This is a genomic window from Qipengyuania thermophila (assembly GCF_004153605.1).
Lineage (GTDB): Bacteria > Pseudomonadota > Alphaproteobacteria > Sphingomonadales > Sphingomonadaceae > Qipengyuania_B > Qipengyuania_B thermophila.
Window position 1 is genome coordinate 1 of the sequence record NZ_SDSI01000005.1, and the last position, 103,811, is coordinate 103,811.

108 protein-coding genes, 2 tRNA genes and 1 pseudogene are annotated in these 103,811 nt (G+C 70.5%); 52 read left to right on the plus strand and 59 right to left on the minus strand.

The window, feature by feature from the left end:
• Positions 1–24: 24 nt before the first annotated feature.
• Together ETO60_RS09470 and ETO60_RS09475 are read right to left on the minus strand one after the other, a co-directional pair.
• Positions 25–426 (minus strand): ion transporter, encoded by a 402-nt coding sequence (locus ETO60_RS09470; RefSeq protein ID WP_165362160.1) that lies wholly within the window; start codon positions 424–426, stop codon positions 25–27.
• A gap of 31 nt (positions 427–457) precedes the next feature.
• The gene (locus tag ETO60_RS09475) at positions 458–1,264 is read right to left on the minus strand and encodes a hypothetical protein (RefSeq protein ID WP_130005097.1); all 807 of its coding nucleotides are present in this window, start codon (positions 1,262–1,264) and stop codon (positions 458–460) included.
• 204 nt (positions 1,265–1,468) lie between these two features.
• On the opposite strand from ETO60_RS09475, the gene ETO60_RS09480 reads away from it, so the two are divergent.
• The gene (locus ETO60_RS09480; protein WP_199798874.1) at positions 1,469–2,314 is read left to right on the plus strand and encodes a hypothetical protein; all 846 of its coding nucleotides are present in this window, start codon (positions 1,469–1,471) and stop codon (positions 2,312–2,314) included.
• On the opposite strand, the gene apaG is transcribed toward ETO60_RS09480, so the two are convergent.
• Both apaG and ETO60_RS09490 read right to left on the minus strand, forming a co-directional pair.
• Positions 2,230–2,628 carry a Co2+/Mg2+ efflux protein ApaG gene (gene apaG, locus ETO60_RS09485; RefSeq protein WP_130005275.1) on the minus strand — a complete coding sequence of 133 codons (399 nt, stop codon included), beginning with the start codon at positions 2,626–2,628 and terminating at the stop codon, positions 2,230–2,232. The genes ETO60_RS09480 and apaG overlap by 85 nt on opposite strands.
• A gap of 134 nt (positions 2,629–2,762) precedes the next feature.
• Positions 2,763–2,987 (minus strand): hypothetical protein, encoded by a 225-nt coding sequence (locus tag ETO60_RS09490; protein WP_130005099.1) that lies wholly within the window; start codon positions 2,985–2,987, stop codon positions 2,763–2,765.
• 210 nt (positions 2,988–3,197) lie between these two features.
• On the opposite strand from ETO60_RS09490, the gene ETO60_RS09495 reads away from it, so the two are divergent.
• Positions 3,198–4,400: a phospholipid carrier-dependent glycosyltransferase gene (locus ETO60_RS09495; protein WP_234026427.1), complete on the plus strand. Its 1,203-nt coding sequence runs from the start codon at positions 3,198–3,200 to the stop codon at positions 4,398–4,400.
• Positions 4,401–4,419: 19 nt separating this feature from the next.
• Here ETO60_RS09495 and recO read toward each other — a convergent pair whose 3' ends face one another.
• From recO to pgi, 6 genes are all read right to left on the minus strand, one after another.
• Positions 4,420–5,019 (minus strand): DNA repair protein RecO, encoded by a 600-nt coding sequence (gene recO, locus ETO60_RS09500; protein WP_130005103.1) that lies wholly within the window; start codon positions 5,017–5,019, stop codon positions 4,420–4,422.
• 45 nt (positions 5,020–5,064) lie between these two features.
• On the minus strand, positions 5,065–5,370 hold the full coding sequence (locus ETO60_RS09505) for an accessory factor UbiK family protein (RefSeq protein ID WP_130005105.1): 306 nt from the start codon (positions 5,368–5,370) through the stop codon (positions 5,065–5,067).
• Between the two features lie 43 nt (positions 5,371–5,413).
• The gene (locus tag ETO60_RS09510) at positions 5,414–5,962 is read right to left on the minus strand and encodes a TspO/MBR family protein (RefSeq protein WP_130005107.1); all 549 of its coding nucleotides are present in this window, start codon (positions 5,960–5,962) and stop codon (positions 5,414–5,416) included.
• 91 nt (positions 5,963–6,053) lie between these two features.
• Positions 6,054–7,412, minus strand: a complete 1,359-nt coding sequence (gene gorA, locus ETO60_RS09515; protein ID WP_130005109.1) for a glutathione-disulfide reductase — start codon at positions 7,410–7,412, stop codon at positions 6,054–6,056.
• 75 nt (positions 7,413–7,487) lie between these two features.
• The gene (locus ETO60_RS09520) at positions 7,488–8,474 is read right to left on the minus strand and encodes a calcium/sodium antiporter (protein WP_234026428.1); all 987 of its coding nucleotides are present in this window, start codon (positions 8,472–8,474) and stop codon (positions 7,488–7,490) included.
• A gap of 36 nt (positions 8,475–8,510) precedes the next feature.
• Complete coding sequence (pgi, locus tag ETO60_RS09525) at positions 8,511–10,055, minus strand: glucose-6-phosphate isomerase (RefSeq protein ID WP_130005111.1); 1,545 nt, start codon at positions 10,053–10,055, stop codon at positions 8,511–8,513.
• Positions 10,056–10,119: 64 nt separating this feature from the next.
• Between pgi and lepB the strand changes: the two genes are divergently transcribed.
• The 3 genes from lepB to era are packed head-to-tail and all read left to right on the plus strand — an operon-like array spanning position 10,120 to position 12,553.
• A complete protein-coding gene (gene lepB, locus ETO60_RS09530) occupies positions 10,120–10,986 on the plus strand; it encodes a signal peptidase I (protein WP_165362161.1) in 867 nt (288 codons plus the stop codon).
• Positions 10,983–11,654 (plus strand): ribonuclease III, encoded by a 672-nt coding sequence (gene rnc, locus ETO60_RS09535; RefSeq protein WP_130005115.1) that lies wholly within the window; start codon positions 10,983–10,985, stop codon positions 11,652–11,654. The genes lepB and rnc overlap by 4 nt, the downstream gene beginning before the upstream one ends.
• On the plus strand, positions 11,651–12,553 hold the full coding sequence (gene era, locus ETO60_RS09540; protein ID WP_130005117.1) for a GTPase Era: 903 nt from the start codon (positions 11,651–11,653) through the stop codon (positions 12,551–12,553). Before rnc ends, era begins: the two co-directional genes overlap by 4 nt.
• A gap of 9 nt (positions 12,554–12,562) precedes the next feature.
• Here the strand turns inward: era and ETO60_RS09545 are convergent, their stop codons facing one another.
• The 4 genes from ETO60_RS09545 to topA all read right to left on the minus strand — a co-directional run bounded on the left by ETO60_RS09545 (position 12,563) and on the right by topA (position 16,901).
• Positions 12,563–13,093, minus strand: coding sequence for a hypothetical protein (locus ETO60_RS09545; protein ID WP_130005119.1), 531 nt, complete (start codon positions 13,091–13,093; stop codon positions 12,563–12,565).
• Between the two features lie 172 nt (positions 13,094–13,265).
• A complete protein-coding gene (locus tag ETO60_RS11500; RefSeq protein WP_315850282.1) occupies positions 13,266–13,949 on the minus strand; it encodes a response regulator in 684 nt (227 codons plus the stop codon).
• Complete coding sequence (locus tag ETO60_RS09555) at positions 13,922–14,221, minus strand: hypothetical protein (protein ID WP_234026429.1); 300 nt, start codon at positions 14,219–14,221, stop codon at positions 13,922–13,924. Before ETO60_RS09555 ends, ETO60_RS11500 begins: the two co-directional genes overlap by 28 nt.
• Positions 14,222–14,297: 76 nt before the next feature.
• Positions 14,298–16,901: a type I DNA topoisomerase gene (gene topA, locus ETO60_RS09560; RefSeq protein WP_130005121.1), complete on the minus strand. Its 2,604-nt coding sequence runs from the start codon at positions 16,899–16,901 to the stop codon at positions 14,298–14,300.
• Between the two features lie 153 nt (positions 16,902–17,054).
• Between topA and ETO60_RS09565 the strand changes: the two genes are divergently transcribed.
• Positions 17,055–17,354, plus strand: a complete 300-nt coding sequence (locus tag ETO60_RS09565; RefSeq protein ID WP_130005123.1) for a GIY-YIG nuclease family protein — start codon at positions 17,055–17,057, stop codon at positions 17,352–17,354.
• A 119-nt stretch (positions 17,355–17,473) separates the two neighbouring features.
• On the opposite strand, the gene ETO60_RS09570 is transcribed toward ETO60_RS09565, so the two are convergent.
• The 3 genes from ETO60_RS09570 to plsY are packed head-to-tail and all read right to left on the minus strand — an operon-like array spanning position 17,474 to position 19,460.
• Positions 17,474–17,746 carry a hypothetical protein gene (locus ETO60_RS09570; RefSeq protein ID WP_130005125.1) on the minus strand — a complete coding sequence of 91 codons (273 nt, stop codon included), beginning with the start codon at positions 17,744–17,746 and terminating at the stop codon, positions 17,474–17,476.
• A 32-nt stretch (positions 17,747–17,778) separates the two neighbouring features.
• Positions 17,779–18,870, minus strand: coding sequence for a DNA-processing protein DprA (dprA, locus tag ETO60_RS09575; RefSeq protein ID WP_130005127.1), 1,092 nt, complete (start codon positions 18,868–18,870; stop codon positions 17,779–17,781).
• Positions 18,867–19,460, minus strand: coding sequence for a glycerol-3-phosphate 1-O-acyltransferase PlsY (gene plsY / locus ETO60_RS09580; RefSeq protein ID WP_130005129.1), 594 nt, complete (start codon positions 19,458–19,460; stop codon positions 18,867–18,869). The genes dprA and plsY overlap by 4 nt, the downstream gene beginning before the upstream one ends.
• Positions 19,461–19,573: 113 nt before the next feature.
• Between plsY and ETO60_RS09585 the strand changes: the two genes are divergently transcribed.
• The 4 genes from ETO60_RS09585 (at position 19,574) to ETO60_RS09600 (ending at position 24,009) form a co-directional block, all read left to right on the plus strand.
• A complete protein-coding gene (locus tag ETO60_RS09585; protein ID WP_130005131.1) occupies positions 19,574–20,299 on the plus strand; it encodes a LuxR C-terminal-related transcriptional regulator in 726 nt (241 codons plus the stop codon).
• A gap of 33 nt (positions 20,300–20,332) precedes the next feature.
• Positions 20,333–21,124, plus strand: coding sequence for a glutamate racemase (gene murI / locus ETO60_RS09590; RefSeq protein ID WP_130005133.1), 792 nt, complete (start codon positions 20,333–20,335; stop codon positions 21,122–21,124).
• Between the two features lie 118 nt (positions 21,125–21,242).
• A complete protein-coding gene (gene hemA / locus ETO60_RS09595; RefSeq protein WP_130005135.1) occupies positions 21,243–22,463 on the plus strand; it encodes a 5-aminolevulinate synthase in 1,221 nt (406 codons plus the stop codon).
• A 202-nt stretch (positions 22,464–22,665) separates the two neighbouring features.
• Positions 22,666–24,009: a cell wall hydrolase gene (locus ETO60_RS09600; protein ID WP_130005137.1), complete on the plus strand. Its 1,344-nt coding sequence runs from the start codon at positions 22,666–22,668 to the stop codon at positions 24,007–24,009.
• A gap of 30 nt (positions 24,010–24,039) precedes the next feature.
• On the opposite strand, the gene ETO60_RS09605 is transcribed toward ETO60_RS09600, so the two are convergent.
• The 6 genes from ETO60_RS09605 to ETO60_RS09630 all read right to left on the minus strand — a co-directional run bounded on the left by ETO60_RS09605 (position 24,040) and on the right by ETO60_RS09630 (position 30,125).
• Positions 24,040–24,840: a universal stress protein gene (locus tag ETO60_RS09605; protein ID WP_130005139.1), complete on the minus strand. Its 801-nt coding sequence runs from the start codon at positions 24,838–24,840 to the stop codon at positions 24,040–24,042.
• Between the two features lie 110 nt (positions 24,841–24,950).
• Positions 24,951–26,153 (minus strand): type III PLP-dependent enzyme, encoded by a 1,203-nt coding sequence (locus ETO60_RS09610; protein ID WP_130005141.1) that lies wholly within the window; start codon positions 26,151–26,153, stop codon positions 24,951–24,953.
• Between the two features lie 177 nt (positions 26,154–26,330).
• Entirely contained in the window at positions 26,331–27,566 is a 1,236-nt protein-coding gene (locus ETO60_RS09615) for a carboxynorspermidine decarboxylase (protein WP_130005143.1), read from the minus strand.
• A complete protein-coding gene (locus ETO60_RS09620; RefSeq protein ID WP_234026430.1) occupies positions 27,566–28,561 on the minus strand; it encodes a peptidyl-alpha-hydroxyglycine alpha-amidating lyase family protein in 996 nt (331 codons plus the stop codon). The genes ETO60_RS09615 and ETO60_RS09620 overlap by 1 nt, the downstream gene beginning before the upstream one ends.
• The gene (locus ETO60_RS09625; RefSeq protein ID WP_130005145.1) at positions 28,558–28,914 is read right to left on the minus strand and encodes a DMT family protein; all 357 of its coding nucleotides are present in this window, start codon (positions 28,912–28,914) and stop codon (positions 28,558–28,560) included. Before ETO60_RS09625 ends, ETO60_RS09620 begins: the two co-directional genes overlap by 4 nt.
• Complete coding sequence (locus ETO60_RS09630) at positions 28,914–30,125, minus strand: saccharopine dehydrogenase family protein (RefSeq protein ID WP_130005147.1); 1,212 nt, start codon at positions 30,123–30,125, stop codon at positions 28,914–28,916. Before ETO60_RS09630 ends, ETO60_RS09625 begins: the two co-directional genes overlap by 1 nt.
• 218 nt (positions 30,126–30,343) lie before the next feature.
• On the opposite strand from ETO60_RS09630, the gene ETO60_RS09635 reads away from it, so the two are divergent.
• Genes ETO60_RS09635 through ETO60_RS09645 form a run of 3 tightly spaced genes read left to right on the plus strand, consistent with a single transcriptional unit; the run spans position 30,344 to position 32,232 of the window.
• Positions 30,344–31,309, plus strand: coding sequence for a threonine ammonia-lyase (locus tag ETO60_RS09635; RefSeq protein ID WP_234026431.1), 966 nt, complete (start codon positions 30,344–30,346; stop codon positions 31,307–31,309).
• A 30-nt stretch (positions 31,310–31,339) separates the two neighbouring features.
• A complete protein-coding gene (locus ETO60_RS09640) occupies positions 31,340–31,789 on the plus strand; it encodes an MAPEG family protein (RefSeq protein WP_130005151.1) in 450 nt (149 codons plus the stop codon).
• Positions 31,786–32,232, plus strand: coding sequence for an MAPEG family protein (locus ETO60_RS09645; RefSeq protein ID WP_390612770.1), 447 nt, complete (start codon positions 31,786–31,788; stop codon positions 32,230–32,232). The genes ETO60_RS09640 and ETO60_RS09645 overlap by 4 nt, the downstream gene beginning before the upstream one ends.
• Before the next feature lie 7 nt (positions 32,233–32,239).
• On the opposite strand, the gene trxB is transcribed toward ETO60_RS09645, so the two are convergent.
• The 10 genes from trxB to ETO60_RS09695 form a co-directional block, all read right to left on the minus strand.
• Positions 32,240–33,217: a thioredoxin-disulfide reductase gene (gene trxB / locus ETO60_RS09650; RefSeq protein WP_130005153.1), complete on the minus strand. Its 978-nt coding sequence runs from the start codon at positions 33,215–33,217 to the stop codon at positions 32,240–32,242.
• 54 nt (positions 33,218–33,271) lie between these two features.
• Entirely contained in the window at positions 33,272–34,051 is a 780-nt protein-coding gene (locus tag ETO60_RS09655; RefSeq protein ID WP_130005155.1) for a tyrosine-protein phosphatase, read from the minus strand.
• Positions 34,048–35,436 carry an alpha,alpha-trehalose-phosphate synthase (UDP-forming) gene (locus ETO60_RS09660; RefSeq protein ID WP_130005157.1) on the minus strand — a complete coding sequence of 463 codons (1,389 nt, stop codon included), beginning with the start codon at positions 35,434–35,436 and terminating at the stop codon, positions 34,048–34,050. Before ETO60_RS09660 ends, ETO60_RS09655 begins: the two co-directional genes overlap by 4 nt.
• Complete coding sequence (locus ETO60_RS09665; protein ID WP_130005159.1) at positions 35,433–37,235, minus strand: glycoside hydrolase family 15 protein; 1,803 nt, start codon at positions 37,233–37,235, stop codon at positions 35,433–35,435. Before ETO60_RS09665 ends, ETO60_RS09660 begins: the two co-directional genes overlap by 4 nt.
• Positions 37,232–37,963, minus strand: a complete 732-nt coding sequence (gene otsB, locus ETO60_RS09670; protein WP_130005161.1) for a trehalose-phosphatase — start codon at positions 37,961–37,963, stop codon at positions 37,232–37,234. The genes ETO60_RS09665 and otsB overlap by 4 nt, the downstream gene beginning before the upstream one ends.
• A 32-nt stretch (positions 37,964–37,995) precedes the next feature.
• Positions 37,996–38,685, minus strand: a complete 690-nt coding sequence (locus tag ETO60_RS09675) for a retropepsin-like aspartic protease family protein (RefSeq protein ID WP_130005286.1) — start codon at positions 38,683–38,685, stop codon at positions 37,996–37,998.
• Between the two features lie 82 nt (positions 38,686–38,767).
• Complete coding sequence (egtD, locus tag ETO60_RS09680) at positions 38,768–39,748, minus strand: L-histidine N(alpha)-methyltransferase (RefSeq protein ID WP_130005163.1); 981 nt, start codon at positions 39,746–39,748, stop codon at positions 38,768–38,770.
• A complete protein-coding gene (gene egtB, locus ETO60_RS09685; RefSeq protein WP_130005165.1) occupies positions 39,745–41,034 on the minus strand; it encodes an ergothioneine biosynthesis protein EgtB in 1,290 nt (429 codons plus the stop codon). The genes egtD and egtB overlap by 4 nt, the downstream gene beginning before the upstream one ends.
• Before the next feature lie 66 nt (positions 41,035–41,100).
• Entirely contained in the window at positions 41,101–42,468 is a 1,368-nt protein-coding gene (locus ETO60_RS09690; protein WP_130005167.1) for a class II 3-deoxy-7-phosphoheptulonate synthase, read from the minus strand.
• Between the two features lie 58 nt (positions 42,469–42,526).
• A complete protein-coding gene (locus tag ETO60_RS09695; protein WP_130005169.1) occupies positions 42,527–45,511 on the minus strand; it encodes a M16 family metallopeptidase in 2,985 nt (994 codons plus the stop codon).
• A 105-nt stretch (positions 45,512–45,616) separates the two neighbouring features.
• Between ETO60_RS09695 and ETO60_RS09700 the strand changes: the two genes are divergently transcribed.
• The 7 genes from ETO60_RS09700 to ETO60_RS09730 all read left to right on the plus strand — a co-directional run bounded on the left by ETO60_RS09700 (position 45,617) and on the right by ETO60_RS09730 (position 49,840).
• The gene (locus ETO60_RS09700) at positions 45,617–46,195 is read left to right on the plus strand and encodes a NifU family protein (RefSeq protein ID WP_130005171.1); all 579 of its coding nucleotides are present in this window, start codon (positions 45,617–45,619) and stop codon (positions 46,193–46,195) included.
• Between the two features lie 13 nt (positions 46,196–46,208).
• Positions 46,209–46,814 carry a malonic semialdehyde reductase gene (locus tag ETO60_RS09705; protein WP_130005173.1) on the plus strand — a complete coding sequence of 202 codons (606 nt, stop codon included), beginning with the start codon at positions 46,209–46,211 and terminating at the stop codon, positions 46,812–46,814.
• 33 nt (positions 46,815–46,847) lie between these two features.
• On the plus strand, positions 46,848–47,483 hold the full coding sequence (gene tsaB / locus ETO60_RS09710) for a tRNA (adenosine(37)-N6)-threonylcarbamoyltransferase complex dimerization subunit type 1 TsaB (RefSeq protein WP_130005175.1): 636 nt from the start codon (positions 46,848–46,850) through the stop codon (positions 47,481–47,483).
• A gap of 20 nt (positions 47,484–47,503) precedes the next feature.
• Positions 47,504–47,965 (plus strand): GNAT family N-acetyltransferase, encoded by a 462-nt coding sequence (locus tag ETO60_RS09715; protein ID WP_234026432.1) that lies wholly within the window; start codon positions 47,504–47,506, stop codon positions 47,963–47,965.
• 114 nt (positions 47,966–48,079) lie between these two features.
• On the plus strand, positions 48,080–48,523 hold the full coding sequence (locus ETO60_RS09720) for a MucR family transcriptional regulator (RefSeq protein ID WP_130005179.1): 444 nt from the start codon (positions 48,080–48,082) through the stop codon (positions 48,521–48,523).
• Positions 48,524–48,597: 74 nt separating this feature from the next.
• On the plus strand, positions 48,598–49,032 hold the full coding sequence (locus ETO60_RS09725) for a Fur family transcriptional regulator (RefSeq protein WP_130005181.1): 435 nt from the start codon (positions 48,598–48,600) through the stop codon (positions 49,030–49,032).
• A 7-nt stretch (positions 49,033–49,039) separates the two neighbouring features.
• Complete coding sequence (locus tag ETO60_RS09730) at positions 49,040–49,840, plus strand: lysophospholipid acyltransferase family protein (RefSeq protein WP_234026433.1); 801 nt, start codon at positions 49,040–49,042, stop codon at positions 49,838–49,840.
• A gap of 12 nt (positions 49,841–49,852) precedes the next feature.
• Here the strand turns inward: ETO60_RS09730 and ETO60_RS09735 are convergent, their stop codons facing one another.
• From ETO60_RS09735 to ETO60_RS09765, 7 genes are all read right to left on the minus strand, one after another.
• On the minus strand, positions 49,853–50,737 hold the full coding sequence (locus ETO60_RS09735) for a LysR substrate-binding domain-containing protein (RefSeq protein ID WP_130005183.1): 885 nt from the start codon (positions 50,735–50,737) through the stop codon (positions 49,853–49,855).
• Positions 50,738–50,801: 64 nt separating this feature from the next.
• Entirely contained in the window at positions 50,802–51,707 is a 906-nt protein-coding gene (locus ETO60_RS09740) for a hemolysin family protein (RefSeq protein WP_130005185.1), read from the minus strand.
• A gap of 37 nt (positions 51,708–51,744) precedes the next feature.
• On the minus strand, positions 51,745–52,230 hold the full coding sequence (ybeY, locus tag ETO60_RS09745) for an rRNA maturation RNase YbeY (RefSeq protein WP_130005290.1): 486 nt from the start codon (positions 52,228–52,230) through the stop codon (positions 51,745–51,747).
• Between the two features lie 190 nt (positions 52,231–52,420).
• A complete protein-coding gene (gene folP / locus ETO60_RS09750; protein ID WP_130005187.1) occupies positions 52,421–53,533 on the minus strand; it encodes a dihydropteroate synthase in 1,113 nt (370 codons plus the stop codon).
• 13 nt (positions 53,534–53,546) lie between these two features.
• A complete protein-coding gene (locus ETO60_RS09755) occupies positions 53,547–54,662 on the minus strand; it encodes a site-specific DNA-methyltransferase (RefSeq protein ID WP_130005189.1) in 1,116 nt (371 codons plus the stop codon).
• A 57-nt stretch (positions 54,663–54,719) separates the two neighbouring features.
• Positions 54,720–55,640, minus strand: a complete 921-nt coding sequence (locus tag ETO60_RS09760; protein ID WP_130005191.1) for an oxidoreductase — start codon at positions 55,638–55,640, stop codon at positions 54,720–54,722.
• Positions 55,637–56,275, minus strand: a complete 639-nt coding sequence (locus tag ETO60_RS09765) for a ribonuclease HII (RefSeq protein ID WP_130005193.1) — start codon at positions 56,273–56,275, stop codon at positions 55,637–55,639. Before ETO60_RS09765 ends, ETO60_RS09760 begins: the two co-directional genes overlap by 4 nt.
• Here ETO60_RS09765 and ETO60_RS09770 point away from each other — a divergent pair.
• From ETO60_RS09770 to ETO60_RS09800, 7 genes are all read left to right on the plus strand, one after another.
• Entirely contained in the window at positions 56,274–57,494 is a 1,221-nt protein-coding gene (locus ETO60_RS09770; protein ID WP_130005195.1) for a PQQ-dependent sugar dehydrogenase, read from the plus strand. The two genes, ETO60_RS09765 and ETO60_RS09770, sit on opposite strands and share 2 nt — an antisense overlap.
• Positions 57,495–57,536: 42 nt before the next feature.
• Entirely contained in the window at positions 57,537–58,091 is a 555-nt protein-coding gene (locus tag ETO60_RS09775) for a GNAT family N-acetyltransferase (RefSeq protein WP_130005292.1), read from the plus strand.
• Between the two features lie 42 nt (positions 58,092–58,133).
• A complete protein-coding gene (locus ETO60_RS09780) occupies positions 58,134–58,682 on the plus strand; it encodes a DUF1285 domain-containing protein (protein ID WP_130005197.1) in 549 nt (182 codons plus the stop codon).
• Positions 58,679–59,284, plus strand: coding sequence for a CoA pyrophosphatase (locus ETO60_RS09785; RefSeq protein ID WP_130005199.1), 606 nt, complete (start codon positions 58,679–58,681; stop codon positions 59,282–59,284). The genes ETO60_RS09780 and ETO60_RS09785 overlap by 4 nt, the downstream gene beginning before the upstream one ends.
• A complete protein-coding gene (locus ETO60_RS09790; RefSeq protein WP_130005201.1) occupies positions 59,277–60,452 on the plus strand; it encodes a CCA tRNA nucleotidyltransferase in 1,176 nt (391 codons plus the stop codon). The genes ETO60_RS09785 and ETO60_RS09790 overlap by 8 nt, the downstream gene beginning before the upstream one ends.
• Positions 60,453–60,549: 97 nt before the next feature.
• Complete coding sequence (locus ETO60_RS09795; protein ID WP_130005203.1) at positions 60,550–61,116, plus strand: hypothetical protein; 567 nt, start codon at positions 60,550–60,552, stop codon at positions 61,114–61,116.
• A gap of 56 nt (positions 61,117–61,172) precedes the next feature.
• Positions 61,173–61,685 (plus strand): hypothetical protein, encoded by a 513-nt coding sequence (locus ETO60_RS09800; RefSeq protein WP_130005205.1) that lies wholly within the window; start codon positions 61,173–61,175, stop codon positions 61,683–61,685.
• 34 nt (positions 61,686–61,719) lie between these two features.
• Here the strand turns inward: ETO60_RS09800 and parC are convergent, their stop codons facing one another.
• Positions 61,720–64,068 (minus strand): DNA topoisomerase IV subunit A, encoded by a 2,349-nt coding sequence (parC, locus tag ETO60_RS09805; protein ID WP_130005207.1) that lies wholly within the window; start codon positions 64,066–64,068, stop codon positions 61,720–61,722.
• A 110-nt stretch (positions 64,069–64,178) separates the two neighbouring features.
• Between parC and ETO60_RS09810 the strand changes: the two genes are divergently transcribed.
• Positions 64,179–64,697, plus strand: coding sequence for a type 1 glutamine amidotransferase domain-containing protein (locus tag ETO60_RS09810; RefSeq protein WP_130005209.1), 519 nt, complete (start codon positions 64,179–64,181; stop codon positions 64,695–64,697).
• A gap of 69 nt (positions 64,698–64,766) precedes the next feature.
• On the opposite strand, the gene ETO60_RS09815 is transcribed toward ETO60_RS09810, so the two are convergent.
• From ETO60_RS09815 to ETO60_RS09825, 3 genes are read right to left on the minus strand one after another with little or no spacing between them, the layout of a single operon-like run.
• Positions 64,767–65,081: a 2Fe-2S iron-sulfur cluster-binding protein gene (locus ETO60_RS09815; protein WP_130005211.1), complete on the minus strand. Its 315-nt coding sequence runs from the start codon at positions 65,079–65,081 to the stop codon at positions 64,767–64,769.
• A complete protein-coding gene (locus ETO60_RS09820; protein ID WP_255416997.1) occupies positions 65,081–66,196 on the minus strand; it encodes a cysteine desulfurase family protein in 1,116 nt (371 codons plus the stop codon). Before ETO60_RS09820 ends, ETO60_RS09815 begins: the two co-directional genes overlap by 1 nt.
• Positions 66,186–67,166, minus strand: coding sequence for a cysteine desulfurase family protein (locus ETO60_RS09825; protein WP_234026434.1), 981 nt, complete (start codon positions 67,164–67,166; stop codon positions 66,186–66,188). Before ETO60_RS09825 ends, ETO60_RS09820 begins: the two co-directional genes overlap by 11 nt.
• 166 nt (positions 67,167–67,332) lie before the next feature.
• Between ETO60_RS09825 and ETO60_RS09830 the strand changes: the two genes are divergently transcribed.
• Positions 67,333–67,989, plus strand: coding sequence for an alpha/beta hydrolase (locus tag ETO60_RS09830; protein WP_130005215.1), 657 nt, complete (start codon positions 67,333–67,335; stop codon positions 67,987–67,989).
• Positions 67,990–68,005: 16 nt separating this feature from the next.
• On the opposite strand, the gene ETO60_RS09835 is transcribed toward ETO60_RS09830, so the two are convergent.
• Entirely contained in the window at positions 68,006–68,227 is a 222-nt protein-coding gene (locus tag ETO60_RS09835; RefSeq protein ID WP_130005217.1) for a hypothetical protein, read from the minus strand.
• A 109-nt stretch (positions 68,228–68,336) separates the two neighbouring features.
• Here ETO60_RS09835 and ETO60_RS09840 point away from each other — a divergent pair, with 109 nt between their 5' ends.
• From ETO60_RS09840 to ETO60_RS09850, 3 genes are all read left to right on the plus strand, one after another.
• Positions 68,337–68,795 (plus strand): DUF3597 domain-containing protein, encoded by a 459-nt coding sequence (locus ETO60_RS09840; protein WP_130005219.1) that lies wholly within the window; start codon positions 68,337–68,339, stop codon positions 68,793–68,795.
• Positions 68,796–68,857: 62 nt separating this feature from the next.
• Entirely contained in the window at positions 68,858–70,705 is a 1,848-nt protein-coding gene (locus ETO60_RS09845; protein ID WP_130005296.1) for a DUF885 domain-containing protein, read from the plus strand.
• An 82-nt stretch (positions 70,706–70,787) separates the two neighbouring features.
• On the plus strand, positions 70,788–72,377 hold the full coding sequence (locus ETO60_RS09850; RefSeq protein WP_199798875.1) for a hypothetical protein: 1,590 nt from the start codon (positions 70,788–70,790) through the stop codon (positions 72,375–72,377).
• Positions 72,378–72,428: 51 nt separating this feature from the next.
• Here the strand turns inward: ETO60_RS09850 and ETO60_RS09855 are convergent, their stop codons facing one another.
• Together ETO60_RS09855 and ETO60_RS09860 are read right to left on the minus strand one after the other, a co-directional pair.
• On the minus strand, positions 72,429–72,950 hold the full coding sequence (locus tag ETO60_RS09855; RefSeq protein ID WP_130005221.1) for a DUF937 domain-containing protein: 522 nt from the start codon (positions 72,948–72,950) through the stop codon (positions 72,429–72,431).
• A gap of 229 nt (positions 72,951–73,179) precedes the next feature.
• Positions 73,180–74,784 carry a phosphoenolpyruvate carboxykinase gene (locus ETO60_RS09860; RefSeq protein WP_130005223.1) on the minus strand — a complete coding sequence of 535 codons (1,605 nt, stop codon included), beginning with the start codon at positions 74,782–74,784 and terminating at the stop codon, positions 73,180–73,182.
• Between the two features lie 199 nt (positions 74,785–74,983).
• Between ETO60_RS09860 and ETO60_RS09865 the strand changes: the two genes are divergently transcribed.
• Genes ETO60_RS09865 through ETO60_RS09895 form a run of 7 tightly spaced genes read left to right on the plus strand, consistent with a single transcriptional unit; the run spans position 74,984 to position 80,335 of the window.
• On the plus strand, positions 74,984–75,748 hold the full coding sequence (locus ETO60_RS09865; RefSeq protein ID WP_390612780.1) for a response regulator transcription factor: 765 nt from the start codon (positions 74,984–74,986) through the stop codon (positions 75,746–75,748).
• Positions 75,741–77,339, plus strand: coding sequence for a sensor histidine kinase (locus ETO60_RS09870; RefSeq protein ID WP_130005227.1), 1,599 nt, complete (start codon positions 75,741–75,743; stop codon positions 77,337–77,339). Before ETO60_RS09865 ends, ETO60_RS09870 begins: the two co-directional genes overlap by 8 nt.
• Positions 77,336–77,824, plus strand: coding sequence for an HPr kinase/phosphorylase (locus ETO60_RS09875; RefSeq protein WP_130005229.1), 489 nt, complete (start codon positions 77,336–77,338; stop codon positions 77,822–77,824). The genes ETO60_RS09870 and ETO60_RS09875 overlap by 4 nt, the downstream gene beginning before the upstream one ends.
• Positions 77,821–78,774, plus strand: coding sequence for an RNase adapter RapZ (rapZ, locus tag ETO60_RS09880; protein WP_234026435.1), 954 nt, complete (start codon positions 77,821–77,823; stop codon positions 78,772–78,774). Before ETO60_RS09875 ends, rapZ begins: the two co-directional genes overlap by 4 nt.
• Before the next feature lie 50 nt (positions 78,775–78,824).
• The gene (locus ETO60_RS09885) at positions 78,825–79,256 is read left to right on the plus strand and encodes a PTS sugar transporter subunit IIA (protein WP_130005231.1); all 432 of its coding nucleotides are present in this window, start codon (positions 78,825–78,827) and stop codon (positions 79,254–79,256) included.
• Positions 79,253–79,528, plus strand: a complete 276-nt coding sequence (locus tag ETO60_RS09890) for an HPr family phosphocarrier protein (protein WP_130005233.1) — start codon at positions 79,253–79,255, stop codon at positions 79,526–79,528. Before ETO60_RS09885 ends, ETO60_RS09890 begins: the two co-directional genes overlap by 4 nt.
• Before the next feature lie 9 nt (positions 79,529–79,537).
• On the plus strand, positions 79,538–80,335 hold the full coding sequence (locus ETO60_RS09895) for a TrmH family RNA methyltransferase (RefSeq protein ID WP_130005235.1): 798 nt from the start codon (positions 79,538–79,540) through the stop codon (positions 80,333–80,335).
• A 48-nt stretch (positions 80,336–80,383) separates the two neighbouring features.
• Here ETO60_RS09895 and rmuC read toward each other — a convergent pair whose 3' ends face one another.
• The 3 genes from rmuC to recR form a co-directional block, all read right to left on the minus strand.
• Complete coding sequence (gene rmuC / locus ETO60_RS09900) at positions 80,384–81,862, minus strand: DNA recombination protein RmuC (protein ID WP_130005237.1); 1,479 nt, start codon at positions 81,860–81,862, stop codon at positions 80,384–80,386.
• A gap of 92 nt (positions 81,863–81,954) precedes the next feature.
• The gene (gene def, locus ETO60_RS09905; RefSeq protein ID WP_130005239.1) at positions 81,955–82,521 is read right to left on the minus strand and encodes a peptide deformylase; all 567 of its coding nucleotides are present in this window, start codon (positions 82,519–82,521) and stop codon (positions 81,955–81,957) included.
• Between the two features lie 62 nt (positions 82,522–82,583).
• Complete coding sequence (gene recR / locus ETO60_RS09910; protein ID WP_130005241.1) at positions 82,584–83,180, minus strand: recombination mediator RecR; 597 nt, start codon at positions 83,178–83,180, stop codon at positions 82,584–82,586.
• Between the two features lie 52 nt (positions 83,181–83,232).
• Here recR and fmt point away from each other — a divergent pair, with 52 nt between their 5' ends.
• From fmt to ETO60_RS09925, 3 genes are read left to right on the plus strand one after another with little or no spacing between them, the layout of a single operon-like run.
• Positions 83,233–84,138 (plus strand): methionyl-tRNA formyltransferase, encoded by a 906-nt coding sequence (gene fmt / locus ETO60_RS09915; RefSeq protein ID WP_130005243.1) that lies wholly within the window; start codon positions 83,233–83,235, stop codon positions 84,136–84,138.
• Between the two features lie 5 nt (positions 84,139–84,143).
• Positions 84,144–84,905, plus strand: coding sequence for a tRNA pseudouridine(38-40) synthase TruA (gene truA / locus ETO60_RS09920; RefSeq protein WP_130005246.1), 762 nt, complete (start codon positions 84,144–84,146; stop codon positions 84,903–84,905).
• Positions 84,902–86,005, plus strand: coding sequence for a zinc-binding dehydrogenase (locus tag ETO60_RS09925; protein WP_130005247.1), 1,104 nt, complete (start codon positions 84,902–84,904; stop codon positions 86,003–86,005). The genes truA and ETO60_RS09925 overlap by 4 nt, the downstream gene beginning before the upstream one ends.
• A 6-nt stretch (positions 86,006–86,011) precedes the next feature.
• Here ETO60_RS09925 and ETO60_RS09930 read toward each other — a convergent pair whose 3' ends face one another.
• The gene (locus tag ETO60_RS09930) at positions 86,012–86,989 is read right to left on the minus strand and encodes an asparaginase (protein WP_130005249.1); all 978 of its coding nucleotides are present in this window, start codon (positions 86,987–86,989) and stop codon (positions 86,012–86,014) included.
• Positions 86,990–87,072: 83 nt separating this feature from the next.
• Here ETO60_RS09930 and ETO60_RS09935 point away from each other — a divergent pair.
• Positions 87,073–87,148 (plus strand) — tRNA-Val (locus tag ETO60_RS09935).
• Positions 87,149–87,182: 34 nt separating this feature from the next.
• On the opposite strand, the gene ETO60_RS09940 is transcribed toward ETO60_RS09935, so the two are convergent.
• Positions 87,183–87,752 (minus strand): TlpA family protein disulfide reductase, encoded by a 570-nt coding sequence (locus ETO60_RS09940; RefSeq protein WP_234026436.1) that lies wholly within the window; start codon positions 87,750–87,752, stop codon positions 87,183–87,185.
• A 16-nt stretch (positions 87,753–87,768) separates the two neighbouring features.
• Here ETO60_RS09940 and argH point away from each other — a divergent pair, with 16 nt between their 5' ends.
• The 3 genes from argH to lysA are packed head-to-tail and all read left to right on the plus strand — an operon-like array spanning position 87,769 to position 90,725.
• Positions 87,769–89,145 carry an argininosuccinate lyase gene (gene argH, locus ETO60_RS09945; protein ID WP_130005302.1) on the plus strand — a complete coding sequence of 459 codons (1,377 nt, stop codon included), beginning with the start codon at positions 87,769–87,771 and terminating at the stop codon, positions 89,143–89,145.
• Positions 89,142–89,393, plus strand: coding sequence for a hypothetical protein (locus tag ETO60_RS09950; RefSeq protein ID WP_130005250.1), 252 nt, complete (start codon positions 89,142–89,144; stop codon positions 89,391–89,393). Before argH ends, ETO60_RS09950 begins: the two co-directional genes overlap by 4 nt.
• Positions 89,394–89,450: 57 nt before the next feature.
• Positions 89,451–90,725, plus strand: a complete 1,275-nt coding sequence (gene lysA / locus ETO60_RS09955; protein WP_130005252.1) for a diaminopimelate decarboxylase — start codon at positions 89,451–89,453, stop codon at positions 90,723–90,725.
• 86 nt (positions 90,726–90,811) lie between these two features.
• On the opposite strand, the gene ETO60_RS09960 is transcribed toward lysA, so the two are convergent.
• Together ETO60_RS09960 and ETO60_RS09965 are read right to left on the minus strand one after the other, a co-directional pair.
• The gene (locus ETO60_RS09960) at positions 90,812–91,813 is read right to left on the minus strand and encodes a MarR family winged helix-turn-helix transcriptional regulator (protein WP_130005254.1); all 1,002 of its coding nucleotides are present in this window, start codon (positions 91,811–91,813) and stop codon (positions 90,812–90,814) included.
• A gap of 181 nt (positions 91,814–91,994) precedes the next feature.
• On the minus strand, positions 91,995–93,284 hold the full coding sequence (locus tag ETO60_RS09965) for an adenylosuccinate synthase (RefSeq protein WP_130005256.1): 1,290 nt from the start codon (positions 93,282–93,284) through the stop codon (positions 91,995–91,997).
• Positions 93,285–93,506: 222 nt separating this feature from the next.
• Here ETO60_RS09965 and ETO60_RS09970 point away from each other — a divergent pair, with 222 nt between their 5' ends.
• Positions 93,507–94,322: an aldo/keto reductase gene (locus ETO60_RS09970; protein WP_130005258.1), complete on the plus strand. Its 816-nt coding sequence runs from the start codon at positions 93,507–93,509 to the stop codon at positions 94,320–94,322.
• Positions 94,323–94,335: 13 nt separating this feature from the next.
• Here ETO60_RS09970 and ETO60_RS09975 read toward each other — a convergent pair whose 3' ends face one another.
• Genes ETO60_RS09975 through ETO60_RS09985 form a run of 3 tightly spaced genes read right to left on the minus strand, consistent with a single transcriptional unit; the run spans position 94,336 to position 98,238 of the window.
• On the minus strand, positions 94,336–95,460 hold the full coding sequence (locus ETO60_RS09975; protein ID WP_130005260.1) for an ATP phosphoribosyltransferase regulatory subunit: 1,125 nt from the start codon (positions 95,458–95,460) through the stop codon (positions 94,336–94,338).
• A 55-nt stretch (positions 95,461–95,515) separates the two neighbouring features.
• Positions 95,516–97,099, minus strand: coding sequence for a phosphoglycerate dehydrogenase (gene serA / locus ETO60_RS09980; RefSeq protein WP_234026437.1), 1,584 nt, complete (start codon positions 97,097–97,099; stop codon positions 95,516–95,518).
• Between the two features lie 11 nt (positions 97,100–97,110).
• Positions 97,111–98,238, minus strand: a complete 1,128-nt coding sequence (locus ETO60_RS09985) for a phosphoserine transaminase (protein ID WP_130005264.1) — start codon at positions 98,236–98,238, stop codon at positions 97,111–97,113.
• 159 nt (positions 98,239–98,397) lie between these two features.
• Here ETO60_RS09985 and ETO60_RS09990 point away from each other — a divergent pair, with 159 nt between their 5' ends.
• From ETO60_RS09990 to ETO60_RS10005, 4 genes are all read left to right on the plus strand, one after another.
• Entirely contained in the window at positions 98,398–99,555 is a 1,158-nt protein-coding gene (locus ETO60_RS09990; protein WP_130005266.1) for a glycosyltransferase family 4 protein, read from the plus strand.
• Positions 99,556–99,659: 104 nt separating this feature from the next.
• Positions 99,660–100,994, plus strand: a complete 1,335-nt coding sequence (locus ETO60_RS09995; protein ID WP_130005268.1) for a replication-associated recombination protein A — start codon at positions 99,660–99,662, stop codon at positions 100,992–100,994.
• Complete coding sequence (locus ETO60_RS10000; RefSeq protein ID WP_130005270.1) at positions 100,991–101,872, plus strand: hypothetical protein; 882 nt, start codon at positions 100,991–100,993, stop codon at positions 101,870–101,872. Before ETO60_RS09995 ends, ETO60_RS10000 begins: the two co-directional genes overlap by 4 nt.
• 20 nt (positions 101,873–101,892) lie before the next feature.
• Positions 101,893–101,968: transfer RNA gene (locus ETO60_RS10005), tRNA-Thr, on the plus strand.
• A gap of 7 nt (positions 101,969–101,975) precedes the next feature.
• Here the strand turns inward: ETO60_RS10005 and ETO60_RS10010 are convergent.
• Together ETO60_RS10010 and queF are read right to left on the minus strand one after the other, a co-directional pair.
• Entirely contained in the window at positions 101,976–102,818 is an 843-nt protein-coding gene (locus ETO60_RS10010) for a DUF1499 domain-containing protein (RefSeq protein WP_130005271.1), read from the minus strand.
• Positions 102,819–102,821: 3 nt separating this feature from the next.
• The gene (gene queF / locus ETO60_RS10015) at positions 102,822–103,280 is read right to left on the minus strand and encodes a preQ(1) synthase (protein ID WP_130005273.1); all 459 of its coding nucleotides are present in this window, start codon (positions 103,278–103,280) and stop codon (positions 102,822–102,824) included.
• A 138-nt stretch (positions 103,281–103,418) separates the two neighbouring features.
• On the opposite strand from queF, the pseudogene ETO60_RS10020 reads away from it, so the two are divergent.
• Positions 103,419–103,811, plus strand: a pseudogene (locus ETO60_RS10020) (hypothetical protein); the annotation flags it as partial.

Consider the following 103,811-nt stretch of genomic DNA (forward strand, 5'->3'; position numbering starts at 1 on the left):
GGCCTCCGGCAATCCCGGGGCGGTTCATTCAAAGGCTTTCGAGTATCTGCCAATCTTAGCGAGCCGTAACATCCTCAAAACTCTCACAAGCCGCAAGACCATCACGGTTGGGGTAACGAACGGCAGCAGCGTTGCAATGACAACAATCAAGTCGAGAATTGTGGCGGGCCGGAGAGCATAGCGCATCCGCGTCTCCCCGCCTTCGGGTGCACACCAAATCCTTGCAATGTATTCGGCTGCAAACAATAAGCCGAATATAAGCTCAAGGATGCGAACTTCAGCGTTATACGGCCCAGAAACTGTTTCTTCTGTTTCAAGGATTGCGACAGCAGTGGAAACGAATATCAGAGCCACAATGCTCAAGCTCAGGCGCGATAGCTTTCCGACCGGGTTCAACGCATGGTATAGCTTTGCGCGGATGGGCATCTTTTTCGTGCCTAACGACTGACAATTCGAGCTATCGCAGTTCCTCGATTGTTCGACTGATCCGAACCATCGCAGGCTGGTTTTCGCCCTCATCAAACTCGAACAAGACGGGCTTTCCGGTGTCCTTGAACACCTTGATACCGTCCGAAAATGGCTCAAACATGATGATTTTGTTCAGCGGTATTGTGACCGTCTTGTTGGGCGCTACCCAGAGCAGCCGCTTGTTGGTCGCGCACAAGAAGCCGCTGCCGAAAGAGTGGTGATAGGCCTCGGTTTTCCGTGCGACCTGCGCTGATCCTGCACGATAATACACACCCTTCATGATCTTGATCCGCGCAGTTGGTCCGGCGTAAGCAATACGAGTGGTGCGCTGGCGCTCCTCGTAAGCGGTCGCTTGTATGCCGTGGACGCACCACTCGCCCCGTTTCAGCAGCAGTGGCGCCTCCACAGGGTCAAGCGGGGTGTTCCAAGCGGCGAATTGCAAGCGCGCAGCATCAAGCTTGCCTTGCGTGACAGGGTCTAGGGGCGGATTTCCATAGCGATCCATGGCCGCCGACAATTTCGCCTCCTCGTCCGGCGACAGAAGGCCGTCATCAAGCACTGCATCAGTGACTGCCGTAATCTTGGCAAAGCAGTGGGCGTCCCATTCAGTCTCGCCCAGTTCTTTCGGCACGTTTGCTCGAAGTTCAGAAAGAACAGCATCCGCCGAAAATTGGGCACGCGCCTCATGCTCGGAGATAATGCGGCGAGCAGTCTCGATGTTGGCGCGTTGCGCAGATGCGCGCTCACGAGCGGCTTTGCCGGTCAACTGATCCGCCGCCTTCTTCAGCCAACTCACAAGTGCCCCCCAGTCATTTGCCAGATCTGACGACGCCGTTTCCGTCGGCGTGCCGAATGTGTCACGGGTTACTTTCGGAACGAACCCGATAGCGGCGCTTCGACCTTTTCATAATAGCCTTATGTTTAAACGCCATATGTGGTGTGCAACGGAGCAACAAACGATTTTCCTACTGTCCCGCTTTGTGCAATCTGCCTGCGGGTCATGGCCCGCTCCTCCCCTCCATCGCGCCCCGCCCGCTCGCGCGCCGCGGACACTCCTGCCGCGGACGCCGGCGACCGGGCCGCGCAGACGGTCCTGCCGGGCAAGGGCGACGGGGCGGCGGGTGCGCTCACCTGCACGCGCAAACTCCGCCGGCAGGCGACCTCGCGCACCGCCTGGCGCGGGGCGGCGCCGGGAGAGGATGATCCGCTGCTGGAGTTTGCGCCGTATCTCCACCCGCGCCCGCGGCTGAACTCGATCACGCCCGAGCGGCAGCGCGCCTTCGTCGCCCATCTCGCCGCGACCGGCATCGTCAGCCAGGCGGCGCGGCACATCGGCAAGTCGATGGAGGCGCTCTACAAGCTGCGCGCCCGGCCGGGGGCGGAAGGCTTCGCGGCGGCGTGGGACGCGGCGCTGGAGCGGGGCGTGCAGCGGCTGGAGGACTGCGCCCTCGAACGCGCGCTGAGGGGCACGCCGACGCCGATCGTCGGGCCGGGCGGGGTCGTGGGCTGGTGGGACAAGCCGGACAACGCGCTGCTGCGCTTCCTGCTGCAGCACAGGCTGCCGGAACGCTACGGGGTGCAGAACTTGAAGCCCGGCCATCCGGTCTATGACAGCATCGCCGCCGAGGCGGTGGCGGCGTGGGAGAAGGCGCAGGCGATCGACGAGGAGGCGCTCTACGCCAGCATCGACGCCAAGCTCGACGCGCTGAGGCGGGAGCCGCCAGGCGCGGGGACGGGTCCGGGGACGGGCGCGGGCGCGGTTCAGGACGCGGTGGCCGGCGCCGACAGCGGGAAGAAGGGGATGCGCACCTCGAGCGGCGCGCCGTCCTCGTCCTCGAAGCCGTAGAACCCTTCCATCGACCCGTGCGGGGTTGCCAGCGGACAGCCGGAGACATAGTCGTGGGTCGCGCCCGGCGAGAGCACCGGCTGCTCGCCCACCACGCCCGCGCCGTCGACATGCGCCACCCGCCCGCGCCCGTCGGTGATGCGCCAGTGCCGGGTGCGCAGCTGCACGGCCCGGTCGGAGTGGTTCTCAATGCGGATGTGGTAGGTCCAGAACCACGTCCCCGCTTCCGGCTCGGACTGTTCGGCGAGGTAGGCGACCGCGACGCGCACGGTGATGCCGTGGGTCGTGGCGGCGTGCTGGAAAAAAGCGTCCATCATGGCGCGGGGTCTAGCACGGCGCGGGCGGCGGCCAAACCCTGCACGCCCCGAGCGGGTGGCCCGGTGCGGCGGGCAGCGAAAAGGGCGGCGCCGCAGCCGGCACCGCCCTTCGCGTCAGAACCGGACGTGGCTCAGCGGCTGACCGGACGATCGTCGTCGTTCTCGATCAGCAGCAGCACGCCGATGGCGATGCCGGCGATGGCGGCGATGATGAACGCCGGGGCGATGCCTTCGCCGCCGAGTTCGCTGGCGCCCGCGACGGGGGCCGTGATCCGGGCGTTGGCGCTCTGCGCCGCGACCGGAGCCGCAACCAGCGCGGTGGCCGCCGCGGCCAGGGCGATGGTGTTCTTCTTCATACCTGCACTCCTTGCACGTTTATGCTTCAACCCCACAAGCAGCGGTCGACCCGTATGTTCCCGATGAGATGTCAAAGCGTTCCTTCCGGCCGACCGGCGGCGGTTGCCCCGGCACCGATGTGCTTCTAAGGCGCCCGCCACATGACACGGCCGCAGACGACACTACGCGATCCGCTTGGGTGGTCAATCGCGATAACCTTTGCGTTCGGGATGCTGGTATTTTGGCAACTGTCGATCCCGCACAAGCTTTACTTCGACGAGATCCATTACATCCCCGCCGCCCGCGCGCTCCTCTACGAAGGACGGCTCGTCAACCCCGAGCACCCGCTGCTGGGCAAGCTGATCCTTGCGGCCAGCCTCCAGCTTCTCGGCGACGGGCCGGCGGGCTGGCGCGTGCCGGGGGCGCTGGCGGGCACGTGGACGCTGTTCGCCGCGATGCGGGCGCTGTGGTTCGCGAGCTGCCGCCGCTTTGCCACCCTCGCCTACGGCGTGCTGCTCGCAACCGGGTTCATGCTGTTCGTCCAGAGCCGCATCGCCATGCTGGACAGCTTCATGCTGGCCTTCCTCGCCACGGCGGTGTGGCAGGCGGCGGCCGCGTGCCGGGAGCCGGAAACGGGCCGCTGGCGTCTGGCGCTGACGGGCGTGATGCTGGGCCTTGCCCTCGGCGCCAAGTGGAACGCCGCGCCGCTCCTGCCGGTGTTCGGCCTCGCCTTCCTCGCCGCCCGCCTCGCCGCCGGACGGCGCCGCCTGCTGACCAGCCGCCGGGGCTGGCCGGTGCCGGGCGTGTCGCTGCTGGAGGCGGCGCTGTGGCTCGGCGTGGTGCCGCTGCTCGTCTACGCGGCGACCTTTCTCCCCGGATACGGGCTGCGCGACGGGATCGGCACCGACCTGCTCTCGCACAATCTGTGGATGGCCGAGCTGCAGTCGTCGGTGGTGACGGCGCACACCTATCAGAGCAGCCTGTCGCAGTGGGTGCTCAACACGCGCCCGATCTGGTACCTGTTCGAGGAGGTGGACGGCGCCTGGCGCGGCATCGTCATGCTGGGCAACCCGTTCACCGCGCTGGCCGGGCTGCCGGCGCTCGCCTGGTGCGCGTGGCGGGGCGTGCGCCGCCGCGACATGGCCGCGCTGGGCGTGGTGGTGCTCTACACGGTCAGCGTCGGCTTCTGGCTCGTCGCCGACAAGCCGATCCAGTTCTTCTACCACTACCTCGTGCCGCAGCTGACGCTGCTGGCGGCGCTGGCGCTGGCGGCCGACGCGCTGTGGCAAAGGCGCCGCTGGCGCGCGGCGGCGCTCGCAATCCCCCTCGCCAGCGCCCTGCTGTTCGCCTGGTTCTTCCCGATCTTGGGCGCCCGGCCGCTTGCCGAGGTGACCACCTACGAGCGGTGGATGTGGCTCGACAGCTGGCGCTGAACCGCCCGGCTCTCCAGCATCAGACCGTCCGCCCGAGCCGCTCCTCGAGCAAGCCGCGCAGCGCCAGCACCGCCTCGCCGCGGTCGTGGAGCAGATAGCGCCCGACCGCGCGCCGCTGCGCCGTGAACAGCGCGACACGTCCGGCGTGGTCCTCCGGCACCGGCAGCCGCGCCTCGCCATAGCCCAGATCGCGCAGCAGCAGGCGCTCGTAGGCGATCAGCGCGGTCACCCACTGCCGGGCCGAGGGCGCCGCTTCAACCGCCCTGATGACCCCGTCGAGCGCATCGAACAGGGCCGGATAGGCGCTGCGCTCGGGCAGGGCCGACGCGGCAAGCGCCGTGACCCACGCCAGCGCCGCGGCCGGCAGCGGCTGACTCGCGACCGGCGCCCGGCTGGTCGCCAGCTCGAGCCGCAGCGACGGCATCTGGCTGTCCGCGCGGGCGCTGATGTCGACCATGACGCCGTTGCCAGGGATCAGCACCGGCCGCAGAGTGCGGCCGCGACCGCCGGGAACATAGCCGGCCACCACGCCGAACCCGCGGGTCAGCAGCCGGGCGATGCTGCCGCTCTCGCCATGGGCGCGGACGCCGAGCACGATCGCCTCGTCGCGCAGGCGCATGATCAGCGCCGCCGGCGCACGCGCTTCGCGCGGTGGGGGATCGGGTCAGTCCGCGGCCGGCGCAGGGCCGCCGCCCGGACCGCCGTCCGACGCACCGCCGGGTGCAGCTGCCCGCTCCGCCTCGAGCGCCGCCACCCGCGCCCCCAGCCGTTCGGCCTCCTCGCGGGCGCGCGCGGCCATGGCTTTCACCGCCTCGAACTCGTCACGGCTCACGAAGTCCAGCCCGCCCAGCGACTCGCGCAGCTTCTCGCGCGCGCTGTCGCGCGCCTCGCGGGTCATTCCGGCAAAGGTGCCCGCAGCGCCGGTGGCGAGCTTCACGAAATCGGCGATCAGTCGGTTCTCGCTTTGCATGGCGGCGATGTGGCGGTGCGCGGAAGGTTTGTCCAGAGCGGCCTCAGAGCGCGACCCGCTGGAACGGCGACACCGTCCGTCCGCCGTCGGCATCGGGGTTGAGCTGCAGGAACTGCCAGTTCAGCACGGTCGCGAACAGCACCCAGGCAAGGTAGGGGAGCATCAGCAGTCCGGCGCTGCGCCGCACCCGGAAGAACACGATCGTGGTGGCAAGGACCGCCACGTCGAGCGCGAGCAGCAGGATCAGCGCCGCGTTGATCTGGTAGGCGCCGAAGAACAGCGGCGTCCAGGCCAGGTTGAGGAGCAGCTGCACGACGAACAGGCCCAGCGCGAGCCGCCGCTGCCGCGCGCCGCGCGCGGTGAGGACCAGCGCGAGCGCCACCCCCATCAGGGCGTAGAGGATGGTCCACACGATGCCGAAGGTCGCCGGCGGCGGATAGATCGCCGGCTTCTCCAGCGAGGCGAACCACGGGCTGTCCGCGCTGCCGAGCTGCCCGGACAGGAAGCCGAGACCGACGATGACCGGAACCGTGAGGATGGCCCAGCGCCACGCGTCGCGGCGGTGCTGTCCGTTGGCTGCAAGCATGCTCATGCGTCTCTCTCCCCCTGCGCGGCGCCGCGCCGATCGGCGGCTGCGTTCACCGGCGGACGGGGTGCGCCGTCCCCCTTCCGGCCTGTCAACGTCAGCGCATCAGCACCAGTTCCTCCGCCATTGTCGGATGCAGCGCCACCGTGGCGTCGAAATCGGCCTTCGTCAGCCCGGCCTTGACCGCCACGGCCGCGGCCTGAAGAATCTCCGGCGCGTCCGGGCCGATCATGTGCAGGCCGAGGATCCGCCCGCTGGTCCCGTCGCACACCATCTTGTAGAGGCTGCGCTCGTTGCGGCCGGCGATGACGTTCTTCATCGGGCGGAAATCCGACTGGTAGACCTTGACCCCGCCATAGGCGTTGCGCGCCTCGCCTTCGGTCATCCCGACGCTGGCGAGCGGCGGGTGGCTGAACACGGCGCTGGGAATGCAGTCGTAGTCGACGCTGGACGGTTGATCGCCGAACACCGTGTCGGCGAATGCCTGTCCCTCGCGGATGGCGACGGGGGTGAGCTGCACCCGGTCGGTGACGTCGCCGACGGCGTAGATCCAGTCCGTGGCCGTGCGCGAGAAGCGGTCCACCGGAATGGCGCCGCGTTCGCCGAGGGTGACGCCCTGCGCCTCCAGACCCAGACCGCCGCTGTTGGGAAGGCGTCCGGTGGCGAACAGGACGCAGTCCGCCTCGAGATCGTCATGCCCCGTCATGCTCACGCGCAGCGCCCCGCCGTCGCTGCGCGCGATGCCGCGGAACGAGGCGTTGAAGCGGAAGTCGATGCCCTTGAGCAGGCTGATCTGGAGCAGGCGGTCCCGCAGCGCCTCGTCATAGCCGCGCAGGATCGTCTCGCCGCGGTTCATGATCGTCACCTTGGCGCCCAGCGCGTTGAAGATCCCGGCGAATTCGTTGGCGATGTAGCCGCCGCCGGCGATCAGCACCCGTTCCGGAACGGCGTCGAGGTGGAACGCCTCGTTGCTGGTGATGCCAAGTTCGGCGCCGGGGCAGTCGGGCACGAACGGGCGGGCGCCGGTGGCGACGAGCACGATGCGCGCCGTGACGGTGCGCCCGCTGGCGAGCGTGATCTCGTGCGGGCCGGTGATCGTCGCCCGCTCGTCGAAGATGGTGACCTTGTTATTCTCCAGCGTCTGGCGGTAGAGACCGTTCAGCCGGTCCACGTCGGCCAGCACCGCATCGCGCAGGGCGATCCAGTCGAAGCGGCGTTCGCCCACGGTCCAGCCGAAGCGCGCCGCGTCGTGCAGATCCTCGGCGAAGTGCGCGCCGTAGACGAGCATCTTTTTGGGCACGCAGCCGCGGATGACGCAGGTGCCGCCGACGCGGTGTTCCTCGGCCACGGCAACGCGCGCGCCGTGCGCCGCCGCGACCCGGCTGGCGCGCACCCCGCCCGACCCGGCGCCGATGGTGAACAGGTCGTAGTCGTACTGCGTGTCGGCGGCGGCCATGCAATGCCCTTCCTGCTGTGTGGCTGCCCCGCCTCTAGGGGCTGCGGGCGGGCGCGCCAAGCGGGGGCGCCGCGGTCACAGCCGCACCAGCCCGGCGGTGAAGGCGATGTAGGAGGCGTAGGCGAGCACCAGCACGCCGCCCTCGATCCGCGACAGGCGCTTGCCCGTCCAGGCGAGCACCATGATGCCCAGCGACACCGCCACCAGCAGCGGCAGATCGAACGCCACCATGCTGCGCGGCACGGGTCCGGGCGCGACCAGGCCGGTGACGCCGCCGATGAACAGGATGTTGTAGATGTTGGAGCCGAGCACGTTGCCGAGCGCGATCTCCCCCTGCCGGCGCAGCGCCGCGATGGCCGAGGTGACGAGTTCGGGCAGCGACGTGCCGATCGCCACCACGGTCAGGCCGATCACCTCCTGCGTCACGCCGAGGGCGGCGGCGATCTGCACCGCCCCCTCGACCAGCAGGGCGCCGCCCCCCACCACCAGCGCCAGCCCGCCGACGAACAGCGCCAGCGCGACGAGGAGATTGCCGCCGCCCGGGTCCGGGACGACAAGGCCGGGATCCGCCTCGCGCGCCGCCGCCGCCTTGTCGTAGGCGGCCGAATGGGCAAAGCCGCGCTTCTCCTGCAGGTAGGCAAAGACGATGTAGCCGCCGAGCAGCACGACGAACATCCCGCCGGCCAGCTGGTTCAGCCCGGCGGTCCAGCCCCACGCCAGCAGCAGCATCGCGGCTGCGGCGCCGACGCCGCCGTCGCGCCACAGCACGCCGCGCGGCACCAGCACCGGTGCCAGGAGCGCCGCCACGCCGAGGATCAGCAGCGTGTTGGCCATGTTCGAGCCGATGATGTTGCCAAGTGCGATGCCCGGCGCGCCGATCCGCGCGGCCTGGATGCTGGTGACCAGCTCGGGCGTCGACGTGCCCAGCCCGACGATGGTGAGGCCGATCAGCATTGGCGACAGGCCGAGCCGGGTTGCGATCCGCACCGCCCCGCGCACCAGCAGCTCGCCGCCCACGATGAGCAGCACCAGCCCGCCAAGCAGCATTGCGCCCTGGATCAACACTCCGCGCCCCCCGTGTCCTTCCGGCCCGCCGGATCAGTCCAGCCCCGCCGCCTCCAGCAGCATGCGGGTGCCCGCGTCAAGCGGCTCGCCGCCGCCCTTGTCCATGGCGGTGGCGATGCGCTTGCCAAGCTCCACCCCGAACTGGTCGAACGGGTTGATCTGCATCAGCACCGCGTTGCAGAAGGTGCGGTGCTCGTGAAAGGCGATCAGCGCGCCGAGCGTGGCCGCGTCGATGTCGTCGCACAGGATCGTGGCCGAGGGCCGGTCGCCGGGATAGGCGCGCGCCGGATCCTCGCCCTTGGCCCCGGCCATCAGCGCGGCGCCCTGCGCAAGGCAGTTCTGCAGCAGGATGCGGTGGTGCGCCGGATCAAGCGCGTCGCCCGGCGCCACCGCGGCGATGAAGTCCACCGGGGCGAGCTGCGTGCCCTGGTGGAGCAGCTGGAACACGGCGTGCTGCGCGTCCGTGCCCAGCCCGCCCCACGTCACCGGCGCGGTCGGCCCGTCCACCGGCTGCTGGTCAAAAGTCACGCCCTTGCCGTTCGACTCCATCTCGAGCTGCTGCAGATAGGCCGGAAACAGCGCCAGCCGTTCGTCATAGGCGAAGACGGCGCGTGTCTGACACCCGCGCACGCGGGTGTAATACTGGTCGGCGAATGCGGCGCGCAGCGGAAGGTTGGCGCGTCCCTCGGTGTCGCGGAAATGCTCGTCCACCGCCCGCGCGCCGGCGAGCAGGGCCGTGAACGCCTCCCACCCGGCCGCCAGCGCCACCGGAAAGCCGATCGACGACCACAGCGAATAGCGTCCGCCGACGCTGGCGGGGAACGGCAGCACGCGGGTCTCGTCGACGCCGAAGGCGACCGCCTTGTCGGGGTCGGCGGTGAGCGCGATCACCCGGCCATAGGGGTCCGCCACCCCGCTCTCCTCGAGCCAGCGCAGCGCGCTGCGCGCATTGGTCATGGTCTCGATGGTGGTGAAGGTCTTGGACGCCACCGCGATCAGCGTCGTCGCCGGGTCGCAGGCGCCGAAGGCCCGCTCCAGCGCCAGCCCGTCGATGTTGCTGACCACGTGCGTGTTCACCAGCGCCCCGTCCGTGGTCAGCGCCCCGATCGCCAGCGCCGGTCCCAGGGCCGAGCCACCGATGCCGATGTGGATGAGGTGCCGCACCTCGCCAAGCGCGCCGCCATGCACCGCCTCCACCAGCAGCCGCATGCGTTCGCGCAGCGCCTCGGCCTCCTCGACGTCGGCCGCCGCGCCGATGCCGCGCTGGGCGATGTGGGTGGCGGCGCGGTTCTCGGTGACGTTGACCCGCTCCCCGTCGAGCAGCGCCGCGCGGCGCGACGCAAAGCCGCACGCCTCGGCAAGCCGCTCGAACGCGGCAAGCAGCGCGTCGTCGAGATGGGTCTTGGACCAGTCGCACAACAGGCCGCCGGCCGTCCCGTGGCCCGCGTCGCCTTCGCCCCACGCGATCCGTCCCGACAGGCGTGTCGCCCGCTCAGGGTCGCTGGCGAACAGCGCGTCGAGGGTGCGCCGTTCCACCCGCCGCACCGCTTCCCACGCCGTCAGAACCGCCTCGCTCATTGCAAATCCCTTTATCGTCGCCGAAGGGGCGGTTAGGGCGTCGGGCGATGAATGGAAAGGCCCTGTGCTGCACGACGCGCGCCCGGTGACCGGCTGGCAGAGCCGCCGGCGCGATGCGCCCGCGTCCGCGCCCCGCCGCCGGCGCGCGGCCGTGGCGGGCGGATCGGGGTACACGCTGTTTCTCGCCGTGCTGCTGCTCGCCGTGCTGTTGCTGCGCACGCTGGTGGTCGCACCCTTCTCCATCCCCTCGGAGTCGATGATGCCGGGCCTGCTGCGCGGCGATGTGCTGCTGGCGGCGAAATGGCCCTATGGCTGGTCGCGCCACTCCTTCGCCCTTCCCGTGCCGCTGCCGCTGCCCGACGGGCAGATCGCCGCCGCCACGCCGCGACGGGGCGACGTGGTGATCTTCCGCCACCCGGTCGAGCGGGCGGACTACATCAAGCGCGCCGTCGCCATCCCCGGCGACGCGATCGCGCTCGTGAACGGCGTCCCGGTGCTGAACGGCCGGCCGCTGGAGCAGCGCCCGCTGCCTGACCTGCGCCTGCCGGCGGACCCGCGCACCGGCTGCGCCGCGGCTGTCGGCGCCTTCACCGACGCGGCAGGACCGGCCTGCATCTACCGACAGGCGCTGGAACGCACGCCGGAGGGGCGGGAGTATCGGGTGTTCGACAGCGGCACCCGGCCCGCCGACAGCCATGGGCCGCTCGTGGTGCCCGAGGGCATGGTGTTCGTGCTGGGCGACAACCGCGACAACTCGCTCGACAGCCGCTTCCCCGCGGTGGCAGACGGGGGCACGGGGCTGGTCGCGCAGGACCGGCTGATTGCGCGCGCCGGCCTCGTCGTGTTCTCGTCCGACGGCACGGCCCGCTGGGACGCGCCCCTGACGTGGCTGACCGCCGTGCGCTGGCGGCGGATCGGAACCGTCCTGTGAGCGCGCTCGGCCAAGCCACGCTGGACTGGCTGCGCGAAAGCGGCTTCGCCGTGCGCGACGAGGCGCTGTGGCGGCGCGCCCTCACCCATGGCAGCACGGGAGAGCGGGACACCTACGAACGGCTCGAATTCCTCGGCGACCGGGTTCTGGGCCTTGCCACCGCCGCCTGGCTTTACGCCCATGACGGCGCTGCCGAAGGCCGCCTGTCGCAGCGGCAGAACGCGCTCGTCAGCCGCGAGACCTGTGCCGCCGTGGCCCGGCGGATCGGAGTTCCGGCGCATCTGCGCCTCGGCACGCAGGCGCGCGACGACGGCGGCCGCGACAGCGACAACATCCTTGGCGACGTGATGGAGGCACTGCTCGGGGCGCAGTTCGTCGAGGAGGGGTTCGAGGGCAGCGCGGCGCTGGTCCACCGCCTGTGGGGCGAGCTGCTCGCCGGCGCGGCGGGTCAGGGCAAGCACCCCAAGAGCGCGCTGCAGGAGTGGGCCGCCGCCGCCCGCCGCCGCCCGCCCGAATACAGCGTGATCGGGCGCGAAGGCCCGGACCACGCCGCCCGCTTCACCGTGCGCGTCGCGGTCCACAATGTCGGCGAGGCGCAGGCCACCGCCCCCAGCAAGCAGGAGGCCGAGAAGGAGGCCGCCCGCCTGTTTATGGAGAAATACGGATGAACACGGAACCGACGCGCTGCGGCGTGGTGGCGGTGCTGGGCGCGCCGAACGCGGGCAAGTCGACGCTGGTGAACCAGCTCGTCGGGCAGAAGGTGGCCATCACCAGCGCCAAGGCGCAGACCACGCGCGCGCGGATGCTGGGCATCGCGCTTCACGGCGCGACGCAGATGATCCTGGTCGACACACCCGGCATCTTCGCGCCGCGCCGGCGGCTCGACCGGGCGATGGTCAATGCGGCGTGGGAGGGGGCGCAGGCCGCGGATGCGCTGCTGCTGCTGGTCGATCCGGTGAAGCAGCGGCGCCACGAGCTCGATCCCCTGCTCGAACGGCTGGCGCAGCGCACCGAGCGCCGGATCCTCGTGCTGAACAAGGTCGATGCGGCGAAGAAGGAGCCGCTGCTCGGCCTTGCCGGCGAGCTGACCGGGAAGGTCGATTTCGCCGAGGTGTTCTTCGTCTCCGCCCTTACCGGCGACGGGGTGCCGGAGATGAAGGCCGCGCTGGCCGCGATGATGCCCGAAGGCTTCTGGCACTATCCCGAGGACCAGGTGTCCGACGCGTCCGAGCGGCTTCTGGCCGCCGAGATCACCCGCGAGCAGCTCTACCGCCAGCTGCACGAGGAGCTGCCCTACGACAGCGCCGTGCGGCCGGAGAAGTACGTCCAGCGTCGCGACGGCAGCGTGGAGATCCACCAGCAGATCGTGGTCGGCCGCGACACGCAGCGGGCGATCGTGCTCGGCAAGGGTGGCGCGCGCATCAAGGCGATCGGCGAGGCGGCGAGGCGCGAGCTGACAGAGCTGCTGGGGCAGAAGGTCCACCTCTTCCTGCACGTGAAGGTGGAGGAAAACTGGGCCGAGAACCGCGAATTCTACGAGGAGATCGGGCTGGACTGGACGCGGTGAGGGTTCACCTCATGCCCCGTGATCACGGTAAACGATATGCGAGTTAAATGATGCTGCCAAGGCTGCAGTGCACAGATTAGCTAATCTAGTATTCACCTTATCAAGCTCAGTAGCTGTCACTCGGTAAGTTCCTCTTTCAATCCCTTGCGGATTGCTGTCTTTCCTCTTGATCCAATGCAATTCGAGAACACTTTTCTCTTGCTGTCCATACGGCCAGAATGAATGTGACAAGCAGTTTCTGTGCCATAGCAGCTGCAGAGAATCAGTGACTATTTTGTCGAGGTTAGGTGAGGACAGGTTCCTTGCCTTGTAAGCATTGATGATTAGCGCACGCCACTGCAAAACAGTATCTCTGCCGCCAAGCGGAAAGCGCTTTTGATCAACGATTTCTGCGCTGAAAGGCCATGTTCTTAGCGCCATCACGTCGCTTGTCATGATGCCTTCGATGCGCGCCCACCACGATATCACGGCACCAGTTAGATATATGAAATCTGAGTTAGTGTTGCCAGGAATGACCCCTCGCAGTTGCTGCGGCTCCAAGGTTTGTTCCTAGTCGAGTGCAGTCAGGCGAGACATGCAGCGCGGGTATAGCAATCTCAAGCCTTATCCTAGACAATTGATGAAGCGGTGAAAGCTCGTTCGCCTTTCCGTCAGCCGCTTGCAGCGGCTGCCGCCTCCCCGCTTGCGACTGCGTCGAGAGCGAGGAGGATCATCAGCTCGCCAACCCCTCCAGCTTCGCCTTCAGCTGCGCCTCGTCGAACGGCTTGAGCACATAGTCGTCCGCGCCCGCGGCGATGCCGTCGTGAATGTCCCTGGCCGCGCCCTTGGAGGTGCAGAACACCACCACCGGCGCACGGCTTGCCGGCAGCGCCCGCAGGCGGGTGACGAATTCGATGCCGCTCATCACCGGCATCTGCCAGTCGGTCAGCACCAGATGAGGCATCGCCACCTGACAACGCGACAGCGCCTCCTCGCCGTTCTCGGCCTCGGTGACGCGGTAGCCCAGCCCTTCCGCGATGCGGCGTGCGACCTTGCGCACCACGCGCGAGTCGTCGACGATCAGGCAATGGCGCGGCTCGGCCGGCCGGGCCGCCGACGCGCGTGACGCCTTGGCGGCTGCCACCTGCGCCGCAACCGGATCGTCGGCCACCGGGGTGAGCGCGGCCGGCGGTGCGGGCGGCGCCGCCGCGCGCCGCATTGCCGTGCCGTCGCCCGGCGAGAGCGCCCTTTCCGCGTCCTGAGGGCCGGCGGGCTCCGCATCGCCGGCCGAGCCCTGCGCCTCCGCGCGCCGCTGGTGCAGCAGGCGGTCTGCCAGCGAGCCGCCGTCGGCTCCGGCCGTCCCGGCAGGGCCGCGCCCACCGCGCTTGATCAACCCGTGTATGGCACGCTCTCCCATTCGGCTTCGGCGTCCGCAGCCGCGGGCGTCGCCAGCGCCGCAGGCGCCGGGGTCAGGGCTTCCGCCTCGCCCGGGGTCATCCGCACATGCAGATAAGGCACCCAGACATCACCGTATTCGGCCTTCTGGTACCACAGGTCGAGCACGTCGTAGGAAGCCCAGAAGCCGTTCGCCTCGCGCAGCCGCAGCCCTTCGCCGATGCGCGGGAGCGCCGCGAAGCGGAGGCGTTGCTGGCTCTGCAGCGTCTCGTTCTGGATTTCGACTTCGATCACCGTCCGGCTCGCCTGTTGCCTGCCGCAGCGAGGCTAGCGGGCAAGGGTTGCCGAATTGCAAACGCCCCGCGCTCGGTCAGCTCTGCGCCGGCGCCTTGCGGCCTGTCGCCGGCTTGCGCGGCTGGGCGGCCGCCGCCTTGCGTGGTTTGGCCGCCGCCTTGCCCGCGGCGGCGCGGGCGGGCTTGCGGCGGCCACCCTTCTTCGCCGGCGCCGCCGCCGCGCGCGCGTCGATGAGCGCGATCGCCTGCGCCGCCTCCAGCTCCTCGGGCTTTACACCTTTGGGAATAGTGGCGTTGATCGTTCCGTCGGTGACATAGGGGCCGTAGCGGCCCGGCAGCACCCTAATCTCGCCCCCGGACGTCGGGTGTTCGCCCAGCGTCTTGATCGGTTCGAGCGGAGCGCGCGCGCCGCGTCCGCCCCGCCCGGCCGCCGCCTCGGCCAGCAGGGTGACGGCCGCGTTCATGCCGGTGTCGAACACGTCCTGCGTGCTGGCAAGCTTCGCATACTTGCCATCGTGTTTCAGATAGGGGCCGTAGCGCCCGATGCTCGCCTCGATGTCCAGCCCGGTTTCGGGATGCACGCCGACGATCCGCGGCAGGGCGAGCAGCTTCAGCGCCCATTCGAGATCGAGTTCGCCGATGTCGCGCGGAATGCTCGCGCGCTTTGCGTCCTTGCCCTCGCCCAGCTGGACATACGGGCCGAACCGGCCGGTCTTGCGCGTCACCGGAAGGCCCGTATCCGGATCGTTGCCGAGCACCTCGTCCTCGCCCGCGGCGGCCGCGTCCCCGCCGCCCTGCGCGAAGCGGCGGGAATAGGAGCACTCCGGATAGTTGGCACAGGCGATGAAGGCGCCGAACTTGCCTCCGCGCAGGGACAGCCGCCCGCCCTCGCGCCCTTCGGCAAGGCACTTGGGGCACGCGCGCGGATCGCCGCCATCCTCGCGCGGGGGGAACAGGTAGTCGCCGAGGTACTCGTCCAGCGCCGCCGTCACCTCCGACGGCTGCTGCCCCATCACCTCGTCGGTCTTGGGCTTGAAGTCGCGCCAGAACTTGGCGAGCAGCGCCTTCCACTCCTCGCGCCCGCCGGACACCTCGTCCAGCTCGTCCTCCATCCCGGCGGTGAAGTCGTAGGCGACGTAACGGGGGAAGAACCGCTCGAGAAATGCCGTGAGGAGACGACCCGATTCTTCGGCAAAGAAACGGTTTTTCTCTACCCGGACATACTCCCGGTCGCGCAGGGTCTGGATCGTGGAGGCGTAGGTCGACGGGCGGCCGATGCCCAGCTCCTCCAGCCGCTTGACCAGCGACGCTTCGGAAAAGCGCGGCGGCGGCTGGGTGAAGTGCTGCGTCGCCTCGACACCGTTCTTGTGCGGACAATCGCCCTGCCGCAGCACCGGCAGCAGCCCGTCGTCCTCCCCTTCCGCGTCATCCAGCCCTTCCTGATACACAGCCAGGAAGCCGGGGAACTTCACCACCTGTCCCGTCGCGCGCAGGGCGTGCTGGCCGGTGGGATCGCGCAGGGTCACGGTCGTGCGTTCCAGTTGCGCCGCTTCCATCTGGCTCGCCACGGCCCGCTTGAAGATGAGGTCGTAGAGCTTGGCCTCGTCGCCCGTTCCAGCCCGGTCGCGGGCGAAGTCGGTCGGGCGGATCCCCTCGTGCGCTTCCTGCGCGTTCTTGGCCTTGCTGGTGTAGTGGCGCGGCTTGTCCGGCAGATACGCCGCGGAATACCGATCGGCGATGGCCTTGCGGCACGCGCTGATCGCGCCCGCGTCCATCTGCACCCCGTCCGTCCGCATGTAGGTGATCGCGCCCCCCTCATACAGCGACTGAGCCAGCCGCATGGTGTGCGCGGCGGAGAAGCCGAGCTTGCGCGCCGCTTCCTGCTGCAGGGTCGAGGTGGTGAACGGCGGCGCGGGATTGCGGCGCACCGGCCTGGTCTCGACCTCCTCCACGGTGAAGCGGCTTTCCTCAACCGCCTGCTTGGCCGCCAGTGCGCTGCCCTCGTCGCCCAGCGTCAGCTTGTCGAGTTTCTTCCCATTCCGTTGCACCAGCCGGGCGGCGAACTCGGTCCCGTCCTGCACCATCGTGGCGACCACGGACCAGTATTCCTGCGGCCGGAACGCCTCGATCTCGCGCTCGCGCTCGACGATGAGGCGCAGGGCCACCGACTGCACCCTTCCGGCCGACTTCGCGCCGGGGAGCTTGCGCCACAACACCGGCGACAGGGTGAAGCCGAACAGGTAGTCGAGCGCGCGGCGCGCCAGATAGGCGTCGATCAGGTCATGGTCGAGATCGCGCGGCCGTGCCATCGCCTCGGTCACGGCCTGTCTGGTGATGGCGTTGAAGGTGACGCGCTGCACCTCTTTGGGCACCGCCTTGCGCTTCTTCAGGATGTCGAGCACGTGCCAGCTGATCGCCTCCCCCTCCCGGTCAGGGTCGGTGGCGAGAATCAGCCGGTCCGCCCCCTTCGCCGCATCGGCGATCGCCTTGACCTGCGCCTTCTTGCGCGGATCGGCGTAGATCTCCCAGTCCATCGCGAACTCCTCGTCCGGGCGGACGCTGCCATCCCTAGGCGGCAGGTCGCGCACATGGCCGTAGGAGGCGAGAACCTTCGTGTCCTTGCCGAGGTACTTCTCGATGGTCTTGGCCTTGGCCGGGGATTCGACGATGACGAGTTGCATGGTGGTGCGAGGGAGCGCCTTACGTGTGTGTATGCGCGCGAGGGTGGGGAGCGGGGAGAGGGGGCGTCAAGGGGTTGGTTAGTGTTTTGGCTTATCAAACTAGCCGTCACCCCGGACTTGATCCGGGGTGACGCTTCTTGAGTTTACGCGCAAATGGATCGAGCAAAACGCGGCGGCTGGGTCTACATCATGGCCGACCGCTACCGCGGCACGATGTACGTCGGAATAACTGCCAATCTGGCGACGCGCGTGACACAGCACCGGCAGGGAAACGGTTCCGAGTTCTGCAAACGCTACAACCTGCGCCGCCTCGTCTGGGCGGATCACTGTGACACTATCGAAGATGCTATTGCCCACGAGAAGCGCCTGAAACGCTGGCAGCGGGCGTGGAAATTCGACCTGATCGAACAAGCCAACCCCGAGTGGTGCGACTTGTTCGACCCACTGGTATGACCAAGAAGCGGGACCCCGGATCAAGTCCGGGGTGACGGATGAGGCCGGAGTTCTGCTGATGCAGATCCTGGCTGTCGCTGAGACGGCCAGTAGGTGACGAGCACCCCATGATGTTTGCTCTAGAACAAGACGAGGTAGGCGACCGCCAGCCACACCGAAATCGGCACAAATCGATCCGCTAAGTCTCGCCAGCCATTCTCATGCAACTGTTCCTGTCGCGTGAGGCAGGCCACCGCGGACGGCAACATGAACGCCGACAGAACCAAAGCAGCGAGTAATGCGAGAAGCGCCAAGCCGGGCCATTCACCGATAACTTCGGGATCAGCTTCTCTCGGCAGCAGAAAGGCGAGGCAGAGCAAGGCCGTGAGCGCGCTAATTAGAACGGCTGTCACTTGCTCGCTCTTTGTGCGCCGTCCCGAAACACTCACAACAAACTCACCCGCCCCCCGGCATGCCGCTCCAGCCTTCCCGCAACCTCCAGTTCCAGCAAGGCCAGCTGCACCGCCGCCGCTCCCGCCCCCGATTGCCGCACCAGTTCGTCCACCGCCACCGGCGCGCCTGACAGCAGGCGCTCCACATCCGCGGGTTCTGCCTCCGCCCACTCCTCCGGCGCGGCGTCGAACCCCGTTCCCGCCATCTCCCGCACCGACGACCGCGGCGCGCCGTCGAAGCCGCTGAGCAGTTCCACCACGTCCGCCACCGACTGCACCAGCACCGCGCCGTCGCGGATCAGCTGGTTGCAGCCGGCCGAACGGCCGTCCAGCGGCGAGCCGGGGATCGCCATCACCTCGCGCCCGAACTCGCCGGCGAGGCGCGCGGTGATCAGCGAACCGGACTGCGGCGCGGCCTCCACCACCAGCGTGCCGGACGACAGGCCGGCGATGATGCGGTTGCGGCTGGGGAACTGGCTGCCGCGCGGCTCGGTCCCCGGCGGCTGTTCGGCGATCAGCAGCCCCTCGGCCGCGATCCGCTCCTGCAACTCGCCATGCTGCGGCGGGTAGGCGATGTCGATGCCGCTGGCGATGACGCCCACGGTGCGCGGCAGCGCGCCCTCATGCGCCGCCCCGTCGATCCCGCGGGCGAGGCCGGAGACGATCGTGAACCCCTCCCCGGCCAGTCCGCTCGCAAAATCGCGCGCCAGCTTCACCGCCGCCGCGCTGCAATTGCGCGCCCCGACGATGGCGACGCAGGGCGCGTCCGCGAGCGCCAGATCGCCGCGATAGGTGATGATCGGCGGGGCGCTGTCGACCTCGGCCAGCAGGCGGGGGTAGTCCGGCTGGTCGTGGAACAGGTATTTCGCGCCCGCCCGCCGGATGGCGGCGACCTCCGCCTCGATCTGTTCGGGCGGCGCGGCGCGGTAGGGCTGCCCGCCGCGCCCGCCGATCTCCGGCAGCGCCTCCAGCGCCGCTTCCGCCGTGCCAAAGCGCGCGAGGAGCTGGCGGAAGGAGATGGGGCCGATGCGGGGCGAGCGCAGCAGCGTGAGACGGGCGAACGCCTCCGCCTGGGTCAGCGTCACTTGCCCGCGCCCACCTTCGGTTCCTCGCCGCGCATCAGCCGGGCGATGTTGGCGCGGTGGAGCAGGATCACGATCACCGCGATGGCGGCCAGCACCGGCACCAGGTCCCACCGTGCCAGCACGGCCGCCGCCGCCGGCGCGGCGATCACCGCCAGCATGCCGGCCACGCTGGAGATGCGGAAAACGGCCAGCGCGCCCAGCCAGGCGAGCGCATAGGCCACCCCCACCGGCAGGGCGAGGCCGAAGCACACCCCCGCCGTCGTCGCCACCCCCTTGCCGCCCTTGAAGCCGAGCCACACCGGAAAGCAATGGCCCAGCACCGCGCCCAGCGCGGCGAACCCGGCCGCGTCGGGGAACAGCCGCCAGGCCAGCCACACGGCCGCAAATCCCTTCAGCCCGTCGAGCAGCAGGGTCGCCGCCGCCAGCCCCTTGTTGCCCGTGCGCAGGACGTTGGTGGCGCCGATGTTCCCGCTGCCGATGGCGCGCACATCGCCCAGCCCCGCCAGCCGCGTCAGGATCAGGCCGAAAGGGATCGAGCCGAGCGCATAGCCGAGCAGCGCCGCGAGCAGCCAGTCGAGGGAGGTCGTCATCTCCTCACCCTTAGAGCAACAGGGCACCGCCCGGCCAGCGGCAACTGCCGCCGCAATGGAGGTACCAGCCGACCGCCGCTCACCGCGGCGTGCCGCGCGCTTACAGCAGGCGCGTGCCGTCACCGTCACCCGACGCCGCGCGGGCCGCCGCCCGCCTGACCGCGAAGGAGCGCGAATGCCTCCGCCGCTGGCGGGATCACGCGACCGCCAAGGAGATCGCCCTTGATCTCGGCATCTCGCATCACGCGGTGGAAAAGCGGCTCAAATCGGCGCGGCAGAAGCTGGGGGTCGCCACCTCGCTCGAGGCGGCGCGGCTGCTCGCCGAGGCCGAAGGGTATGGCCGGACCGCCTCCGGTCCGCCGGAGCTGGCGGCAACTGGCGAACAGGACGACCCTGCGCAGACCGGCACCGGCGCGGGGCGGCCGTCCCTGCCCGCCCGCCGGCCCCTCTGGATCGCAGGAGCCTTGATCATGATCGCTCTCACCCTCGCCGCGCTGGCCGTCGCCACCGCCGATGCTCCGGCTCCGCCGGCGCGCGGCCCGGAAATCGTCACCATCGACCGGCGCACCGCCGCGCCCGGCGACGTCAACGCCGCCCTCGACCGGGTGTTCGACCGCCTCGACCGCGACGGGTCCGGCATGCTTGATTCCGGCGAGATCGGCGGCGCGCACCTGAGGCTTGTCCGCGTGGCCGGGCCGGACGCAGCCCCGCCGACGGCCGAAAGCGGCCTCGCCGCCCTCGACGCGGACGGCGACGGGCGGATCTCGCGGGAGGAGTTCCGGCGCGGCCTGCCCCTCCTCGGCGCCCGGGCGGCGGGCGGGAGCACACCGGCGCGTTGACGGCGCGCACGGGAGCGGGCAGGCACCGCTCCCGTGAACCCCGCCGCGCCCATCCTCATTCTCGATTCCGGCGTCGGCGGCCTCACCATCCACGATGCGCTGCGCGCGGTGCTGCCGGAGGCGCCGGTCCTCTATGCCGCGGATTTCGCCGGGCTGCCCTATGGCGACAAGTCCGAAGCGGAGATCGCCGCGCGGGTGTGCGGCCTTCTCGGCCGGATGAGCGAGCGCTTTCAGCCGCGCCTCGCCTGCATCGCCTGCAACACCGCCTCGACCATCGCGCTGTCGATGGTCCGCGACGTGCTGGCCATTCCGGTTGTCGGCACCGTCCCGGCCATCAAGCCGGCCGCCGCGGCATCGCGCAGCGGGGTCGTGGGGCTGCTCGGCACGGCCGCCACCATCCGCCAGCCCTATGTCGACCGGCTGCACGCCGAACACGGCCGCGGCACGCTGCTGCTCCGCCACGCCGCTCCCGAGCTGGTGCTGGCGGCCGAGGCGTCGCTGCGCGGCGAGGCGGTGCCGCAGGACACGGTCGCCGCCGCGGTTGCCAGACTGCGGGCTCAGCCGGGCGGCGCGCACATGGACACCGTGGTTCTGGCCTGCACGCATTTCCCCCTGCTGTCGGGCGCGTTGCAGGCGGCGCTCGGCCCGGAGGTGCGCTTCGTCGACGGGGCGGCGGGCATCGCGCGCCGGATCGCCGACCTGACCCGCGGCCAGCCCTTCGCCGCCGCCCCGCCGCGCTTCGTTGCCACCGGCGACGCGGCGACGCTGGCCCGCTACGCCCCGGCCCTGTCGGCCCGGGGGTTCGCGCCGCCGGCGCTGTTCTGATCCCCCGCCGCTGCGAGTCGTTCGCAAACATCGTCGTGGCGTTCGCACGGTGAAGGCATTATCTGCACAAAGGTCAAGCGCAGGGTCGCAGGCGACCGGCGCAGCGGCGGGACAATGCGTGAATTACGAGCAGATCTTCGACAAGGCGATCGACCGGCTGCATGCCGAGGGGCGCTACCGCGTCTTCATCGACATCCTGCGCAACAAGGGCGCCTACCCCAACGCGCGCTGCTTCGCCGGGCACAACGGGCCCAAGCCGATCACCGTGTGGTGCTCCAACGACTATCTCGCCATGGGGCAGCATCCCAAGGTCATCGCCGCCATGGAGGAGGCGCTGCACGACGTCGGCGCCGGATCGGGCGGCACCCGCAACATCGGCGGCAACACCCATTACCACGTCGAACTGGAACGCGAGCTTGCCGACCTGCACGGCAAGCAGGCCGCGCTGCTGTTCACGTCCGGCTACGTCTCGAACGAGGCGACGCTGTCCACCCTCGCCAAGCTGCTGCCCGGCTGCATCGTCTTCTCGGACGAGCTGAACCATGCCAGCATGATCGCGGGCATCCGCAACGCCGGCTGCGAGAAGCGGGTGTTCCGCCACAACGACCTCGACCATCTCGAACAGCTGCTGGCCGAAGCCGATCCGGCCGCCGCCAAGCTGATCGCCTTCGAAAGCGTGTATTCGATGGACGGGGACGTCGCGCCGATCCACGCCATCTGCGACCTCGCGGAAAAGCACAACGCGCTGACCTACATCGACGAGGTGCACGCGGTCGGCATGTATGGCGACCATGGCGGCGGCATCACCGAACGCGACGGCGCCGCGCACCGGGTCGACATCATCGAGGGCACGTTGGGCAAGGCGTTCGGGGTGATGGGCGGCTACATCGCGGCCGACACGCGGATCGTGGACTGCATCCGCTCCTACGCGCCCGGCTTCATCTTCACCACCTCGCTGTCGCCGGTGCTGGCCGCCGGCGTCCTGGCGAGCGTGCGCCATCTCAAGCAGTCGAGCGCGGAACGCGATGCGCAGCAGGCGAACGCCGCCACGCTCAAGCGGCTGATGCGGGCCGCCGGGCTGCCCGTGATGCCGTCGACGACGCACATCGTGCCGCTGATGGTGGGCGACCCGGTGCGGGCCAAGCGGATCAGCGACATCCTGCTGGCCGAATACGGCGTCTATGTTCAGCCGATCAACTTCCCCACCGTGCCGCGCGGCACCGAACGGCTCCGCTTCACGCCCGGTCCGGCGCATGACGAGACGATGATGCGCGATCTCGTCGCGGCGCTGACGGAAATCTGGGACCGGCTGGGTCTGGGACTCAGACAGGCTGCCTGAGGCGGCTCCGGCGACAGGGCGACGCAGGGGGACCATCGCGCCGCTAAGTGCGGCAACCGCGCATCGCGTGCCCCGGGCAGGCGGCGTTCTGTACCGAAACGGGCACGGTCTGCGGCCGATGTGGAACGAAGCGGCGGGTTGAGCTATTGAGCGGGTGCGGCCCGCTGGGGGCCACGCTGCCACGGCGCGCCCGAACTCTCGCATGACACTCGCACTCCGCAATGACCTGCCGCTCTACGGCGTGCTGCTCGCCCTCGCCGCGCTGTTCGCCGTGGCGGTGACTCTCGGCCGCGGCGATCGCGCCCTTGCGACGGCCGAGCGGACTGCGGGCAGCGCACCCGCCGATGTCGCGCCGGCGCTCGCGCCGCCCCTGTCGCCGGAGCTTGCCGCCCTGCCCGCATCGGCAGAGGACGATGCGGTCATCCTGTCGCAGCTTCCTCCCGACGATGCGCGGGCGCAGAATGCCCGCGTGCCCTTTGCGGCCAGCTGGCTGGCGCCGGCGCCGGCGTTCCGCTTCCGCGGCAGCGAGGCGGACCGGGTGCGCGCGCGCGAATGCCTCGCGCTCGCCGGCATGGCCGAAGCCGGGGGCGGCGACGCGGATCAGCGCGCCGTGATGCAGGTGATCCTGAACCGCGTCCGCCACCCGGCCTTTGCGCCCACGGTGTGCGGCGTCGTGTTCCAGGGGTCCGAAAGGGCCACGGGATGCCAGTTCACCTTCACCTGCGACGGTTCGCTGGCCCGGATCTATTCCGCCGCCGCATGGCGCGCCGCGCGGCAGCGCGCCGACGAGATGCTGGCCGGCGCGGTGTATGCGCCGGTGGGCAACGCGACGCACTACCACACCGACTGGGTCTTCCCCTGGTGGAGTCCCAAGCTCGACAAAATCGCGCAGGTGCGCACGCACCTGTTCTTCCGCTGGCGCGGCCATTTCGGCACCACCGCCGCCTGGACGCAGCGCTACAGCGGCGGCGAACCCGATCCGGCCGCCCTGCGCCTGAACGCGGCGGCGGTCGAGCGGGTGGACCTGACCCAGTTGCTGGCGGCTGGCGCAGCGGCGGGCGAAGGAACGCTCGCGCTGGCCGAGGAAGCGGCCCCGTCGGCGGCAGGCGGGCTGCGCTCTCCCAATCCGGGGGTCCATTATCTGCTGGTCGGCGCAGGCGACCGACCGGCGGCGCTGCTCGCCCGCGGCCAGGCGCTCTGCGCGGGCGAGGCGGCGTGCCAAGTGTATGGCTGGAACAGCGCCGCAGCGGCACCGGACACGCTGCCGCTGTCGGCCGACGCGCGCCGTCAGCTGCGGTTCTCCTACGCGCCGGGCAGCACAGGGCGGCGCGAGACGGTGTTCTACGACTGCGCCATGTTCCCCGCCGCGCCTCCGGGAACCTGTCTGCCGGGAACGGCCGCGGGGACAGCAAGCGCCCCGACGGCGCGCAGGAGCCGGTCGGAAACGGCACCGGCCGCCACGCCCTCTCCCGAAGCCGAGAGCCGGCTGCCGCAGGCCGGCACCCTCAAGGTGGACGCCGAGCCTGCCGGACAGCTGCTGCGCTAGCGAGCAGGGCCGCGCGCGGCCGTCGCGGGTTCAGCGCTTCGGCGTGACGAGGAGGATGTCGACGGGCAGGCTGCGCAGCAGGTCGCCCGCCGTGCTGCCGATCGTTGCCCGGCGCAGCGCGCCCTCCCCGTGCGATCCGATCACCACCAGATCGACCCGGCCGCGCTCCACCGCGTCCTGCAGCGCGGTGAGCGGCGGACCATAGGCGAGCTGCGGTTCGACCGCCGCCCGCGTCTGCGGCGACAGGGTGTCGAGGAATTCGTCGAACACTTTCTGCTCGGCCACGCGCATCCGCTCGCGCGCCTCGTCGCCGCTCTGCCACCCGTCAAACGGCAGGAACCAGGCATGCAGCAGCCCGATCCGCTGGTCCGGAAACAGGGAGACGGCGTGGTCGAGCGCGATGCGCGATGGTCCGTGAAGGTCGGTGGTGCCAAGGATGCGCCGGTATTCGCCGCGCGGCCGCTGCTTGACCACCAGCACCGGCGCGTCGGTCCGGCGCAGGACCTGGTCGACGGTCGAGCCGAGCACGTAGTCGAGGAACGAATTGTAGCGCGCCACGCCCAGCACGATGAGGCTCGCCCCCGCCTGCGTGGCGGCGGCGCAGATGAGGTCCGCCGGATCGCCGGTCCCGATGTGGAGACGGACTCCGTCGGCGCCGTGTGGCAGCGAGTCGCGGACCCGCTGCTCGGTCCGCTCGCGGTCCTCGTCGGGGTGGGCGGCGTGCACCACCACCACCTCCGTCCCCCACTGCGCCCCCAGCTGGAGCGCGCGGTCGACCGCCCGGTCGGCCCGCGGCTGCAGGTCGGTTCCCACCACGATTGGTCCGCGCATGTTCGTTCGCCTCCATCAGACCGCGTCGCCGCGCAGTCTTTCCGGAACGCGCGGTGCTTGGCAAGCGCTACCGGAGCGGCGACGGCCCGCGCCGGACCCTCGCCGCCGGTTCAGCGCAGGCTGACGACGTTGTCCGCCACCGGCCGCACGCGGCTGCCGTCGTAGAGGCTGGCCATCGGCTCGTCGGTGACGACGATGTGCGCCGCCGCGCCGAAGCCGTTGAAGGCCGTCTTCATCGCCGCACCATAGGCGCCCAGCATGCCGATCTCGATGTAGTCGCCGGCCTGGATGTCGCCGGGCAGCGGGAACGGCCCCTTCATGAAGTCCGCATCGTCGCAGGTCGGCCCGTAGAAGGAGAAGTCCTCCTCCGGGTCGATGAGGTCATCCTCCAGCGCCGCGACCGGAAACTTCCACGCGATGTGGGCCGCATCGAACAGCGCGCCATAGGCGCCGTCGTTGATGTACAGCTCGTTGCCGCGCCGCTTTTCCACCCGCACGATCAGCGAGTTGTACTCCGCCGCCAGCGCCCGCCCCGGCTCGCACCACAGCTCGGCGTTGTAGGCGATCGGCAGCGCTTCGAACTGGCGGTGGATGATGGCGAAGTAATCCTCCAGCGGCGGCGGCTCCATGCCCGGATAAACCGACGGAAAGCCGCCGCCGACATCGACCATGTCGATGACCACCGACGCCGCCGTGATCGCCACGCGGGTCCGCTCCAGCGCCTGCACATAGGCGAACGGCGTCATCGCCTGGCTGCCGACGTGGAAGCACACGCCCAGCCAGTCGCAATGCTGGCGCGTCTGCTGAAGCAGCGGTCCGGCATCGGCCAGATCGCAGCCGAACTTGGCCGCGAGGCTCAGCTCGGAATATTCGGACGAGACGCGCAGCCGGACGAGCAGGCGCAGATCGGTCGCGGGATTGCCCTGACTGTCGCGGCAGGCGTCGACGATCTTCTCCAGCTCCTCGGGCGTGTCGAGGGTGAAGGTGCGGCAACCGTGTTCGTGATAGGCCTCGCGGATGGCGGACGGCGCCTTCACCGGGTGCATGAAGCACAGCTCCGCCTCCGGCAGCGTGGCGGCGACGAGACGCACCTCGGCGATCGAGGCGACGTCGTAATGCGTCACCCCGTTGGCCCACAGCACCCGCAGCAGATCGGGCGACGGGTTCGCCTTGACCGCATAGAGCACCCGCCCCGGGAACTTCTCCACGAAGAAGCGGGCGGCGCGCGCGGCGGCGTGCGGGCGGTTCAGGATCACGGGCTCGTCCGGCCGGAGGGCGCGGACTACGGACCGGGCGTCAGGATACTCGTGCAACTCAAGGGACCCCCTACGGTTCAGTGCGACAAAGCTGCCTTGCGGTAAGGAAGTCCCCTGGGGCAGCGGAAGCGGGCATATAAGGCCCGCCCCGTTAATCGCAACTGAAAAAGGAAACCCGTGCGCACCCCCGGCGGCGATTTGCGCCGCCAAGGCGCGAAGGGGCTGCCTCGCCGCTCAGCTCAACCTGTCGCGGAAGTCCTCGTAGCCGAACGCCTTGACCTGCTCGAGCGCATCCGTGTCGCTGTCCCACAGCCAGATCGAGGGAAGCGGCACCCCGTTGAAGGTGTTGGTCTTGACCATCGAATAATGCGCCTGGTCGAGAAAGGCGATCCGGCTGCCCGGCTCGGCCGGCACCGGCAAATGATAGTCGCCGATCACGTCGCCCGCGAGGCAGGACGGCCCGCCCAGCCGCACCGCGCCGCCCGCACCCGAAGCGCCGGGCCGCTCCAGCAGGTCCGCGCCTTCCGCCGCGCCGCCGGCGCCCGGCGGATCGACCTCGCCCAGCATGGCCGGGCGGTAGGGCGCCTCGATCACGTCGGGCATGTGGCAGGTGGCCGAGATGTCGGTGATCGCCACCCTCTGCCCGTTGTAGCCCACGTCGAGCAGGGTGCCGACGAGGATGCCCGCGTCCAGCGCCACCGCCTCGCCCGGTTCGAGGTAGATGTCGGCGCCCGTATCCTCCCGCGCGTCGCGCAGGAACTCGACCAGCTCCTCGCGCTGGTAGTCGGCGCGGGTGATGTGATGCCCGCCCCCCATGTTGATCCATTTGAGCTGGCCGAAATACGGCTCGATGGCGTCGAACACCGCGTCCCAGGTGCGCAGCAGCGGCTCCAGGTCCTGCTCGCACAGATTGTGGAAATGGATGCCCTCCACCCCTTCCATCGCCTCCGGCGTGAGCTGGTCGAGGGGAAAGCCCAGCCGCGAACCGGGCGAGGACGGATCGTAGCGCGGCACCTCGCCGGTCGGCACCTGCGGATTGACGCGCAGGCCGACATCGAACCGCTGCCCCTCGCTGCGTGCCTGGTCGAGGATGACGGCCGAGCGGCGCATCTGGCCCGGCGAATTGAAGATGACATGGTCCGACAGGCGGCAGATCTCCGGCAGGTCGCCCGGCTTGTAGGCGGCGCAGTAGGTCGAAATCTCGCCGTCGTAGAACTCGGACGCCAGACGCGCCTCCCACAGGCCCGAGGTGCACACCCCGTCGAGATACTCGCCGATCAGGGGCGCAACGCTCCACATGGAGAACGCCTTGAGCGCCAGCAGCACCTTGCAGTCCGCCGCGTCGCGGATGTCGGCAAGCACGCGCAGATTGGCCCGAAGGCGTGCCGCGTCCACCACGAAGGCGGGCGAGTCGACGCGCGACAAGTCGAAGCGGGCAAAGGCGCCCGGATCGCCGGCTCTGGTTTCCATCAGCGTTCCCCTGTTTCCGGAAGGCGGAACCGCACCACCCGGTTGCCGCGATGGTCCGCCATGTAGAGCGTCCCGTCGGGGCCCGCAGCGAGATCGTGGCCAAGGCTCGCTTTCTCTCCGGCAAGGCCGACATCGTAGCTGGCAAGCAGGTCGCCGCGCGGCGAGCGGACCCGCAGGATGGCTCCCGTCCGGTTCTCCCTGTCGCGCCCCTCCAGCGTCACGACCCGCCCGTCGGGCAGCGGCCGGACGGCATAGACATGCCCGCGGCCGGGCGCCTCCCAGCGTTCAAGCGGCCGGCCGTCGGCCGCGAACACCTGCACCCGACCGTGCTCGCGGTCGGCGACCAGCACTCGCCCGCCGTCGGCGGCGATCGCATGGGGAAGGTCCAGCAGCCCGTCGCCGCGCCACTCCTCCACATAGCGTCCGGAGCGGTCGAACACCGCCACGCGGTCGTTGACGTATCCGTCGGCGACCAGCACCCGGTCGCCGTCAAAGGCCACATCGGCAGGACGTCCGAACCCCGCCGCGCCCGTTCCCGCGCGTCCGCGCACGCCGAGAGCCAGCTCCAGACGACCCTCGTGCGAGAACTTCAGCACCTGTTCGCGGGCGACATCGGTGATCCACACCGCATCCTCCGCGTCGACCGAAAGACCGTGCGGCATGACCATCTCGCCGGCACCCCAGCGCGCCAGCAGCGCCCCGCTCGCCGCATCGAACATGTGCACGGTCGGCTGCGGAATAGGCGCCTCGGGAAACGGCTCGACCCAAGGACGGCCGGCGCGGTGCAGCACGAACAGATGGCCATGACCGTCGATGTCGAGCGCGCTCACCTCGCCGAAAGCGTCGGCGGAGGAGAGCTGGAGCCAGCGGTCATCGACCGCCAGCCGCGCAGGCGCCTCGCGCGGGGGCGATGCGGTGCACGCGGTCATGAGCGCGGCAACGGCGCCCACGGCGCCAAGGACGCGCACCGCCGCGCCCGTCGAGGTTCCTGTCACCCGAGCGGCGCCTTAAACACGAGGAAGGCGCCGGCGGCGATGAAGGCGAAGCCCAGCAGCTGGCTCGGCCCCGGCCGCTCTCCGAACAGCGCCCAGGCGACGAGCACGAAGGTCGACAGCGACAGCACTTCCTGGATGGTCTTCAGCTCGGCCAGCGAATAGGCGGCCGCGCCGATGCGGTTGGCCGGCACGGCAAGGCAGTATTCGAAGAAGGCAATCCCCCACGCCACGAGAACGGCCGCCCACAGCGCCCGGCCCGGCGTCTTGAGGTGGCCATACCAGGCAAGGTTCATCAGCACGTTGGACCCGGCGAGCAGCGCCACCGGCGTCCACAGCACCCAGCCCGGCTGCATCAGAACGGCACCGGTCCGTCGAGTTCCTTGACCTGCCACGGCAGGCCGTGGGCGTTCAGCATGTCCATGAACGGATCGGGATCGAGCTGCTCGATGTTGAACACGCCCTCACCGCGCCAGATGCCCTGCACCATCAGCGCGCTGCCGATCATCGCCGGAACGCCGGTGGTGTAGCTGACCGCCTGGTTGCCGGTTTCCCGGAACGCGTCTTCGTGGTCGCAGATGTTGTTGATGTAGAACGTCTTCTCGCCCGACCCGTCCAGCGCCTCGCCGGTGGCGATGACGCCGATGTTGGTCTTGCCCTTCGTCGTCTCCCCCAGCGTTTCCGGCTTGGGCAGCACGGCGGCGAGGAATTGCAGCGGGATGATCTCGCGCCCCTGGAACGCCACCGGCTCGATCGAGGTCATGCCGACGTTCTGCAGCACGGTGAGGTGGGTGATGTACTGGTCGCCGAAGGTCATCCAGAACCGCGCCCGTTCCAGTTCGGGCACGAACTTCGCCAGGCTTTCCAGCTCCTCGTGATACATGAGATAGGCGTTGCGCCTGCCCACGCCCTCGAAGTCGAACTCGGTTTTGACCTGCATGGCGGGCGTTTCGACCCACTGGCCGTTCTCCCAATGGCGGGCGGGCGCGGTCACTTCGCGGATGTTGATTTCCGGGTTGAAGTTGGTGGCGAAGTGCTGGCCATGGTCGCCGCCGTTGCAGTCGAGGATGTCGAGTTGGCGGATGGTCCTGAGCTTGTGCTTCTTGAGCCACATGGTGAAGACGGAGGTGACGCCGGGATCGAACCCGCTGCCCAGCAGGGCCATGATGCCCGCCTCGCGGAAGCGGTCGTGATAGGCCCACTGCCACTTGTATTCGAACTTCGCCTCGTCCTTCGGCTCGTAGTTGGCGGTGTCGAGGTAATCGACCCGCGTTTCCAGACAGGCGTCCATGATCGGCAGGTCCTGATACGGCAGGGCGAGGTTCACGACGAGCGACGGCTGCACCCGGCGGATGAGGTTGACCATGGCCGGCACCTCCTCGGCGTCGACCTCGTAGGTGTGGATGTCGACGCCGGCGCGTTCCTTCACCGAGCGGGCGATGGCATCGCATTTGGCCTTGGTCCGGCTGGCGAGATGGATGTCGGTGAAGATGTCCGGGTTGAAGGCCATCTTGTGCACGCACACGCTGCTGACGCCGCCGGCGCCGATCACCAGAACTCGTGACATCCTTTACCCGATCCTTCCGAAAGCCCGCGCCAGCGGGGATGCGCTGTTCCCCGGTTCCCTTACGCAAATGCGCCGGGCGGGCAAGGTATCCGCGCCCTTTCCCCTGGCCGCGGATTGCGGCAAGCGGGTGCCATGCCCTGCCCTGCCCCTCTGCCCGCCCGCTGCCGTCCTTCCCCGTACCGCAGGCCGCGCCCGTCTCCGGCATCGGGGCGCGGCCGGTGAGCGGCGGGCGTCTGCCGACCCGCGCCGGAGTCGAGGCCGCCGCCGAAGCGGTCGCCGCGCTCCTTGCCCCCACGCCGCTGCTGCCGGTGGAGATCGGGGGCGTGCGGCTGCACACGAAGGCCGAGGTGCTGCAACCCGTCGGCTCGTTCAAGATCCGGGGGGCGTGGTGGCGCCTCGCCAACCTGGCGCCCGAGGAGCGGGCACGCGGCGTCATCGCCGTGTCGAGCGGCAATCACGCGCAGGGCGTTGCCTGGGCCGCCCGGCGCCTCGGCATTCGCGCGGCGATCGTCATGCCGCGCGACGCGCCGCGGGTGAAGCTCGAGGCGACGGCGGCGCTGGGGGCGGAACTGGTGCTGTACGACCGGCCGGGGGAAGACCGTGACGAGGTGGCCGCGCGCGAAGTCGGACGGCGCGGCGCGGTGCTGGTCCACGCCTTCGCCGATCCGTGGGTCATCGAGGGCCAGGGCAGCGCGGGCGTGGAGATCGCGGCGCAGCTCGGGCGGGCGCCGTCGCGGCTGGTCGTGTGCTGCGGCGGCGGCGGGCTGGCGGCGGGACTGTCGCTCGCCTGCCCCGGCAGCGCGGTCCATGTGGTCGAGCCGCAGGGCTGGGACGTGGTCGCCCGCGCCGTGGCCGCGGGCGCGATCGTCCGCGCGCCGCCCGATGCGCCGGCGACGATCTGCGACGCGCTGCGCCCGGATGCGACCAAGCCGCTGAATCTGGCTCTGCTGCGCGGGCGGATCGAGCCGGGCGTGACCGTCACCGATGACGAGGTGCGCGCGGCGCAGCGCTTCGCCTTCGCCCGCCTGCGGCTGGTGCTGGAGCCGGGGGGCGCGGCCGCGCTGGCGGCGGCGCTGGCGGGCAAGGTGCCGCTGGACGCCGACACGGTGATCATGCTGACCGGCGGCAACGCCGATGCGGACAGTTTCGCCCGCACACTGGCCGAGGGATCGGCGGAGCGGTAGAAGCAGGGGGAACACAGGGGGAGAACGAGGATGCAGGCGCAGATGCTCGCACCGGCCGCGGTGCTGATCGCGTGGTCGCTGGTGATGCTGTTCTGGATGGCCGGTGCCCGCGGGGCCGGAATGCGCAAGATGCAGCGCGGCCTCGCCGCCGCACGGCCCGGCGGACGGGGACAGGATCTGGAAGGGGTGCTTGACGACCGGGTGAACTGGAAGGCGCACAACTACATGCACCTCATGGAGCAGCCGACGATCTTCTACCCGGCGGTGATCATCCTCGCCATCCTCGGCGCGGCACCGGGCGACGTGCTGATGGGGTGGATCTATGTCGGCCTCAGGATCGCGCATTCCGTCTGGCAGGCCACGGTCAACACGCTGCCGGTGCGGTTCACCCTGTTCCTGCTCTCCACGCTGGCGCTGATCTATCTCGCGGCGCGCTGCATCGCCGCCACGGTCTTCGCCGGCCCGACGGTGCTGGCATGAGCGTGCCGGGCATGGTCGGCGCGGCCGTCCTGCAACCCGTGGCGGCGCTGCTCGTATGGACGATGGTGATGTGGGTGTGGATGTATGCGACGCGCCTTCCGGCGATGGCCCGCGCCGGCGTCGACCCGGCCGCGCTCGGCCGCGGGGACACGGCGCGCACGCTGGACGCGGCGCTGCCGGCCGAGGTGCAGTGGAAGGCGCACAACTACAACCATCTCCACGAGGCCCCGACGCTGTTCTACGCCGTCGCGCTGCTGCTGGCCTTCACCGGCTACGGCGACGGGCTGAGCGCGTGGCTGGGCTGGGCCTATGTCGCCCTGAGGGTCGCCCACTCGCTGGTGCAGGCGACCGTCAACCGTGTGCCGCTGCGCTTCGCCCTGTTCGCCCTGTCGACGCTGGTGCTCATGGCGCTGATCGCGCGGGCCGTGGCGGCCGTGTTCTGAACGGCTGCTACTCCGCCGCCTCGGCGTGCCCCGTCTCCCGGTCGAACTCCAGCCCCTGCAGGAAACGCTCCGCATCGAGCGCGGCCATGCAGCCGGTCCCCGCCGCTGTCACCGCCTGGCGGTAGATGTGGTCCATCACGTCGCCGCAGGCGAAGACGCCGGGAATGGCGGTTCGCGGCGTGCCGGGCTCCACCACGATGTAGCCGTCCTGCAGTTCCAGCTGACCGGCGAACAGCTCGGTTGACGGCGCATGGCCGATGGCCACGAACGCCCCGTCGACCGGCAGCGCGCTCGTCTCGCCCGTCACCGTGTCGCGCAGGTTCAGGTGCGTCAGCCCGCCTTCCGCAGGATCGCCGGCAAAGCTGTCGACCGCCTTGTTCCAGAGCACCTTGATCCTGGGATTGGCGTGCAGCCGTTCCTGAAGGATGCGCTCGGCCCTCAACGAATCGCGCCGGTGGATCAGCGTCACGTCATCCGAGTGGTTGGTGAGGTACAACGCCTCCTCCACCGCCGTGTTGCCGCCGCCGATGACGGCAACCTTCCTGCCGCGGTAGAAAAAGCCGTCGCAGGTGGCACAGGCGGACACCCCCTTGCCGTTCAGCTCCATCTCGCCCGGCACGCCCAGCCACTTGGCCTGCGCGCCGGTGGAGATGACCACCGTGTCGGCGATGTACTCGTCCCCGCTGTCGCCGACGGCCCGGAACGGACTGCCGTTGGTCAGATCGACCCTGACAATGGTGTCCCACACCATCCGCGCGCCCACGTGCTCGGCCTGGGCCTGCATCTGCTGCATCAGCCACGGACCCTGGATCACGTCGGCAAAGCCGGGGTAGTTTTCCACGTCCGTGGTGATCGTCAGCTGCCCGCCCGGCTGCAGCCCCTGCACCACGATCGGCGCCAGCATGGCGCGCGCGCCGTAGATCGCGGCGGTCAGTCCGGCGGGACCGGAGCCGATGATGAGCATCTTGGTGTGGTGGGTGGCCATCGTTCTCTCGTTGCTGCTGCTGCGGCGGCGATATGGGGCCGCACGCCGCGTCTGTCACGCCAGCAGCCGTTCGCGCAAGCGCCGGCGGTCGGCGTCGCTGACGCCCAGCGGGCGGGCGATCAGGTCGTCGAGCGAACCTGCGCCGGCCCTGACCTCGTCACGAAAGGCGTCGAGATAGTCGCCGCGCACGCCCAGCAGCGCCTCCACCGCGGCGGGCGGCAGCGGGCCATGCCGCTGTTCCAGCGCGCGAAGCGACTGGCTGCGCAGAACGCCCATGGTCGGCGCGGCGTTGGTCAGCAGGAACTCTGCGCGCTGGTCATCCTCGGACACGCCGAGGATGTGAAGGAGCAGCGTCACCGCGATGCCCGTCCGGTCCTTGCCCGCGAAGCAATGCACCAGGCTGGCTCCGTCGCAGGCGGCCGCCGCGCGCAGAAAATCGCCCAGCACCGCGTGCATGGCAGGATTGTGCGGGATGCGGCGATACAGCGCGATCATGCGGTCCACCGCCTGCGCCTCGCTCATTCCTGCTGCCGCCGCGGCCAGATGCGGGGGTGCGTTGCTGGTCTCGCCGTCGAAGAACACCACCGCCCCTCTCCACGCCGGCGGACGGCGGCACGGGTGGCGTTCACGCTCGGCATTGCCGCGAAGGTCGATGACCGTGCGGATGGACAGGGCGTCGAGCCGGGAAAGATCGGCATCGCTCGCGCCGACATGCTGGCCGGAGCGGTAGAGCAGCCCGCGGCGCACATGGCCATGCGCGCCCGCCGGCCACCCGCCATAGTCGCGGAAATTGTGCACGCCATCGAACGGCAGGAAGCGGGCCAGCGCGTTCATGGCGACCCGTCTCCCTCGAGGTCGGTGCAGAAATCCGCCGCCCAGCGCTGCACCGTCTGGGCGCGCACGCTGGCATGCATCGCCTCCCAGCGTGCGCGCCGCTCCTCCAGCGGCATGACCCGGGCGCGGTTGATCGCATGGGCAAGTTCGTCCGGGCTGTGGGGGTTGACGAGCATGGCGTCGGTGAGCTGCTGCGCCGCGCCGGCGAAGCGCGAGAGGATCAGGACTCCGGGATCGGCCGGATCCTGCGCGGCGACATACTCCTTCGCCACGAGATTCATGCCGTCGCGCAGGGGCGTCACCAGCCCGATCTTCGCCGCCCGGTAGAACCCGTACAGCTCGGCGGCGGAATGGCCGCGGTTGACGTAGCGGATCGGCACGAGGTCGATCTCGGAAAACTCGCCGTTGATCCGCCCCGTCTTGCGTTCCAGCGTCTCGCGGATGGTCTGGTAGCTTTCGACATCCTGACGGCTGGGAGGGGCGATCTGGATGTAGACGAGCTGGCGGGCGGCCGACGGGTCATCCTCGAACAGGCGCGCGACACCGTCCATCCGCTCGGGCAGACCCTTGGAGTAGTCGAGCCGGTCGACGCCGATCATCGCCACGCGGTGCCGGGTGCTCGACAGCATCCGCTGCTCGGCCTGGCGAGCCTCGCCGGTCTGTCCCTGCTGGGTGAAGTGGTCGTAGTCGATGCCGACCGGATACGTCCGCACCAGCATCGAGCGGTCGTCCAGCGTCACCCTGCCGGTGTCGCGGTCGACGGCGGCCTTCAGTTCCTCGGCACAGTAGTCGAGGAAGTTGTCGCGCCACATGTCGCTCTGGAACCCGACGACGTCATAGGCGAGAAGCGTGCGGAAGAGACGCTCGTGATAGGGCAGCGACGCCAGCAGGTCGGCCGGCGGGCACGGGATGTGCAGGAAGAACCCCATCCGGTTGCGCAACCCTTGCGCGCGCAGCTGCTCGCCCAGAGGGATGAAGTGATAGTCGTGGACCCAGACGGTGTCGTCGCTGCGGATGAGCGGCGCCGCGGCGCGCGCGAACAGCGCGTTGACCCGTTCGTAACCTTTCGCCGTCTCCCGCTGGAACTGCGCCAGATCGACCCTGTAGTGGAACAGCGGCCAGAGCGTCGCATTGGCATAGCCGTTGTAGTAGGCGTCGACATCGGCGTGGCTGAGGTCGAGCGTGGCGGTCGTCACCTCGTCCGCCGTGGTCACGTGAGGCTGCGCGTCCGGCTCCTCGACGGCCTCCCCCGACCAACCGATCCACAGCCCGCGGCGGGCGCGCAAGGCGGCGTGGAGCGCGCCCGCCAGCCCGCCCTGGGCACCGGGCACACCCGCGCTCGTGGCCGAGGCGACCCGGTTCGAGAGCACCACCAGCCGGCTCACCGCACCTCCCTCCATGGGCGCGACAGCAGCACCGCGCCGTTGATCACGCCGACCAGCGAATAGGTCTGAGGGAAATTGCCCCAAAGCTCGCCGGTGCGGTAGTCGAGATCCTCGGAGAGGAGGCCCGACGGGGTTGCGTGCGCCAGAATGGAGCGGAACAGCGTCTCGGCCTCCGCCCTGCGGCCGGTGAGCGCCAGGGCCTCGATCAGCCAGAAGGTGCAGACGTTGAATGCAGTCTCCGGCGCGCCGAAATCATCCTCCTTCGCATAGCGCAGCATGTGATCGCCCCGGCGCAGCTCGCGCTCGACGGCGGCGAAGGTGGCGGCGAACCGCGCGTCGTCGGGCGCGGCGAAGCGCAGTTCGATCATCTGGAGCAGGCTCGCATCGAGATAGTCGCTCTCGAAGCTCGCCTTGTAGTGCCCTTCACCCTCGACGCCGGTCCAGGCGCGCGCGTCGATCGCCTCGCGGATCCGCTCCGCCCGCCCGCGCCACAGCTCGGCGCGCTCGCTCCTGCCAAGGTGCTCCGCCACATTGGCGAGACGGTCGCACGCCGCCCAGCACATCAGCGCAGAATAGGTGTGGACCTCGGTGCGGGTGCGGAACTCCCACAGCCCCGCGTCGGGCTGGTCGTGCATCTCCCAGGCCCGCTCGCCCACGCGTTCAAGATGGGCGAAGTCGTGTTCACCCGCCATGCGGAGCAGCCGGCGGTCGAAGAAGGCCTGTGCGGTCGGCAGGACGATCTGCCCGTAGCAGTCGTGCTGGACCTGGAGATAGGCCGCGTTGCCCCGGCGCACCGGCCCCATCCCGCGATAGCCGGCCAGCGCGCCGGCGGTCTCCTCCTCGAGCCGGCTTTCGCCCATGACGGAGTAGAGCGGCTGGATGTTGCCGCCTTCGGCCGCATCGACGATGTTCCGCAAGTAAGCGAGGTATTTCTCCAGCACGTCCAGCGCGCCCAGCCGGTTGAGCGCCTGCACCGTGTAATAGGAGTCGCGCAGCCAGCAGTAGCGGTAGTCCCAGTTGCGCTCGCTGTGCGGCGCCTCGGGGATGGAGGTGGTCAGCGCGGCGACGATCGCGCCGGTCTCCTCGTGCTGGCACAGCTTAAGGGTGATGGCGCAGCGGATCACCTCCTCCTGCCAGTCGAGCGGAATGGCGAGGCTGCGCACCCACAGTTTCCAGTAGCGCGCGGTCATCGCCTCCATCTCCCGCACGCGCATGCCGATGTTGCCGACGAACGGTTCGTCGGGGCCGAGGAAGAAGTGAAGGTCGTTCTCCACCCTCAGCCAGCGCTGCTCCAGCACGGAGCCGACCGGCGCGTCCGTCGTCAGCCGCATCGGGTACTCGTGGGTGAGGAAACGGATGTGGTTGGAGCCGTAGGTGAACTCGGCCCGCGCCGCCCCGTACCGGGCCATGGGCGTGATCACCATCCGCAGGCGGGGACTGCCGGCGACTGCGCGGATGGTGCGGGCCAGGGCCACGGGGCGGTAGATCCGGCCGGCGTTCTCGAACCGGGGCGCGAAGTCGCGCACCTCGACCGCGCTGCCGTCCGCCGCCTCCAGCCGGGTCACCAGCAGCGCCGTGTTGCGCTCGTAACGCTGGCTGACCGCCGTCTGGTGCTCCAGCTCGACGCGCCAGATGCCGTCGTCGCGGTTGTCGCCGTTCATCAGCGCGCAGAAGACGGGATCGCCATCGACGCGCGGAATGCAGGCCCACACCACCGCGCCGCTGGCGTCGACAAGGGCGCTGGCCTGGCAATTGCCGATCGGCCACAGGTCGAGGGTCGGCCGGAAGCCGCCGTTCATGAGCCGAGCCAGTCGAGCACGGCGGCAACTCCCGGAAGCGCAAAACGGGCCGAGGCGCTTTCCCGTTCGCCCACCGCGATGCCGAACCCGCCCAGCGCCGCCGCCGCCGCGAAGCCGTCCTCGTCGGTGACATCGTCCCCGAGGAACACCGGCATCGATCCGGCGAACGGCCGGCGCCCCATCAGCGCGGCGACCGCGCTGCCTTTCGTGCCGTCGGGCACCCGCACCTCCACCATCATCTTGCCGCCCTGCACCGCCAGATCGGCCTGCCGCCCGACCGCATGGGCCAGGGCCAGCGCCTCCTCGCCGTGCTCGGGCGCCTTCCTGAAGTGGAGACCAGCGGCAAGGGGCTTGTGTTCCACGATCACCCCGCTGCGGGTGTCGGCAAAGGCGCGGAAGGCGCGGTCGACCGTGTCGAGAATGAGGGGACGGGGCCGGCGCTCCGGCTCCCCTCCCGGCCACAGCAGTTCGCTGCCATGTGTGCCGGACAGCACGTGGTCATGCAGGCCCGCGTCGCGCAGCCATTCGACCGAGCGCCCGCTCACGACGGCCAGCCGCCCGTCGAGCCGCCGGGCCGTGTCGGCGAGCCGGGCGAACAGTTCTTCGGGCAGCCGCACCTCGTCCGGGCCGGGCGCCAGCTCGACCAGCGTTCCGTCGAAATCGAGAAACAGCGACACGGGCCGCGCGGCGAGCAGCGCATCGAGAGCAAGCGGCGGCGGAAGCGGCATCGACGGCGCTTTGCCGTCCCGCCGCCGGCCCGTCAAACGGGTTCGGAGCCGGCGTCGCTCTCTTCGGCCACGTCGCGCGCCGCCGGAGTCAGGATGAGCGTGTTGTCGCGCACCTGCCAGCTTTCGAGGCGCGACAGGAAGTTCATCCCCAGCACGTTCGTCTGGCCGAGGCTGGGGGCGATCACCGCGTCGATGCTGCGCGCCTCGATGTTGCCGAAGGCGAGCGCATCGATGCGGGTCAGATCGGCCGCGACCGCACCGTTCGCGGTCACGATCCGCACCGGCAGACCACCCTGCCGCGGCTCGAGGCCGGCGCGCGCCGCGAGATCGGCCGACACCGCCGTCAGCGTCGCGCCGGTGTCGACGAGAAAGCGCGCGCGCTCGCCATTCACGTCGGCGGTGATCCAGAAATGGCCGTCTGGAGAAAGCCGGATGCGGGTCTCGTCCCCTTCCACCACCTGCCGCTCGACGCCAAGACCCGACCGCACCAGTCCCATGCGCGGATCGACCTGGGCCATCTGCAGGATGACCGTCAGCAAAATGCCGGCCAGAGCCAGCGTGCTGGCAAAGCTGAGCACGCCGCCAAAGGGCACGCGCGCCCGGACGAGCCGCGTGCCGAGCCATCCGCAGACCACGGCCAGAAAGGTCGCGATCAGCAGCTCCGTCGAGCCGATGCCGTCAAGCCGGTCGAGCCAGCGTCCCAGATCCAAGTCGCGCGCCATCATGCGCCCCTAACATGGGGGCGTTTGCACCAAGCTGAACCCTTGCGCGGCGAGGTTGCCGATTTTCCCTTGCGGCGGGAGCTTACGGAGCGGCCGCCGGCTGCGCGGCGCGGGCCAGCACCACGGCGAACGCCGCGCCGGTGTCCGTCCAGCGGTGCAGCGGCTCCCAGCCTCCGGCCCGGAGCATGAAGTCGCCGCTTTCCGGGGTGAACTTGTAGCTGTTCTCCGTGTGGATCGTTTCGCCCGCCTGCATCGCGAAGCCATGGCCCGCCACGGTGAACGCCAGCGGCTCCACCGCCTCAAGATGCATCTCGATGCGGCTGCTGTGCGCGTTCCAGCGCGCGCGGTGGCGCAGCGCGTCGAGCGGCAGGTCGCCGTCCAGCTCGCGGTTGATCCGCCGCGCAAGGTTGAGGTTGAACCGCGCCGTCACGCCGGCGGCATCGTCATAGGCAGCCTGCAGCACGTCGGCGGACTTGACGAGATCGAAGCCGATCAGCAGCAGCGGCGCCGCCCCCTCCCCGTCCGGTGCCGCGGCGAGCGTGCCGGCCATCGCCCGCAGCAGGTCGACCGCCGCGGCAGGCGCGAGATTGCCGATGGTGGAACCGGGAAAGAAGCCGAGACGCGGTGCGCCGCCGATCTCTCCGGGCAAGGCGACGGGGCGGGTGAAATCCGCCTCCAGCGGCAGCACGGGAAGGTCCGGGAACAGCGAGCGGAGCTGGCGCGCCGCCTCCCGCAGGAACGGGCCGGAGATGTCGATCGGCACATAGGCCGACGGGGCGATCGCCCCGAGGACGAGCGGGGTCTTGGCCGAACTGCCCGATCCGAACTCCACGACCGCCGTACCGGGCGGGACGTGCAAGGGCAGTTCCGCGGCGGCGCTGCCGAGGATCTGCCGCTCGGTGCGGGTCGGGTAATATTCGGGAAGCTGCGTGATCTCCTCGAACAGAGCCGACCCCGCGTCGTCGTAGAGCCAGCGCGCCGGCACGGCCTTCTGCGGCCGGGAAAGCCCCGCGAGGACATCGGCCCGGAACGCGGGATCGGCGCCGCCGCCCTCGCGGCTCAAAGGTCGCGCGCCAGACGGACGCCGGTGAACTGCCAGCGCTGATGGGGATAGAAGAAGTTGCGGTAGCTTGGCCGCGAGTGTCCGCGCGGCGTGGCGCAGCTCGCACCCTTGAGGACGAACTGCCCGGCCATGAACTTGCCGTTGTACTCGCCAACGGCGCCCGGCGCGGCCCGGAAACGCGGATGCGGCAGGTAGGCGGAGCGTGTCCACTGCCAGCAATCGCCGAACAGCGACGTTCCGCCCTGCGGCAGCGGCGCCCCCGCTCCGTCGAGCTGGTGACCTCCGGCAGGATCGGCGTCGCGGCCGATCGCTTCCCATTCGGCCTCGGTCGGCAGCCGGTGCCCCGCCCAGGCGGCAAACGCGTCGGCCTCGAAGTAGGAGACATGCGTGACCGGGCGCTCCGGATCGACGGGACGCCATCCGGCAAGGGTGAACTGCTCCCACCCCGCATCGCTGCGGCGCCAGTAGAGCGGAGAGCAGACGCCATGCTCCCGCACCCAGGCCAGCCCGTCGGCAAGCCACAGGGCCGGATGCGCCGCGTATCCCCCGTCATCCATGAACGCCAGCCACTCGCCGCAGGTGACGAGCCGGTTGCGCATGGCGAACGGCTGAAGCAGGTGCGCGTGCGCCGGCCCTTCATTGTCGAAGGCGAAACCGTCCCCTTCGTGACCGACGCGCACCGTTCCGCCTGGGTGCGAAAGCCATTCCGCTTCAGCGGCATCGGCCTGCGGAGCGCACGGAGACACATCCGCCCACAGCGCCGGGCCGAGCGGATTGCGGAACAGCGCGTGCTGGATGTCCGTGAGCAGCAGTTCCTGGTGCTGCTCCTCGTGGGCGATCCCCAGCGCCACAAGGGCGTGGCAGCGCGGGTCGCCGAGCAACGGCTCCATCGCCGCGCTGACATGGTGCCGGTAATCGAGCACCTCATCGAGCGACGGCCGGCTCAGGAGGCCGCGGTCGGCCCTCGCCAGCCGCGCCCCTTCCGCCTCGTAGTAGGAGTTGAACAGAAAGGCCCAGCCCTCGGCGAAGGGGCGGTATCCCGGCACATGGTCGCGCAGCAGGAAAGTCTCCCAGAACCATGTGGTGTGCGCGAGGTGCCACTTTGCCGGCGAGGCGTCGGGCATCGACTGGATCGTGGCGTCGGCATCCGACAGCGGCGCGGCAAGCGCCTCCGTCATCTGGCGGGTCCGGCGGAACCGGTCCGCCAGCACAGCGCCCTCGTCCGCCGGGTCGGCGTGCGGACGGGAGAGCGGCGGCACTCCGGGAGGGCAGGCATGTGCGCGCATCCGGAGTCCGGCGTATCAGCCCCGGACCGGCGAGGCAACCGGCGCTGGACATGGGGCCGGGGCGGGTCAGGCGGCGTCGCGCGACCGGTCCGCGGCCTGCGCGTTGAGCATCTCGGCCAGCAGGAAGGCAAGCTCGAGCGACTGCGCCGCGTTCAACCGCGGGTCGCAATGCGTTTCGTATCGGGTTTTCAGCTCGTCGTCGGTGATGGCGACAGCGCCGCCGATGCACTCGGTCACGTCCTGCCCGGTCATCTCGACATGGATGCCGCCGGCATGCGTGCCCTCGGCCCGGTGGACGCGGAAGAAGCCGCGCACTTCGCGCAGCACCCGGTCGAACGGACGGGTCTTGTAGCCGCTCGACGAGGCGACGCTGTTGCCGTGCATCGGATCGCAGCTCCACACGACCGGATGCCCGTCCTGCCGCACCGCCCGCACCAGCCGGGGCAGCAGCTCCTCGACCTTGTCGGCGCCCATCCGGATGATGAGCGTGATGCGCCCCGGAACACGGGCGGGATCGAGGATGGCGAGCAGGCGCAGAAGATCGTCGGGGTCGGTCGCCGGGCCGCATTTGATCCCCAGCGGATTGCCGATGCCGCGGGCAAACTCCACATGCGCCGACCCGGCAAAGCGCGTGCGGTCGCCGATCCACAGCATGTGGGCGCTCGTGTCGAACCATTCGCCAGTGTCCGGCTCGCGCCGGGTCATGGCCGCCTCGTAAGGGAGCAGCAGAGCCTCGTGGCTGGTGAAGAAGGCGGTGCTGCGCAGCTGGGGCACGTTGTCCGGATCGACGCCGCAGGCTTCCATGAAGTCCAGCGCCTCGCTGATGCGGTCGGCAAGGTCGTTGAACCGCTCCGCCCAGCGGCTGCGGGCCATGAAGTCGAGCGTCCAGCCATGGATACGCCGCAGGTTGGCATAGCCGCCCCCCGACAGCGCGCGCAGCAGGTTGAGCGTGGCCGCGGCCTGAAGGTGGGCGCGCACCATGCGCGCCGGATCGTTGCGCCGGGCCTGCGCATCGAATGCCAGCCCGTTGACGTTGTCGCCGAAATAGCTCGGCAGGGTGACGCCGTCGCGGGTTTCGGTCGGCGCGCTGCGCGGCTTGGCGAACTGCCCCGCCATGCGGCCGACCTTCACCACCGGTCGTTTCGAGGCGAAGGTGAGCACCACCGCCATCTGCAGGATGACGCGGAAGGTGTTGCGCACATTGTCGGGGTGGAACTCGGCGAAGCTCTCGGCGCAGTCGCCGCCCTGCAGCAGGAACGCCCGGCCTTGCGCGACTTCCGCCAGCCGCTCACGCAGCTCCCGGGCCTCGCCCCCGAAGACGAGCGGAGGGTAGTTGGACAGCGTCCCGACGACGGCGGACAGCGCCTCCGCATCCTCGTAGTGCGGCAGGTGGCGCGCCTCGAAGGCGGTCCAGCTGTGGGGATGCCAGCTCATCGGCAGAACCGCCTCGCAGGCTGCGCCCGGACCGCGCCGGACGCATGCGGACGCCCGCTCACCGCCCGGTTCCTGCCGCGCCGGCAGCAGGTGCCGCCGCTCCCTGCCCGTGCCGCACCGCCAGCGCCTCTCCTTCGGGGAGAACGGCGACCTTCACCGCGCGGTCGGCGGCAAGGAAACGGGCGGCGAGACGGTTCATCGCCTCGGGCGTGGTGCGCGAGTAATCGTTCACCACGGACCGCATCAGCCCGAACAGACGCGGATCGCGGGTGGCCCCTTCCAGCTGCATCATCCAGAACGCATTGCCGGAGGTGACGCGGGTGATCAACTGGCGCAGCGGCTCCGTCACCAGCGCCAGCTCCTCGTCCGAGGGAGGAGCGCTGGCAAGTTCCGCCGCGATGCGTTCCGCTTCCTCGAAGAAGACCGGCACATCCTGCGAGCGCAGCTGCGCCGCCGCGACGATCCGCCCCCCCGTCGCCGCGTCGGCGGGCCAGGTGTTCCCCACCGAGGGCGAGTAGCTGGCGCCGAGCCGCTCGCGCAGCGCTTCGAACAGGCGGTTGTTGAACAGCTGGGTCAGGATCTCGAGCTGCCGTCCGGTGCGCAGCTCCTCGACGCCGCCGCCCGTGTTCCACGCCATCACCGCGGCTGCCTGACCCCGCTCGCCGCGATGGGTCAGCACCACCGGCGCGCCTGTTCCACCCGTCACCGCCGGCGGGGTCGCGGCCGGCGTCGCCGCCGGGCGCGGCGCGAGGGCGCCGAAGGTGCGGCGCAGGCTCTCCACCGCCGCGGCCTCGTCGAAGTCGCCGAAGATGAGCACCTCCACCGGCCCCGAGGCCAGCACCGGCTCCCATGTCGCGCGGAAGGTTTCGGGTGTCACCTGCTCCAGCGTGGCCGGAGCGGGACTGGCGAAGCGCGGATCACGGCCGCGCAGCACCCATTCGAGGTCGCGCTGCAGCACGCCGGCCGGGCTGGTGCCGAGACTCGCATAGGCAAGCTGCGCCGCGGCGCGGGCGCGCAGCAGGGGGTTGGGATCCCAGCGCGGCATCGCCAGCTTGGCGGCGAACAGGTAGAGCTGGTCCGCGAGATCGTCGCGGCGCGTCTGCGCCGAGAAGCTGAACGATCCCTCGCCGATCTCGAAGTCGAAGCCCATGCGGCGCCCGGTGCTGATCCGGTCCAGCTCCTCCTGCCCGAGCGTGCCGAGCCCCATGCCGATCAGCGCCGCCTTGCCGAGCGCCACATTCGCGCCGGCCTCGGGAGCGAAGGCGCCATAGCCGGCGCCGAAGCGCACCTTCACCGTCACCCGGCCCGGTTCCTCCGGCGTGGACCACAGCAGCGCCTTGACGCCGTTCGCGAACTCGACCTGATTGATCGACAGCAGCCCGGTCGGCTCCTGCCGCACCACCCTGCCGGGTTCGCCGATGGCCGGCAGATCGTCGAAGCGGATGGCGGACGCGTCGAGGCGCACGTTCGCGGCCGGTGCCGCCGGCGCGGCCAGCGCCGTGCGCAGGGCGGCAGCGGTCGCCTCGTTCGCCGCCGGCGTGACGAGCGCCGCGCGCAGGACCGTGCCCGTGAACAGCGCCCGCGTGTGCCGCAGCACGTCCTCGGGCGTCACCCGGTCCTTCATGCCGGAGAACACCGCCAGAACCGTGTCCGGGGACGCCACCGTCTCGCGGATGTCGACCGCCTGCACAACCTGGTCTGCAAGCGTGGCGCCGGGCAGCACCTCGCTCTGCTCCACGCTGCTGCGGAAGCCGATCTCCAGCTCGGCGATTTCGCGCTCGAGCTCCTCCCGGCTGGGGGGAGTGGCCAGCGCGTCGGCGATAACGCCCCGCACGTCGCTCAGCGCGCCGCGCCAGTCGGCGCCCAGCGGCGCGAGGGTGACAAAGGTCGCGTCCGCCGACCGGCTGACGTCGTCCTGCTGCACCTGCGCATACAGGAAGCTGCCACCCGCCCGCGCACGGGCCTCCAGCCGGCGGTTGATCAAGGCCTGGGCCAGGGCGTCGACGAGCAGACCCTCGTTGTAGGCGATCGTGTCCTGCACCGGCCGCCACGGCCGCAGGACGGCGTAGGTCAGCGTGCGCGGCAGATCCGGCTCGACGATCACGCGGGTTTCGCCGACCGGCGGGTTTCCGCGCGCGCCGCGCGGGGGCCGCGGGTCGCCGAACGAAGGGGCGGCAACCGCGACGCCGGGCACCCGCCAGTCGGCAAACGCGCTTTCGAGCGCCGCGGCCATGACGAGCGGATCGAGGTCGCCGGCAACGACGATCACGGTGTTCTCGGGCCGGTACCAGCGCGCGTGGAACGCCTGCAAGGCGCGCGGTGTGGCGCGCCGCAGGGTTTCTTCGGTGCCGATCGGCACTCGGCTGGCCAGCCGCTGACCGGCAAACAGCGTCTCGCGCGTGGCGCGCCCCGCGCGCAGGGCCGGACCCTGGCTTTCGCGCATCTCGGCCAGCACGATCGGCAGTTCCGCGGCGATGTTGCCTTCGGAAAGCACCGGCTCGCGCACCATGCCCGACAGCAGCCGCACGCTCTCGCGCAGCTTGTCGGGCGTGATGGCCGGCAGGTCGAGCTTGTAGACGGTCTGCGTCGGCGTCGTCTCGGCATTCGTGTCGCTGCCGAAGGTCGCGCCGAGCCGCTGCCATGTGGGGATGGCCTGCCCCGGACCCAGATCGCGGCTCTCGCGGAACAGCAGGTGTTCGATGAAGTGGGCAAAGCCGCGCTCGTCATCCGCCTCGTGCAGGCTGCCCGCGTCAATGCGGACGCGGATCGCCACCTGGCCCGGCGGCACCCCGTTGCGGCGCACGGCGTAGCGCAGCCCGTTGTCCATTCGCCCGAACAGCCATTCCGGGTCGCGGGGAACGTCGCTGCCCTCGTACAGCCACGGAATCGCGTCGGCAGGCTGAAGGAAGCGGGGAGCCGCCTGTTCGGAGCGCGCGGACGGCGCCGGCTCCACAGCCTGCTGCGCCACCAGTGGCGGAGCCAGAAGCGCAAGCGCCGGAACGAGAAGGGCGAGGCGGCGCAGCGCGCGGGGCAGCAGGGTCATGGAGCCGCATATAGGTCAGCCTGCCGTGAAGGGCCAGTGAACACGGCCACCGGCTTGCGGCGCGCATCCCTTGTCCGGCAACAAAGGCCCGCCTACATCGCCGCCATGTACATCGAGACGCAGCCCACGCCCAATCCGGCGAGCCGCAAGTTCCTGCCCGGACAGCAGGTGATGCCGTCCGGGACGCGGGAGTTCGCCAGCCCGGAAGCCGCCACGGCCTCGCCGCTGGCGCAGGCCCTGTTCGATACGGGCGAGGTCGTGAACGTGCTGTTCGGACACGATTTCGTGACGGTCACGGCGGCACCGGGGGTCGACTGGGCGACGCTCCGCCCCGAAGTGCTGGCCGTTCTCCTCGATCATTTCGTCACCGGCCAGCCCCTGTTCCGCAACGAGGGTGCCGCCGCGATCGCGGTGCCGGCAGAGGACGAGCCGGTGGTCGAGGACGATCCCGCCGACGCGGAGATCATCGCCCAGATCCACGAACTGCTGGAAAGCCGGGTGCGTCCCGCGGTGGCCGGTGACGGCGGGGACATCCGGTATCGCGGCTTCAGGGACGGCGTGGTGTATCTCGCGCTCCAGGGCGCGTGCTCGGGCTGCCCGTCGTCCACCGCGACGCTCAAGCATGGCATCGAAGGGCTGCTGAAGCACTACATCCCCGAAGTCGTCGAAGTCCGGGCCGCCTGAAGGACGAGCGCAGATGAAGCAGTATCACGACCGGCCGGTGGACGACGCCGTGCTCGACCAGCTGTTCCTGGAGGCGCGCAGCTACAATGGCTGGCTGGACCGGCCCGTCTCCGAGGCGCAGATCCGCCGCCTCTACGATCTGATGAAGATGGGGCCGACCTCCGCCAACATGCAGCCGTCGCGGCTAGTCTGGTGCGTGTCGCCCGAAGCGCGCGAGCGGCTGGCGCGCCATGCGATCGAGAGCAACCGGGCGAAGATCGTCACTGCTCCGGTGTGCGTGGTGATCGGCTTCGACCGGGATTTCCACGAACAACTGCCGTGGCTCTTTCCGCATACGGACGCACGCAGCTGGTTCGCCGATGATCCCGACGGGCGCGTGGTCGGCGCACGGCGCAACTCGGCGCTTCAGGGGGCCTATCTCATGCTGGCGGCGCGCGCTTTGGGGATGGACTGCGGCCCGATGTCGGGCGTCGACCTCGACGGGGTGACGCGCGAATTCTATGCCGACCAGCCCCGCGTGGAGGCCGACTGGATTTGTTCCATCGGCTATGGCGATCCGGCGTCGGTGTTCGGGCGCAGCCCTCGCCCCGAGTTCGAACGCTTCAACCGCGTGCTGTAGGCCGCGGGGCATCGGGGTGGCGCAGCAGAGTCGATGCTGACCGGTCGCACGCTGGTGATCGAGACGGCGACCGAGGCGTGCTCGGTTGCTCTCCTCGATGACGGTCAGGCCGTGGCGGACCGTCACGAGGTGCTGGGCCGCGGCCATGCCGAGCGCCTGGTGCCGCTGATCGCCCTGCTGCCCGAGCGCGGCCGCGCGGACCGCGTGCTCGTCTCGCTGGGGCCGGGAAGCTTCACCGGCACCCGGATCGGCATCGCCGCGGCGCGTGCCCTCGGCCTTGCCTGGCGGGTGCCGGTGCGCGGCTTCGCCACTCTGCAACTCGTCGCCGTGTCCGCCCGCGCACTGGTTGACGCCCGCGCCTTCACCGTGCTCATGGCGGCAGGACACGGCGAGTCGCATCTTCAGCGCTTCGCCGACGGCGGCGCCGTCGACGCCGAACCGCTGCTGCTGCCCACGGCGGAGGCGCTGGTTCTGTGCCACGGCGCGCTGGTTGTCGGCAACCAGGCCGAGATCGTCCGCGCCGCTGGTGCCGCGACGGAGGCGGTGTTCGTCCTGCCCCGCGCCAGCGATGCCGGATCCCTTTTGCCTTCGGCCCTCCTCGAGACGACAGCGCCGATCTACGGCCGCCCGCCCGATGCGCGTGCGCGCTCGAACGGGACGGCCGGATGATGCGCCGCGTGGAGGCTATCATGGCGGTCATGGACCGCGCCTTCGATCCGCGCTGGGGCGAGGCATGGAACGCGCGGCAGGTCGCCGATGCCCTCGCAACGCCCAACACGCACAGCCTGCTGGCGGCGCCTGACGGCTCCGTCGCGGAGGATGGCGTCGACGTGGAGCAGCATCCCGCGGGTTTCCTCCTCTCGCGCGCGGCGGGGTCGGAGGAGGAGCTTCTCCTGCTCGGCGTCGCGCCGCCCTTCCGCAACCGCGGCATCGGCCGGGCCCTCGTCACCCGGTTCATCGCCGAGGCCAGGCTGCGCGGCGCCGAGAAGCTGTTTCTCGAGATGCGCGTGAACAACGAGGCGGACCGCTTCTACCGCCAACTCGGTTTTGTCCCAATCGGGCGCAGACCATCTTATTACCGGATTTATTCGGGCGGGTATCTTGATGCGACGACTTTCGTGTACGATCTTGTCGATCGTCATGACGCATAGATCCTGCGTGATGACCTAAGGGGCGCAGATCATAAACAGAACAGGGCTGACTGACATCGCATCGGGTCGAATGGGCGTTGTCGGCATCAAAGCCTTGAAGGAGAAGCAGATCAGATGAATTCCACCGATACAGAAGGCGGCGACATGCTTGTCACGCTGACAGCAGAAATCGTCGCCGCGCATGTCAGCCACAACAGCACCGCTGTCGACGAAGTGCCGCAGCTTATCCGCGCTGTTCATGAAGCCCTGAGCGATCTTGGCAAGCCGCAGCCGCCGCTGGAAGAGCCGCTGGAGCCGGCGGTGCCGATCCGCTCGTCGGTCAAGCCCGATTACATTGTCTGCCTTGAGGACGGCAAGAAGCTGAAAATGCTCAAGCGCTATCTCAAGAGCAAGTACGACATGACTCCCGAGCAGTACCGGGAACGCTGGAACCTTCCGGCCGATTACCCGATGGTCGCGCCGAACTATGCGGAAACGCGGCGTGATCTCGCCAAGAAGATCGGCCTCGGGCGCAAGCCGGGGCAGAAGCAGGGCGGCCGCAAGCCGGCGAACGGCTGACAAGGCAGGCTTGGGTTGAGGCAACGCGGGCAAGGCGGTAAGCTTTGCCCGCGGGACGGCTGCAGGAGGTATTCGTGTCCAACGCCATCGACCTCGAGCAAGTGTGCGCGCAAAAGGGCCTGCGCATCACCGAGCAGCGCCGCGTCATCGCACAGGTGCTCTCGGCGAGCGACGATCACCCCGATGTCGAACTGGTGCACCGGCGAGCGGTGGAAATCGATCCGGGCATTTCCATCGCCACCGTCTACCGCACCGTGCGGCTGTTCGAGGAAGCCGGCATCCTCAACCGCCATGATTTCGGCAACGGCCGTGCCCGCTACGAAGCGTCCTCCGAAGACCATCACGACCATCTGATCGACGTCGAGACGGGCAAGGTGCTGGAATTCGTCGATCCCGAAATGGAAGCGCTGCAGAAGCGCATTGCCGAGCGGATGGGCTATCGCCTCGTCGATCACCGGATGGAGCTGTACGCCGTGCGGCTCGACCGTTCGGAGCCGGATCCGGCCTGATCCCCGCGTGAGCGCAGCGGAGGCGCGTGACAGGGTGCGCGAAGGTCGTCTGCGTGCCACCGGCCGGCTTCGGCTCGCCGCGCGCGTCACCGCGCTCGCCGGTTGGCTGGCGGCGTGTCTCGTCGCGCACGGCGCGGCATCCCTGTTCGGGCGCGGCCGTCTCGTGCCGCCGGTGTTTCTCGGCGGCGCGGCACGGATCTGCCGCGTGCGCTGGCAGATCGTGGGCGAGCCGGCAAGCGAAGGCGCCCTGTTCCTTGCCAATCACGTGTCGTGGCTCGACATTCTGGCGCTGGCCGGGGCAACCGGCACGACCTTCGTGGCCAAGGGCGACCTTCGCGCCGCGCCGGTGGTCGGATGGCTCGCCTCGCTGCATCGCACCGTCTTCGTCGAACGGGACGCGCGGATGACGATCGCGCAGCAGGTGGCAGCGTTCCGTCACGCGCTTGCGACCGAGCGGTTCCTCACCCTGTTTCCGGAAGGCACCACCGGCGATGGCCACCGGCTTCTGCCGTTCAAGAGCGCGATGCTCTCGGTGCTGGACGGACGAAAGGGCGGAGCAATGGTCCAGCCCGTGCTGCTCGACTACGGTCCGGCGACGGATGAGATCGCATGGATCGGCGAGGAAAGCGGCCTTGGCAACGCGCGGCGCATTCTGGCCGGAGCAGGCGCAATCCCGCTGACGATCCATGTGCTTGAGCCTCTCGGGGCCGGGGAGCTCTGCGACCGCAAGCGGGCCGCCGCCGCCGCCCACCGACAGCTATCGGACCGGCTGGCGAGGCTGCGCGGCGCAGCGGCCACGGAACGCTAGGGCGCGGCGCCCTCAGAGCTGCGCCTCCACCAGCCAGTCGTGGAACAGGCGCACCGGCCGGTCGGCAAGCGCGCCGGGCAGGCAGATGAACCAGTAGCTGTAGGGACTTTCGACCGGCTCGGTGAACAGCGAGGCCAGCCGCGGGTCGGAGGCGCGCCGCAGGTGGTCGTCGTGCATGATGGCGATGCCGAGCCCCTGCGCCGCCGCCTCGAGCATCAGCTGGCCCGAATCGTAGTGGTCGACGACCGCCTCGCTCAGGTCACCAAGGCCCAGCGCCTCCTTCCACGCGGCAAAGCTTGCCGGCAGATCGGTGTGCACGAGAAAGGTGCACCCCTCCAGCGCCTCCGCCCGCGGCACGGGCCCGATCCGTTCGGCCGTCGCGCGGTCGCAGATGGCATGGACGAAGTTGCGGTCGAGCCGCACGGCGTGCAGATGCGCCCCCGGCTGCGGGGTCAGCACGATCGCCGCGTCGAGCGTGTCGCCCAAACGCGCTTCCGGATGATGGCCGGTGTCGATGTCGATGTGCAGCCGCGGGTGCCGCCGCCGCAGCTCGGCGAGGCGCGGGAACAGCCGCTGCGCGCCGAACAGCGGCAGCACGCCCAGCCGCAGCCGCATGAGCGAGGCGCGATCGCTGTGCGCCTCGATCGTCCGGGAGAGCGCCTCGAGCTGCGGGTCGATGGCCTCGAAGAAGGCGCGCCCCTCGTCGGTCAGCTCCAGGCTCTGCCGCACGCGGGTGAACAGGCGGCGGCCGACGAAGCTCTCGAGCGCGGCGATCCGCCGGGACAGCGCCGAGGGGCTGAGCCCGAGCTGCTGCGCCGCCGCGCGAACGGACCCGGTGCGGACCGTGCGGCTGAACGCTTCCAGCGCGCGCAGCGGCGGATAACGGCGCACTGCCATGCCATCTCTCCCGTCCCGTCCGCGCCCGCACCGCTTCCGGCACGCGCCGCGGACGCCCCACTCCTCACGCCGCGGCCGATGCCTCCGGCTCGCGCAGGCGCAGGCGCGTCACGTGGCGCTCGTCGCCCTCGGTGATCTCGAGCCGCCAGCCGCTCGGATGCGTCAGCACCGTGCCGACCGGGGGCACCTGTTCCGCCAGCAGGAACGCCAGCCCGCCCAGCGTGTCCACCGCCTCCTCGACCTCGCCCAGCCGCGGGTCGATCTGCGCGGCGACGTCCTCCAGCTCGGCGCGGGCGTCGCACTCCCACACGCCATCGCCGGTGTTGGCGATCAGAGCCTCGGGCGCGTCGTCATGCTCGTCCTCGATTTCGCCGACGATCTCTTCCACCAGATCCTCGATGGTGATCAGCCCGTCGGTGCCGGAAAACTCGTCGAGCACGACCGCGAGGTGGATGCGCTTCTGCCGCATGTCGGCCAGCACGTCGAGCGCGCCTCGGGTCTGGGGCACGTAGATCGGCTGGCGCATGAGCTGCGTCCAGTCCGCCGGCGGCTCCCGGCGTTCGGCCAGGAACGGGAACACGTCCTTGATGTGCATCATGCCGATCACCTCGTCGAGCGTACCGCGGTAGATCGGCAGGCGCGAATGCCCGTGCTCGGAAAAGGTGGCGATCAGTTCGTCCCACGAGGCGTTCTCGGGTACGGCGACAATCTCCCCGCGCGGGACGGACAGGTCGTCGGCGTCGTGCTCGCTGAAATGCAGGAGATTGCGCAGCATCTGCCGCTCGAGCGGGGACAGGTCGGTGGCCGCCTTGCGCCGCGAGCCGTCGGCGCCCTCGTGCTCGTCGAGCGTGTCCTCGAGCTGTTCGCGCAGGGACCGGGCGCCGTTTTCGCCGTCGAACAACTTGCGTATGGCAGGCCACAGCCCGCCGCTACTGTCCGCCTCTCCGGCAGATTGGTCTGTGTCGGGCATGGCCCCTCAATGCGCTCCTCGTGACGGCGTTCCCGCCTCAACCCTGCCCATATGGGTTCGCGATGCCCAGCTTGGCAAGCGCCGCAGTCTCGAGCGCCTCCATGGTGTCGGCCTCGGCCTCGCTGCGCTCGTGGTCGTGACCGGCGAGATGCAGCAGCCCGTGCAGGACGAGATGAGCGGCATGGTCGGCGACCGCGACCCCCTTGCCGTCGGCCTCGGCGGCGCAGGTCTCCCAGGCCAGGGCGAGATCCCCCGCCAGCTCCGGCCCGCCGTCCGGCGCGAGCGCGGCGAGATCGGCCCGCGACAGCATCGGAAAGGAGAGGACGTTGGTCGGGCGGTCCTTGCCGCGCCACTGCCGGTTCAGTGCCCGCACCTCGGCGTCGGTGGTGAACAGGACGCTGGCGGAAAGCCGCGGGTTGGCGAGCAGCGGCTCGACGGCCGCGGCGGCGTCCAGCACGCGCTCGGCAAGGTCGGCCCAGTCGCCGGTCGCCGGCCAGCCGTCGATGTCCACATCAAGGGTCATCATCACCCTCGGTCCGTCGCAGGCACGCCACACCTGGACCGCATGTTACACGGTCCTGGACATCGGGACGAGGACAACGGCGCAAAGCCGCTGTGCCGTGCGGAACGGCACCACCGGCGGCTCGGGGAGGATCGGGACCATCGTGCGACGCTAGCCTGCCCGGCCACGCTAGGAAAGCCGCCGCGTCGCTTCACCCCGGCAGGTCCGCGAAGTCCGTCAGCGCCGCGTCGCGCAGGCCCCGCCAGACATCGCGGGCCTGCACGGATTCAGCCACATCGTGCACCCGGTGCAGTTGCACCCCCGCCTCCATGGCCCTGAGCGCGAGGGCGAGGGATCCGCCGAGGCGCCCGTCCGCCGGCGCCTCGCGCGACAACGCGCCCACCAGCCGCTTGCGGCTCGCCCCCACCAGCAACGGGCACCCCAGCGCATGAAACAGCGGCAGGGCGTTCAGCAGCGCGAGGTTCTCGGTCACGGACTTGCCGAAGCCGATGCCCGGATCGAGCACGATGCGCTCCATGGGAATGCCCGCCGCCAGCGCGGCATCGCGCCGTTCGCGCAGGAACTCGAACACGTCAAACACGACATGGCCATAGGCAGCGCCGGCGTGCGGATCGTCGCCCGCGCCCGGTGCGTGCATCAGCACCACGGCGGCACCGGACGCGGCGACGAGGTCGAGGCTGCGCGGATCGAAGCGGCCGGCGGACACGTCGTTGACGAGCGTCGCGCCCGCCCGCAGCGCCGCCTCCATCACCCCGGCGCGGCGGGTGTCGATGCTCACCGCCGCGCCCATGGCGGCGCACTCCTCGACGGCGGGGACGACCCGGCGGATCTCCTCCCCTTCCCATGTGGCGGCCGCACCGGGGCGGGTGCTTTCGCCGCCGATGTCGACGATCGCCGCCCCGCTCTCCAGCATGGCGGCGGCATGGCCACGCCGCGCCTCGGGCCGGTCGAGCCATTCGCCCCCGTCGGAAAAGCTGTCGGGAGTCATGTTGAGAATGCCCATGACCTGCGGCTGATCGAGGCGCACGCTGCGCCCTCCCAGCGCCAGCGGCGGGCGGGCGCGGGCAAGGTTGGCCCACTGCTCCTGCGCCTCCGCACAAACCGCTTCGGGCAATTCGGCAAGCCGCTGCGCCATCGCATCGGGCGCCGCGATCCAGCGGTCGGCAACCCGGCCGCCATCGACGAGAATGACGGCGAACCGGCTGGCATAGGTCAGCCCGCCGGCAAGGCGCACCGCGTTGCCGTGTTCGGTCTGCGGTCCGGGGACGAAGGCCACCGGGCGGACATAGACGCGCAGCGTCACGGCACCGCGCCTTTCAGTCCTCGGCCGCCAGCAGCCACGCCTGCCGGGCCGAGTCGACGGGCCTTGCCACCCCGTCCTGCTCGAAATGCCAGAAGGTCCAGCCGTTGCAGCTCGGCGCGTCCTGCAGCGCCTTGCCCAGCCCGTGGATCGACCCGGTGCGCCCCCCGCTCTCCAGCGAGCCGTCGGCGCGCACGGTGGCGTGCCAGCGGCGGCGCGCGTCGAACAGCACCGTTCCCGGCGGGATCAGACCGGCCTCGACCAGGGCGCCGAAGGCGACCCGCGGCGCGGCGCGCGGGGCCTGCATCGTGGCCAGCGCCCGTTCGTCAAGCGGCAGTTCGCGGGCAATCCGCTCCGCCGCGGCGCGGCGGTAGGCGGCTTCCGCCTCGCAGCCGATCCAGCGCCGCCCCAGCCGCTTGGCGACGGCGCCGGTGGTGCCGGTGCCGAAGAACGGATCGAGCACCAGATCGCCGGGCTGGGTGGTGGCCAGCAGCACCCGGTAGAGCAGGCTTTCGGGTTTCTGCGTCGGATGGACCTTGCGCCCCCCTTCCCTCAGCCGCTCCGCCCCGCTGCAGATGGGCAGCGTCCAGTCCGATCGCATCTGCAGCTCGTCGTTGAGCGTTTTCATGGCGCGGTAGTTGAAGTGGTAGCGCGCATTCTCGCCCATGCTCGCCCACAGCAGCGTTTCGTGGGCGTTGGTGAACCGAGTCCCCTTGAAGTTGGGCATGGGGTTGGTCTTGCGCCAGACGATGTCGTTGAGGATCCAGAACCCCAGATCCTGAAGGATCGCGCCGACGCGGTAGATGTTGTGGTAGCTGCCGATGACCCACAGCGCCCCGTCGGGCTTGAGCACCCGGCGTGCCTGACGCAGCCAGCTTTCGGTGAAGGCGTCATAGGCGGCGAAGCTGTCGAACCGGTCCCAGTGATCGGTCACCGCATCGACGGCGCTCCCGTCCGGGCGGGAAAGATCGCCGCCGAGCTGAAGATTGTAGGGCGGATCGGCAAACACCAGGTCGACGCTCGCATCGGGAAGCTGGCGCATCGACTGGACGCAGTCGCCCGGCAGGATCTGGCCGACCGGCAGGTCTGCCGCACGCGCCGCCGCCCGCCGGTTCAGCTCGGCAACCCCCATCTGTCCACCCCTTGTCAACACACCTGTCCACAAGGGTGAGTCCCGCGCGACTCCGCGTCAAGCGCTAAGTTGGCTGCGGATCTCGAACGGCGTGCCGGTCATCGTTTCCGACAGCTGCCACAGCCGGTCGGCGGCGTCCGCGTCGCGCGCTGCGGCGCTGGCGACGGCCGGGCCGCTCGCCCGCCCTCGCAGCTCCGCGAGGCCATACGGCCCCAGATAGGCGCCGCCCTCCACCTCGGGTCCGGTCGCCGCGTGGAGGGCGGGCAGAGCACCGTCCTCCGCGGTGTTGAACAGCATGCCGATGAGCGGGGCGGCAGCGCGCGCCGGGCCCAGATGGCGGACGATCTCCGTCTGGGCAAAGCCGGGGTGACACGCCACCGCCTTCACCGGAACACCGGCCGCGCGCAGCCGCCGGTCGAGCGCGAAGGCGAACAGCAGGTTGGCGAGTTTCGACTGCTGATAGAAGCGTTGCGGCGCGTAGCCGGAGCGGGCGTCGAGATTGTCCCAGGCGATGTGCGCCCGGCGATGCGCCAGGCTCGCCTGGACCACGACCCGCCCGCCGCCGTCCGCCGCCAGCCGGTCGAGGAGCAGCGCGGTCAGAAGGAAGTGGCCGAGGTGGTTGACGCCGAACTGCTGCTCCGCCCCATGGGCGAAGCCGAGCGGCGGCATCATCACGCCGGCATTGTTGATCAGCGCGTCGAGCCGCTCCTCCTCCGCGACGCGCGCGGCGGCCGCGCGGATGCTGGCGCCGTCGGCGAGGTCCAGCTGCACGAGCGCCGGCGCGTCCGCGGATGCCTCGGCGCGCAGCCGCGCGACCGCCTCCTCACCCCGGCGCGGATCGCGGCAGCCCAGCAGCACTTTCGCCCCGCGACGGGCGAGATGGCGCGCGATGTGCCAGCCGATGCCGGTGTTGGCGCCGGTCACGAGCACGGTGCGGCCGGTCTGGTCGGGAATGTCGCTGAAGCGGAACGGGGTCATGCGCGTCTCTCTGCCCGGGCGACCGGCGCGAAGGACCGCCGGTGCAGGGGTGTGGGTCCGTGAAGACGCAACGCGCGCAGGTGCTCCGCGGTCCCGTAGCCCACGTTTCGCTCCCACCCGTACTGCGGATAGGCGCGCGCGGCGTCCCGCATCGCGCGGTCGCGGTATTCCTTGGCCAGGATCGAAGCGGCGGAGATCGCCGGCTCGCGCGCATCGCCGCCGACGAGCGCCCGCACCGGCCAGCGCCACTCGCGCACCCGGCCCTGCGGCGTCACGTTGCCATCGACGAGCACGTGCAGCGGCGCGCCGCACGCCTCGTCCTCCAGCATCCGCCACAGGCGGTCCACCGCCTGCGTCATCGCGAGCAGGGTCGCCGACAGGATGTTCACCCGGTCGATCACGTCCGGCTCCGCCACGCCGATCGCCCAGGCGCAGGTCGCGCGCACCTCCCGTTCAAGCGCGGCCCGCTTGGGTGCGGAAAGGCGCTTGGAGTCCGCCAGCCCCTGCGGCGCGGGCAGGCACAGCACAACCGCCGCGGCGACCACCGGCCCGGCCAGCGGTCCCCGCCCTGCCTCGTCCACCCCCGCCACCAGCGGTGCGGCACCAAGCCCGCCCTTGGGCGTTGCGCTCATCATGACAGGAACAGCCCCCTTCCCCGTGGCCTTATCCCTTGCCGCCCTTCTCCTGGCAAGCTGCGGCGGCGCCGCCGACACCGCCCCGCCCAGCAGCGCGAACACCACGCCCGCGGCGACGGCCACGCCCGCCACGCCGGCAACCGGCACCGGCACCGCGGCGTGGAACGGCACCTTGCGCACCCAGGTGGTCGGCACCTTCGACGAACCGTGGGCGGCCGCCTTCGCGCCGGGAACGCAGACGCTGTTCATCACGGAAAAGCGCGGCGCCATCCGCGCCGTCGACACGCGCACCGGACGCACGATCACCGTGCCGGGCGCGCCGCAGGTCGACTACGGCGGCCAGGGCGGGCTGGGCGACATCGCCTTTCTCCCCGGCGAGGCGGCGGCGACGCTTGGCACCCGCACGATCTATCTCAGCTGGGCCGAGGCGGGCGCCGGCGACACGCGCGGCGCGGTCGTGGGCCGCGGTCAGCTCGTGTGCGCCAGCGACACCGCCTGCCGCGTCGAGAACCTGGCCGTCATCTGGCGCCAGAAGCCCAAAGTCACCGGGCGCGGCCACTATTCGCACCGGATCGCCGTCTCTCCCGACGAGCGGCACCTGTTCGTCGCCAGCGGCGACCGGCAGAAGATGGACCCGGCGCAGGACAACGGCAACACGCTCGGCACCATCGTGCGGCTGAACCTCGACGGCACGCCGGCGGCGGGCAATCCGTTCGCCGGACGCGGCAGCCCGACGGACCAGATTTGGTCCTTCGGGCACCGCAACACGCTCGGCCTCGCCTTCGACGCGGACGGACGACTGTGGAACATGGAGCACGGCCCGGCGGGCGGCGACGAGATCAACATCGTGCAGCCGGGCGCGAACTACGGCTGGCCGGTGGCGTCGAACGGCGAGCATTACGACGGCCGGCCGATCCCCGATCACGCGCCGGGCGACGGGTTCGTGGCGCCGGTGCTGACCTGGACCCCGGCGACCGCGCCGGGCAACATGATCCTGTATCGCGGAACGCTCTTCCCCGGTTGGCAGGGACACGCGCTCCTTCCCGGCCTCCGGTCGGAGGCGCTGATCCGGGTGGCGATCACCGGCACCTCGGCGGTCGAAGCGGCCCGCTTTCCGATGAACAGGCGCCTGCGCGAACTGGTCGAGGCGCCGGACGGAGCGCTGTGGCTGCTGGAGGATGGCGAGAATGCGCGGCTGCTCCGGCTCACGCCGGGCTGAGCGGCGGTGACGACCCCGCGCCCGGAGGCGGCGGCTGACGCGATGCCGGCGCTCGTGCCGCTGGCGGCCATCGACCCGCTGCTGGTGGAATCGCTGCTGGACGCCGTGTTCGGCGCGGAACGCCGCGCCCGCACGGCCTACCGCATCCGCGCCGGCATGCAGCCGCTTCCCGCCCTCAGCTTTGCGGCGCTCGACGCGCAGGACTATCTCGCCGCCATCATCCAGTGCTGGCCGGTCGCGCTGACGGACGGGAACGGTCGTGCTCACCCGCTCGTCATGGTCGGTCCGGTCGCCGTCATGCCCTCGCGTCAGGGCGAGGGGTTCGGCAAGGCGCTGATCACCACGGCGCTGGCGGCCGCGGACTTAGCGGCCGGAACCGGCGCGGCGCTGCCGCAGGTGCTCATCGGCGACGCGGCCTATTACGGCGCCTGGGGCTTCTCCGCCGCGGCGACGGGCGGCTGGTCCTGTCCCGGCCCGTGGGAGCCCGAGCGCTTGCTGGCGCGCTGCGCCACGCCTGCCATCCTGCCGCATGCGGGCATGCTGGGGCCGTGGCCGGGCGCGGGCGCGGGCGCGGAAGCGAACGCGCAGCAGGGTTGAACGCGCCGCACGCCGACGCCAAGAAGACGACAGCGAAACGCCATGCCATACCAGCCACCCCCCGAACTCGCCTCCCTGTCGCTCAGCGACATCGCCGACCTCGTGGCGCAGCGCCGCCTTCCCGCCGTGGAAGGCTGGGCGCCGCAGGCACGCGGCGACAGCCGGATGCGCATCGCTGCCGACGGACAGTGGTTCCACGATGGCGCGCCGATCACCCGCCCGGCGATGGTCCGGGCCTTTTCGGGACTGCTCAGCCGCGATGACGAGGGGCAGCACTGGCTGGTGACCCCGTTCGAGAAGCTCTCCATCGCGGTCGAGGATGCCCCCTTCGTCGCCGTCGACGTGGTCCGGCGCGAAGGTGATCTCGCGTTCCGGCTCAACACCGACGATCTTGTCGTCGCCGGCCCGGACCACGCGCTGCTGGCCGAAGGGGACGCCGACCATCCGCGCTGGTATGTGCATGTGCGGCGCGGCTGCCTTGCCCGCCTGAACCGCTCGACCTTCGACCAGCTGGCGCAGATCGCGCTCGAGGAAGGCGACGACTGGACGGTGACGAGCAAGGGTGCGGCCTTCGCGCTGCGCCCGGCATGACCGATGTCCACGCCCTTCTCAGCGCACGCCTGGCGCAGGGTTGGAGGCGTCCGCTGACCGGCCTGCTCGACGATCGCCGCCACCATGCGGGCGGTCCGGTCAAGCCCGCGGCGGTGCTGGTCGCCGTCACCGAGCGGCCTTCACCCGGCGTCCTGCTGATCCACAGGCCGATGTCCATGCGCAGCCATGCGGGGCAGGTGGGCTTTCCCGGCGGGCGTCTCGATCCCGGCGAAACGGTCGAAGCCGCCGCGCTGCGCGAGGCGGAGGAGGAGCTCGGCATCGCCCTGGGTGCGGTGAGGGTGGTCGGCACCGCCGATGCCTTCCACACCGGCACCGGTTATCTCGTGACGCCGGTACTGGGCGTGGTGCCTGCCGACCTGCCGCTCGTCCCCAATCCCGCCGAGGTCGAGCGCTGGTTCGAGGCGCCTCTCGACCACCTGCTCGACCCTTCCAACCATTACCCCCGCAGCGGTGTCTGGAACGGGCAGCCGCGGTCCTACCTTGAAATCGTCTGGGGCGGGCACCGGATCTGGGGCGTGACCGCTGCGATCCTCGCCAATCTCGCGCGGCGTCTGGGCGTGGAGGGAAGGATCAGTGCCTGAACTCCCGCCCGCATCATGGACCCGGCGGCCGTCCCTGGCGCGGCTGGTGGCGGCGCTGGAGCCGGAACGGGTGCGCTATGTCGGCGGCGCCGTGCGCGACACGCTGCTCGGGCAGCCGGTGAGCGACATCGACTGCGCCACGATCCACCCTCCCGACGAGGTGATGGCCCGGTGCCGCGAGGCCGGTCTGCGGGTCGTGCCGACGGGGGTGGAGCACGGCACCGTCACGGTGGTGCTGCCCGATGGTCCGGTCGAGGTCACCACGCTGCGCCGCGACGTCAGCACCGATGGCCGCCGCGCCAGCGTCGCCTTCAGCACCGACTGGCGCGAAGACGCGGCCCGGCGCGACTTCACCATCAACGCGCTGTATGTCGATCCGCAGAGCCTCGCCATCGACGACTATTTCGGCGGGCTGGCGGATCTGGACCAGCGCCGGGTGCGGTTCATCGGCGATGCCGCCTCCCGCATCGCCGAGGATCACCTGCGCATCTTGCGCTACTTCCGGTTCCAGGCACGCTTCGGGGCGGAACCGGACGCCGAGGCGCTGGCCGCCTGCGCGACGCTTGCCGGCACGCTGAAGGGTCTGAGCCGCGAGAGGATCGGTGCCGAGCTGCTTGCCCTGCTGGCGCTGCCCGACCCGGCGCCCACGGTCGCGCTGATGCATCAGACCGGCGTGCTGGCGGTGGTCCTGCCCGAGGCCACGGCGGCGCAGCGCGCCCTGCTCGCAGAGCTTCCCGCGCGCGAACGCACCGCCGGCGTGGCCCCGCACCCCCTGCGCCGGCTGGCCGCTCTCCTCCCGCCCGTTCCCGCCTGCGCGGAGCAGGTGGCGGCGCGGCTGCGGCTGTCCAAGGCCCAGCGCAGCCGGCTGATCTGCGCCGCGGCACGGAGACCCGCGGATGCCGAGGCGCCGCGGGCGCTCGCCTATGCCGAGGGAGCGGAGTGCGCGCGCGACCGCCTGCTCCTTGCGGGTGCCGATGTCGGGCCGCTCCGCGACTGGGCGGTGCCGCATTTCCCGTTCACCGGGCGGGTGCTGATCGAACGCGGCGTGCCGCCCGGTCCCGAGGTGGCCCGGCTGCTGCGCGAGGTCGAGCAGCGGTGGATCGGCGCGGGCTTCCCGCCGGAGACAGAGGCGCAGCAGCTTCTCGATGCGGTGGTGGCCGAACGCTGAGCTTGCTTCAGCTTCCCTTCATCGGCCACAGGGTGTGAAGAGCGCACGCCATTCCGCATCACGGGTGCGTGCGGTTCATCGCCACTGGAGCCATTGCATGACCTTGTTGACTTCCGCTTCCCTGCTGATCGCGTCCGCAACCGGCGCCGCTTCCGCCCAGCCGGCCGTTCAGCCTGAACCGGCCGCGCCGGCCGCCGTGCCGGCCAATCCGCAGCTGTTTGCCGGCGCAACGGTCTACGGGCCGCAGAACACGCTCGTCGGAACCGTCACCGGCGTGTCCCAGGGCATCGTCACGGTGAACACCGGCACGCACGAGGCGCCGCTGCCGGCGACCGCCTTCGGCGCCGGGTCCATGGGGCCGACGCTGCCGGTGACGCGCGAACAGCTCGGACTGCTCGTCGACCAGCAGCGCGCGGCGGCCGTGGCGCGCCGCGACGCGGCGCTCGTGGCGGGGACGGCGATCGTGTCCGCCGACGGACAGGCGCTCGGCACGGTGGAGAGTGTTGCCGGCGACCGCGTGGTGGTCCTGCGGCCCGACAGCCGCAGCCGCCTCATCCTGCCGCGCGCGCTCCTCCTTCCCCATGCCGCCGGCCTGCGCACCCGCATCGGCCTGGCCGAGCTGGAACGGGGCGCGACCAGCAGCGGAGCGGTCACCGCCTACTGAAGCCTTTCCCGGCGCGTTCGCGGCGCGCCTCGCCCTTCCCCGACAGGAGCACTCCGATGTCCCCGTTCACGTTCTTCGGCGCGGCCGCCGCCGCGCTTGCCACCCTCGCCATGCCGGCTGCGGCCGCCGCCCAGCAGCAGCGCTGCGTCACGCGGGCCGAGAGCCAGGCCGTCGTGGCTCACCTGATGCCGGATCTGCTGCGCAGCGTGCAGAGCCGCTGCGGACCGCTGCTCGGGGAGAGCTCGTTCCTGCGCGACAATGCGGGATCTCTGGCCGAGCGCATGACCCCGCTGTCGCGCAGCAGCTGGCCGGCGGCGAGGGCGGCGCTGGAGCGGCAGAGCGGCAGCGCCCTGCCCGACAACCCGGCGATCCTCGACTTGGGTCGTCAGGCGCTCGCCGGCGGCGTCGCCAACAGCCTCGATGCCGATAGCTGCCGCCTGACCGACCAGCTGCTGACGCACCTTGCGCCGTTGCCGCCCGAGAACCTTGCCAACGTGTTCGCGCTGTTCCTCGAAGCCGGCGCGAACACGAACCGCCAGGCGCCCCTGCGGGTGTGCCCGTCGCGCTGAACGCCGGGGGGCGCCGCGCGCGCCGTTCGGCGGTTCAGCCGAACCGGTTGTCGCGCGGAAAGCCGTTGGGCGGCATGCGGCCCGTCCCTCCGCGCGCAACCTTCCACTGCCACATCTCCGTCTCGGTGCGGGTGCGCTCGCCCTTGCCGCCCATGGTCCATGACAATCCGTCGTCCATGCGGAACGAGGTCGCGTCGGCAAGCCCGCCGTCGCGGTAGCGTTGCAGCTGCACGCCCTGACCCCGCTCCATCAGCGGCAGCTCGCCCCGGTGGAACACCACCAGCTTGCGGTTCTCGCCCGCGACTGCGATGTGATCGTGGGCAGGGTCCATGATCCGCACGACCGCCAGCCGGCCATCCTTGACGTTGACCACCTGCCGCCCCTTGCGCGTCTCGGCGAGGAGGTCGGCCATCCGCACCGCGAAGCCCCGCCCCGCTGATGAGGCGACCAGCAGTTCGGCGTCCGGCTTGTGGATCAGCGCGGCCACGATCTGCGCTTCGGGTTCAAGGTCGACCATCGCCCGCACCGGCTCGCCGAACCCCCTCGCACCCGGCAGGCGGTCGCAGCGCAGGGTGAAGAAGCGACCGCCGCTGGTGGCGAGCACCAGCTTGTCGGTGGTCTGGCCATGGAGCGCGAAGGCCGGGCCGTCACCCTCCTTGTACTTGAACGCCCCGGCGCCGGCGGCGCCGAGGTCCAGATGCCCGCGCGCCGCCCGGATCCAGCCGCGCTGCGACAGGATGATCGTGATCGGCTCGCGCTCGATCATGGCCTCGGCGCTGTACACGGCGGTCGGCCGTGCCTCGGCGATGGTGGTGCGCCGGCGGCCGAGCGGGGTGTCCTCGCCATACTCCTTGCGCAGCTGGCGCAGGTCGCGCTTGAGCCGCGCCTTCTGCTTGCGCGGGTCGGCGAGCAGCGCCTGAATCTCGTCACGCTCGCGCTCGAGCGCGTCCTGCTCGCGGCGCAGCTCCATCTCCTCCAGCCGGCGCAGGCTGCGCAGGCGCATGTTGAGGATCGCCTCGGCCTGCCGGTCCGTCAGCGCGAACTCGGCCGTCAGCGGCGGCTTGGGCTCGTCCTCGGACCGGATGATGGCGATCACCCGGTCGAGGTTCAGGAAGGCGACGATGTAGCCGCGCACCAGTTCCAGCCGCCGGTCGATTTGCTCGAGCCGGTGGCGGCTGCGCCGCTGGAGCACGTCGATCTGGCTGAGCACCCAGCGTTCGAGCAGCTCCTTGAGGCCCAGCACCATGGGCGTGCGCCGGGCGTCGAGGACGTTGAGGTTGAGGCCGAACCGCACCTCCATGTCGGTCAGCCGGTACAGCGATTCCTTGAGCAGTTCCGGGTCGACGTTCCGGCTGCGCGGAACGAGGACGATGCGGATGCGCTCGTCGCTTTCGTCCCTCACGTCCTCGAGGATCGGCAGCTTGCGGTCGGCGATGGCGGCCGCGATCTGCTCGATCAGCTTGCTCTTGGGCACCTGGTAGGGAATCTCGCTGATGACCAGCTGCCACTGGCCGCCACCCAGATCCTCCAGCCCGCTGCGCGCCCGCGCCAGCGCCTCCTCGCGCTGCCGCTCGCCGCGCAGCGCCTCCGCCGCCTGCACGCCTTCCTCCGAGTGGAACCGGCCGCGCAGCCGGAACGAGCCGCGGCCGGTCTCATAGGCCTGCGACACCACCGCCGGGCTGTCGACGACCAGTCCGCCCGTGGCGAAGTCCGGCCCCTTGAACACCTCCATCAGCCGGGCGTGCGCCACCTCGGGATCGTCGATCACCAACAGCGTCGCGTCGATGATCTCGGCGACGTTGTGGCTGGGAATGTTGGTGGCCATCCCGACCGCGATGCCGCTTGCCCCGTTGGCGAGCAGGTTCGGGAACAGGCCGGGGAAGATGTCCGGCTCCTGCTCCTCGCCGTTGTAGGTCGGAATGAAGTCGACGGTGCCGTCGTCGAGCCCGTCCATCAGGCGCAGCGCCGTGCGCGTCAGCCGCGCCTCGGTGTAGCGGTAGGCGGCGGCATTGTCGCCGTCGATGTTGCCGAAATTCCCCTGCCCCTCGACCAGCGGATAGCGCAGGGCGAAATCTTGGGCGAGGCGCACCATGGCGTCATAGACCGACGCGTCGCCGTGCGGATGATACTTGCCGATGACATCCCCGACCACCCGCGCCGACTTCTTGAACGGATCGGCCGGGCTGAGCCGAAGCTGGCGCATTGCCCACAGGAGCCGCCGGTGAACCGGCTTCAGCCCGTCGCGAAGGTCGGGCAGGCTGCGCGCGGTGATGGTGGACAGCGCATAGACCAGATAGCGCTCGGACAGGGCGGAATCGAACGGCGCATCGATGATGGCGTCGGCAGCGGGTGCGCCGGCGGGGGGCAGCTCACGGGTCGGCATGGCGCCGGGCTTATCACCGGGGCGGCCCGGCGACAAATGCGGAACGAGGCCTCGCCCCGGGCCGTTTGTAGGTCCATAGAGGCGCGCCCGCGCGAACACCGGAGAGACCCATGAGCAAGACCGTGATGATCCTGGCCACCGACGGTTTCGAGCAGTCCGAGCTGCTGAAGCCCAAGCAGGCGCTGGAGGACGCCGGGTTCCGCACCGAAGTGGTCAGCCTCGAGGCGGGGGAGATCAAGGGCTGGGACGAGGATGACTGGGGCGAGCGTGTTCCCGTGGACCGCACCCTCGCTGATGTCGATGCCGACGATTATGCCGCCCTGCTGCTTCCCGGTGGCCAGATCAATCCCGACACGCTGCGCGCCGAGAAGCGGGCCGTCGATCTCGTCAGGGCGTTTGCGGAGGCGGGAAAGCCCGTGGCGGCGATCTGCCACGCGCCGTGGCTGCTGATCGAGGCGGGGCTGGTGCGCGGCAGGACCGTGACCGGCTATCCCTCGATCCGCACCGATCTTGCGAATGCGGGCGCCAATGTCGTGGATCAGGAGGTCGCCACCGACGGCAACCTCATCACCAGCCGCAATCCCGGCGACATCCCCGCCTTCAGCCGGGCGCTCATCGCCATGCTGTAGGACAGCCGGGTGAGCCAGCCGGCCTGAGCGCCCTCGGGCGGGCAGGGTCCGGCCACGCGCCGCGCGCCGTCAGGTGCCCGGCGGCAGGGCGACCTCCAGCCCGTCGAGGTCGTCGGTCACGACGATCTGGCACGACAGCCTGCTCGTGCGGCAGGCATGCGGCGCGAGATCGAGCATGTCCTCCTCGTCCGCACTCGCGGGAGGCAGGCGGTCGAACCAGTGCGCGGCGACGATGACATGACAGGTGGCGCAGGCCATCTGCCCCTCGCAAGTCCCTTCCAGCGGCAGACCCGCCGCCTGTGCCGCGCGCAGCAGCGTGTCGCCGCCGTTCGCCTCGATCACGAGATGCTCTCCTGCGGCCGTGGTGAAGCGGAGCCGCGCCATCAGACGCCCTGCTCCGCCGCAGCGGCGTTGAGGATCGCGGCCGCCTCCTCCAGCTCCTCCATGGTCGTGTAGCGGCCGAGCCCGAGGCGGATGGAGCTGCGCGCCTCCGTATCGTCGAGCCCGATGGCGCGGAGCACGTGGCTGGGGCGGCCGGACCCGCTGGCGCAGGCGGACCCGGCGGAAAACATGAGCGTGCGGCAGTCGCTCATCAGCCGCGCGACATCGAGTCCCTCGCGCCGGAGGTTGAGGTTGCCGGGCCACCGGCGCGCCAGGCTGCCGTTCCAGTGCCAGCCGGCGAACAGGGTCAGGGCGCGGGCGAACAGGGTGCGAAGATGCGCCTCGTCCTCAGCCATCCGGGCGTGCGCGAGCGCCGCCGCAGCGCCGAAGCCGGCGCACAGCATGGGGCTGAGCGTCCCGGAGCGAAGCCCCTCCTGCGCGCCGCCGGTGCTGGTCGAAACCAAGGCAACGCCGTCCCGCACCCAGAGCGCGCCGATGCCTTTCGGACCATAGAGCTTGTGCGCGGAGATGGCGATCATGTCGGCATCTGCGGGGGGCAGCTTGCCCGCGCCCTGCACCGCGTCCACGAGCAGCAGCGCCCCGTCGCGGCGGGCACGCGCAAGGACGGCGGCCATGTCCTGCACCACGCCGATCTCGTTGTTGACCTGCATCACGGCCAGCAGCGCCGGCGGGCGCGCAAACGGGTGCTCGGGGTCGAGCAGCCCCTCGCTATCGACGGGCCAGATCTCCGTGTCACCCGCGGACCGGGCGGTGTCGAGCACGCAGGCATGCTCGGTTGCGCCCGCCATGATCGCCGGACGCTCCTGGGCGGCGGCGAGGCCGCGGATGGCCAGGTTGACCGCTTCGGTCGCACCGGCGGTGAAGATGACCCTCCCGCCCGGCGGGAACAGCGCGGCCACCTGCTCGCGCGCCACCTCCACGGCGGCGGCGGCCATCCGCCCCATGCGGTGCGGGCTGTGCGGATTGCCGAAGCTTGCCTCGCCCGGCCCGCCCATCCAGCGCAGCATGGCCTCGCGCGCTTCGGGCGCCAGCGGCGTCGTCGCCTGGTGATCGAGGTAGATCGCCGGCCGCCGGCCCGCGGGTCGGCTAGAGGCCACGCCACAGCTCCACGAAGCGGCCGAGTTCGTCCGCGGTGGTGTTCCACCCGATGCTGACGCGGATGGTGCGGGCGGCCACGTCCTCCGCGATCCCGAAGCCGGCGAGCGCCCGGCTGCGCTTGAGTGTGCCCGAGGAGCAGGCGCTGCCGGCCGACACGGCGACGCCGAGCGCGTCGAGCCGGATCAGCTGCGCCTGGGCGCTGAGCACGGGATGGGCGACGGCGAAGATGTGATCGCACTGCCGGCCCGGGCCGAGCAGTTCGGCGTATGCGGCCAGCGCGTCGGCAAAGGCGGCGCGCTCAGGCGCCGTGGTCGCCCACGTCTCCTGTCCGCCGGCCTCGAGCGCCGCCGCCATGCCGAGGATGGCCGGCAGGTTCTCGGTGCCCTGGCGATAACCCCGCTCGTGCCCGCCGACGGGGTGCAGCATGGCGAAATCGCGGACGAGCAGCGCGCCCGCCCCGATCGGACCGCCGAACTTGTGCGCCGAGACGACCGCCATGTCGCAGTCGGGAAGGGCGTGCCGGCCCGCCCCTTGCGAGCAGTCGCTGAGCACGCGGCCGCCCGCCGCGCGCACGGTGGCCGTGGGAAAGGCTGCGTCGGCGGAAGAGAGGATCGTCCCGGTCTCGGAGTTGATCTGCTGCACGGCGACGAGGACCTGTCCGCCGCCTGCCAGGAGGGCCTGCAAGGCAGCCTCGTCCGGCCCGCCGTCCCGCAGCGGCAGCACCTCGGCAGCGGGTGCGGCGCGGAACACCGCCTCGTGCTCCACCGCGGAGACGACCCGGCGTGTCGCTCTGGCGCGGTTGAGGGCGATGTCCAGCGCCTCGCTCGCGCCGGAGGTGAAGATGACCTCGCCCGTCCAGCCGAGCGCGCGCTTCACCCGATCGCGCGCGTCCTCAAGACTGCGCCGCGCGGCCCGTCCCTCGGCGTGGGGGCTGGACGGATTGGCCCAGACGCTGAAGCCCTCCTCCATCGCCGCCCTGGCCTCGGGACGCAGCGGGGTGGTGGCGGCGTGATCGAGATAGATGCGGGACAGACGCCGGCTCCGGCACGAGAATTGCGAAAAAGCGACAAGCGCCTATATAGCGCGCCACCTTGCGGCCGCCAGCCGCCACCCGCAACTGTGGAACAGCCAGCGCATGCCCTCCGTCATCTTCCCCGGTCCCGAAGGCCGTCTCGAAGGCCGCTTCTCGCCCCCGCGCCGTCCCCGTGCGCCGGTGGCGATGATCCTGCACCCGCACCCCCACGGGGGCGGAACCATGAACGAGCGCATCACCCAGCACCTCTACAAGACCTTCGTCGACCGCGGCTTTGCCACCCTGCGGTTCAATTTCCGCGGCGTGGGCCGCAGCCAGGGCAGCTTCGACAACGGCATCGGCGAGCTGTCGGACGCGGCGTCGGCCCTCGACTGGGTGCAGTCGATCCACCCGGAATCGCAGACCACATGGGTTGCCGGGGTCAGCTTCGGGGCGCTCATCGGAATGCAGCTCCTCATGCGCCGGCCCGAAATCCGCGGCTTCATCTCGGTGTCCGCGCCGGCGTCGATGTACGATTTCACCTTCCTGGCGCCGTGCCCGGCCAGCGGCATCTTCATCCACGGGGCGCAGGACACGGTGGTGCCCCCCGCATCCGTGACCAAGCTCGTCGAGAAGCTGCGGCAGCAGAAGCACATCACCATCCATCACGACGAAATCCCGCGCGCCAACCACTTCTTCGAGAACGAGATGGAGGATCTGGGCCGCTCGATCGACAACTACCTCAACTTCCGGCTCGATCCGTCCTGCCCGATCCGCTGATCCGCGGACGCGGCGATCAGGGAGGCGGCGCGCGGCCCCGTTCATCACCAAGGCGGCCGAGCGGTGTCGTGCCGTCGGCCGCCGGAACCGTCCAGATCGCGACATTGACGAGCGCAACCACCGCCAGCAGCACCATCAGCAGCGGCTGACGCACCGCGCCCGTGCGGCGCCACAGCACGAACGCCCCTCCGAGCAGGGCAAGGGCGGCCAGCATCACCAGCGACAAGACCCAATTCATTCCTCGCCCCTTCCGCCTCGACGCTCATCGCCGGCCCATGCCGGAACCGCGCCATCTCCGGCAGCGTTGCCCGCACAGTCAAGTCCATCACCGCCAGAGGATTTTCATCATGGGCATTTTCGGATCCATCAAGAACGCCATCTTTGCCACCTTCGATTCCGGCAAGGGCGGCGCGAAGCCAGGCACGACCGCTGGCACCGGAACGACGGGCACGCAGCCGGGTGTCAGCGGCAGCGCGCCGCAGGCGGCAGGCGGCGCCGCGGCGCAGGGCCAGACTGCATGGGCGCAGGCCCCCGTGACGCAGCCCAGCCCCGCCAGCCAGGTGGATGTGGAGCAGCGGCTGGACTCGATGCCGGGCGCCGACAAGCTCAACTGGCGCACCTCGATCGTCGACCTGATGAAGCTGCTTGGCATCGATTCGAGCTACGAGAACCGCAAGGAGCTGGCGCAGGAGCTTGGCCGCAGCAATTACAGCGGGTCGGCCGAGGACAATCTGTGGCTGCACAAGCGGACCATGCAGGAACTGGCGGCCAATGGCGGCAAGGTTCCCGCGCAGCTGCTCGACTGACCCGCAGCAAGACGACCTCATCCGATTGACAGCGCGCCGTGGCGGCGCCCATCCTTGCCGCCATGGTGCCCTGCCCTTCCCTGACCCGCCGCCAGGCTCTGCTTGGCCTTGCCTCCACCGCGGCTCTCGCGCTCCCGGGATGCGTGACGGGGCAGCCCGGACACGCGTTGGCAACCGCCACCGATCCGGGCGCCCTGCTCGACAGCGTCGCCTTCAACCTGCTGCGGCACGAACCGGCCCGCGCCACCGGGGCGGGCGTCGACACGGGCGAGCACGCTTACCTGCGCGGCCGCCTCGGCGACACGAGCCTCAGCGGACAGGCCGCCTATGCCGAGCAGTTGCGCCGCGACCTCGCCCGCGTGCAGGCCGTGCCCCGCGCCGGGCTGGCGGCGGACATGATCACCAACCTCGAAGTCGTCGAGAGCGGCTACGCCACCGCGCTGGCGGGTTTTGCCCTGCCCTATGGCGATGTGGCCGTCGGGGGATGGCGCAACGCGCCCTATGCCGTGATCCAGAACGTCGGCAGCTATCTTGACCTGCCGCGCTTCATGGACGCCGATCAGCCGCTCGCCAGCGCCGAGGATGCCGAGCATTACCTGGCCCGCATCCTCGCCGTGCCGCGGGTGCTCGACGGCGAGCTGGAGCGCATCCGCCATGCCCGCGGTCTGGGCGTGATCCCTCCGGCGTTCCTGCTCGACAAGGCGATCGCGCAGATGACCGCCACGGCGGAGCAGGCCAGCCAGGGCGCCTTCCTGGCGCGCGCGTTCCGGGAACGGCTGACGCGGGCGTCGCTGCCTCTCGCCCATGCCGACCGGGCGGAGGAGGCGGTGCGGGGGCCGGTGCTGGCCGCTCTGCTGCGCCAGCTCGAGGAGCTGCGGCAAGAGCGCCGGCAGGCGAGCGACGCACCCGGCATGTATGCGCGGCCGCATGGCGAGGAATGGTATGGCTGGGCCTTGCGGGCGAGCACCACCACGACGCTCGGCCCGGAGGCCGTCCACCGGCAGGGGCTGGAGGAGCTGGAGGCGCTGCACGCGCGCATGGACCCGATCCTGCGCCGGATCGGATACACGACCGGGTCGATCGGCGCGCGGATGCAGGCGCTCTCGCGCGATCCGCGCTACCAGTTTCCCGCCGGCGATCCGGGCCGGGCGGAAATCATGGCGGTGATCGAGGACCGGATCGGCTGGATCCGGGCGCAGATGCCGCGTGCCTTCCGCACCCTCGTCGATCCGCGCGTCGAAGTGCGCCGGCTGCCGCTGTCCGAGGAACCGGGGGCGCCCGCCGCGTATGGCGGAGCGGGCAGCAAGGATGGCAGCATTCCGGCGCGCATGTGGATCAACCTGCGGACCACCGATCTTCACCGCCGCTACGACCTGCCCGATCTCGTGTTCCATGAAACCCTCCCCGGCCACGTGTGGGAGGGCGAGTATTCCAACCGCCTGCCGCTCATCCGCTCGATCCTCGCCTTCAACGCCTTCTCCGAAGGCTGGGCGCTCTATGGCGAGCAGCTTGCCGACGAGCTTGGGGCCTATGACGCGTTCGAGGTCGGCCGCCTCGGCTATCTTCAGGCGCTTGCCTTCCGCGCCTGCCGGATGGTGGTCGACACCGGCCTCCACGCGAAGGGCTGGAGCCGGGCACAGGCGGTCAACTTCTTCGTCGAACGCAACGGTTCCAAGCGGGAGGAGGTCGAGAGCGAGGTCGACCGCTATTGCTCCTGGCCGGCTCAGGCATGCGGCTACAAGCTGGGCCACTCGCAGATCGTGGCGATGCGCGACCGCGCCCAGGAGCAGCTGGGCAGCGCCTTCGACCTGCGCGATTTCAACGACGCCATCGTGCTCGGCGGCAACGCGCCCCTCGACGTCATGGCGCGCAATGTCGACCGCTACATCGCGCGCGCCCGGAGGCGCTGAGGGCGCGTCCCTTCTCCGGGTGGCGCGGCTTGACTCGCGCCGTCGCGACGTGCCAGCCTGTTGGCCGGGGGGGAAACACGTCATGCGGTTGATATTGTTGCTCGTAGCGGCGCTGTTCGTCACGGGTCCGGCGCACGCGCGCTGGCACGAGGCGCAGAGCCAGCATTTCGTCATCTACGCCAACGACCGGCCGCAGGACGTGCAGGCCTTCGCCGAGATGCTGGAGAAATATCACGCCGCTCTCCAGTATCTGAGCGGCCGGCCCGCCGCTCCGGTCAGCCCGTCGAACCGGGTGGTGATCTTCGCTGTCGGAAGCGAACGGCACATGGAGCGCATGGCCGACGGCAACCCCTTCGTCGCCGGCTTCTACATCCCGCGCGCGGGCGGCTCGCGCGCCTATGTGCAGAACATCGCCCTGCGCCGCGACCGGGTGGACTTTTCCGTCAAGGTGCTGCTGCACGAATACGCGCACCACTTCCTCATGGCCCAGAGCCGCTTCGACATGCCCCGGTGGATGAGCGAAGGCGCGGCCGAATTCTACGCCTCGGCCCTGTTCCCCGACAGCGGACACGTCTCGCTCGGCCGGCCTGCCGCGCACCGCGCCCAGGAAATCCTCGAGGCGCCGAACATCCCCATCCGCCACCTCATTGATGACGGCCGGTCAGGCACCAAGCCCCGCAACCTCATGATCGGCTTCTACGGGCAGAGCTGGCTGATGTACCACTACCTCATGTTCGCGCCCGAGCGGCAGGGACAGCTGGACGCCTATGCGCGCCACCTGATGGCCGGAACGCCATCGGTGAAGGCGGCGGAGGCGGCGTTCGGCGATCTCGACGCGCTCGACAAGGAACTGACACGCTACGCCCGCGCGCCGCGGATGATGTCCGTCAACCTGTCCCCGGAACGTCTGGGTCCGATCCCGGCGGTGCGCGTGTCCCCGCTGGCCGAGGGCCACGCGGCCGCCATGCCGCTCATCATGCGCTCGCAGCGCGGGGTGAGCAAGCGCGAGGCGCCGGGACTTGCCGCCTCGCTGCGCAGGATCGCCGAGCGGTATCCGCAGGATGCGCAGGTGTTCGCGGCCCTCGCCGAGGCCGAGTTCGACGCCGGAAACGATGCCGCCGCCATCGCCGCGGCCGACAAGGCCATCGCGCTCGACCCGTCCATCGCCAACGCCTACGTCCAGAAGGGCTACGCCCTGTTCCGGCAGGCGCGGGACGCGGGCGACAAGGACGCGGCCTACGCCGCCGCGATGGCGCCGTTCACGCAGCTCAACCGGCTCGAGAACGACCACCCCCTGCCGCTGATCTACTATCATCGCAGCTTCTCGGAACGCGGCGCGCCGCTGACGGAGAGGGCGCGCCACGCGCTCGAACGCGCGGGCGAACTGGCGCCGTTCGATCGCAGCCTGTGGCTCGACATCGGCCTCATGCAGGCCGAGGAAGGCAAGCGTGACATGGCGGTCGCCAGCCTCGCATCCGTCGCCTACAGCCCGCACCCCGATCTCAGCAGCAAGCAGGCACAGGCCATCATCGACGCGATCAACGCCGCTGGCGACGGGGCCTTGCCGGATCTCAGGGCGCTGATGACGTCGGTCGCCCAGGCCGAGAAGGATGAGAAGGCTTCGGACGATCGCGCCCGGTCGGCGCATCGCCGCGCACGCCACCCGAACTGAAACGGGCGGAGAGGCCTCGCCCCTTTCGACAGCCGCGCCCGCGCCGCCGGGCTAGCGCGCCAGCCCTTTCACGACGGCGCCGAGGATGCCGCCCAGCCCGGCCCCGGCAGCGCCGGATCCGCTGCCGGGCTGCTGCCGGCCGCCCTGCTGCATCAGCATTCCGATCGCCGCCATCGCAAGGATCGGGAGCATCTTCTTGAGCAGCGTCTGGTCGAGCCCGGATACGGCCGAGGCTTCCTGCGTGACAGACCGGCTGACATCCTTGCTGCCGAAGATCGACCCGAGGATGTCGTTGCCCTGCTGAACCGGGGTCGGCTGGGCGCCCGTCACGGCGTCGAGCAGGCCGCCGCCGCCGCCGAACCCGCCCAGGATGGCGGACAGGCCGCCAAGGCCGCCCGGTCCGGCCGGAGATGCGGCCGCGCCCGCACCGCCCGCCGCGCTCCGGCCCAGCCCCGCCACGATGGCCGGCAACAAGGCGGCCGCCCCGCTGCGGGCGGTCTGCTCGTCAATGCCAAGCTCGCGCGCCATGCTCGGGACGACGGGTGAATTGAGAAGGCTCTGGGCAAGGGACATGGCGGGACCTTGTGCTGGTTGAAGGAACGGACAGCGGTGCCTCGGCTCCGCTCGTCCTTTCCAACGCGCAGCGCCCGATCCCTTTCCCGGCCAAGAGGCGCGCCGCTCCGCGCGGCGTCAGAGCACGTCGCGCCGCCATTGACGCACCGATATGCGACTTGCAGGCCTGGTGGAGCGCCCCCGCTCCGGCGTCACGCCGGGCGGGGATCTCCTCTCCAAACCGTTGCCGTCAGGCCGCCTGCGGCGCCGCCTTGCGGACACCTTCGTCGACATGGTCGGCGAACTGCGCAAAATTGTCGACGAACAGCTGCACCAGCTTGCGGGCCGCTTCGTCATACGCCTCGCCATCCGCCCAGGTCGTGCGCGGATCGAGGATGGACTGGTCGATCCCCAGCGCCTCGAGCTGCGGAACGGACACCGGAACCTCGAAGCCGAAGTGGCGGTCGCGGCGGAACTCCGCGTCGTTGAGCGACCCGTCCAGCGCCGCGTTCAACAGCGCGCGGGTGGCCTTGATCGGCATGCGGGTGCCGGTGCCGTACATGCCTCCGGTCCAGCCGGTGTTCACCAGCCAGCACGACACCCCGCCAGCCGCTATCCGCTCCTTAAGGAGGTTGCCGTAGACCGAAGGATGGCGCGGCATGAAGGGCGCGCCGAAGCAGGTGGAGAACGTCGCCTCCGGCTCGGTCACGCCCATTTCGGTTCCCGCCACCTTGGCGGTGTAGCCCGACAGGAAGTGGTACATCGCCTGATCAGGCGTGAGCCGGGCGATCGGCGGGAGCACGCCGAAGGCATCAGCGGTCAGCATGACGACGTTGGACGGCACCGGTCCGAGGTTTTCCGCCGAAGTGTTGGGGATGAACTCCAGCGGATAGGCCCCGCGGGTGTTCTCGGTCTTGCTGTTGTCGTCGAAATCGATCTCGCGCGTCTCGGGGTCGACGACCACGTTCTCCAGCACCGTGCCGAACCGCTGCGTGGTGGCGTAGATCTCGGGTTCGGCTTCCGCGGACAGGCGGATCATCTTGGCATAGCAGCCACCCTCGAAGTTGAACACGGCGGTGTCCGACCAGCCGTGTTCGTCATCGCCGATGAGGGTGCGGCTCGCGTCCGCCGAGAGCGTCGTCTTGCCCGTGCCCGACAGCCCGAAAAAGACCGCGGTGCGGCCGTCCGGCCCCACATTGGCGGAGCAGTGCATGGGCATCACGCCCTTCGCCGGCAGCAGGTAGTTGAGCACGCCGAACACGCTCTTCTTCATCTCGCCGGCATACTGCGTGCCGCCGATCAGGATCAGCTTCTCGGTGAAGTTGACCGCGATCACCGTTTCGCTGCGGCAGCCGTGGCGGGCAGGATCGGCCCGGAAGCTCGGCAGGTCGATGATCGTGTATTCGGGCGTGAAGTCCTCGAGTTCGGCCCGCGTGGGACGCACGAGCAGGGTGCGGATGAACAGGTTGTGCCAGGCCAGCTCGTTGATGACGCGGACATTGACGCGGTGCTCGGGCTGCGACCCGCCGAACAGGTCGGCCACATACAGCGTCTCCTTGTCGGCAAGCGCAGCAAGGAAATCTTCCTTCAGCGCCGCGAAGTGCTCGGGACCCATGGGAAGGTTGACCTTGCCCCAGGCCACGCTGTCCGCGGTCTGCGCATCGCGGACGATGTACTTGTCCTTGGCGCTGCGCCCGGTGTGCTTGCCGGTGTCGACGACCAGCGGGCCGCCCTTCGCGAGAATGCCTTCGCCGTTGCGCAGGGCATGCTCCACCAGCTGCGGCGTTCCCAGGTTCGCCTCCACCTTCGCCCGGGTCGAAAACCCCTGATCCGCCAAAGACTTCGCCAGCGTCATCGTCGATCTCCTTGCGGCCACGCGGCCACTCCCGCCACGTCGCCCGCGCATCCGCAGCATACGAATGCGGCACCTGTTTGGCTGTGCCCGTAACGCGGCCGGATGGACAGGTCAAACCGCATGCGCACGGCGTCCGGGACCGGCACGGGGCGGCTGCGGCACGCCCTGCCCGTTGCGCCGTTCGGACCTGCGGCGTAGTTTGCCCCCCGTGACGCACCGCGAACACCCCGTGGCGCCGCAACTGGCGCAACAGACCATCGCGCTCGTCGATGACGACCGCAACATCCTCGCCACCGTGTCCATCGCGCTGCAGGCAGAAGGATTCGCGACTCGCACCTATGCCGATGCGGAAGCGGCGCTGGACGCGCTGCTCGCCGATCCGCCGGACCTCGCCGTGTTCGACATCAAGATGCCGCGCATGGACGGCATGGAGCTGCTGGCGCGCCTGCGGGAGAGATCCGATCTGCCGGTCATCTTCCTGACCAGCAAGGATGCGGAGGAGGACGAGGAAGCCGGTTTCGAGATGGGCGCGGACGACTACCTCGCCAAGCCGTTCAGCCTGCGCCTGCTGCTGGCGCGGATCCGCGCAGTTCTGCGGCGGACGGAGGCGCGGCGCCCTGCGGCCGTCGACGAACAGGCCCACGACACTCCCTCCGCGGGCGAGGTCATCCGGCGGGGACGGCTGACCATCGACCCGGAACGGCACCACGTGACATGGGACGACAAGCCCATCGCCCTTACCGTGACCGAGTTCCTCGTGCTGGAGGCGCTGGCCGAGCGGCCAGGCGTGATCCGCACGCGCAACCAGCTGATGCAGGCGGCTTATCCGGACGACGCCACGGTGGACGACCGGACGGTGGACAGCCACATCAAGCGGATGCGGCGCAAGTTCCGCGAGGTCGACCCCGACTTTGCCGGGATCGAGACGCTCTACGGAGCTGGCTACAGCTTCATTGATGACTGACGCGGCGCCGGCGGCTCCCCGGGCGGCCATGCGCCGCGACCCCTTGCGCGACCGGATCCGCTGGTCGCCGCGGCTGTCGCTGACCGGCCGGATCCTGATCGTCAACGTGCTCCCGCTCGCCCTGCTGGGCGGCGGACTGATCTTCGTCGACATTTACCGCAAGCAGTTGCTGACCGAACGGTTCAAGCTGGCGCTCATCGAGGCGCAGATCACCGCCGAGGCGCTGGCCGGGGCCTCACCCGAACGCCAGCAGGCGCTGCTGATCCAGATCGGCAAGGAACAGCGGCTGCGGCTGCGGCTGTTCGCGCGCGACGGAAGCCTGAAATACGACAGTTTCGCCCTCGCCCCGCCGTCGTTCCGGCTTGCGCCGCGCGCCCAGCCGGGAAGCGCGGAGGCGTTCTCCAGGGCGCTGGACAAGGCGTTCGACACGCTGGTGGGTGCGCCGCCGCTTCCGGACTACCGCGAACCCGCCGACCCGCACGCCCGGGCGTGGCCGGAACTGCGCCGGGCGCGCTCGGACAGCCTGACGCAGATCGTTCTTCGCGACGCGCCGGACGGCACGCACATCATCACGGCGGCAACCCCCGTCGGTCTCGACGGCGAAACGCTGCTGACGACGCGCAACCCGGTCGACATCACCCGGTCGGTGCGGCTCGCCCGCCAGCGCGTGCTGCTGGTGGTTCTGGGCGCGGTGGTGCTTTCCACGCTTCTGGCATGGTTTCTGGCCCGCACCATCGTGCTGCCGCTGCGCGAACTGGTGCAGGCGGCGATCCGGGTGCGCCAGGGACGCGAGCGGCTGGTGGAGGTGCCGCGCTTCGTCCATCGCGGCGACGAGATCGGGCTGCTTGCCCGCGCCGTGTCCGACATGAGCAGCGCCCTGCGCCAGAGGATCGACGCGGTGGAAAGCTTCGCCGCCGACGTCGCGCACGAGATCAAGAACCCGCTCGCCTCGCTCCGCAGCGCCGTGGAGTCGCTCGAGCGGGTCAAGGATCCGGACCTTGCCCGGCAACTGCTGGAGATTGCCCACCACGACGTGCGCCGCATCGACCGGCTGGTGACGGACATCTCCGAGGCGAGCCGCGTGGACGCGGAACTGTCGCGGGCGACGTTCGAGCCGGTGTCGCTCACCCGGCTCGCGGCCGCCGTGCTCGCCTCCCGCGAGGACCGCCACGAGAACGGCACCGTCACCATCGTCCTGGAGGCCGCGCCGGGTGAGCACATCGTCCAGGGAGTGCCCGCCCGGCTGGAGCGGGTGATCAACAATCTGCTCGACAACGCCGTGTCCTTCTCGCCGCCGCACGGCACCGTCGAGGTGACGATCGCGAGCGAGGGCGGGCGGACGAGCCTCACCGTCTCGGACCACGGCCCCGGCATTCCGCCGCAGGCGCGCGACAAGGTGTTCAAGCGCTTCCACTCGCTGCGGCCTGAGGGGGAGGCGTTCGGAAACCATTCCGGTCTCGGCCTCGCCATCGGCCGGACCATCGCCGAAGCCCATGACGGCACCCTGACCGCGCACGAGCGGGCGGATGGCGAACCCGGCGCCAGTCTGCGGCTGGAACTTCCGTCGGCGATGCGCAAGATGCGCGAATGACGGAACGCCGGCTCCTCATCAACGCCTCGGCGGCGCTCGTCGGGGGGCGCGGCATTCTCGTGCGCGGCGCGCCCGGCCGGGGCAAGACATCGCTGGTGCTGGCGCTTGTTGACCGCGGCGCCACGCTGGTCGGCGATGACGGCGTGGTGCTGGTCCGCGAAGGGGCGGTCCTTCGCCTCGAGCCGCCGCCGCGCGCCGCGGGGCTGCTGGAGGTGCGCGGCGTCGGGCTGGTTCCGTTGCCGGTGGCCGCAGGTCCGCTGTGCCTCGTGCTCGATCTCGACGGCGAGGCGTTGCGCCTGCCGGAAGAACCCGCGCGCTGCACCCTGCTGGACCTGAGCGTCCCGATGCTTGCCTTCGCGGCCGGCGACGCCGTGCAGGCGATCCGCGCGGAGTTCGCGCTGCGACAGTTCGGTCTGCCCGTGGAGGACGAGGGTGCCGACCCGCCGACGCGCGGCGCGGCGGCAGAACGGAGCGGGCGCCCGTGACGCCGGGACCGCGCGAACAGGAGACGGGCGCCGCCACACTGCCGCGCGCCGCAGGCAGACGGGTGCTGCTGATCGCCGGGCAGTCGGGAGCCGGCAAGACGACGGTGCTGCACGCGCTCGAGGATGCCGGGTGGGACACGATGGACAACATCCCCATCCGCTTCGTCGAGAAGCTCATCGCCGAGGAAAACGGCTCCTCGGCCCACCTTGCCATCGGCGTCGACCTGCGCGGAGCGGATCGTGACGCGGCCACGGCCCAGGCGCTCTGGAGCGGGGCCGTTTCCGGACAGGAGGACGGGCTTGCCACGCTGTTCCTGGCCTGCGGCGACGACGAGCTGGTGCGCCGCTACAACGAGACGCGCCGCCGCCATCCCTTCGCCCACGACCGCTCGCTCGTCGACGGGATTGCCGCCGAGAGAGCGCTGCTGGCGCCCTTTTGCGACAGTGCGCAGGTCGTCATCGACACCAGCCGCATGAGCCAGCAGGACCTGCGCGAGGCGGTGCGCAACCGCTTCATCCTTGCCGAAGGCGCTCCGCTGGTGGTGACCATCACCAGCTTCGGCTTTGCCCGCGGGATGCCGCCGCTCGCCGATCTCGTGTTCGACGTCCGGTTCCTGAGCAATCCGCACTGGGTGCCGCAGCTGCGCGAACTCACCGGCCTCGACGCGCCGGTCGCCCGCCACATCGCCGCCGACCCGGCCTATGCCGAGACTGTCCCGCGCATCGTCGCGCTCGTCGACACGCTGCTGCCCCACTACGCGCGGCAGGGGCGCAGCTATCTGACGGTGGCGATCGGCTGCACCGGCGGGCGGCACCGCTCGGTGCATGTGGCACACGTGCTGGCTGAGCACTTGCGCCGTCAGGGCTTTTCGACCACGGTCAGGCACAGCAACCTGCCTGCCGACGCGTCCCGAGCGTCGAACCGGACCGCAGGTTTCGGGCAGCAATGAACGGAACCCGTCGCGGGCAGCAGTCACCTTTGCGAAACGGCACTCACGAAATGATCGGTCTAGTTCTTGTCACACACGGGCGCCTCGCGGACTCCTTCGTGGAAGCGTGGGAGCATGTCGTCGGTCCGCAGACGCATGTCGCCACCATCTGCATCGGACCCAACGACAACATGGAGGAGCGGCGGGCGCAGATCGCCCGGTCCATCGCCGACGTGGATCAGGGCAGCGGCGCGATCCTCCTGACCGATCTGTTCGGCGGCACGCCGTCGAACCTCGCGATCAGCCTTCTGGAGGCCGGCCGGGTCGAGGTGCTGGCGGGCCTCAACCTGCCGATGCTGATCCGGCTGGCGAGCGTGCGGCGCACCATGGACATCGGCGCCGCCGTCAGCGCGGCGCAGCAGGCGGGGCGCAACTACATCACCATCGCGTCCGAGTTCCTCGGAGGTTGCAGCGACGCCGCATCCGGGCGGCAGGCGCAGTGACGGTGTCGCGCACGCTGGTGATCGTCAACCAGCGCGGACTGCACGCGCGGGCGAGCGCCCGGTTCGTCACCGCCGTCGCGAACCTTTCTCCCGACACACGGGTGGAGGTCGCCAAGGGGCCACACTGCGCCGCCGGCGGATCGATCCTCGGCCTGATGATGCTGGGCGCCGCGCGCGGAGACACGATCGAGCTGCGGGTGTCCGGTGCCGATGCCGACGCGGTGGCCGACCAGCTCGCGCAGCTGGTGTCGAGCGGCTTCGGCGAGGAGTGATCCGCGCCGATGCGGCATCAGGTCACCGGCTTCTCCAATCCCTTGGTCAAGGAGCTGCGGGCGCTGCGCGACAAGAAGCACCGCCGCCGTCAGGGCCGCTTCCTGGCCGAGGGATTGCGACTGCTGCTCGAAGGGCTGGATTGCGGGCATGTTCCCGACACGCTGGTGCTGGCCTCCGGCCGGGATCACCACCCGCGCATGGCCGAGCTTGAGGATGCCGTGGTGCGGGCGGGGGGCAGGGTTGTCGAGACCAGCCCCGACATTCTTGCGCGGATCACGGGGAAGGACAATCCGCAGGCCGTTGCCGGTGCCTATCGGGAATTTCCCCGCCCGCTCGCGGCGCTCGACCGGGACGCGGCGCCGTTGTGGCTGGTGGCTCACGAACTGCGCGATCCCGGCAATCTGGGGACGATGCTGCGCACCGGCGATGCAACCGGCGCCGGCGGGCTGATCCTGATCGGCGACTGCGTCGATCCGTTCTCGGTCGAGGCGGTCCGCGCCAGCATGGGGGCGATCTTCACCCAGGCGGTCGCTCTCGCAGGCTGGACCGAATTCCACGACTGGCTGCGTCACGGCCACGGCCAGCTCGTCGCCGCGTCCCTGCGCGAGGCGGTGCATTATCGCGAGGCGCCCTACGCCGCGCCCTGCTTCCTCCTGATCGGGAATGAATCCCGCGGCCTTCCGCAGGAGGTCGAGGCAGCCTGCGACCTGCGCGTCACCATGCCGATGCGCGGCCGGGCGGACAGCCTGAACGCGGCCATCGCCGCCGCGGTGCTCGCCTACGAGGTGCGGGCGCGGATCGGATGACGGCCAGCTAGCCGCGCACGTTCCCGCCAACCGCGTCCTCAACGCGCTCTACTCCGCCGCGTCGGGCCATTCGGGCAACTGTTCCGGCGTGTTGGCGGCGTTGTGGCGCGGCGCAGCCTCCACGAGCGGCACATCCGGGATCTCCGTCCGGCCGATCTCGACGCCCTTCTCCGCCAGCCGCCGTCCGGCGGACAGGACATTGCGGTCGAAGGAGCCGACAAAGCGGTTGTAGTTGTTGACCGCCGTGTCCAGGCCGGAGCCGACCCGCTTCAGATGCTCGGACGCCACGCGCAGCCGGTCGTAAAGCTCCGCCCCGTAGCGGCCGATCTCGCGCGCCTCGCGGGCGAGCGCGTCCTGCCGCCAGACCTGCGCGACTGTGCGCGCAAGCGCCACGAGATTGGTCGGCGTCGCGAGCAGCACGCGCCGCTCGAAGGCGAAATCCCACAGCCCCGGCTCGTGGTCGAGCGCCGCGGTGACGAAGTGCTCCCCCGGAACGAACATGATGACGTAATCGGGCGCATCCTCGAACTGGCTCTGGTAGGACTTGTCGGCAAGCGCCTGCACATGGCTGCGCATCGAGGCGACATGCCGCTTGAGCGCCGCCGCCTTGGCCTCCTCGCTGTCGGCCTCGAACGCTTCCTGATAGGCGTTGAGCGAGACCTTGGAGTCGATCACCAGCACCTTGCCGCCGGGAATGCGGACGATGGCGTCCGGGCGCAGCCGGCCCTCGCCGCCATCCACCGAATGTTCGAGGATGAAGTCGGTGTGCTGCGCCAGCCCGCACTGCTCCAGCAGGTTCTGCAGCGCCCGCTCGCCCCAGCGCCCGCGTGCCTTTGGCGCGTTGGTGAGCGAATTGCCGAGCCGCTGCGCCTCGCGGCGCACCGCTTCCTGCCCGGCGCGCAGCCCCTCGATCTGGCCGTGGAGGTGGCTGAAGGCGTCGGCGCGCTTCTCTTCCAGCGCGGCGACCTGTTCCTCGTAGCGTTGCAAGCGCTCGCTGACCGGCTTCAGAAGGTTCGCGACGGCTTCCTTGTTCGCCTTCTCGGCGCTGCCCAGCCGTTCCGTCGCGCTTTTCAGGAACTCCTCCTGCGCGTGTCCCAGCACCTTGCTGCCGGTCAGCTGGAACTCCTTGAGCAGCGCCTCGCGCGCTTCGACCAGCAGGCGCTTCTGCTCCTCGAAGTTCGCCGCGTTCGCCTTCAGCGTCGCCACTTCCGCCGACAGCACGCGAACCTTTTCCTGCAGCGGTTCGAGCGCGGCGGCGTGAGCGGTGCGTTCGCGGTCCAGCGCGTCCGCATGAGCCGCGCGCATTTCGTCCAGCTGCCGCTCGAGCGGCTCCACCCGGGCGGCCTGCACCCGCGCCGTGTCGGCATCGGCAAAGGCGCGCAGATACTTGGCCTCAAGCTCCTTTGCTTCGGCGTCGCGCGCCGCATGACGCGCCTTCCAGTCCGCGAGCGGCCGGGTTCCAAGCAGCCAGCCAAGAACGACCCCGGCCGCGAAACCGGCCACGACAAGCAAGGCGTAGGATTCCATGGGACGGAACGTAGCCGGAACGCGGCGGCGCGCAAGCCGGGACGCTCAGCTTTGCACAGCCTGCCCCGTGGCGGGACGCAGGCCGCCGATCCTCACGCCGCCTTGCGCAGCTTCTCCAGCTTCTTCAGCGCCATGTTCCGCTTGAGCCGCGACAGGTGGTCGATGAACAGCACACCGTTGAGATGATCCATCTCGTGCTGGAGACAGGTGGCGAGAAGCCCGTCCATCTCTTCCTCGTGCGAGGCGCCGTCGAGATCCTGCCAGCGGACGCGGCAGCGGGCGGGCCGCTCGACCTCGGCGTAGATGTCGGGGATCGACAGGCACCCTTCGTTGTAGGTCGCCAGCTCGCTGGACGTTTCGAGGATCTCGGGGTTCACGAACACGCGCGGTTCGCGGCGCGTGGGCTGATGGGTGTGGGCGTGCCCGTCATGGTCGCAGGCGACCGGGGCGGCGTCCGGATCCTCGGGCTGGAGGTCGATGACCAGCACGCGCCGGTCGACGCCGATCTGGATCGCGGCAAGCCCGATGCCGTGTGCATCGTACATCGTCTCGAACATGTCCGCGACGAGGGTGCGCAAGACGTCGTCGAACGTGTCCACCGGTCGCGACACGAGCTTGAGGCGTGCGTCGGGCACGCACAGGATCGGGTGAATGGCCATGGCGTCACGATAGTGCTCCGACCCGCCGCCAACAAGAGGCCGCGCTGGCGGCAGCCCGCCGATCAGGCCACCGGCCGACGGGCGCGCAGCGCCTGGGCCAGCGTGCCTTCGTCGAGATAGTCGAGCTCGCCGCCGACCGGCAGACCGTGCGCAAGCTGCGTCACCTTCACCGGGAACGCCTCCAGCCGGTCGGCAAGATAGTGCGCCGTGGTCTGCCCCTCGAGGGTGGCGTTCATCGCCAGCACCACCTCGTCGATGCCGCCGCTCTCGATCCGGGCCATCAGCCGGTCGATCGCCAGATCCTCCGGCCGCACGCCGTCCAGCGCGGAAAGCCGCCCGCCCAGCACGTGAAAGCGCCCGGCGAACAGCCGCGCCCGGTCGAGCGCCCAGAGATCGGCCACCTCCTCGACCACGCACAGCGACCGTTCGTCCCGGCGGGGATCGGCGCAGATCGCGCACGGGTCGCGGGTGTCGACATTGCCGCATTGCGCACATTCGACGAGGGTGTCGGCCATCCGCGTCAGCGCGTCGCGAAGCGCCGGAAGGGCGGTGGCGCGGCGCTTGACCAGCCACAGCACCGCCCGCCGCGCCGAACGCGGCCCCAGCCCCGGCAGCCGGGCCAGCGCGCCGGCCAGATCCTCGATCTCTTGCGATGCCATGGCGTTTGCAGATAGGGACCGGGCAGGCTTGAGGAAAGGTCCGGCGTCCGCCATGCGCATCGTCTTCATGGGAACGCCCGCCTTCGCGGTGCCGACGCTGGAACGGCTGCGCACCGAGGGGCACGAGGTCGTCGCCGTCTACACGCAGCCGCCCCGTCCGGCCGGCCGCGGCAAGCAGCTTCAGCCCTCGCCGGTCCAGCGCGCGGCCGAAGCCGCCGGGCTGGAGGTGCGCTGCCCCGCCCGCCTGCGCGAGGCGGACGAGCAGGCCCGCTTCGCCGCTCTCGATGCCGATGTGGCCGTCGTGGCGGCCTACGGGCTGATCCTGCCGCGCGCGGTGCTCGAGGCGCCGCGGCTCGGCTGCCTCAACGTGCATGCCTCGCTGCTGCCGCGCTGGCGCGGAGCGGCGCCGATCCAGCGGGCCATTCTCGCCGGCGACACCGTCACCGGGGTGACGATCATGCAGATGGAGCAGGGCCTCGACACCGGACCGATGCTCGCCCGGGCGGCGACGCCGATCGCCGACAAGACCACGGGCGCGCTGACGGAGGAGCTGGCAACGCTCGGCGCCGGGCTGATGGCGCAGGTGCTGGCCGATCCGCGCGGCTTTGCGCCCGTCATGCAGAACGATGCGGAGGCGACCCTCGCGCCCAAGGTTATCAAGAGCGAGGCACGGATCGACTGGACCGCCACCGCTTGCCAGATCGAACGGCAGGTCCGCGCCTTCGCCCCGGCGCCGGGTGCATGGTTCGAGCACGAGGGCGAACGCTTCCGCATCCTGCGCGCCGAGACGCTGGAGGCGGCGGGAGAGGCGGGCACGGTGATGGACGAGGCGCTCACGATTGCCTGCGGAGAAGGCGCCATCCGCCCCCTGCTGGTGCAGCGCGCCGGACGTCCTGCCATGGAGCCGGCGGCCCTGTTGCGCGGACGGGCGATCCCACCGGGCACGCGGCTGCGCTGACGCCGGTGCCGCGCTATGCCCTCACGCTCGAATTCGACGGCGCGCCCTTCTTCGGCCTGCAGCGCCAGGCGCACGGGCCAAGCGTGCAGCAGGTGGTGGAGGACGCTGCATTCGCCGTTCTCGGCGAAAGGGTCACGCTGCACAGCGCAGGCCGCACCGACAGCGGCGTCCACGCGCTTGCCATGCGGTGCCATTTCGATGCCGCACGCGCCATGAGCGCGTTCCGCATGCAGGAGGCGCTGAACGCCCGCATGCGTCCGGCTCCCGTTGCCGTCACCGCCTGCGTCCTTGCCCCGGAAAGCTGGCACGCCCGGTTTTCCTGCACCGGACGCCGTTATCTTTACCGCATCCTCAACCGGCGTGCCCCGCCCGCGCTGCTGCGCGGCCGGGTGTGGCATGTCGCGCGCCCTCTGGACGTCGACGAGATGAACCGGGCGGCACGGCTGCTGGTGGGCCGTCACGACTTCACCACCTTCCGCTCCGTGCACTGCCAGGCGGCGAGCGCGGTCAAGACGCTGGACCGGCTGGAGGTCGAGCAGGTGGGGGAGGAGGTGCACATCCACGCAGCCGCGCGCAGCTTCCTGCATCACCAGGTGCGGTCCATGACCGGCTGCCTCGTGCTCGCGGGGCAGGGCCGCTGGAGCGCGCAGCGCGTGGGCGAGGCGCTGGCCGCGAGGGACCGCCGCCAGCTCGGTCTCAACGCCCCGCCGCACGGCCTCTACTTCGTGGCCGCCGATTACGAACCCTTTGAGGAGAATGCATCATGACCACCGGCCGCCAGCTGTTCACGACCCTTGCCTCCGACGGGACGCTCACCGTGGAGCTTGGCGAGGTCACCGTGCCGGAACCCGGGCCGAACCAGGTGCTCGTGCGCATGGAGGCCGCGCCCATCAACCCGTCCGACCTTGCCCTGCTGTTCGGGCCCGCCGACCTCGAAAACGCGCAGTACACGCCCGGCAGGATCGTCGCGCAGGTTCCGGAACCCTTTGCCAGCGCCATGAAGGGTCGGCAGGGTCAACGGCTGCCGGTCGGCAACGAGGGGGCCGGCACCGTCATGGCCGCGGGCGCGAACGCAGCGGCACTGGTCGGGCAGCGGGTCGCCTGCGTCCCCGGGAACGCCTATGCCGAATACGTCGTCGCCGACGCCGCCATGTGTCTGCCGCTTGGCGATCTCAGCGCGCAGCAGGGCGCCTCGGCCTTCGTCAATCCGATGACCGCCCTCGGCTTTGCGGAAACCGCGCGTGCCGGTGGTCACCAGGCGCTCATCCACGCGGCGGCCGCCTCGAACCTGGGCCGGATGCTCAACCGGATCTGCCAGGAGGACGGGCTGGCGCTCGTCAACATCGTGCGCAGCGACTCCCAGGTCGAACTGCTGCGTGAGGCGGGCGCCGAGCATGTGGTCAACTCCTCGGACGAGGATTTCCCCGCCCGGCTGCGCGACGCCATCGACGCGACCGGAGCCTTTCTCGGCTTCGACCCGATCGGCGGCGGCCGGCTCGTCGACACCTGCTTCAAGGCGATGGAACAGGTCGCCGTGGCGCGGATGGGCGAATACAGCCGCTATGGCTCCAACCAGCAGAAGACCATGTACATCTACGGCCGGCTCGACCTGTCGCCGACGATCCTCACCCCGTCCTACGGCTTCGGCTGGACCCTGTCCGGCTGGCTGCTGACGCCCTTCCTGCAACAGGCCGGCCTCGAGACGGTGATGCGGATGCGCGAGCGGGTCCGGGCCGGGCTGACGACCACCTTTGCCAGCCACTATTCGGCGCAGGTGACGCTTGACGACATGCTCACCCGCGACGCGGCGATGCGGTACAGCCGGATGCGCACGGGCGAGAAGTATCTGGTCCTGCCGAACGGCTGATCCGGCTCAGCAGGCGTCGAAGGCCCGCTGGACCCCGGCGGGATCGCGCACGCCGCTGGCGAGCAGGACCTGGAGGACGATGCGCGCCTTGGCCGGGCCGAGGGTGCGGGCGGCGACGAAGCCGTCCGCCTCGTCGCGCTCGTCCCGCTCCACCGCGCCTTCGTCCACCCGGCTCGACCGCACGACGACGACGCCGGCGCGGGCGAGGCCTGCGAGACAGCGGCGCACGTCCTGCGGCGCGTTGCCCTCCCCCACTCCGGCGAGCACGACGCCCGCGGCGTCGCGCGCCAGGGCGGTCACGGCGGCGGCATCCATCTGCGCGTGGGCATACAGGACGGGAACCCGCGGAAAGCGTTCGGGAAAGCCGTAGCGGGCGGGACGGTCCACCGCCCATGGCGCCCCGAACCAGTCCAGCGAATGCGGCGTCACAAGCGCGACGCCATCGCGGGGATAGCCCCGGAAGGCGTCGAGGCTGCTCGTCCGGGCCTTGCGCGCATCGCGGGCGGCGAGAACCTTGTCGCCCATGACCAGCAGCACGCCGCGCCCCGCCGCGGCCGCGTCGCCGGCCACCTGCACCGCGTTCACGAAATTGCGCAGTCCGTCGCTGCCCACCGCATCGCTCGGCCGCATCGCCCCGACCAGAACCACCGGCTTGGTGGTGGGCAGGGTCAGGTCGAGCAGCATCGCCGTCTCCTCGGCGGTGTCGGTCCCGTGCGTGATGATCACGCCGTCCACGAGCGGATCGTCCATGGCGGCCGTGCATCCCTCCCACAGCAGGCGCCACAGCGCGGTGGTGATGTCCTCCGAGCCGATGGCGGCAAGCTGCCGTCCGCGCAGGGTGCAGCCGGGCACCAACGGGGCAACGCGCGCAAGCAGTTCCGCAATGTCGATCTGGCCCGGAAGGTAGCTGCGGGCGGTCGCGGACCCCGCCCGGCCGGCGATGGTCCCGCCGGTCGCGAGCACGAGAAGATGAGAGGCGGTCATGCGCCAGCCGCTAGGGCATCGCCGCGCCGGCGCATAGCGGCTTGATCATGATGCCGGGAGCGCTATGACCCCGGCACGGCCGCGGGTGATTAGCTCAGTTGGTAGAGCATCTCGTTTACACCGAGAGGGTCGGCAGTTCGAGCCTGTCATCACCCACCAGCCGGTCCGCCCCCCGGCCGGCCGCGCGCGGCGGTCAGCGACCGGGCGGCGCGGTGTCCAGCCCCTCTTCCACCATCGCGAAGGCGTCGGCGCTCGACCAGTCGAACGGGCCGGTGAGGCGCCACACCTCGCGCCCCTCGGCATCGTAGAGCACCGTCAGCGGCAGCGCCTCGGCGCCAAGGCTCTCGGTCAGCCGGTTGGACGGATCGAGCCAGGGGTCGAGGTGGCGCAAGCCCGTGCGCGCGAAGAACGGGCCGACCACGTCCGCTCCGCGCACGTCCTGGCTCGCGGCGACCACGGCGAGCCGGTCGGCGAAATGGGCGGCGAGACGATCGAGCTGCGGCATTTCCTCGACGCAGGGAGCGCACCAGGTCGCCCACAGGTTGACCAGCACCGGCCGCCCCTCGAGATGCGAGAGGTCAAGCTGCCGGCCGGCCGGGTCGGTGAGGACGACGCCGGGCAGCGGGTCGCCGGCATGCGTTCGCACAAGGCCCGCTGCCGGCTGCGCAGCGCCCGTTCCTTGCGCCGGGGGCGCCGCGCCCGTATCGCACCCCGCGACACCGAGACCAAGGGCGCACAGCAGCATGAACGAGAAACGGGACATGGCGGCTTCCAACACGATGTGGGGCGGCAGGTTCGCGGGCGGACCTAGCGCGGTGATGCGCGAAATCAACGCTTCCATTCCGTTCGACAAGGCTCTCTGGCGCCACGACATCACGGCCAGCCAGGCGCATGTCGCCATGCTGGAGGCGCAGGGCATCGTGTCCGCCGATGACGCCGCAGCGATCCGGGACGGCCTGCGCCGCATCGCGGACGAGTACGAGGCGAACGGCGTTCCCGAAGATTGGTCGCTTGAAGACATCCACATGACCGTGGAACACCGTCTGGCCGAGCTCATCGGTCTCGCCGCCGGCCGGCTCCACACGGCGCGCAGCCGGAACGACCAGGTGGCGACCGACCTGCGGCTGTGGGTGCGCGACGCGACGGACCGCGCGCTCGCCGGTGTGCGCGCGCTGCAGGACGCTCTGCTGGACCAGACAGAGCGGCATGCCGACACGATCATGCCCGGCTTCACTCACCTCCAGATCGCCCAGCCGCTCACGCTCGGCCATCATCTCCTTGCGTATGTCGAAATGCTCGAGAGGGACCGGAGCCGGTTTGCCGATGCCCGGACCCGCGCCGACGAATGCCCGCTCGGGGCGGCGGCGCTGGCCGGCACGGGCTTCCCCATCGACCGCCACGCCACCGCGCAGGCGCTGGGCTTTTCGCGGCCGATGCGCAACAGCATGGATGCCGTGTCCGACCGGGATTTCGTGCTCGACTATCTTCAGGCGGCCGCGCAATGCGCGCTGCACCTGTCCCGGCTGGCCGAGGAGTTCGTCCTGTGGGCCAGCCAGCCGTTCGGCTTCGTCACCCTTCCCGATGCGCTGTCCACCGGCAGCTCCATCATGCCGCAGAAGCGCAATCCGGACGCGGCAGAGCTGGTGCGCGGCCATTGCGGCCGGATCGTGGGATGCCTGACCAGCCTCATGGTGACAATGAAGGGCCTGCCCCTCGCCTATTCCAAGGACATGCAGGACGACAAGCCGCCGGTGTTCGAGGCGGCGGGGCTGCTCGACCTGTCGCTGGCGGCCATGGCGGGGATGGTGGCCGGCAGCTCCTTCCGCGCGGACCGGATGCGGGCGGCCGCCGAACAGGGGTTCGCGACGGCCACCGATCTTGCCGACTGGCTGGTGCGCGAGGCCGGGTTGCCGTTCCGCGAGGCGCACCACGTCACCGGCGCGCTGGTGCGCATGGCGGAGGACGCCGGCATCGCATTGGCCGATCTGCCGCTCGAGCGGATGCAGGCGTGCGATCCGCGCATCCACGCCGGCGTCTATGCGGTTCTGTCGGTCGAGGCTTCCGTTGCCCGGCGCACAAGCTATGGTGGCACGGCCCCCGAAGAAGTGCGCCGGCAGCTGGCGGCCGCCCGCGCGCGCCTGGACGAGACCGGATGACGATGCGCACGATCGTTTTCTGCTGCACCTTGCTGGCCGCCGCGCTGGCGGGTGGCTGCGCCAACCGCACCATGCTCGAACCGGCGCCGGGTGCCTCCCTGCCCGCGACGGCATACGGCGCCGACAGCGTGTCGGATGCGGACCGGCTCCTGCAGGTGCCGGTGCAGGCGGTGCCGACCCGCAGCCAGGAACTGCGCACCCGTTCGGAACGGCGCGACGACGATCCGTTCGACCTGCCGCCACCCTGAAGAGCCGCGCCCGCCCGTCCGGGCGCACCGACGAGGCCGAGCTTGCCGGAGATTGTGATGACTGCCTTCACCCTGCGCGACGGGGCCATGCATGCCGAGGACGTGCCGCTCGCCACCATCGCGCAGGAGGTGGGAACGCCGGTCTACGTGTACTCGCGGCGCATGCTGGAGGAACGGGCCACTGCATTTCGCACCGCGGTGGCGGGCCTGGGCGCTCCGCTGGTCGCCTTCGCGGTTAAGGCCAACCCGAACCTTGCCGTGCTCCGGGTGCTGGCGGCGCAGGGGCTCGGCGCCGATGTGGTGAGCGGCGGCGAGCTTCGCCGGGCCCTTGCCGCGGGAGTTCCGCCGGCAAGCATCATCTTTTCCGGTGTCGGAAAGACCTCCGCCGAACTGGGCGAAGCGATGGCGGCCGGCATCGGCCAGCTCAACATCGAGTCGGTGGAGGAGGCGGAGGAAGTGTCCGCGCTCGCACAGGTGGCGGGCACGCGGGTGCCCTGCGCTCTGCGGGTCAACCCGGATGTCGATGCGGGCACGCATGACAAGATCACGACCGGCCGGGCGGACAGCAAGTTCGGCGTGCTGCTGCGTCACGCTCCTCAGGCCTATGCACAATTGGCCGCCCTCCCCGGTCTGCACGTGCGTGGTCTGGCCGTGCACATCGGCAGCCAGCTGACCGGGCTGGAGCCGCTTGAACATGCCTTTGCGCGTGTCGGCACGCTGCTCGCCGCGCTGCGCGACGCCGGCCACACGATCACGCATGTCGATCTGGGTGGCGGGCTCGGCGTGCCATACCGTCCGGGAGACACCGTGCCGTCGCTCGCGGCGTATGCGGCGATGGTCGCGCGGGTGACGCAGGGCTGGAACGTGCAGCTGCTGTTCGAGCCGGGCCGGATCATCGCCGCCGAGGCCGGGGTTCTGCTGACCCGGGTCATCCGAGTGAAGCGCGGCCTCGCCCATCCGTTCCTCGTCGTCGACGCCGGCATGAACGATCTGGCCAGGCCGGCGCTCTACGGCGCCTGGCACGCCTTCGAAGCCGTGCAGCCGACAGGCGGGCGGATGCGGGCCAACATCGTCGGGCCGATCTGCGAGAGCGGCGACACCTTCGCCACGGAGCGTGACACCGATGCGCTGCGCAGCGGCGACCTTGCCGTCTTCCGCACGGCCGGGGCGTACGGGGCCACCATGGCGTCGAGCTACAACTCGCGCGGCTTCGTTCCCGAAGTGCTGGTCGACGGGGACCGCTATGCCGTGGTGGCGCAGCGGATCGCTCCCGACACGATCATGAACGCCGAATGCGTCCCCGACTGGCTGCCCGAGGCCGCGAGGGGCTAGGCGGCGAGGGACTGGCGGCAAAGGACTGGCCGGCGAGGGACTGAGCGAGACGAGCCCGCGCAGCGGCTGCCTGGCGGCCGTGTGGCTCAGGCCGCGAGGATTCCCGCTTGCTGCACCTGGCCGAAGTAGCGGGCCATGGCCTCGGCGGTGCGGTCAGTAAAAGCGACGAAGGCACGCCGCGCATCGTCCGGGTCGCGCACCCGCTCGACCAGACCGGCTTCGACCATCTGCCCCAGCCAGCGCAGCGCCGTGGTCGGCGGAACGCCCGACGCCAGACAGAGCGAGGTGACCGACACGCGGCGGTGTTCGGCCCGGGCGGCGGCGAGGTCGAGCAGCATGTCCCAGACCGGATCGGCGAACAGATCGGCGCCGAACAGGGCGGCGCGCTGCTGCCGGTGCTTGAGCACAGCGCGCACGAGCCGCGGATCGGGAAGCGGAAGCCGCGTCTGGCGCAGCCTCGGCATGGCTCCACGCGGGTCTGCCTTCGTCCCGGCGCGAGGCGCGGCGCTGGCGCCGGCGATGGCCACCACGCCGCGTCCGTCCGCAGCGTCCCAGCCCGCCTGCGGCCCCGCGCCCAGATGGCGCGAGATGGCCTCGATCTGCTCGGTCAGCCGGAGCAGCGTCGCCCGGTCCTCGGCCGACATCTCGTTGACCACCGCCCGCGCCCGGCCGGCGCGCACCCGCGCCAGGGCGATGATGCGGTCGGGCCGGGCGGGCTGGACGAGGATCTGCGCCGCGCTCTGGTCGAGGCAGCCGAACACCGCGTCGAGGCTGTCCAGCGCGGTGACCACCACCACGCTGCGCCCGGTGCGCGCCGCCGTCAGGTCGAGGCGCGCGAGCGAGGCGAGCATCGCCGCCGACGCTTCGGTGCACGCCACCAGCACGACATCGCCGAGCAGCGCGAACGCGCCGGCGTGGCAGATCTCCACCAGCTCGTGCAGCGAGCCGTGCCGCCGCACCGCGAGACCGGCGGCGATGCAATCCTCGGCAAGCTCCAGCCGCATCGGTTCGGGGTCGGCATAGATCGAGACCAGCGCCCGAGCCTCTCCCGGCCCGTCGCCGGGCGCCCCGTAGTCGAAATCCACCATGACCTGCCATCCCCTGCTGCGTCGCGGCCGGCGGAACGTTGTCAGAACATCATGGTGCGTCAAGACCTTGCGCGGATGAAATCCCGGCCTGCCACCCCCGCTTCTGACGAAAGGCGCGCCAGCCCGGCATGACGATGGTGAACGCCGGATTGCCGCAAAGCGAACTTTTTTGCGCGAGGCGTCAGTCCTCGAACGGATCCCGGACGAGAATCGTGTCGTCGCGTTCGGGACTCGTGGACACGAGCGCAACCGGAGTTTCGATCAATTCCTGCACGCGGGTGATGTACTTGATGGCGTTGGCCGGCAGATCGGCCCAGGAGCGGGCGCCTGCGGTGGTCTGCGCCCAGCCGTCCAGCTCCTCGTAAATCGGCTCCACCGCCGCCTGGTCCGCGGCATGGGCCGGCAGATAGTCGAGCACCTTGCCGCGCAGGCGGTAGCCGGTGCAGATCCGCACCCGGTCGAACCCGTCGAGGACGTCGAGCTTCGTCAGCGCGATGCCGGTGACGCCGCTGATGGCGCAGGACTGGCGCACCAGCACCGCGTCGAACCACCCGCACCGGCGCTTGCGGCCGGTGACGGTGCCGAACTCGTGCCCCCGCTCGCCCAGACGCTGCCCGACCGCGTCGTCAAGCTCGGTGGGAAAGGGGCCCGAGCCGACCCGCGTGGTGTAGGCCTTGACGATCCCGAGCACGAAGCCCGTCGCCGCCGGGCCAAGCCCCGACCCGCCCGCCGCGGCGCCGCTCACCGTGTTGGAGGAGGTGACGAAGGGATAGGTGCCGTGATCGACGTCGAGCAGCACGCCCTGCGCCCCCTCGAAGAGGATGCGCGCGCCGGCCCGCCGCACGGTCTTCAGCCGCTTCCACACCGGCTGGGCGAACCGAAGCACGAAGGGCGCAACCTCCGCCAGCGCGCTCCTGAGCGCCTCGCGGTCGACCGGCTCGCGGCCGAATGCGGCGCGCAGCGCGTCGTGGTGAACGCACAGGCGGTCAAGCTGAGGGTCGAGCGAGTCGAGGTGCTCCAGATCGCAGACCCGGATCGCGCGCCGGCCCACCTTGTCCTCGTAGGCGGGGCCAATGCCGCGGCCGGTGGTGCCGATGCGGCCTTTGCCCGCCGCGCTTTCGCGCAGCCCGTCCAGCTCGCGGTGCGGCGGCAGGATGAGCGCGCAGGTATCGGCCACGGCGAAGCTGTCCGGTGTCACCGACACGCCTTGCGCCTCGAGCCGGGCGACCTCGTCGCGCAGCGCCCAGGGGTCGAGAACGACCCCGTTGCCGATGATCGACAGCGTGCCGGACACCACGCCCGAGGGCAGCAGCGACAGCTTGTAGGTCGTGCCGTCGATCACCAGCGTATGGCCGGCATTGTGGCCGCCTTGGAAGCGCACCACCGCATCCGCGCGGGCGGCCAGCCAGTCGACGATCTTGCCCTTGCCCTCGTCGCCCCACTGGGCGCCGATCACCGTCACATTGGCCACGGTCGTGTTCTCCCATCTGTTCGCGTCGACGCCGCCCCGGGGCAGACATGGACCGCATGTGACACGGTCCAGGAAGGTTCCAGCGCCCCGCTTCCGCTCCCCCGTCGCGGCCGGAGCCTATGGCACGGCGCCGCCGCGTAGGGAACGGTGCAAATCTCCTCCGCGCAGCCGGACACAATCACGCCCCTCGCGGGTTGGGCAGGCACAGCCAGAGGAGCGCCCATGTCCGACCAGCCCGTTCTCCCCCTCAACGACGGCCGCCAGATCCCGCAGCTCGGTTTCGGCACCTGGCAGATCCCGGACGAGGACGCGGAAGGAATCGTCCATCAGGCGATCGAGACCGGCTACTGGCTGATCGACACCGCCGCCATCTACCGCAACGAAGGCGGCGTGGGCCGCGGCATCGGCCGGTGGAGCGACATCTTCCTCCAGACAAAGGTCTGGAACGAGAGCCAGGGTTATGAGCGGACGAAGAAGGCCGTGGCCAAGTCGCTGGAACGGCTCGGCGTGACCTTTGTCGACATGCTGCTCATCCACTGGCCCTGTCCGGACAAGGGTCTGTTCGTCGACACCTGGCGGGCGATGATCGAACTGCGCGAGGAGAAGCTTGCCCACTCGATCGGCGTGTCGAACTTCCGGCCGCAGGATCTGGACCGGCTGGTGAAGGAGACCGGCGTCATCCCCGCGGTCAATCAGATCGAGCTGCACCCCGGTTTTCAGCAGCGCGAGCTTCAGCAGGTGCATCGCGAGCTGGGGATCGTCACCCAGAGCTGGTCGCCGCTTGGCCAAGGGCGCACGATCGGCCACGACACGATCCGCGCGATTGCCGAGGAGACCGGCCAGCCCGCCGGTGCGGTCATCATCCGCTGGCACCTTCAGAAAGGCTTTTCCACAATCCCGAAAGCGTCGCGGCGCGAGCACATGAAAGCCAATTTCCGCGCCCTGTCCTTTACGCTGACCGACGACCAGATGGAGCGCATCGACGCGCTGGACGATCCCGCCGGTCGCATCGGACCGGACCCGGCGGCGTTCTGCTAGGCGCGGCCGGGCTTCAGGAGAGCGGAACGGGTTCGTCCCCGTCGAGCCGGTGCGTGCAGCCGAGCTGCGCCGCGTCATCGTGCTCGGACAGCGCCGCGACGGTCCGCCACCCCTGTGCGCGCAGGCGCTGCGCGGCGCGGGGGTCGTGGTGCATCGGGAGGAACAGCCGCAGCGCGGCCGGCGTCGATGCCGGATCGGCCGCCTCCAGCAGCGGCTCCATGTACAAGGAGAACCCGGTCGCCACCTCGTCCGTGCCGCCGATGCGGTAGGTTCCGCCCCGCCCCAGCGCCCCGCGCGCGCCGTCGGCGTAGAGGGTGAACCCGAGCCAGCTCTGGTACTCGAAGCCGTGACGCTCGGTCGGGTCGAGCGTGACGCGCACGTCCTGCTCGTCCGCCAGCCGGGCCTGGATCGCCCTCAGCCCTTCGAGCCGCGAGGCGAGCAGCCCGTCGCGGTCGAAGGCCGTCAGCTGCGCGATCGCCGTGTCGAACGGACCGGCCGCGTAGAGGAGCGGGAGATAGGCGTCACCCCCGGCGGCGCACAGGGCGCCGGCGTCCTTCATGTCGAGCGCGTCGCGCACGGCGTCCACCTGCCCGGCACCGAGCGGCAAGGCTCCGCCGGCCAGCGTGTCCACGAGATCGGGCAGGGTGAAGTCGAGCGCCACCGACCCGACCCCCGCGGCACGGCACGCCGACACAGCGAGCCGGACGATTTCAGCCGCCGCCGGAACGCTGTCGGAGCCAATCAGCTCGCCGCCCATCTGCAGACGCTGGCGCAGCGGATCGAGCTGGTCGGCGGTGATCAGCGCCACGTCGCCGGCATAGCACAGCCGCAGCGGCCGCGGCGCCCCTGCCAGCGAGGTCGCCGCGATCCGGCCGACCTGCGGCGTGATGTCGGCGCGCAGGGCGAGCGTGCGCAGGCTGGCCGGATCGACGAAGCGGAACATGCGCCGCGTGCTCAGCCCCTCGGCGCGCGTCGCCAGCGATCGCTCGAACTCGATCAGCGGCGGCCGGATGCGGTCATAGCCGTGCGCGTGCAGGACGTCGGTAACGGCCCGCATGGTCCGCATTTCGGCCGCAGCCTGCTCCGGCAGGCTGTCGCGCAGCCCTTCGGGGAGCAGGGAGTCCGTGGCGGCGCTCATCGGCGGTGCGCCCTACGCGGGGCGGGCTGGCGGAGGCGCGGCGCGTCCACGGGGATCAGAACGACAGCGCCTTGACCACCCGCACTCCTTCCAGCGCGCAGGCGCGCTCGACAAGGGCGGGGGTGATCGGCTGGTCGACGCTGAGCAGCAGCACCGCCTCGCCGCCCGCCTCCCGTCGGCCGAGGTTGAAGTTGCCGATGTTGATGCCCGCCTCCCCGAGCAGGGTGCCGATCCGGCCGATGAAGCCGGGTGCATCCTGGTTGACGATGTAGAGCATGTCGCCCGCCAGCGCCGCCTCGATCCGCACGCCAAAGATCTCGACGAGCCGCGGCGCGTCGCTTCCGAACAGGGTTCCGGCCACCGAACGCTCGCCCTGGCTGGTGCTGACGGTCACCCGGACGAGCGTGCTGTATGCGCCTTCGCGGCTGTTGCGGATCTCGCGCACCTCCATGCCCCGTTCGCGGGCGAGGAACGGGGCGTTGACCATGTTCACCGACTGCCTGAACTGGCGCATCAGCCCGGCCAGCACGGCGGCGGTGACCGGCTTGGGATTGAGGTCGGCCGCCGCGCCTTCCAGCTCGATGCTGATGCGCGGCAGATCGCCATGGGCAAGCTGCCCCACCAGGCTTCCCAGCGTTTGGGCCAGGGCCATGTACGGCCGCACCCGTGGTGCCTCTTCCGCCGACAGGGACGGCATGTTGAGCGCGTTGGCCACGCCGCCGTGAATGAGGTAGTCGGCCATCTGCTCGGCCACCTGCAGGGCGACGTTGACCTGCGCCTCGGTGGTGGAGGCGCCCAGATGCGGAGTGCAGATGAAGTTCGGCGCGCCGAACAGCGGATGGTCCGCCGGAGGCGGTTCCGTCGCGAACACGTCCAGCGCCGCGCCGGCGATGTGGCCGCTTTCCAGCCCGGCTTTGAGCGCGCCTTCGTCGATGAGCCCGCCCCGGGCGCAGTTGATGATCCGCACGCCCGCCTTCGTCTGCCCGAGCCGTTCGGCCGAGAGGATGTTGCGCGTCTCGTCCGTGAGCGGCGTGTGCAGCGAGATGAAGTCGGCGCGGGACAGCAGGTCGTCGAGTTCGACCTTCTCCACCCCGATCTCCACCGCGCGCTCCTCGGTCAGGAACGGATCGTAGGCGATAACCCGCATCTTCAGCCCCTGGGCGCGGGCGGCGACGATCGAGCCGATGTTGCCGGCCCCGATCAGGCCCAGCACCTTGCTCGTGACCTCCACCCCCATGAAGGCGTTCTTGGGCCACTGGCCCGCCTGGGTGCGCGCGTTCGCCTCGGGGATCTGCCGCGCCAGCGCCAGCATCAGGGCGATGGCGTGTTCGGCGGTGGTGATGGAGTTGCCGAACGGCGTGTTCATCACCACCACGCCGCGCGCGGAGGCGGCGGGGATGTCGACATTGTCCACGCCGATGCCGGCGCGCCCCACGACCTTGAGCCGCGTGGCGGCTTCGAGCAGCTCGGCCGTCACCTTCGTCGAGGAGCGGATGGCGAGGCCGTCATACTCCCCGATGCGCGCCTTGAGCTGGTCGGGCGTTTCGCCGGTGATCACGTCGACGTCGCACCCCTGCTCGGCAAGGATGCGCGCGGCGTTGGGGTCCATGGCGTCGGAAATCAGCACGCGCGGCTTCATGGCGGTCTCCCTCATGCCTTGGCCGCCCCGTAGGCCCAGTCGAGCCACGGGCCGAGCGCCCCAATGTCGGCGGTGTCCACGGTGGCGCCGCACCAGATCCTGAGGCCGGGCGGCGCGTCGCGATAGGACGCGATGTCGAAGGCGGCGCCTTCCTGCTCGAGCAGGCCGGCGAAGCGTTTGATGAAGGCGGCATCTGCCCCTTCCACGGTCAGGCAGACGCTGGTGTTCGAGCGGATCGCCGGATCGGCGGCGAGATGGCCGAGCCAGGCGCGCTCCTCGACGAGACGGTCGAGGGCCGCGGCGTTGGCGTCGGCGCGCCGCTTCGTCTCCGCCAGTCCGCCGATGTCCCTTGCCCATTCGAGGCACCAGATCGCGTCCTCGACGGCCAGCATCGAGGGCGTGTTGATCGTCTCCCCCGAAAAGATGCCTTCGATCAGCTTGCCGCCGGAGGTGAGGCGGAACAGCTTGGGGATCGGCCAGGCCGGCGCATGGCTCTCCAGCCGCTCCACCGCGCGCGGGCCGAGGATGAGAACCCCGTGCGCCCCCTCGCCGCCGAGCACCTTCTGCCACGAGAAGGTGAGCGCATCGACCCGGTCCCACGCGATGTCCTGCGCAAACACCGCACTCGTCGCATCCGCAATGGCAAGGCCCGCGCGGTCGGCGGCGATCCAGTCGCCGCCGGGCACCCGCACCCCGCTGGTGGTGCCGTTCCAGGTGAACACCACGTCATGATCCCAGTCCACCTGCGACAGATCAGGCAGATGGCCATAGTCCGCGCGCATCACCGTCGGGTCGAGGCGAAGCTGCCTCGCCGCATCCGTGACCCAACCTTCGCCGAAGCTTTCCCACGCCAGCACCGTCACCGGCCGGGCACCGAGCAGGGTCCACATCGCCATTTCCACCGCCCCGGTGTCGGATCCGGGAACGATGCCGATGCGGTGCGTCGCGGGCACTTCCAGCACGTCGCGCATCAGGGCAAGGCAATGCTGAAGCCGCGCCTTGCCCACCGCCGAGCGGTGCGACCGGCCAAGCGACTGCGTGGCGAGCGCCGCGGCGGTCCAGCCGGGGGGCTTGGCACAGGGTCCGGAGGAAAAGAACGGACGGGACGGACGAATGTCCGGCTTCGGTGCGGCAGTCATGTGTCAACTCTCCTCGCAGAGAGCGCGCGCGGCGTTGGGACCGCGTGGCCCGCCGCCGGACCTAGACCGCGGGGCGGCGAAGTCAACCGCCACGGGCGGAACGGGCGCGGCACCTTGCCTCTCGCCAAGCGCCCTGCCCGTGCGTATGCGGTGCAGCCGATGACACCCGCAGACCTCCGTGTCGCCCTGTTCAGCGGCAACTACAACTACACCCGCGACGGCGCCAACCAGGCGCTCAACCGGCTGGTCGGGCATCTGCTGCGGCAGGGGGTGGCGGTGCGGGTCTATGCCCCCACGGTGGCGCAGCCCGCCTTCCCGCCGACCGGCGACCTCGTCAGCGTGCCCTCGGTCCGCCTGCCGGTGAAGGGACGCGGCGAATACCGGCTGCCGCTCGGCCTGTGGGGACCGGCGCTGGCGGATCTGGAGGCGTTCGGCCCGAACATGGTGCACGTCGCCTCGCCCGACCCCGTGGCCCATGCCGCCGTGCGCTGGGCGCGCGCCCGCGGCATCCCTGTGGTGGCCTCGGTGCACACCCGCTTCGAAACCTATCCCCGCTACTACAAGGCGGCCTTTCTCGAACCGGTGTTCGAGGCCGGGCTGCGGCGGTTCTACAACCGCTGCGACGCGCTGGTCGCGCCGTCGCAGTCGATGGTCGACACCCTTGTCGCGCAGGGCATGGGACGGGATGTCTCCATCTGGTCGCGCGGGGTCGACCGCGAGATCTTCAACCCCGCGCGGCGCGACGCCGGCTGGCGCCGGGCGCACGGGATCGGTGACGATCAGGCGGCGGTGGTCTTTCTCGGCCGGCTGGTCATGGAAAAGGGACTGGACGTGTTTGCGGCGACGGTGGGGCGCCTGCGGGAGGCCGGCGTGCCGCACGCGGTGCTCGTGATCGGCGACGGCCCCGCCGCGTCGTGGTTCCGGGCCGCGTTGCCGCAGGCCGCCTTCGCCGGATTTCAGACCGGCGAGGCGCTGGGCCGCGCGCTGGCCAGCGGCGACATCTTCTTCAACCCCTCGGTGACGGAGACGTTCGGCAACGTCACGCTGGAGGCGATGGCCTGCGCCCTTCCGGTCGTCGCCGCCGGCGCCACCGGCAGCGCCAGCCTCGTCGAGGACGGGGTGACCGGCCGGCTGGTGCCGCCCGACCGTCCCGATGCGTTCGCCGCCGCGCTGGCGCCCTACTGCACCGATGCGGCGCTGAGGGCGCAGCACGGAAAAGCGGGCCTTGAACGGGCGCGGACCTACAGCTGGGATGCGGTCAACCAGACGGTGCTGGACACCTATCTGCGCCTGCTCGATGCGCGCCGTGCCCGATGACGCAGGCGCCCGCAGCCTCGTGTTCTCTTGCCAGCGTGCAGCCAAAGGCGGGAGGATCCCCATGATGTTCGTGCGCGCCGGCGCGACCTGCTGACGGACGCGGTGTGGCAGACCTGTTCGACCCCGACCCTTCCCCGCCTCCACCGGCGGCGCCTCCGTCCCCGGACGCGCCGCTGGCCGAACGGCTGCGCCCCTCGTCGCTGGCGGATGTCGTGGGTCAGGAGCATCTGACCGGGCCCGACGGCCCGATCGGGCGGATGGTGGGGTCCGGGCGGCTGGCCTCCACGATCCTGTGGGGACCGCCCGGAACCGGCAAGACCACCATCGCCCGCCTGCTCGCCAAGGCGGTGGGCACGCGCTTTGCCAGCGTGTCGGCGGTGTTCTCCGGCGTGGCGGACCTCCGGAAGGTCTTTGCCGAAGCGGAACGCGACGCCGCCAGGGGTGGCCGGACCCTGCTGTTCGTGGATGAGATCCACCGCTTCAACCGGGCGCAGCAGGACGGTTTTCTCCCCTACGTCGAGCGGGGCACGGTGACGCTGGTCGGCGCCACGACGGAGAACCCGTCCTTCGCGCTCAACGGCGCCCTGCTCAGCAGGGCACAGGTGCTCGTCCTGCGCCGGCTGGACGCGGACGCCCTGGAGCTGCTGCTGCGCCGCGCGGAAGCGGCGCACGGCCGTCTCCCGCTGACGGCGGAGGCGCGCGCCGCGCTTGTCGCCGCGGCGGACGGCGACGGCCGGTTCCTGCTCAACCTAGTGGAGACGGTGCTGTCCGCCCGTCCTGCGGCGCCGCTCGACCCGGCGGCGCTGTCCCGCCTGCTCGACCGGCGCGCGGCCCAGTATGACAGGGCCGGCGACGGCCATCACGACCTGATTTCCGCGCTTCACAAGAGCGTGCGCGGGTCCGATCCGCAGGCCGCGCTCTACTACCTTGCGCGGATGCTGACCGCGGGGGAGGAGCCGCGCTTCATCGCCCGCCGGCTGGTCCGCATGGCTGTGGAGGACATCGGCCTCGCCGATCCACAGGCGCTGGTGCAGTGCATCGCCGCGCGCGATGCCTATGAATTCCTCGGCTCGCCCGAGGGCGAACTGGCGCTGGTGCAGGCTTGCCTCTACCTTGCCACCGCACCCAAGTCGAACGCGGTCTACCGCGCCCAGACAGCGGCTTGGCAGAGCGCCCGCGACCATGGCAGCCTGCCCCCGCCCCCTCACCTGCGCAACGCGCCGACGCCCTTGATGAAGGCGCTCGGCCATGGCGCGGGCTACACCTACGACCACGACGCGCCCGACGCCTTCTCGGGCGCCGTTTACTGGCCGGAAAGCCTGGAGCCGCAACACTACTACACCCCCACCGGGCGCGGATTCGAGGCTGAGGTGGCCGAGCGGATGGCGCGCTGGGACGCGCTGCGGCGCGGCCGGGACGAAGTGGATCGCGCGCAATGAGGACACGGTTCGAGCACGTCCTGGCAATCGACTGGTCCGGTGCCGCCGGCGAGCGGCAGCGCGGCATCGCCCTGGCGTTGGCGAGCCGTGCGGGCGGACCGCCCACGCTGATCCGCCGTGACCGGCCTTGGTCGCGGGAAGAGGTGCTGCATTACCTGCGCGACGAGCTGCCGCCGGACACGCTCGTCGGGATCGACATGGGCCTCGCCTTGCCGTTCGTCGACTGCGGCGCCTATTTTCCGGGCCTGCTCGACAGCCCCCCCGATGCGCGCAGCCTGTGGGCGCTCATCGACGTCATCGCCTTCGACGAACCGCATCTGGGCGTGTCGGCCTTTGTCGATCATGACGAGCACGCGCCGTTCTTCCGGCGTCCCGGTGAGGAGGGTGCGCTGTTCCGCTGCGACATGGCGGAGCACGGGCGCGGACGTTTCCGCGTCACCGAACAGGCGCAGGAGGCGATGGGGTGCCGGCCGACCTCGAACTTCAATCTCGTCGGCGCGGCGCAGGTCGGCAAGGCGAGCCTCGCGGGAATGCGCCTGCTGCACCGGCTGGGCGACGCGCTGCCGGTGTGGCCTGTCGATCCGCTGCCGCCGGCGGGGTCGATGCTGATCGAGATCTACACGGCCATCGCCGCGCTGGCGGCGGGGTGCCGCGCCGGGCGGACCAAGCTGCGGTCGGTGGAGGCGCTCAACGCGGCGCTCGGCGCGCTCGGCTCGCCCCCCGTGGACGGGTCGGGCCCGCTCGACGACCACGCCGCGGACGCCCTGCTCGCCGCTGCCTGGCTGCGCGACGCGGCTGGCCGGGAGGAGCTGTGGCAACCTCCCGCCCTCACGCCGCAGGTCGCCCGCACCGAAGGGTGGACTTTCGGCGCGATCTGACGCAATCCCGCCCCACGCGCGCCGGCTTAGCTCAGTTGGTAGAGCACCTGATTTGTAATCAGGGGGCCACGGGTTCGAATCCTGTAGCCGGCACCAGACTCGTTCACGGCGTGGCGAGGCGGCGCTCGATGGCGCGTGACAGGCGCTCCAGCCGTGCCGCGTTGTAGCCGAGATCGGAGACGCCGACCCTGCTGGCGGAGCGCAGGTCGATGCGGCCGTCGCGGACCCGCACCACCACGTCGTCGCGGAAGCCGAAGGCCAGCGTCCGGGCCACTCCTTCCACGATGCCGGCGTCGGGATCGCGGCGGATGTCACGCAGGCCGATGTCCGCCATGGCGGCGACGATGGCGTCATACACCTGCGCCGGGTCGCGACCGCCGGTCGGGATCGGCTGAAGCCGTCCGTAATGCTGCCCGATGAGGTCGGCGTGGGTCTGGATCGCCTGCGCGCCTTCGACCCGACCCTGCCATGCCGGCAGCTGCCCCAGCGGGACGTTGTAGGGCGACAGGGGGTTGGCGCCCGCCGCGTCGCGCAACGCCATGGTCGAGGCGCTGAACTGCGGCGGGTCGACCACGTCGGTGGCGACGTCGTGGATCGGCGGCACCCGGGCGGCCGTCGCCCGCAGCTGCAGCAGGCTGGCCCCGATGATCACCGGAATGGCGAGGGCAAGGGCCGCCTTCCACCACGGGCCGCGCGGCCGGCTGCGCAGGCTGAGCGCCAGCGCGAGCGCGGCGACAAGGACCGCCAGGCCGAGCAGCAGCGGCCCGGCCGTCATCACCATGAACCCCAGTCCGGCGCGCCAGTCCAGCAGCCCGAAACGCGGCGCGAACGCGGCAATGGCGAACCATGCCAGCACGGCCAGCGAAAGCCACAAGGCATGCACCGGCAGGCGCACGGCGAGCCAACCGGGCGTTGCCGACCGGTGCGGCGAGTCTTCGTGGATCATCCTCTACCCCCTTCCCCGATACGGCGCGACGCCCTGCTCCGGCAGCCACAGATCGGCTGGCGGCGCGCCGCTCTGCCAGAACACGTCGATGGGAATGCCGCCGCGCGGATACCAGTAACCCCCGATCCGCAGCCAGAGCGGCTGCATTTCCGAGAACAGGCGCTGGCCGATTCCGACGGTGCAGTCCTCGTGAAAGGCCTGGTGGTTGCGGAAGCTGCCGAGGAACAGCTTCAGCGACTTCGACTCGACGATCGTCGCGGCCGGCGCATAGTCGATCACCAGATGGGCGAAGTCGGGCTGCGCCGTCACCGGGCAAAGGGACGTGAACTCCGGCGCGGCGAACCGGACGAGATACAGCACGCCGGGGCGGGGATTGGCCACGTAGTCGAGCTGCGCCTCCGCCGGCGAGGCGGGCAGCGCGGTCGACTGACCGAGAAACTTTGGCGCGGAAACATCGCTCATCGTCACGCATGTGCCGCGTTCCCGCCGACCTCGCAAGCGGAGCTTGGCGCCTCCCGCTTCAGCCTGTATTCAAGCGCGGCGGCGCTTCACCTTCGCCCGGCTCCGGCTGCGTCGCCGTTCCACTCCGTTTGGTTTCCCATGCGCGTCATTTCCTTCGCCCTCGCCGCTCTTCTCCTTGCCGTCCCCGCCGGCGTCCCGGCGGCGGCGCAGGACGCGCCCGCGCTGCGCGATTTCAGCCTTCAGCCGGGAGGACGGCCCTCGCCCACGCCGAGGGTGCAGGGCCCGGTCGACCCGGATGCGCCTCTCCCCACGACGCCCCGCCCCGTTCTCACCGCCACGCCGCGCCCGGCCATCCGCATTCCCGAACCCGCTTCTGTCGCGACGTCGGCTGCGCCGGAGGCGGCAAGTTCTGCTCCCGCGCGGCCCTCGCGCATGGTGACCGAGCGCGAAGCGCCCGAGGCCCGGCCGGGCGGCGCCTCGCCCGTGCCGGCGCCGGCTGCCGTGAGCACCGCCGCGGCGCCGCCGCTTACC

Bases quoted from the DNA above. Each gene is read 5' to 3' on its own strand.
- ETO60_RS09885 (WP_130005231.1), top strand. From the start codon at position 78,825: ATGATCGGTCTAGTTCTTGTCACACACGGGCGCCTCGCGGACTCCTTC.
- ETO60_RS09480 (WP_199798874.1), top strand. From the start codon at position 1,469: ATGGCCCGCTCCTCCCCTCCATCGCGCCCCGCCCGCTCGCGCGCCGCG.
- ETO60_RS09860 (WP_130005223.1), bottom strand. From the start codon at position 74,784: ATGACGCTGGCGAAGTCTTTGGCGGATCAGGGGTTTTCGACCCGGGCG.
- ETO60_RS09795 (WP_130005203.1), top strand. From the start codon at position 60,550: ATGACCTTGTTGACTTCCGCTTCCCTGCTGATCGCGTCCGCAACCGGC.
- plsY (WP_130005129.1), bottom strand. From the start codon at position 19,460: ATGACGACCTCCCTCGACTGGCTGCTCGCGGCGCTGCTCGGCTATGCG.
- rmuC (WP_130005237.1), bottom strand. From the start codon at position 81,862: ATGGAATCCTACGCCTTGCTTGTCGTGGCCGGTTTCGCGGCCGGGGTC.
- ETO60_RS09655 (WP_130005155.1), bottom strand. From the start codon at position 34,051: ATGAACGCGCTGGCCCGCTTCCTGCCGTTCGATGGCGTGCACAATTTC.
- ETO60_RS09815 (WP_130005211.1), bottom strand. From the start codon at position 65,081: ATGGCGCGGCTCCGCTTCACCACGGCCGCAGGAGAGCATCTCGTGATC.
- ETO60_RS09825 (WP_234026434.1), bottom strand. From the start codon at position 67,166: ATGGAGGAGGGCTTCAGCGTCTGGGCCAATCCGTCCAGCCCCCACGCC.
- ETO60_RS09870 (WP_130005227.1), top strand. From the start codon at position 75,741: ATGACTGACGCGGCGCCGGCGGCTCCCCGGGCGGCCATGCGCCGCGAC.
- recO (WP_130005103.1), bottom strand. From the start codon at position 5,019: ATGCGCCTGCGCGACGAGGCGATCGTGCTCGGCGTCCGCGCCCATGGC.
- ETO60_RS09605 (WP_130005139.1), bottom strand. From the start codon at position 24,840: ATGCGCGGACCAATCGTGGTGGGAACCGACCTGCAGCCGCGGGCCGAC.
- trxB (WP_130005153.1), bottom strand. From the start codon at position 33,217: ATGGCCACCCACCACACCAAGATGCTCATCATCGGCTCCGGTCCCGCC.
- ETO60_RS09735 (WP_130005183.1), bottom strand. From the start codon at position 50,737: ATGGCAGTGCGCCGTTATCCGCCGCTGCGCGCGCTGGAAGCGTTCAGC.
- apaG (WP_130005275.1), bottom strand. From the start codon at position 2,628: ATGGACGCTTTTTTCCAGCACGCCGCCACGACCCACGGCATCACCGTG.
- ETO60_RS09645 (WP_390612770.1), top strand. From the start codon at position 31,786: ATGAGCGTGCCGGGCATGGTCGGCGCGGCCGTCCTGCAACCCGTGGCG.
- recR (WP_130005241.1), bottom strand. From the start codon at position 83,180: ATGGCATCGCAAGAGATCGAGGATCTGGCCGGCGCGCTGGCCCGGCTG.
- ETO60_RS09665 (WP_130005159.1), bottom strand. From the start codon at position 37,235: ATGAACGGCGGCTTCCGGCCGACCCTCGACCTGTGGCCGATCGGCAAT.
- ETO60_RS09740 (WP_130005185.1), bottom strand. From the start codon at position 51,707: ATGCCCGACACAGACCAATCTGCCGGAGAGGCGGACAGTAGCGGCGGG.
- def (WP_130005239.1), bottom strand. From the start codon at position 82,521: ATGGCCATTCACCCGATCCTGTGCGTGCCCGACGCACGCCTCAAGCTC.
- ETO60_RS09930 (WP_130005249.1), bottom strand. From the start codon at position 86,989: ATGACCGCCTCTCATCTTCTCGTGCTCGCGACCGGCGGGACCATCGCC.
- ETO60_RS09950 (WP_130005250.1), top strand. From the start codon at position 89,142: ATGACGATGCGCACGATCGTTTTCTGCTGCACCTTGCTGGCCGCCGCG.
- ETO60_RS09630 (WP_130005147.1), bottom strand. From the start codon at position 30,125: ATGTCACGAGTTCTGGTGATCGGCGCCGGCGGCGTCAGCAGCGTGTGC.
- ETO60_RS09690 (WP_130005167.1), bottom strand. From the start codon at position 42,468: ATGAGCTGGCATCCCCACAGCTGGACCGCCTTCGAGGCGCGCCACCTG.
- ETO60_RS09640 (WP_130005151.1), top strand. From the start codon at position 31,340: ATGCAGGCGCAGATGCTCGCACCGGCCGCGGTGCTGATCGCGTGGTCG.
- ETO60_RS09495 (WP_234026427.1), top strand. From the start codon at position 3,198: ATGCTGGTATTTTGGCAACTGTCGATCCCGCACAAGCTTTACTTCGAC.
- ETO60_RS09780 (WP_130005197.1), top strand. From the start codon at position 58,134: ATGCCATACCAGCCACCCCCCGAACTCGCCTCCCTGTCGCTCAGCGAC.
- ETO60_RS09505 (WP_130005105.1), bottom strand. From the start codon at position 5,370: ATGCAAAGCGAGAACCGACTGATCGCCGATTTCGTGAAGCTCGCCACC.
- ETO60_RS09700 (WP_130005171.1), top strand. From the start codon at position 45,617: ATGTACATCGAGACGCAGCCCACGCCCAATCCGGCGAGCCGCAAGTTC.
- ETO60_RS09770 (WP_130005195.1), top strand. From the start codon at position 56,274: ATGACAGGAACAGCCCCCTTCCCCGTGGCCTTATCCCTTGCCGCCCTT.
- queF (WP_130005273.1), bottom strand. From the start codon at position 103,280: ATGAGCGATGTTTCCGCGCCAAAGTTTCTCGGTCAGTCGACCGCGCTG.
- ETO60_RS09975 (WP_130005260.1), bottom strand. From the start codon at position 95,460: ATGAGCGCCGCCACGGACTCCCTGCTCCCCGAAGGGCTGCGCGACAGC.
- gorA (WP_130005109.1), bottom strand. From the start codon at position 7,412: ATGGCCGCCGCCGACACGCAGTACGACTACGACCTGTTCACCATCGGC.
- ETO60_RS09835 (WP_130005217.1), bottom strand. From the start codon at position 68,227: ATGAATTGGGTCTTGTCGCTGGTGATGCTGGCCGCCCTTGCCCTGCTC.
- ETO60_RS09970 (WP_130005258.1), top strand. From the start codon at position 93,507: ATGTCCGACCAGCCCGTTCTCCCCCTCAACGACGGCCGCCAGATCCCG.
- ETO60_RS09985 (WP_130005264.1), bottom strand. From the start codon at position 98,238: ATGACTGCCGCACCGAAGCCGGACATTCGTCCGTCCCGTCCGTTCTTT.
- ETO60_RS09785 (WP_130005199.1), top strand. From the start codon at position 58,679: ATGACCGATGTCCACGCCCTTCTCAGCGCACGCCTGGCGCAGGGTTGG.
- fmt (WP_130005243.1), top strand. From the start codon at position 83,233: ATGCGCATCGTCTTCATGGGAACGCCCGCCTTCGCGGTGCCGACGCTG.
- serA (WP_234026437.1), bottom strand. From the start codon at position 97,099: ATGAAGCCGCGCGTGCTGATTTCCGACGCCATGGACCCCAACGCCGCG.
- ETO60_RS09470 (WP_165362160.1), bottom strand. From the start codon at position 426: ATGCCCATCCGCGCAAAGCTATACCATGCGTTGAACCCGGTCGGAAAG.
- ETO60_RS09800 (WP_130005205.1), top strand. From the start codon at position 61,173: ATGTCCCCGTTCACGTTCTTCGGCGCGGCCGCCGCCGCGCTTGCCACC.
- ETO60_RS09565 (WP_130005123.1), top strand. From the start codon at position 17,055: ATGGATCGAGCAAAACGCGGCGGCTGGGTCTACATCATGGCCGACCGC.
- ETO60_RS09925 (WP_130005247.1), top strand. From the start codon at position 84,902: ATGACCACCGGCCGCCAGCTGTTCACGACCCTTGCCTCCGACGGGACG.
- topA (WP_130005121.1), bottom strand. From the start codon at position 16,901: ATGCAACTCGTCATCGTCGAATCCCCGGCCAAGGCCAAGACCATCGAG.
- tsaB (WP_130005175.1), top strand. From the start codon at position 46,848: ATGCTGACCGGTCGCACGCTGGTGATCGAGACGGCGACCGAGGCGTGC.
- egtB (WP_130005165.1), bottom strand. From the start codon at position 41,034: ATGCGCGCACATGCCTGCCCTCCCGGAGTGCCGCCGCTCTCCCGTCCG.
- era (WP_130005117.1), top strand. From the start codon at position 11,651: ATGAACACGGAACCGACGCGCTGCGGCGTGGTGGCGGTGCTGGGCGCG.
- ETO60_RS09755 (WP_130005189.1), bottom strand. From the start codon at position 54,662: ATGGGGGTTGCCGAGCTGAACCGGCGGGCGGCGGCGCGTGCGGCAGAC.
- ETO60_RS09600 (WP_130005137.1), top strand. From the start codon at position 22,666: ATGACACTCGCACTCCGCAATGACCTGCCGCTCTACGGCGTGCTGCTC.
- ETO60_RS09840 (WP_130005219.1), top strand. From the start codon at position 68,337: ATGGGCATTTTCGGATCCATCAAGAACGCCATCTTTGCCACCTTCGAT.
- ETO60_RS09720 (WP_130005179.1), top strand. From the start codon at position 48,080: ATGAATTCCACCGATACAGAAGGCGGCGACATGCTTGTCACGCTGACA.
- ETO60_RS09760 (WP_130005191.1), bottom strand. From the start codon at position 55,640: ATGACCCCGTTCCGCTTCAGCGACATTCCCGACCAGACCGGCCGCACC.
- argH (WP_130005302.1), top strand. From the start codon at position 87,769: ATGTGGGGCGGCAGGTTCGCGGGCGGACCTAGCGCGGTGATGCGCGAA.
- ETO60_RS09850 (WP_199798875.1), top strand. From the start codon at position 70,788: ATGCGGTTGATATTGTTGCTCGTAGCGGCGCTGTTCGTCACGGGTCCG.
- ETO60_RS09855 (WP_130005221.1), bottom strand. From the start codon at position 72,950: ATGTCCCTTGCCCAGAGCCTTCTCAATTCACCCGTCGTCCCGAGCATG.
- pgi (WP_130005111.1), bottom strand. From the start codon at position 10,055: ATGAGCGAGGCGGTTCTGACGGCGTGGGAAGCGGTGCGGCGGGTGGAA.
- ETO60_RS09810 (WP_130005209.1), top strand. From the start codon at position 64,179: ATGAGCAAGACCGTGATGATCCTGGCCACCGACGGTTTCGAGCAGTCC.
- ETO60_RS09705 (WP_130005173.1), top strand. From the start codon at position 46,209: ATGAAGCAGTATCACGACCGGCCGGTGGACGACGCCGTGCTCGACCAG.
- ETO60_RS11500 (WP_315850282.1), bottom strand. From the start codon at position 13,949: ATGGGAGAGCGTGCCATACACGGGTTGATCAAGCGCGGTGGGCGCGGC.
- lysA (WP_130005252.1), top strand. From the start codon at position 89,451: ATGACTGCCTTCACCCTGCGCGACGGGGCCATGCATGCCGAGGACGTG.
- ETO60_RS09960 (WP_130005254.1), bottom strand. From the start codon at position 91,813: ATGGTGGATTTCGACTACGGGGCGCCCGGCGACGGGCCGGGAGAGGCT.
- otsB (WP_130005161.1), bottom strand. From the start codon at position 37,963: ATGCCGCTTCCGCCGCCGCTTGCTCTCGATGCGCTGCTCGCCGCGCGG.
- ETO60_RS09990 (WP_130005266.1), top strand. From the start codon at position 98,398: ATGACACCCGCAGACCTCCGTGTCGCCCTGTTCAGCGGCAACTACAAC.
- parC (WP_130005207.1), bottom strand. From the start codon at position 64,068: ATGCCGACCCGTGAGCTGCCCCCCGCCGGCGCACCCGCTGCCGACGCC.
- ETO60_RS09715 (WP_234026432.1), top strand. From the start codon at position 47,504: ATGGCGGTCATGGACCGCGCCTTCGATCCGCGCTGGGGCGAGGCATGG.
- ETO60_RS09765 (WP_130005193.1), bottom strand. From the start codon at position 56,275: ATGATGAGCGCAACGCCCAAGGGCGGGCTTGGTGCCGCACCGCTGGTG.
- ETO60_RS09830 (WP_130005215.1), top strand. From the start codon at position 67,333: ATGCCCTCCGTCATCTTCCCCGGTCCCGAAGGCCGTCTCGAAGGCCGC.
- ETO60_RS09615 (WP_130005143.1), bottom strand. From the start codon at position 27,566: ATGGAAACCAGAGCCGGCGATCCGGGCGCCTTTGCCCGCTTCGACTTG.
- ybeY (WP_130005290.1), bottom strand. From the start codon at position 52,230: ATGACCCTTGATGTGGACATCGACGGCTGGCCGGCGACCGGCGACTGG.
- ETO60_RS09675 (WP_130005286.1), bottom strand. From the start codon at position 38,685: ATGGCGCGCGACTTGGATCTGGGACGCTGGCTCGACCGGCTTGACGGC.
- ETO60_RS09775 (WP_130005292.1), top strand. From the start codon at position 57,537: ATGCCGGCGCTCGTGCCGCTGGCGGCCATCGACCCGCTGCTGGTGGAA.
- ETO60_RS09845 (WP_130005296.1), top strand. From the start codon at position 68,858: ATGGTGCCCTGCCCTTCCCTGACCCGCCGCCAGGCTCTGCTTGGCCTT.
- ETO60_RS09510 (WP_130005107.1), bottom strand. From the start codon at position 5,962: ATGAGCATGCTTGCAGCCAACGGACAGCACCGCCGCGACGCGTGGCGC.
- ETO60_RS09625 (WP_130005145.1), bottom strand. From the start codon at position 28,914: ATGCAGCCGGGCTGGGTGCTGTGGACGCCGGTGGCGCTGCTCGCCGGG.
- ETO60_RS09490 (WP_130005099.1), bottom strand. From the start codon at position 2,987: ATGAAGAAGAACACCATCGCCCTGGCCGCGGCGGCCACCGCGCTGGTT.
- ETO60_RS09895 (WP_130005235.1), top strand. From the start codon at position 79,538: ATGCGGCATCAGGTCACCGGCTTCTCCAATCCCTTGGTCAAGGAGCTG.
- ETO60_RS09875 (WP_130005229.1), top strand. From the start codon at position 77,336: ATGACGGAACGCCGGCTCCTCATCAACGCCTCGGCGGCGCTCGTCGGG.
- ETO60_RS10000 (WP_130005270.1), top strand. From the start codon at position 100,991: ATGAGGACACGGTTCGAGCACGTCCTGGCAATCGACTGGTCCGGTGCC.
- ETO60_RS10010 (WP_130005271.1), bottom strand. From the start codon at position 102,818: ATGATCCACGAAGACTCGCCGCACCGGTCGGCAACGCCCGGTTGGCTC.
- ETO60_RS09940 (WP_234026436.1), bottom strand. From the start codon at position 87,752: ATGTCCCGTTTCTCGTTCATGCTGCTGTGCGCCCTTGGTCTCGGTGTC.
- ETO60_RS09695 (WP_130005169.1), bottom strand. From the start codon at position 45,511: ATGACCCTGCTGCCCCGCGCGCTGCGCCGCCTCGCCCTTCTCGTTCCG.